Source organism: Pseudomonas sp. MF08831 (assembly GCF_059862645.1).
Genome location: NZ_JCBCUX010000004.1, coordinates 337,204 through 447,227, shown reverse-complemented (window position 1 = coordinate 447,227; position 110,024 = coordinate 337,204). Strand labels below are relative to the sequence as shown.

At 61.2% G+C, this 110,024-nt stretch carries 111 protein-coding genes, 2 tRNA genes and 2 pseudogenes (2 of these 115 only partly in view); 60 read left to right on the top strand and 55 right to left on the bottom strand.

Going from position 1 to position 110,024, the window contains the following annotated elements; genetic code table 11:
- The 9 genes from AC19YS_RS11180 to pcaC form a co-directional block, all read left to right on the top strand.
- On the top strand, positions 1-490 hold the 3' portion of the coding sequence (locus tag AC19YS_RS11180) for a CoA transferase subunit A (protein WP_500601714.1). The gene continues 368 nt to the left of window position 1, outside the view; only the last 490 of its 858 coding nucleotides appear in the window; its start codon lies off the left edge, out of view; its stop codon occupies positions 488-490.
- Positions 487-1,269, top strand: coding sequence for a CoA-transferase subunit beta (locus AC19YS_RS11175; RefSeq protein WP_177410079.1), 783 nt, complete (start codon positions 487-489; stop codon positions 1,267-1,269). Before AC19YS_RS11180 ends, AC19YS_RS11175 begins: the two co-directional genes overlap by 4 nt.
- A complete protein-coding gene (pcaF, locus tag AC19YS_RS11170) occupies positions 1,266-2,468 on the top strand; it encodes a 3-oxoadipyl-CoA thiolase (RefSeq protein ID WP_262209292.1) in 1,203 nt (400 codons plus the stop codon). Before AC19YS_RS11175 ends, pcaF begins: the two co-directional genes overlap by 4 nt.
- A 17-nt stretch (positions 2,469-2,485) precedes the next feature.
- Positions 2,486-3,190, top strand: coding sequence for a protocatechuate 3,4-dioxygenase subunit beta (gene pcaH, locus AC19YS_RS11165; protein ID WP_119738850.1), 705 nt, complete (start codon positions 2,486-2,488; stop codon positions 3,188-3,190).
- A gap of 1 nt (position 3,191) precedes the next feature.
- On the top strand, positions 3,192-3,758 hold the full coding sequence (pcaG, locus tag AC19YS_RS11160; RefSeq protein ID WP_124416647.1) for a protocatechuate 3,4-dioxygenase subunit alpha: 567 nt from the start codon (positions 3,192-3,194) through the stop codon (positions 3,756-3,758).
- Positions 3,759-3,944: 186 nt separating this feature from the next.
- Positions 3,945-5,240, top strand: coding sequence for an MFS family transporter (locus AC19YS_RS11155; protein ID WP_119738854.1), 1,296 nt, complete (start codon positions 3,945-3,947; stop codon positions 5,238-5,240).
- A gap of 9 nt (positions 5,241-5,249) precedes the next feature.
- Positions 5,250-6,614, top strand: coding sequence for a 3-carboxy-cis,cis-muconate cycloisomerase (locus tag AC19YS_RS11150; protein WP_200623575.1), 1,365 nt, complete (start codon positions 5,250-5,252; stop codon positions 6,612-6,614).
- Between the two features lie 10 nt (positions 6,615-6,624).
- Positions 6,625-7,416, top strand: a complete 792-nt coding sequence (pcaD, locus tag AC19YS_RS11145; protein ID WP_500601712.1) for a 3-oxoadipate enol-lactonase — start codon at positions 6,625-6,627, stop codon at positions 7,414-7,416.
- Positions 7,417-7,486: 70 nt separating this feature from the next.
- Positions 7,487-7,882 carry a 4-carboxymuconolactone decarboxylase gene (gene pcaC / locus AC19YS_RS11140; RefSeq protein WP_106577081.1) on the top strand — a complete coding sequence of 132 codons (396 nt, stop codon included), beginning with the start codon at positions 7,487-7,489 and terminating at the stop codon, positions 7,880-7,882.
- Between the two features lie 114 nt (positions 7,883-7,996).
- On the opposite strand, the gene AC19YS_RS11135 is transcribed toward pcaC, so the two are convergent.
- The 7 genes from AC19YS_RS11135 to AC19YS_RS11105 form a co-directional block, all read right to left on the bottom strand.
- Positions 7,997-8,881 carry a polysaccharide deacetylase family protein gene (locus AC19YS_RS11135; protein ID WP_106577080.1) on the bottom strand — a complete coding sequence of 295 codons (885 nt, stop codon included), beginning with the start codon at positions 8,879-8,881 and terminating at the stop codon, positions 7,997-7,999.
- 312 nt (positions 8,882-9,193) lie between these two features.
- Complete coding sequence (locus tag AC19YS_RS11130; protein WP_179606741.1) at positions 9,194-10,444, bottom strand: OprD family porin; 1,251 nt, start codon at positions 10,442-10,444, stop codon at positions 9,194-9,196.
- Positions 10,445-10,596: 152 nt separating this feature from the next.
- Positions 10,597-12,216, bottom strand: coding sequence for a J domain-containing protein (locus AC19YS_RS11125; protein ID WP_500601709.1), 1,620 nt, complete (start codon positions 12,214-12,216; stop codon positions 10,597-10,599).
- Between the two features lie 11 nt (positions 12,217-12,227).
- Positions 12,228-13,925 carry a molecular chaperone HscC gene (locus AC19YS_RS11120; RefSeq protein WP_124416654.1) on the bottom strand — a complete coding sequence of 566 codons (1,698 nt, stop codon included), beginning with the start codon at positions 13,923-13,925 and terminating at the stop codon, positions 12,228-12,230.
- 546 nt (positions 13,926-14,471) lie between these two features.
- A complete protein-coding gene (gene adeC / locus AC19YS_RS11115; protein ID WP_119738870.1) occupies positions 14,472-15,929 on the bottom strand; it encodes an AdeC/AdeK/OprM family multidrug efflux complex outer membrane factor in 1,458 nt (485 codons plus the stop codon).
- Positions 15,926-19,090 carry an efflux RND transporter permease subunit gene (locus tag AC19YS_RS11110; RefSeq protein WP_119738872.1) on the bottom strand — a complete coding sequence of 1,055 codons (3,165 nt, stop codon included), beginning with the start codon at positions 19,088-19,090 and terminating at the stop codon, positions 15,926-15,928. Before AC19YS_RS11110 ends, adeC begins: the two co-directional genes overlap by 4 nt.
- A gap of 3 nt (positions 19,091-19,093) precedes the next feature.
- Positions 19,094-20,242, bottom strand: coding sequence for an efflux RND transporter periplasmic adaptor subunit (locus AC19YS_RS11105; protein ID WP_119738874.1), 1,149 nt, complete (start codon positions 20,240-20,242; stop codon positions 19,094-19,096).
- A gap of 286 nt (positions 20,243-20,528) precedes the next feature.
- On the opposite strand from AC19YS_RS11105, the gene AC19YS_RS11100 reads away from it, so the two are divergent.
- Positions 20,529-21,161 (top strand): TetR family transcriptional regulator, encoded by a 633-nt coding sequence (locus AC19YS_RS11100; RefSeq protein WP_106577073.1) that lies wholly within the window; start codon positions 20,529-20,531, stop codon positions 21,159-21,161.
- A 372-nt stretch (positions 21,162-21,533) separates the two neighbouring features.
- On the opposite strand, the gene AC19YS_RS11095 is transcribed toward AC19YS_RS11100, so the two are convergent.
- From AC19YS_RS11095 to AC19YS_RS11085, 3 genes are read right to left on the bottom strand one after another with little or no spacing between them, the layout of a single operon-like run.
- A complete protein-coding gene (locus AC19YS_RS11095; protein WP_106577072.1) occupies positions 21,534-22,589 on the bottom strand; it encodes an alkene reductase in 1,056 nt (351 codons plus the stop codon).
- 31 nt (positions 22,590-22,620) lie between these two features.
- The gene (locus tag AC19YS_RS11090) at positions 22,621-23,787 is read right to left on the bottom strand and encodes an MFS transporter (RefSeq protein ID WP_106577071.1); all 1,167 of its coding nucleotides are present in this window, start codon (positions 23,785-23,787) and stop codon (positions 22,621-22,623) included.
- A 13-nt stretch (positions 23,788-23,800) separates the two neighbouring features.
- Positions 23,801-24,118, bottom strand: a complete 318-nt coding sequence (locus AC19YS_RS11085; protein ID WP_106577070.1) for an ArsR/SmtB family transcription factor — start codon at positions 24,116-24,118, stop codon at positions 23,801-23,803.
- 154 nt (positions 24,119-24,272) lie between these two features.
- On the opposite strand from AC19YS_RS11085, the gene AC19YS_RS11080 reads away from it, so the two are divergent.
- Positions 24,273-24,857: an acyl carrier protein phosphodiesterase gene (locus AC19YS_RS11080; protein ID WP_500601705.1), complete on the top strand. Its 585-nt coding sequence runs from the start codon at positions 24,273-24,275 to the stop codon at positions 24,855-24,857.
- Positions 24,858-24,973: 116 nt separating this feature from the next.
- Here AC19YS_RS11080 and AC19YS_RS11075 read toward each other — a convergent pair whose 3' ends face one another.
- Both AC19YS_RS11075 and olsB read right to left on the bottom strand, forming a co-directional pair.
- A complete protein-coding gene (locus AC19YS_RS11075) occupies positions 24,974-25,765 on the bottom strand; it encodes a lysophospholipid acyltransferase family protein (protein WP_200623577.1) in 792 nt (263 codons plus the stop codon).
- The gene (gene olsB / locus AC19YS_RS11070; RefSeq protein ID WP_119738887.1) at positions 25,765-26,520 is read right to left on the bottom strand and encodes an L-ornithine N(alpha)-acyltransferase; all 756 of its coding nucleotides are present in this window, start codon (positions 26,518-26,520) and stop codon (positions 25,765-25,767) included. Before olsB ends, AC19YS_RS11075 begins: the two co-directional genes overlap by 1 nt.
- A gap of 185 nt (positions 26,521-26,705) precedes the next feature.
- Here olsB and AC19YS_RS11065 point away from each other — a divergent pair, with 185 nt between their 5' ends.
- The 4 genes from AC19YS_RS11065 (at position 26,706) to AC19YS_RS11050 (ending at position 30,027) form a co-directional block, all read left to right on the top strand.
- Complete coding sequence (locus AC19YS_RS11065; protein WP_500601703.1) at positions 26,706-27,788, top strand: serine hydrolase domain-containing protein; 1,083 nt, start codon at positions 26,706-26,708, stop codon at positions 27,786-27,788.
- Positions 27,785-28,099, top strand: a complete 315-nt coding sequence (locus tag AC19YS_RS11060; RefSeq protein ID WP_500601701.1) for an amidase — start codon at positions 27,785-27,787, stop codon at positions 28,097-28,099. Before AC19YS_RS11065 ends, AC19YS_RS11060 begins: the two co-directional genes overlap by 4 nt.
- A gap of 187 nt (positions 28,100-28,286) precedes the next feature.
- Positions 28,287-28,868 (top strand): YceI family protein, encoded by a 582-nt coding sequence (locus tag AC19YS_RS11055; RefSeq protein ID WP_119738894.1) that lies wholly within the window; start codon positions 28,287-28,289, stop codon positions 28,866-28,868.
- Between the two features lies 1 nt (position 28,869).
- Positions 28,870-30,027 carry a phospholipase D-like domain-containing protein gene (locus AC19YS_RS11050; protein ID WP_500601699.1) on the top strand — a complete coding sequence of 386 codons (1,158 nt, stop codon included), beginning with the start codon at positions 28,870-28,872 and terminating at the stop codon, positions 30,025-30,027.
- Positions 30,028-30,047: 20 nt separating this feature from the next.
- On the opposite strand, the gene AC19YS_RS11045 is transcribed toward AC19YS_RS11050, so the two are convergent.
- Positions 30,048-33,089 carry a S8 family serine peptidase gene (locus AC19YS_RS11045; RefSeq protein ID WP_500601698.1) on the bottom strand — a complete coding sequence of 1,014 codons (3,042 nt, stop codon included), beginning with the start codon at positions 33,087-33,089 and terminating at the stop codon, positions 30,048-30,050.
- Between the two features lie 163 nt (positions 33,090-33,252).
- Positions 33,253-35,544: a beta-glucosidase BglX gene (gene bglX / locus AC19YS_RS11040; protein ID WP_106577061.1), complete on the bottom strand. Its 2,292-nt coding sequence runs from the start codon at positions 35,542-35,544 to the stop codon at positions 33,253-33,255.
- 243 nt (positions 35,545-35,787) lie between these two features.
- On the opposite strand from bglX, the gene AC19YS_RS11035 reads away from it, so the two are divergent.
- The 4 genes from AC19YS_RS11035 (at position 35,788) to AC19YS_RS11020 (ending at position 39,234) form a co-directional block, all read left to right on the top strand.
- On the top strand, positions 35,788-36,399 hold the full coding sequence (locus AC19YS_RS11035) for a LemA family protein (protein ID WP_106577060.1): 612 nt from the start codon (positions 35,788-35,790) through the stop codon (positions 36,397-36,399).
- A gap of 18 nt (positions 36,400-36,417) precedes the next feature.
- Positions 36,418-37,146, top strand: a complete 729-nt coding sequence (locus AC19YS_RS11030) for a TPM domain-containing protein (RefSeq protein WP_500601695.1) — start codon at positions 36,418-36,420, stop codon at positions 37,144-37,146.
- A gap of 31 nt (positions 37,147-37,177) precedes the next feature.
- Complete coding sequence (locus AC19YS_RS11025) at positions 37,178-37,795, top strand: TPM domain-containing protein (protein ID WP_106577058.1); 618 nt, start codon at positions 37,178-37,180, stop codon at positions 37,793-37,795.
- 221 nt (positions 37,796-38,016) lie between these two features.
- Positions 38,017-39,234 (top strand): class I SAM-dependent methyltransferase, encoded by a 1,218-nt coding sequence (locus AC19YS_RS11020; RefSeq protein WP_500601693.1) that lies wholly within the window; start codon positions 38,017-38,019, stop codon positions 39,232-39,234.
- Between the two features lie 131 nt (positions 39,235-39,365).
- Here AC19YS_RS11020 and AC19YS_RS11015 read toward each other — a convergent pair whose 3' ends face one another.
- The 5 genes from AC19YS_RS11015 to AC19YS_RS10995 form a co-directional block, all read right to left on the bottom strand.
- Positions 39,366-40,265, bottom strand: coding sequence for a DMT family transporter (locus AC19YS_RS11015; RefSeq protein ID WP_500601692.1), 900 nt, complete (start codon positions 40,263-40,265; stop codon positions 39,366-39,368).
- Positions 40,266-40,539: 274 nt separating this feature from the next.
- Positions 40,540-43,098, bottom strand: coding sequence for a TonB-dependent receptor (locus AC19YS_RS11010; protein ID WP_200623584.1), 2,559 nt, complete (start codon positions 43,096-43,098; stop codon positions 40,540-40,542).
- Between the two features lie 128 nt (positions 43,099-43,226).
- Complete coding sequence (locus AC19YS_RS11005) at positions 43,227-44,195, bottom strand: FecR family protein (protein WP_214246626.1); 969 nt, start codon at positions 44,193-44,195, stop codon at positions 43,227-43,229.
- On the bottom strand, positions 44,192-44,731 hold the full coding sequence (locus AC19YS_RS11000) for an RNA polymerase sigma factor (RefSeq protein ID WP_106577053.1): 540 nt from the start codon (positions 44,729-44,731) through the stop codon (positions 44,192-44,194). The genes AC19YS_RS11005 and AC19YS_RS11000 overlap by 4 nt, the downstream gene beginning before the upstream one ends.
- 110 nt (positions 44,732-44,841) lie before the next feature.
- Positions 44,842-45,858: a DUF4917 family protein gene (locus AC19YS_RS10995; protein WP_500601690.1), complete on the bottom strand. Its 1,017-nt coding sequence runs from the start codon at positions 45,856-45,858 to the stop codon at positions 44,842-44,844.
- A 123-nt stretch (positions 45,859-45,981) separates the two neighbouring features.
- Between AC19YS_RS10995 and yiaY the strand changes: the two genes are divergently transcribed.
- The 6 genes from yiaY to AC19YS_RS10965 all read left to right on the top strand — a co-directional run bounded on the left by yiaY (position 45,982) and on the right by AC19YS_RS10965 (position 52,547).
- Positions 45,982-47,130: an L-threonine dehydrogenase gene (gene yiaY, locus AC19YS_RS10990; RefSeq protein WP_106577051.1), complete on the top strand. Its 1,149-nt coding sequence runs from the start codon at positions 45,982-45,984 to the stop codon at positions 47,128-47,130.
- A gap of 92 nt (positions 47,131-47,222) precedes the next feature.
- Complete coding sequence (locus tag AC19YS_RS10985; protein WP_200623588.1) at positions 47,223-47,897, top strand: NAD(P)H-binding protein; 675 nt, start codon at positions 47,223-47,225, stop codon at positions 47,895-47,897.
- The gene (locus AC19YS_RS10980) at positions 47,897-48,808 is read left to right on the top strand and encodes a LysR family transcriptional regulator (protein ID WP_119738910.1); all 912 of its coding nucleotides are present in this window, start codon (positions 47,897-47,899) and stop codon (positions 48,806-48,808) included. Before AC19YS_RS10985 ends, AC19YS_RS10980 begins: the two co-directional genes overlap by 1 nt.
- A gap of 216 nt (positions 48,809-49,024) precedes the next feature.
- Positions 49,025-50,218 (top strand): CaiB/BaiF CoA transferase family protein, encoded by a 1,194-nt coding sequence (locus AC19YS_RS10975; RefSeq protein WP_106577048.1) that lies wholly within the window; start codon positions 49,025-49,027, stop codon positions 50,216-50,218.
- Positions 50,215-51,156: a hydroxymethylglutaryl-CoA lyase gene (locus tag AC19YS_RS10970; protein WP_200623589.1), complete on the top strand. Its 942-nt coding sequence runs from the start codon at positions 50,215-50,217 to the stop codon at positions 51,154-51,156. Before AC19YS_RS10975 ends, AC19YS_RS10970 begins: the two co-directional genes overlap by 4 nt.
- Before the next feature lie 59 nt (positions 51,157-51,215).
- Complete coding sequence (locus AC19YS_RS10965; protein ID WP_500601689.1) at positions 51,216-52,547, top strand: MFS transporter; 1,332 nt, start codon at positions 51,216-51,218, stop codon at positions 52,545-52,547.
- Here the strand turns inward: AC19YS_RS10965 and AC19YS_RS10960 are convergent, their stop codons facing one another.
- Positions 52,548-53,036 (bottom strand): DMT family transporter, encoded by a 489-nt coding sequence (locus AC19YS_RS10960; protein WP_124416669.1) that lies wholly within the window; start codon positions 53,034-53,036, stop codon positions 52,548-52,550.
- Between the two features lie 77 nt (positions 53,037-53,113).
- On the opposite strand from AC19YS_RS10960, the gene AC19YS_RS10955 reads away from it, so the two are divergent.
- From AC19YS_RS10955 to AC19YS_RS10940, 4 genes are all read left to right on the top strand, one after another.
- Positions 53,114-54,019 (top strand): LysR family transcriptional regulator, encoded by a 906-nt coding sequence (locus AC19YS_RS10955; protein ID WP_434223058.1) that lies wholly within the window; start codon positions 53,114-53,116, stop codon positions 54,017-54,019.
- A gap of 27 nt (positions 54,020-54,046) precedes the next feature.
- Complete coding sequence (gene fos / locus AC19YS_RS10950) at positions 54,047-54,457, top strand: fosfomycin resistance glutathione transferase (RefSeq protein WP_500601688.1); 411 nt, start codon at positions 54,047-54,049, stop codon at positions 54,455-54,457.
- Positions 54,458-54,511: 54 nt separating this feature from the next.
- Positions 54,512-55,153 carry a LysE family translocator gene (locus AC19YS_RS10945; protein WP_106577042.1) on the top strand — a complete coding sequence of 214 codons (642 nt, stop codon included), beginning with the start codon at positions 54,512-54,514 and terminating at the stop codon, positions 55,151-55,153.
- Positions 55,154-55,272: 119 nt separating this feature from the next.
- Positions 55,273-55,800 carry a DUF4142 domain-containing protein gene (locus AC19YS_RS10940; RefSeq protein ID WP_106577041.1) on the top strand — a complete coding sequence of 176 codons (528 nt, stop codon included), beginning with the start codon at positions 55,273-55,275 and terminating at the stop codon, positions 55,798-55,800.
- 56 nt (positions 55,801-55,856) lie between these two features.
- Here AC19YS_RS10940 and AC19YS_RS10935 read toward each other — a convergent pair whose 3' ends face one another.
- The 3 genes from AC19YS_RS10935 to AC19YS_RS10925 form a co-directional block, all read right to left on the bottom strand.
- Positions 55,857-56,282: a low affinity iron permease family protein gene (locus tag AC19YS_RS10935; RefSeq protein ID WP_106577040.1), complete on the bottom strand. Its 426-nt coding sequence runs from the start codon at positions 56,280-56,282 to the stop codon at positions 55,857-55,859.
- 114 nt (positions 56,283-56,396) lie between these two features.
- Positions 56,397-56,897, bottom strand: coding sequence for a methylated-DNA--[protein]-cysteine S-methyltransferase (locus tag AC19YS_RS10930; protein WP_169368454.1), 501 nt, complete (start codon positions 56,895-56,897; stop codon positions 56,397-56,399).
- 258 nt (positions 56,898-57,155) lie between these two features.
- Positions 57,156-58,049 carry a LysR family transcriptional regulator gene (locus tag AC19YS_RS10925; RefSeq protein ID WP_500601687.1) on the bottom strand — a complete coding sequence of 298 codons (894 nt, stop codon included), beginning with the start codon at positions 58,047-58,049 and terminating at the stop codon, positions 57,156-57,158.
- Between the two features lie 95 nt (positions 58,050-58,144).
- Here AC19YS_RS10925 and AC19YS_RS10920 point away from each other — a divergent pair, with 95 nt between their 5' ends.
- Together AC19YS_RS10920 and AC19YS_RS10915 are read left to right on the top strand one after the other, a co-directional pair.
- The gene (locus AC19YS_RS10920) at positions 58,145-59,308 is read left to right on the top strand and encodes an MFS transporter (protein ID WP_500601686.1); all 1,164 of its coding nucleotides are present in this window, start codon (positions 58,145-58,147) and stop codon (positions 59,306-59,308) included.
- Entirely contained in the window at positions 59,305-60,498 is a 1,194-nt protein-coding gene (locus tag AC19YS_RS10915; protein WP_500601684.1) for an MFS transporter, read from the top strand. Before AC19YS_RS10920 ends, AC19YS_RS10915 begins: the two co-directional genes overlap by 4 nt.
- A 15-nt stretch (positions 60,499-60,513) precedes the next feature.
- Here AC19YS_RS10915 and AC19YS_RS10910 read toward each other — a convergent pair whose 3' ends face one another.
- The 6 genes from AC19YS_RS10910 to AC19YS_RS10885 form a co-directional block, all read right to left on the bottom strand.
- Positions 60,514-60,819 carry a DUF6482 family protein gene (locus AC19YS_RS10910; protein ID WP_200623599.1) on the bottom strand — a complete coding sequence of 102 codons (306 nt, stop codon included), beginning with the start codon at positions 60,817-60,819 and terminating at the stop codon, positions 60,514-60,516.
- Between the two features lie 24 nt (positions 60,820-60,843).
- Positions 60,844-61,368: a DUF3833 domain-containing protein gene (locus AC19YS_RS10905; protein ID WP_500601683.1), complete on the bottom strand. Its 525-nt coding sequence runs from the start codon at positions 61,366-61,368 to the stop codon at positions 60,844-60,846.
- Between the two features lie 189 nt (positions 61,369-61,557).
- Positions 61,558-61,631, bottom strand: a tRNA-Gly gene (locus AC19YS_RS10900).
- Positions 61,632-61,825: 194 nt separating this feature from the next.
- A complete protein-coding gene (locus AC19YS_RS10895; RefSeq protein ID WP_448201719.1) occupies positions 61,826-62,710 on the bottom strand; it encodes an alpha/beta fold hydrolase in 885 nt (294 codons plus the stop codon).
- Positions 62,711-63,015: 305 nt separating this feature from the next.
- Positions 63,016-63,708 (bottom strand): 16S rRNA pseudouridine(516) synthase, encoded by a 693-nt coding sequence (locus tag AC19YS_RS10890; RefSeq protein WP_106577032.1) that lies wholly within the window; start codon positions 63,706-63,708, stop codon positions 63,016-63,018.
- A complete protein-coding gene (locus AC19YS_RS10885) occupies positions 63,708-63,920 on the bottom strand; it encodes a cysteine-rich CWC family protein (protein ID WP_119738934.1) in 213 nt (70 codons plus the stop codon). The genes AC19YS_RS10890 and AC19YS_RS10885 overlap by 1 nt, the downstream gene beginning before the upstream one ends.
- A 343-nt stretch (positions 63,921-64,263) precedes the next feature.
- Here AC19YS_RS10885 and AC19YS_RS10880 point away from each other — a divergent pair, with 343 nt between their 5' ends.
- Together AC19YS_RS10880 and AC19YS_RS10875 are read left to right on the top strand one after the other, a co-directional pair.
- On the top strand, positions 64,264-64,599 hold the full coding sequence (locus AC19YS_RS10880; RefSeq protein WP_169368459.1) for a hypothetical protein: 336 nt from the start codon (positions 64,264-64,266) through the stop codon (positions 64,597-64,599).
- Positions 64,600-64,760: 161 nt separating this feature from the next.
- Complete coding sequence (locus AC19YS_RS10875) at positions 64,761-65,189, top strand: DUF3757 domain-containing protein (protein WP_119740768.1); 429 nt, start codon at positions 64,761-64,763, stop codon at positions 65,187-65,189.
- A gap of 7 nt (positions 65,190-65,196) precedes the next feature.
- Here AC19YS_RS10875 and dspII read toward each other — a convergent pair whose 3' ends face one another.
- Complete coding sequence (gene dspII, locus AC19YS_RS10870; protein ID WP_500601682.1) at positions 65,197-66,309, bottom strand: enoyl-CoA hydratase/isomerase DspII; 1,113 nt, start codon at positions 66,307-66,309, stop codon at positions 65,197-65,199.
- Between the two features lie 136 nt (positions 66,310-66,445).
- Here dspII and ung point away from each other — a divergent pair, with 136 nt between their 5' ends.
- On the top strand, positions 66,446-67,138 hold the full coding sequence (gene ung / locus AC19YS_RS10865) for a uracil-DNA glycosylase (RefSeq protein ID WP_106577028.1): 693 nt from the start codon (positions 66,446-66,448) through the stop codon (positions 67,136-67,138).
- A gap of 126 nt (positions 67,139-67,264) precedes the next feature.
- On the opposite strand, the gene AC19YS_RS10860 is transcribed toward ung, so the two are convergent.
- The 5 genes from AC19YS_RS10860 to AC19YS_RS10840 are packed head-to-tail and all read right to left on the bottom strand — an operon-like array spanning position 67,265 to position 72,639.
- Entirely contained in the window at positions 67,265-68,302 is a 1,038-nt protein-coding gene (locus tag AC19YS_RS10860) for an AbrB family transcriptional regulator (protein ID WP_119738941.1), read from the bottom strand.
- Positions 68,295-69,809 (bottom strand): tripartite tricarboxylate transporter permease, encoded by a 1,515-nt coding sequence (locus AC19YS_RS10855; protein WP_106577026.1) that lies wholly within the window; start codon positions 69,807-69,809, stop codon positions 68,295-68,297. Before AC19YS_RS10855 ends, AC19YS_RS10860 begins: the two co-directional genes overlap by 8 nt.
- A 1-nt stretch (position 69,810) precedes the next feature.
- A complete protein-coding gene (locus tag AC19YS_RS10850; protein ID WP_106577025.1) occupies positions 69,811-70,269 on the bottom strand; it encodes a tripartite tricarboxylate transporter TctB family protein in 459 nt (152 codons plus the stop codon).
- 60 nt (positions 70,270-70,329) lie between these two features.
- Positions 70,330-71,313: a Bug family tripartite tricarboxylate transporter substrate binding protein gene (locus AC19YS_RS10845; RefSeq protein WP_500601681.1), complete on the bottom strand. Its 984-nt coding sequence runs from the start codon at positions 71,311-71,313 to the stop codon at positions 70,330-70,332.
- A 33-nt stretch (positions 71,314-71,346) separates the two neighbouring features.
- Positions 71,347-72,639, bottom strand: coding sequence for an OprD family porin (locus AC19YS_RS10840; RefSeq protein WP_124416678.1), 1,293 nt, complete (start codon positions 72,637-72,639; stop codon positions 71,347-71,349).
- Between the two features lie 235 nt (positions 72,640-72,874).
- Between AC19YS_RS10840 and AC19YS_RS10835 the strand changes: the two genes are divergently transcribed.
- Positions 72,875-73,546, top strand: a complete 672-nt coding sequence (locus AC19YS_RS10835) for a response regulator (RefSeq protein ID WP_083359659.1) — start codon at positions 72,875-72,877, stop codon at positions 73,544-73,546.
- A complete protein-coding gene (locus AC19YS_RS10830; RefSeq protein ID WP_106577022.1) occupies positions 73,539-74,924 on the top strand; it encodes a sensor histidine kinase in 1,386 nt (461 codons plus the stop codon). Before AC19YS_RS10835 ends, AC19YS_RS10830 begins: the two co-directional genes overlap by 8 nt.
- Here the strand turns inward: AC19YS_RS10830 and AC19YS_RS10825 are convergent, their stop codons facing one another.
- Both AC19YS_RS10825 and ygfZ read right to left on the bottom strand, forming a co-directional pair.
- Complete coding sequence (locus AC19YS_RS10825; protein ID WP_500601679.1) at positions 74,925-75,746, bottom strand: HDOD domain-containing protein; 822 nt, start codon at positions 75,744-75,746, stop codon at positions 74,925-74,927. It lies immediately after the preceding gene.
- A 37-nt stretch (positions 75,747-75,783) separates the two neighbouring features.
- On the bottom strand, positions 75,784-76,725 hold the full coding sequence (gene ygfZ / locus AC19YS_RS10820) for a CAF17-like 4Fe-4S cluster assembly/insertion protein YgfZ (RefSeq protein ID WP_500601677.1): 942 nt from the start codon (positions 76,723-76,725) through the stop codon (positions 75,784-75,786).
- A gap of 140 nt (positions 76,726-76,865) precedes the next feature.
- Between ygfZ and AC19YS_RS10815 the strand changes: the two genes are divergently transcribed.
- Entirely contained in the window at positions 76,866-77,120 is a 255-nt protein-coding gene (locus AC19YS_RS10815; protein ID WP_014717362.1) for an FAD assembly factor SdhE, read from the top strand.
- Entirely contained in the window at positions 77,104-77,550 is a 447-nt protein-coding gene (locus AC19YS_RS10810) for a protein YgfX (protein WP_119738952.1), read from the top strand. Before AC19YS_RS10815 ends, AC19YS_RS10810 begins: the two co-directional genes overlap by 17 nt.
- Here AC19YS_RS10810 and nadB read toward each other — a convergent pair.
- On the bottom strand, positions 77,519-79,135 hold the full coding sequence (gene nadB, locus AC19YS_RS10805; protein WP_500601675.1) for an L-aspartate oxidase: 1,617 nt from the start codon (positions 79,133-79,135) through the stop codon (positions 77,519-77,521). The genes AC19YS_RS10810 and nadB overlap by 32 nt on opposite strands.
- Positions 79,136-79,598: 463 nt before the next feature.
- Here nadB and rpoE point away from each other — a divergent pair, with 463 nt between their 5' ends.
- The 4 genes from rpoE to AC19YS_RS10785 all read left to right on the top strand — a co-directional run bounded on the left by rpoE (position 79,599) and on the right by AC19YS_RS10785 (position 83,453).
- Complete coding sequence (gene rpoE, locus AC19YS_RS10800) at positions 79,599-80,180, top strand: RNA polymerase sigma factor RpoE/AlgU (protein WP_003172477.1); 582 nt, start codon at positions 79,599-79,601, stop codon at positions 80,178-80,180.
- A 32-nt stretch (positions 80,181-80,212) separates the two neighbouring features.
- Positions 80,213-80,800, top strand: a complete 588-nt coding sequence (locus tag AC19YS_RS10795) for a sigma-E factor negative regulatory protein (protein ID WP_003172479.1) — start codon at positions 80,213-80,215, stop codon at positions 80,798-80,800.
- Between the two features lie 16 nt (positions 80,801-80,816).
- On the top strand, positions 80,817-81,779 hold the full coding sequence (locus AC19YS_RS10790; RefSeq protein WP_200623302.1) for a MucB/RseB C-terminal domain-containing protein: 963 nt from the start codon (positions 80,817-80,819) through the stop codon (positions 81,777-81,779).
- Between the two features lie 234 nt (positions 81,780-82,013).
- Positions 82,014-83,453: a DegQ family serine endoprotease gene (locus tag AC19YS_RS10785; RefSeq protein WP_200623292.1), complete on the top strand. Its 1,440-nt coding sequence runs from the start codon at positions 82,014-82,016 to the stop codon at positions 83,451-83,453.
- A 55-nt stretch (positions 83,454-83,508) separates the two neighbouring features.
- On the opposite strand, the gene AC19YS_RS10780 is transcribed toward AC19YS_RS10785, so the two are convergent.
- Positions 83,509-84,942 carry a M48 family metalloprotease gene (locus AC19YS_RS10780; protein ID WP_200623290.1) on the bottom strand — a complete coding sequence of 478 codons (1,434 nt, stop codon included), beginning with the start codon at positions 84,940-84,942 and terminating at the stop codon, positions 83,509-83,511.
- A gap of 95 nt (positions 84,943-85,037) precedes the next feature.
- Between AC19YS_RS10780 and AC19YS_RS10775 the strand changes: the two genes are divergently transcribed.
- Both AC19YS_RS10775 and AC19YS_RS10770 read left to right on the top strand, forming a co-directional pair.
- On the top strand, positions 85,038-85,277 hold the full coding sequence (locus AC19YS_RS10775) for a sulfurtransferase TusA family protein (RefSeq protein ID WP_200623288.1): 240 nt from the start codon (positions 85,038-85,040) through the stop codon (positions 85,275-85,277).
- 31 nt (positions 85,278-85,308) lie between these two features.
- Positions 85,309-86,379 (top strand): AI-2E family transporter, encoded by a 1,071-nt coding sequence (locus AC19YS_RS10770; protein ID WP_119738961.1) that lies wholly within the window; start codon positions 85,309-85,311, stop codon positions 86,377-86,379.
- A 37-nt stretch (positions 86,380-86,416) separates the two neighbouring features.
- Here the strand turns inward: AC19YS_RS10770 and AC19YS_RS10765 are convergent, their stop codons facing one another.
- Together AC19YS_RS10765 and AC19YS_RS10760 are read right to left on the bottom strand one after the other, a co-directional pair.
- Positions 86,417-86,890 (bottom strand): peroxiredoxin, encoded by a 474-nt coding sequence (locus tag AC19YS_RS10765; RefSeq protein ID WP_145162901.1) that lies wholly within the window; start codon positions 86,888-86,890, stop codon positions 86,417-86,419.
- Positions 86,891-86,904: 14 nt separating this feature from the next.
- Positions 86,905-87,465 carry a glycine cleavage system transcriptional repressor gene (locus AC19YS_RS10760; protein WP_003172487.1) on the bottom strand — a complete coding sequence of 187 codons (561 nt, stop codon included), beginning with the start codon at positions 87,463-87,465 and terminating at the stop codon, positions 86,905-86,907.
- A 273-nt stretch (positions 87,466-87,738) separates the two neighbouring features.
- On the opposite strand from AC19YS_RS10760, the gene dapA reads away from it, so the two are divergent.
- The 8 genes from dapA to AC19YS_RS10720 all read left to right on the top strand — a co-directional run bounded on the left by dapA (position 87,739) and on the right by AC19YS_RS10720 (position 93,547).
- Positions 87,739-88,617, top strand: coding sequence for a 4-hydroxy-tetrahydrodipicolinate synthase (gene dapA, locus AC19YS_RS10755; protein WP_106577012.1), 879 nt, complete (start codon positions 87,739-87,741; stop codon positions 88,615-88,617).
- Between the two features lie 17 nt (positions 88,618-88,634).
- Positions 88,635-89,750: an NlpB/DapX family lipoprotein gene (gene bamC, locus AC19YS_RS10750; RefSeq protein ID WP_106577011.1), complete on the top strand. Its 1,116-nt coding sequence runs from the start codon at positions 88,635-88,637 to the stop codon at positions 89,748-89,750.
- A gap of 4 nt (positions 89,751-89,754) precedes the next feature.
- Entirely contained in the window at positions 89,755-90,513 is a 759-nt protein-coding gene (locus tag AC19YS_RS10745; RefSeq protein WP_500601672.1) for an MBL fold metallo-hydrolase, read from the top strand.
- Positions 90,514-90,540: 27 nt separating this feature from the next.
- Complete coding sequence (gene purC, locus AC19YS_RS10740) at positions 90,541-91,254, top strand: phosphoribosylaminoimidazolesuccinocarboxamide synthase (RefSeq protein WP_016971341.1); 714 nt, start codon at positions 90,541-90,543, stop codon at positions 91,252-91,254.
- Positions 91,255-91,337: 83 nt separating this feature from the next.
- A tRNA-Ser gene (locus AC19YS_RS10735) sits at positions 91,338-91,427 on the top strand.
- Positions 91,428-92,016: 589 nt separating this feature from the next.
- Positions 92,017-92,502 carry an Hcp family type VI secretion system effector gene (locus AC19YS_RS10730; protein ID WP_500601671.1) on the top strand — a complete coding sequence of 162 codons (486 nt, stop codon included), beginning with the start codon at positions 92,017-92,019 and terminating at the stop codon, positions 92,500-92,502.
- A gap of 98 nt (positions 92,503-92,600) precedes the next feature.
- On the top strand, positions 92,601-93,224 hold the full coding sequence (locus AC19YS_RS10725) for a DUF4225 domain-containing protein (RefSeq protein WP_500601670.1): 624 nt from the start codon (positions 92,601-92,603) through the stop codon (positions 93,222-93,224).
- Complete coding sequence (locus AC19YS_RS10720) at positions 93,221-93,547, top strand: hypothetical protein (protein WP_500601669.1); 327 nt, start codon at positions 93,221-93,223, stop codon at positions 93,545-93,547. The genes AC19YS_RS10725 and AC19YS_RS10720 overlap by 4 nt, the downstream gene beginning before the upstream one ends.
- A 106-nt stretch (positions 93,548-93,653) precedes the next feature.
- Here AC19YS_RS10720 and AC19YS_RS10715 read toward each other — a convergent pair whose 3' ends face one another.
- Positions 93,654-94,880, bottom strand: a complete 1,227-nt coding sequence (locus AC19YS_RS10715) for an MFS transporter (RefSeq protein WP_500601668.1) — start codon at positions 94,878-94,880, stop codon at positions 93,654-93,656.
- Positions 94,881-95,154: 274 nt separating this feature from the next.
- Here AC19YS_RS10715 and AC19YS_RS10710 point away from each other — a divergent pair, with 274 nt between their 5' ends.
- On the top strand, positions 95,155-95,409 hold the full coding sequence (locus tag AC19YS_RS10710; RefSeq protein ID WP_179606794.1) for a hypothetical protein: 255 nt from the start codon (positions 95,155-95,157) through the stop codon (positions 95,407-95,409).
- A gap of 93 nt (positions 95,410-95,502) precedes the next feature.
- Here AC19YS_RS10710 and AC19YS_RS10705 read toward each other — a convergent pair.
- Positions 95,503-95,697 (bottom strand): annotated as a pseudogene (locus AC19YS_RS10705) (methyl-accepting chemotaxis protein); the annotation flags it as partial.
- Between the two features lie 23 nt (positions 95,698-95,720).
- Between AC19YS_RS10705 and AC19YS_RS10700 the strand changes: the two are divergent.
- The 3 genes and pseudogenes from AC19YS_RS10700 to AC19YS_RS10690 form a co-directional block, all read left to right on the top strand.
- Positions 95,721-96,575, top strand: a pseudogene (locus tag AC19YS_RS10700) (hydantoinase/carbamoylase family amidase); the annotation flags it as partial.
- Between the two features lie 66 nt (positions 96,576-96,641).
- Complete coding sequence (locus AC19YS_RS10695; RefSeq protein WP_500601667.1) at positions 96,642-97,664, top strand: histone deacetylase family protein; 1,023 nt, start codon at positions 96,642-96,644, stop codon at positions 97,662-97,664.
- A 74-nt stretch (positions 97,665-97,738) separates the two neighbouring features.
- On the top strand, positions 97,739-97,870 hold the full coding sequence (locus AC19YS_RS10690) for a hypothetical protein (protein WP_256586935.1): 132 nt from the start codon (positions 97,739-97,741) through the stop codon (positions 97,868-97,870).
- Between the two features lie 28 nt (positions 97,871-97,898).
- On the opposite strand, the gene AC19YS_RS10685 is transcribed toward AC19YS_RS10690, so the two are convergent.
- The 8 genes from AC19YS_RS10685 to AC19YS_RS10650 form a co-directional block, all read right to left on the bottom strand.
- The gene (locus AC19YS_RS10685; protein ID WP_214246559.1) at positions 97,899-98,792 is read right to left on the bottom strand and encodes an SMP-30/gluconolactonase/LRE family protein; all 894 of its coding nucleotides are present in this window, start codon (positions 98,790-98,792) and stop codon (positions 97,899-97,901) included.
- Between the two features lie 98 nt (positions 98,793-98,890).
- Positions 98,891-100,825, bottom strand: a complete 1,935-nt coding sequence (locus AC19YS_RS10680; RefSeq protein WP_500601665.1) for a response regulator — start codon at positions 100,823-100,825, stop codon at positions 98,891-98,893.
- Positions 100,815-101,678, bottom strand: a complete 864-nt coding sequence (locus AC19YS_RS10675) for a sensor histidine kinase (RefSeq protein ID WP_500601663.1) — start codon at positions 101,676-101,678, stop codon at positions 100,815-100,817. Before AC19YS_RS10675 ends, AC19YS_RS10680 begins: the two co-directional genes overlap by 11 nt.
- Entirely contained in the window at positions 101,671-102,678 is a 1,008-nt protein-coding gene (locus tag AC19YS_RS10670; RefSeq protein WP_500601662.1) for an ATP-binding protein, read from the bottom strand. The genes AC19YS_RS10675 and AC19YS_RS10670 overlap by 8 nt, the downstream gene beginning before the upstream one ends.
- Positions 102,669-103,073, bottom strand: coding sequence for an ATP-binding protein (locus AC19YS_RS10665; RefSeq protein ID WP_106576991.1), 405 nt, complete (start codon positions 103,071-103,073; stop codon positions 102,669-102,671). Before AC19YS_RS10665 ends, AC19YS_RS10670 begins: the two co-directional genes overlap by 10 nt.
- The gene (locus tag AC19YS_RS10660) at positions 103,070-103,432 is read right to left on the bottom strand and encodes an STAS domain-containing protein (RefSeq protein WP_200623269.1); all 363 of its coding nucleotides are present in this window, start codon (positions 103,430-103,432) and stop codon (positions 103,070-103,072) included. The genes AC19YS_RS10665 and AC19YS_RS10660 overlap by 4 nt, the downstream gene beginning before the upstream one ends.
- Positions 103,433-103,434: 2 nt before the next feature.
- Entirely contained in the window at positions 103,435-104,286 is an 852-nt protein-coding gene (locus tag AC19YS_RS10655; RefSeq protein WP_500601661.1) for an STAS domain-containing protein, read from the bottom strand.
- Between the two features lie 86 nt (positions 104,287-104,372).
- A complete protein-coding gene (locus tag AC19YS_RS10650) occupies positions 104,373-104,588 on the bottom strand; it encodes a hypothetical protein (RefSeq protein WP_500601660.1) in 216 nt (71 codons plus the stop codon).
- A gap of 102 nt (positions 104,589-104,690) precedes the next feature.
- Here AC19YS_RS10650 and AC19YS_RS10645 point away from each other — a divergent pair, with 102 nt between their 5' ends.
- Positions 104,691-105,593, top strand: coding sequence for a LysR family transcriptional regulator (locus tag AC19YS_RS10645; RefSeq protein ID WP_106577295.1), 903 nt, complete (start codon positions 104,691-104,693; stop codon positions 105,591-105,593).
- On the opposite strand, the gene AC19YS_RS10640 is transcribed toward AC19YS_RS10645, so the two are convergent.
- Positions 105,585-106,343 carry a substrate-binding domain-containing protein gene (locus AC19YS_RS10640; protein ID WP_119740778.1) on the bottom strand — a complete coding sequence of 253 codons (759 nt, stop codon included), beginning with the start codon at positions 106,341-106,343 and terminating at the stop codon, positions 105,585-105,587. The genes AC19YS_RS10645 and AC19YS_RS10640 overlap by 9 nt on opposite strands.
- Positions 106,343-107,647: an MFS transporter gene (locus tag AC19YS_RS10635; RefSeq protein ID WP_106576988.1), complete on the bottom strand. Its 1,305-nt coding sequence runs from the start codon at positions 107,645-107,647 to the stop codon at positions 106,343-106,345. Before AC19YS_RS10635 ends, AC19YS_RS10640 begins: the two co-directional genes overlap by 1 nt.
- Positions 107,648-107,845: 198 nt before the next feature.
- Between AC19YS_RS10635 and AC19YS_RS10630 the strand changes: the two genes are divergently transcribed.
- The gene (locus AC19YS_RS10630; RefSeq protein WP_164487912.1) at positions 107,846-107,992 is read left to right on the top strand and encodes a hypothetical protein; all 147 of its coding nucleotides are present in this window, start codon (positions 107,846-107,848) and stop codon (positions 107,990-107,992) included.
- Positions 107,993-108,117: 125 nt separating this feature from the next.
- Here AC19YS_RS10630 and AC19YS_RS10625 read toward each other — a convergent pair whose 3' ends face one another.
- Together AC19YS_RS10625 and AC19YS_RS10620 are read right to left on the bottom strand one after the other, a co-directional pair.
- The gene (locus tag AC19YS_RS10625; protein WP_106576986.1) at positions 108,118-108,510 is read right to left on the bottom strand and encodes a VOC family protein; all 393 of its coding nucleotides are present in this window, start codon (positions 108,508-108,510) and stop codon (positions 108,118-108,120) included.
- Between the two features lie 42 nt (positions 108,511-108,552).
- Positions 108,553-108,732: a hypothetical protein gene (locus AC19YS_RS10620; protein WP_106576985.1), complete on the bottom strand. Its 180-nt coding sequence runs from the start codon at positions 108,730-108,732 to the stop codon at positions 108,553-108,555.
- Between the two features lie 129 nt (positions 108,733-108,861).
- On the opposite strand from AC19YS_RS10620, the gene AC19YS_RS10615 reads away from it, so the two are divergent.
- Together AC19YS_RS10615 and AC19YS_RS10610 are read left to right on the top strand one after the other, a co-directional pair.
- On the top strand, positions 108,862-109,797 hold the full coding sequence (locus tag AC19YS_RS10615) for a LysR substrate-binding domain-containing protein (RefSeq protein WP_106576984.1): 936 nt from the start codon (positions 108,862-108,864) through the stop codon (positions 109,795-109,797).
- Between the two features lie 26 nt (positions 109,798-109,823).
- A protein-coding gene (locus AC19YS_RS10610; RefSeq protein ID WP_119739116.1) for a low temperature requirement protein A crosses the window boundary here: on the top strand, positions 109,824-110,024 show its start. It continues 987 nt past the right edge of the window; only the first 201 of its 1,188 coding nucleotides appear in the window; it begins with the start codon at positions 109,824-109,826; the stop codon falls past the right edge of the window.

Genomic DNA, 110,024 nt, shown 5'->3' with positions numbered 1-110,024 from the left:
GCGCGCCTACGCCGGTTCTGACTTGCCCAAGGTCAATCCGCTGATCAAAACCGTGACCTGCCCGTTCACCGGCGAAGTGCTGGCGGCGGTGCCGTCGGTTCGCCCGGACGTCACCGTGATCCATGCACAGAAGGCTGACCGCAAGGGCAACGTGTTGCTCTGGGGCATTCTCGGTGTGCAGAAAGAAGCGGCCCTGGCGGCCAAGCGCTGCATCGTCACCGTCGAAGAGATCGTTGACGACCTGAATGCGCCGATGAACAGCTGCGTGCTGCCGACCTGGGCGTTGACGGCGGTGTGTCATGTACCCGGTGGCGCGCATCCGTCCTACGCCCACGGCTACAACGAGCGTGATAACCGCTTCTATCAGGCGTGGGACCCGGTCGCTCGTGATCGTGGGACCTTTACCGCCTGGATCGACGAATACATCCACGGCACTGCCGACTTCCGTGAATTCCAGGCCAAGCTGGCCACCGCGCAGGAGGCCAAGTGATGGCTTACTCCACCAATGAAATGATGACCGTCGCCGCCGCGCGTCGCCTCAAGAACGGCTCGGTGTGCTTCGTCGGCATCGGCTTGCCTTCCAAGGCCGCCAACCTGGCGCGCCTGACCTCATCGCCCGACGTGGTGTTGATCTACGAATCGGGCCCGATTGGCGCCAAGCCCAGCGTCTTGCCGCTGTCCATCGGCGACGGCGAACTGGCAGAAACCGCTGACACCGTGGTGCCGACCGGCGAGATTTTCCGCTACTGGCTGCAAGGCGGGCGCATCGACGTCGGTTTTCTTGGCGCGGCCCAGGTCGACCGATTCGGCAATATCAACACCACCGTGGTCGGCGACTACCACCAGCCCAAAGTGCGCCTGCCGGGTGCCGGTGGCGCGCCGGAGATTGCCGGCTCGGCCAAGAGCGTGCTGATCATCCTCAAGCAGTCGGCGCGTTCGTTTGTCGACAAGCTGGACTTCATCACCTCCGTCGGCCATGGCGAAGGCGGCGACTCACGCAAGCGCCTGGGTCTGCCAGGCGCCGGCCCTGTAGGGATTATTACCGACCTGTGCATCATGGAGCCGGAAGAGGGCAGCCATGAATTTGTGGTCACCGCGCTGCACCCCGGCGTCACCCGCGAACAAGTGATCGCGGCCACCGGTTGGGCGATTCGGTTTGCCGATCAGGTGAGCACCACCGACGCACCGACGGACATCGAACTCAAGGCCCTGCGTGATCTCGAAGCCCGCACTGCCGCCGCCCATGGCCAAGCGCCAGGAGAAGCCTGATGCGTGACGTGTTTATCTGTGATGCCATTCGCACGCCCATCGGCCGCTTTGGCGGTGGTTTGTCCACGGTGCGTGCCGATGACCTGGCGGCCTTGCCGATCAAGGCCCTGATCGAGCGCAACCCCCAGGTGGAGTGGGCGGCGGTGGATGAAGTGTTCCTCGGTTGTGCCAATCAGGCCGGCGAGGACAACCGCAACGTCGCGCGCATGGCCCTGCTGTTGGCGGGCCTGCCGCAGAGCATTCCCGGCGTGACCCTCAACCGTTTGTGCGCCTCGGGCATGGACGCGATCGGCACGGCATTCCGTGCCATCGCCAGCGGCGAAATGGAGCTGGCGATTGCCGGCGGCGTTGAGTCGATGTCCCGCGCACCGTTCGTGATGGGCAAGGCTGATGCGGCGTTTTCACGCAACATGAAGCTTGAAGACACCACCATCGGCTGGCGTTTTATCAACCCATTGATGAAGGCCCAATACGGTGTGGACGCGATGCCGCAGACCGCCGATAACGTCGCCGACGACTACAACGTGTCCCGCGCCGACCAGGACGCTTTTGCCCTGCGCAGCCAGCAACGTACCGCCGCTGCGCAAGCCGCCGGGTTTTTCGCCGAAGAAATCGTGCCGGTGCGCGTCGCGCATAAAAAAGGCGAGACCGTGGTCGAGCAGGATGAGCATCCACGGGACACAACTCTGGAGGCCCTGGCCAAACTCAAGCCAGTCAATGGCCCGGACAAGACCGTCACCGCCGGCAACGCCTCGGGCGTGAATGACGGTGCGGCGGCGCTGATTCTGGCCTCGGCCGAGGCCGTGAAAAAACATGGCCTCACCGCCCGCGCCCGTGTGTTGGGCATGGCCAGTGCCGGTGTGGCACCGCGCGTGATGGGCATCGGCCCGGTGCCGGCGGTGCGCAAACTGGTGGAGCGCCTTGGTCTGGCGGTTACCGACTTTGATGTCATTGAGCTCAACGAAGCCTTCGCCAGCCAGGGCCTGGCAGTGCTGCGTGAGTTGGGCATCGCCGACGACGCCCCGCAGGTGAACCCGAACGGCGGCGCCATCGCCCTCGGCCACCCGCTGGGCATGAGCGGCGCGCGGTTGGTGTTGACGGCGTTGCACCAATTGGAAAAAACCGGCGGCCGCAAAGGCCTGGCCACTATGTGTGTGGGCGTCGGCCAAGGTTTGGCCCTGGCGATTGAACGCGTCTAATAAAAGAGGATGGCTCCATGAGTGACAAGCCCGGATACCGGCGCCCGCAAGCGGGCACTCAACCCGATTATCTGCACCCGGCCTACCAGTCGACGAACTTGCGTTCGCCGTCTCAGCCGTTGGTGTTTCTGCCGCATTCCTTGTCGGAGATCACCGGCCCGAGCATCGGCGCCGAACGCGTCAATGAGAAGGACAACGACCTGACTGCCCAGCACGAGGGCGAGCCTCAGGGCGAGCGCATCATCATTCATGGCCGCGTGCTGGATGAAAACGGCCTGCCGGTGCCGGGCATTCTGGTGGAGATCTGGCAAGCCAACGCTGCCGGTCGCTACAACCACAAGCGTGACCTGCATGACGCGCCACTGGACCCGAACTTCACCGGCACCGGCCGCACCGTCACTGACGCGCAGGGCTGGTACCAGTTCCAGACCATCAAGCCCGGCGCCTACCCGTGGGGCAACCACCACAACGCGTGGCGCCCGGCGCATATCCATTTTTCGCTGTTTGGCCCCAGCGTGCTGACGCGCTTGGTCACGCAGATGTACTTCCCCGGTGACCCGCTGCTGGAATACGACCCGATCTACAACTGCGTGCCGGACACCTCGGCCAAGCAGCGCTTGATCGCCAGCTTCGACCTGGAAAAAACCATTCCTTCCTATGCCCTCGGCTACCGCTGGGACATCGTCCTGCGCGGCCGCGACGCCACGCCGATGGAGAAATGAGATGAGCCTTTACGCGACCACGTCCCACACCGTCGGGCCGTATTACCACATTGGCCTGACCTGGCTGAACCGCGAAGACCTGACCGTGCCGGCCACCCTTGGCGAACGCGTGGCGATCAGTGGGCAAGTGGTGGACGGCAACGGTGATGTCGTCAACGACGCCATGCTTGAAGTCTGGCAGGCCAATGCTGCGGGCAAATACGATCACCCGGAAGATGAACAGGCCAAAGCCGTCGATCCCAACTTCGAAGGCTTTGGCCGAGTGCCGGTGGATGCCCAAGGGCGCTTTCGCTTTACCACGATCAAGCCGGGCAGCGTGCCGGGGCTTGCGGGTACGACCCAGGCGCCGCACCTGGTGGTGCTGGTATTTGCGCGTGGGCTGGTGAAGCACTTGCTGACACGGATTTATTTTGACGGTGAAGCGTTGAATGGCGATGACCCGTTGCTGGCGTGTGTGCCGGCTGAGCGTCGCGGCACCCTGATTGCCAAGGCGGATGCGGGCGGTGTGTATCAGTGGAATGTGATTTTGCAGGGCACAGACAAGGAAACGGTGTTCTTCGATTACTGAGGTGGCCTGAAACCTGTCGCAGGTAAGCCTGCTCCCACTTTTGAAGGTGTCCCCAATCAAAATGTGGGAGCGGGCCTGCCCGCGATGAGGCTCTTGCTGGCGACAAGTATCCAAAAGTCTGCTTGCGGAACATGGTTGTTGCAAAGTATGTCTAGGCTATAACCGTTCCCACTGAGTGAAAAAAACATGACAACAAAAACGATTCACTACACCGGAGAAGAACGCAGCAAACGGATTTTTGCAATTGTCGGGGCCTCGTCCGGCAACCTTGTCGAATGGTTCGACTTCTACGTTTATGCCTTCTGCGCCATCTATTTTGCCCCAGCATTTTTTCCGTCGGAGAGCCCCACCGTACAACTGCTCAGCACCGCCGGTGTGTTCGCTGCCGGCTTCTTGATGCGCCCTATTGGCAGCTGGGTGTTCGGCAGTCTGGCCGACAAGCACGGCCGCAAGAATTCGATGATGATCGCGGTGCTGATGATGTGCGCCGGCTCGCTGGTTATTGCGTTTTTGCCGACCTACAAAGACATCGGCATCTGGGCGCCGATCCTGTTGTTGGTGGCCCGCCTGTTTCAAGGCTTATCGGTGGGCGGCGAGTACGGCACCACCGCCACCTACATGAGTGAGGTCGCCCTCAAGGGCCAGCGCGGGTTCTTTGCCTCGTTTCAGTACGTGACCTTGATCGGCGGGCAATTGCTCGCGGTACTGGTGGTGGTGATCCTGCAGCAATTTCTCAGTGAAGACGAACTGCGCGCCTGGGGCTGGCGGATTCCGTTTGTGGTCGGTGCCGTCGCGGCGCTCATCTCTTTGCTGCTGCGCCGTACCTTGAAAGAGACCACCACCAAGGAAATGCGCGAACACAAGGACGCCGGCAGCATCACCGCGCTGCTGCGCAATCACACCGCGGCCTTTATCACGGTGCTGGGCTACACCGCCGGCGGCTCGCTGATTTTTTACACGTTCACCACGTACATGCAGAAGTACCTGGTGAACACGGCCGGGATGCATGCCAAGACCGCCAGTTACATCATGACCGGCGCGCTGTTCCTCTACATGTGCATGCAGCCGCTGTTCGGGATGCTGGCGGACAAGATCGGCCGACGCAATTCCATGCTGTGGTTCGGCGCCCTGGGCACGCTGTGCACTGTGCCGATCCTGCTGACCCTGAAAACCGTCAGCAGCCCGTTCCTGGCCTTTGTGCTGATCACCCTGGCCCTGGCGATTGTCAGCTTCTATACCTCCATCAGCGGCCTGGTCAAAGCCGAAATGTTCCCGCCCCAGGTACGTGCATTGGGCGTAGGCCTGGCGTACGCGGTGGCCAACGCGATTTTTGGCGGCTCGGCTGAAGTGGTCGCGCTGGGCCTGAAATCCATGGGCATGGAGAACGGCTTCTATTGGTACGTCACCGTGATGATGGCGATTGCTTTCCTGTTCAGCCTGCGCCTGCCCAAGCAGGCGGCGTATCTGCACCACGATCTGTAAGGAAGAGTTATGACACTGCGCACGAGCAATCAACTGTTCGACGCCTACTTCAGCGCTGACAGCATGGCCGACGTGTTCTGCGACCAGGGGCGTTTGCAGGGCATGCTGGACTTCGAAGCCGCGCTGGCGCGCGCCGAGGCCCAGGTCGGGTTGATTCCCCAGGCCGCCGTCGCGCCGATTGCCCAGGCGTGCCTGGCGTCTTTGTACGATGTGGATGCGCTCGGCGTGGCGATTGCCACGGCGGGCAATTCGGCGATTCCGTTGGTGAAAGCGCTGGGCACATTGGTCGCCAGTGAAGACGCCGGCGCCGAACGTTATGTGCATCTGGGCGCGACCAGCCAGGATGTGATGGACACCGGCCTGGTCCTGCAACTGCGGCGCGCGCTGGCGTTGATCGACACTGACCTGGCGCAATTGGGCGAGACCCTTGCCGTGCAGGCCCAGCGTTATGCGCGCGTGCCATTGGCCGGGCGCACCTGGTTGCAGCATGCGACACCGGTGACCCTGGGCATGAAAATCGCCGGTTGGCTGGGGGCGGTGACGCGCAGTCGTCAGCGTCTTGCCGAGCTCAAACCGCGCCTGCTGGTGCTGCAGTTTGGCGGCGCGTCCGGCACGCTGGCGGCGCTGGGTGAGCAGGCAATGCCGGTGGCCGAAGCCTTGGCTGCGCAGTTGCAATTGAATTTACCCGAGCAACCCTGGCACACCCACCGTGACCGGCTGGTGGAGTTCGCCAGTGTGCTTGGCCTGATCGCCGGCAGCCTGGGCAAAATGGGGCGTGATATCAGTCTGTTGATGCAGACCGAAGCGGCGGAAGTGTTCGAACCTTCGGCGCCCGGCAAAGGTGGTTCATCGACCATGCCGCACAAGCGCAACCCGGTGGGCGCCGCCGTACTCATCAGCACCGCGACCCGCGTGCCGGGCCTGGTGGCGACGATGTTGAGCGCCATGCCTCAGGAACACGAGCGCAGCCTTGGCCTGTGGCATGCCGAATGGGAAACCCTGCCGGACATTTGCCGGTTGGTGTCCGGCGCACTGAAGCAGGCGCTGCTGGTGGCCGACGGGCTGGAGGTCGACCCTGAGCGCATGGCGCGCAATCTTGAGTTGACCCAGGGCCTGGTGCTGGCCGAAGCCGTCAGCAGCGTGCTTGCCCAACGCCTGGGCCGGGAAACCGCACACCATCTGCTGGAGCAATGCTGCAAACGCGCCGTTGCCGACGGGCGCCCTCTGCGTGCAGTGCTGGCGGACGAACCGCAGGTTACCGCCGAGTTGTCAGCCGCTGAACTGGACCGCCTGCTCGACCCGGCCCACTACCTTGGCCAGGCGCACACGTGGGTCACCCGCGCGGTGACCGATCATTTTGCCTTGACCGTGTAAGGAGACCGCTGTGCCATTTGTACAACTCGCCGAGGGCGAACTGCATTACCAACTGGACGGCCCGCTCGACGCGCCGGTGCTGGTGCTGTCCAACTCCCTGGGCACCGACCTGCATATGTGGGACATCCAGATTCCGGCCTTCACCGAGCATTTTCGCGTGGTGCGTTTCGACACCCGTGGCCACGGCAAGTCCTTGGTCACCGAGGGGCCGTACAGCATTGAGCAACTGGGCCACGACGTGATCGCGCTGTTGGATGCGCTGCAGATCCAGCGTGCGCATTTTTGCGGGCTGTCCATGGGCGGCCTGATCGGTCAGTGGCTGGGCATCCACGCCGGAGACCGTTTGCAGCGGCTGGTGGTGTGTAACACCGCGGCCAAGATCGGCACGCCGGATGTGTGGAACCCACGTATCGAGATGGTTCTGCGCGATGGCCCGGCCGCCATGGTGGCGCTGCGTGACGCGTCTATCGCCCGCTGGTTCACCGCCGATTTCGCCGCCGCCAACCCGCACCAGGCCAGGCAGATTACCGACATGCTCGCTGCCACGTCGCCCGAGGGTTACGCCGCCAATTGCGCCGCCGTGCGCGATGCGGATTTTCGCGAACAGTTGGCATCGATCAAAGTGCCGACCCTGGTGATTGCCGGGACCGAGGATGCGGTGACACCGCCGGCCGGTGGCCACTTTATCCAGCACCACGTGAAGGGCGCCGAGTACGCCGAGTTCTATGCGGCCCACCTGTCCAACGTCCAGGCCGGGGCTGATTTCAGTCAACGGGTGCTGACGTTCTTGCTGGCTGAATAAACCGGGTGACGAGCGCTTGCCGCCGCCACCGGTGATCGAGCCGAGATCCAATTGAACCAGGAGCTTTTTTGTGGACGAGAAACACCGTTACGCCGACGGCCTGCAGGTGCGCCGCGAAGTGTTGGGCGACGCACATGTCGACCGCAGCCTGAATGCCCTGACCGAATTCAACAGCGAGTTCCAGGAAATGATCACCCGCCACGCCTGGGGTGATATCTGGACCCGCCCCGGCCTGCCGCGGCACACCCGCAGCCTGATCACCATCGCCATGCTGATCGGCATGAACCGCAGTGAAGAATTGAAACTGCACCTGCGCGCCGCTGCCAGCAACGGCGTGACCCGCGCCGAGATCAAGGAAGTGCTGATGCAGAGCGCGATCTATTGTGGGATTCCGGCGGCGAATGCGACCTTCCATCTCGCCGAGTCGGTATGGGATGAACTCGGCGTGGAATCGCGCCAGGATTGATTTAAAACACGGTCAAAAAGGTGGGAGCGGGCTTGCTCGCGAATGCGCTGGATCAGTTAAAGATAAATTGACTGACCCACCGCATTCGCGAGCAAGCCCGCTCCCACATTGGTTTCAGTGGGAATCCGCATCCCATATCCAGTTCCACACTCCCGGCAGGTGCACCCCTTCATTCACATCCTTGACCGTGCGTGCCAGTGCCGCGCGTTCCAGCGTGGCGCGGTCGGTGTAGAACGGCTCGGCCGCAGTCTTCATGCCGTTGATCCGAGCGCTGTCCATCAGGATCTGCAAGTACTCCTGCAGGTGCCGCGCGGTGTAGCGGTTGATGTCATGGAAGGTCACGACCACCGGTATCACGCCGTCCACTGTCGGTAACTCGCCCAGCGCGATTCGCTCGCGCACCACCGACAGCTGCCGATACAAATTCGCTCGGCGCCGTGGGCTGCCGTTGAAGCCCCAGATCTTGCCGTCATTGGCACTCAGGTCTGTCAGCAATACGTGCATGCCGTGGCGCTGGTAGGCGGCGAAGGTGCGCTTGTCGTAGTTCCAGAAGGGCGGACGTACCAGCGCGGGTGAGGCGCCGGTGATGGCGGCGATATCGGCCGCGCCCTGGCTGAGGGTGCTTTCAAGCTCGGCGTCGCTCAACCAGCGGTGGTTGGTGTGAAACCCGGTGGCGGTGTGGAAGGCCAGCACGTGGCCCGCCGCGTATTCACGCACCATGGTCTTGCGGCCTCGCGGGCTGCCGCCTGAGCGAGAGGCTTCGGTCTGCAGGAAGAACACCGCCTTGATGCCCGGCAATACCGGGTTATTCGCCAGGTCAGCCACCACAGAGCGGCTGGGGTTGTTGTAGCCCGAGGCGCTGGGGCCGTCATCAAAGGTCAACAGGAAACGGATCGGCGCCTGGGCTTGCAGGCGCTGCTCGGTCTGCGGCGTCAGCGCGATAGGCGCGCCGATGCAGCCGCTGAGCAGAATCGACAGAATGACAATCAGGTATTTCATGGCGGCCTGGGTTCAGAGCTGGTCATCCGTGTCGTTGAGTCCCTGTGCCGGGTGATGGGCGCGTGCACGATACAGCATGAGCGCGGCTGCCAGCAGCGGTAAATCGTGCCGCTTGTCTTGAAGGGGCGGGCTGTCTTCACGCGTAAGGGGTTCGGGTCTTCGCCGCCATTGCCGCGCCCGCGTGAGTTGCGCAGGCGCCGGTGGCCGTCAGTCGAGGCAGTGGCGGTGAACGTTCCCGCTCCCATTGAGGCAACTTGCTGAAAAGCAGCCGCGATCAATCAAGTCGCGGCTGCCATTCGCCCTGACAGACGCTTACAGCAGGCTGATCGGGTAACTGACGATCAAGCGGTTCTCGTCGAACTCATTGTTGCTGTAGTCGCGGCGCATGCTGGAGTTGCGCCAACGTACGTTCAAATCCTTGAGGGCGCCGCTTTGCACGGTGTAGCCCAGTTCGCTCTCGCGGCCCCACTCCTTGCCGTCGGTGATGGCGCCTGTGTGCACGTTGCTGCCGCTGATATAGCGATTCATCAGGGTCAGGCCCGGCAGGCCGAGGACGACAAAGTTGAAATCGTGGCGCACCTGCCAGGACTTTTCCTGGGCGTTGTCGTAGCTGGCGTTATAGCTGTCGTTGGCCAGGGTGCCGCCGCTGGTACCGTTGACGCGCATCCACGCGCTGTTGCCGGTGAGTTTTTGCAGGCCGACGTAGAAGGTGTTGCCGCCGTAACGCGCGGAAAACAGGCCGGACCAGGTCTTGTTGTCCAGGTCACCCGCGCGGGCGCTGCCGTCATCCTTGCCGTAGAAGAACCCGAGGTTGGCCCCCAGGGTCCAGTCACCCACGGGCTGGCTGTGGATCAGGTTGACGTACTGCTGGCGGTAGATGTCCTTGAGCTGGGCATTCCACACACCGATCTGGGTGCGTTTGTCGTTGAACGCATATTCGCCGCCCTGGAAGTTGAAGCGGTCGGAGGTGAAGGCGGTTTTACCGAACATCGACATGTCCGTCATGCTGCTGTCATCGCGTGGGCTGTTGGCGCGGAACTGACCGCCGTAAAGCGTAAGGCCGTCGATTTCCCTGGAGGTGATCTGCCCGCCGCGCAGGGTTTGCGGCAGTGAACGGCCATCGTCGGAGCGCAGGATCGGCAGCACCGGCATCCACTCGCCGACCTTCAATTCGGTCTTGGAAAGCCGCGCTTTGAACGCCACTCCCAGGCGCCCGAAGTTATCGGCCGGGCGGCCGTCGTGGTCCAGCGGCAACAGCTGGGTGCCACCGGTGCCGCGCCCGCCATCGAGCTTTTGTGAGTACAGGCCCAGCACATCCACGCCGAAACCCAACGTGCCCTGGGTGAAGCCGGAGCGGGCGTCGAGAATGAAACTTTGCGTCCATTCCTGCGCGCCGCCCTGGGCTTTGGTTGGGTTGGTGTAATTGCGGTTGAAGAAGAAATTGCGCAGGTTGAGGTTGGCGCTGGCGTCTTCGAGAAAGCCGTGTTCTTCAGCGACGACGGGGAGGGCAAGACTGGCGACAGCGGTCGCCAGCCACAGCTGGCGCGGGTGCAAAGTGCTCATGGTGTTGGACCTGTTGTTATTGGGGTTATGCAGGTGCCGGCCATGTTGCTTGGCGGTGTGGGCGCGATGAAAGTGGGGCAGGGCGGGTTGTGGGCGATGATCGAACGCAAGTTGACGGGCATCCCTGCATGGGCTGCCCGCCCTTGTGACGGTTACAGTCGAGATTCAACCAGGCGGGTCAATGGGAAGGCTGGCAGGTATAGCTGGCACGCGAGCGTCAGTACCACCATGACCACCAGGAACACCAGTTGCCAGGGGCTCCAGTAACTCCAATGCAAGCCGCTGATCCACGGCCATTTGGCATTGAAGGATTCGTCGACCGAGCCCATGCGCCGGTGGCTGAACAAGTGGATCAGGACCATGCCCAGGTACGTCACTATGCCCATCAGCCCGAGCAAAAAGCCGAACATCAACAGCATCCCCACTTGCGGAATACCGTGGCGCAGTACCAACCAGTATTGGCGGGGGTTGAAGCGTTGGGGCAACAGCCTCTCGCTCAGCCATAAGTCGGCAACGAGCAAACGCGAGGTGATGGCGGCCCAGCCCTGAGTGAGGCGCATGGCGACGACGGTCGGCAGGAAGGTCATCAACATGAACATGAAGAGTTCGAGCGGCACCGGCCCTTTTTTCAGGTGAATGGAGGCCACGCACGTAGCAATGGCCAGCCCGCCCCACACTCTGCCCCAGGTTTGTTCGGAGACCGGGCGCGGCAAAAATTTTCGCCAAAAAAATACATCGGGTTGCGGCAGGCGTTCCAGTAACGACGGGTAGCGCCAGGCAAACTTTTGCGACAGTTGCTGGCACGCGTTCCACTGGTCATCCCCAAACTGGGACATCAAACGGTGCTGTTCGGCGGTCGGCATCCGCGTCAGCAGCACGCGTGCGGGCAAGGTGTCGGGTGCGTTGCGCGGGCCGTTTTGGGCTTTTTCCAGCAGGGTGTCGTAGAAACTCTCCTGCTCGCAGCGTTCAACCAGGCCCCGCCACATCCACTCGGGCTCGGGGTGCATGCCTTTCTGGTCATCCCAGCCAAAGACCTGGCAGACGCGCTCAAACAACGGCACGCTCCACGTGGTGTCGTGGAGCAGTTGCAGGACGATGCGCTGCCATTGTTGTTGCAGGTCGAACACGCGCAGCCAGGGTTGCTGGTTGTAGGTTTTGAGCTGGTTGATGAACTCGCGCTCGGCCTTTTGCTCCAGCTGTTCCTGCAGCGCCTGGCGATAAGCCTGCAGCAGTTCGCCGCTTAGCGCCTCATGTTGCCAGGGGCTCATCGCCACACGCTGCCAGGGCGTCAGCCATTCCAAGTGCTGCACCGCCCAGGCGGCAATTGCCGCACGCTCGCCGGGGGCATCGAAACACTGGCGTAGCAGAGCTGCCTGGAAGGCATCGGCGCAGAGTTGATGCTGTGCCTGTTCCCAGCGCTCATCGAGGGTGTGAGCGCCCAGCCCGTTGATCAGCGCTTGCGCGCGCGTCTGCTCGGGCGGCAGGTCGAAGAGGGCAGGGCTGACAGGGCGAGTATCGTCAAACTCCGCGTATTCATGCGGGTTGCCGTCGGCCAGTTCGGCCACGGGCGCGTCGATGACTTCGACCTCTTCGTCCTCTTGCTCGGCCCGCCAGCGCGCGATATGCAGCGCTTGTTCATAGGCTTCGCGCAGGCGCTGGAAACCCTCGGCGTCATCGTCCGGGCGGCAGCTTTTGAGCAGCCGCGCGTAAGTGCGCTTGATGGTGCGCTCGTCGGCGTCGTCCGCCAGTTGCAACACTGCCCAACAGTCCATGTCGTTCTCCCTCAGCGCCAGAACCCGTTGTCGAGTTGCTCTAGTTGACGGGTGAGTTCGCTGCGGGCCTCACGGATGCGGCGTTCGTCCTGGGTGTCGAGCACTTGCTGGAACTGCGCGGCCCAGTGCCCGAGCTGCTCGCGCAACTCGCCGAGGTTTTCCTGGTAGAGCCGTTCGAGGCGGGCGGTCAGCACGGTGTTGACCTGCTGGTCGCGCGGGTGAATCTTCAACAGCGCCAGGGCTTGCAGACGTTGCTGGATCTCCTGCGGGCTGAGCACGCCGGGGTTGTTCTCGATCACCAGTGAGTGCTGCTCGCCGGTCAGCGGGATGTTCACCTGGGCTTCGAGCAAGCCGTTGTTGTCGTAGGTGAAGCGCACGTCCAGCGAGACCTCGCCGGCCTTGCGCTTGGGCACGGGAATTTCCAGCTGGCCCAGTTCGATGTTGTCTTTCACCAGACGGCTTTCGCCCTGGTAGATTTTCAACAGCACGCGGCTCTGGTCGTCGTGGAGGGTGACCACACTCTTGACCCGGCTGACCGGCACGCTGCTGTTGCGCTCGATCAGCGGCAGGTAATGCCCGCTTTCGATATGGCCGCCATATTGGTTCGAGGTTTCGATGCCCAGGGTGTAGGGGCAGACGTCGGTCAGCACGATCTCTTCCAGCGCTGCCGAACGGGCCTTGAGCGCTGCCTGAATCGCCGCGCCGTGAGCGACCACCTGGTCCGGATCGAGGCTGATGGACGGGAAGCGTCCGAACAAGCCGGCGGCCAGTTTGCGCACCAGCGGCATGCGCGTGGTGCCGCCGACCAGCAGGATTTCATCCAGATCGCCGACCCGAATCCGTGCGTCACGCAGGGCGCGCTCAATCGGCGCTCGCAGGCGTTCCAGCAAGGGCGTGTAGAGCTTGGCGAGTTCAGCCTGGGTGATGGTTGTGACCCATTGCTGGCCGTCAACGCGCAGGGCGAACTCGGCGCTGTCGTCCTGGCCCAAGGCTTTGCGCACGCGCTCGGCTTCGCGGCGCAGGGCTTGCAGCACGGTGCTGGTGGGCGGGAAGCCCTGGGCGTTGCGCTGGCTGTCGACAAAGTGTTCGAGCAATAAGGTGTCGAAATCTTCGCCGCCCAGGAAGTTGTCGCCGGCGCTGGCGCGCACTTCCATCACGCCGTCGAACAGCTCGATGATCGACACGTCGAAGGTGCCGCCGCCGAGGTCGAACACCAGGAACGAGGTTTCCTTGTCACGCTGGTGCAGGCCGTAAGCCAGGGCAGCGGCGGTGGGTTCGTTGATGAGTTTTTCAACGTTGAGCCCGGCCAGTTCACCGGCGATGCGCGTGGCCTTGCGCTGGCCGTCGCTGAAGTAGGCGGGCACGCTGATCACGGCTTCAGTGACGCTTTGGCCGTAGGTGCGCTCGATGTCTTCTTTCAGGCTTTTGAGCACCAGCGCCGAGAGTTCTTCGGGGCGGAACGAGCGGTCGCCCAGGCGCACTTCGGTGGCACTGCCCATGTAGCGCTTGAACAGCGAGGTGGTCAGGTGCGGGTGGGTGTGCAGGCGTTCCTTGGCGGCTTGGCCCACCAGGATACGGCCTTGGTCATCCAGGCCGACCACACTCGGGGTCAGCAACTGGCCAAGGGCATTGGGCACCATTTCGGCAGCGTCACCGCGCCAGACAGCGGCCAGGCTGTTGGTTGTGCCCAGGTCGATTCCTACGATCATTACGACAAGCTCCCTTTGTGGTCTGTAAGAATCTGTAACCAATTTTACCCTGAAAGGTTCCGCAGAAAGCAAGGTGCGAGACTTGATACGGGTCGCCGTGTGGGGTCGGGAATGCGCGGGGCCTGCCAGATCAAAATAAAAAGCACAGTACAGTGGGCTTGAGTTGGCAGAGGTAAAAGCACAGCAAAAACAAAGCAGTAGAGGACCTCCTGAGGTGATGAGGTCCAAATGTGGGAGCGGGCTTGCTCGCGAATGCGGTGTGTCAGTCAGCTCATTTTTAACTGACCCACCGCCTTCGCGAGCAAGCCCGCTCCCACAATTTAACCGAGTTCAGCTCCCCCTTTAGGTCGACTGGCACACCGCTTCTGTTTTGCTTTTCTGTGGGAGCTGGCTTGCCTGCGATAGCGGCGGGTCAGTCAGTACAGGTGTGGCTGACACACCGCTATCGCAGGCAAGCCAGCTCCCACCTTTGATTCACGGTGCTTAATGAAGCGGCAAAAAAAACCGCTTCCGGTAAGGGAAGCGGTTTTATTTACAGCAGCACGATCAGAACAACTTCAGTGCCGGTGCTTCTTCTTTCACAGGCTCGTTCTTCGCGGTCTGCTCGTTCCAGCCACCACCGAGGGCTTTGTACAGGTTGACCTCGCTGTTGAGCTGCGCCAGACGGTCGGTGATCAGCGATTGCTGGGCACTGAACAGTTGGCGCTGGGCGTCGAGGAACGTCAGGTTGCTGTCGACACCAATGCGGTAGCGACGCTCGGCCAGGCGGTAGTAATCCTGGTTGGCCGCGACGAAGCCACGCTGGGCGTCCAGTTGCTGCTTGTAAGTCGCGCGCGCGGCGAGGCCGTCGGAGACTTCCTGGAAGCCAGTCTGGATGGCCTTCTCGTAGTTGGCCACGTTGATCTCTTTCTGGATCTTCGAGTAGTCCAGGCTTGCGCGCAGGCTACCGGCGTTGAAGATCGGGATGTTGATCTGCGGCGCAAACGACCAGGTGCCCGAACCGCCTTTGAACAGGCCGCCCAAAGTTGGGCTGGCAGTACCGGCACTGGCGGTGAGGCTGATGCTCGGGAAGAACGCTGCACGCGCCGCGCCGATGTTGGCGTTGGCGGCCTTGAGGTTGTACTCGGCCTGCACAATGTCGGGACGACGTTGCAGCAGGTCCGATGGCAACCCGGCTGGCACTTCGCTGAGCAGGTCATCCGACAGCGGCTTGCTGGCGATATTGGCCGGCAAACCGGTGCCAAGCAGCAGGGTCAGGCTGTTTTCGTCCTGGGCCACCTGGCGTGTATAGCGCGCCAGTTGCACCCGCGCGTTTTCCACCGAGGTGCGCGCCTGGCTGAGGTCGAGGGCCGAGGCCACGCCGACTTCGTTGCTGCGCGAGGTCAGCTTGTAGCTCTGCTCGAAGGCACCGAGGGTGTCCTGGGTCAGCTTGAGCAGTTCCTTGTCGGCCTGCCAGGTCAGGTAGGCGTTGGCCACACTGGCCACCAGGCTGATCTGGGTGCTGCGCCGCGCTTCTTCAGTGGCGAAGTACTTTTGCAGTGCTTCTTCGCTGAGGCTGCGCACGCGGCCGAACAGGTCCAGCTCATACGAGCTGATGCCGAGGCCGGCCGAGTACTGGCTGGTGATGCCCGCTTCGCCGGTCTGCGACAACTTGGCCGGGGTGCGTGTGCGGCTGCCGCTGCCAGTGGCCGAGATGGCCGGGAACAGGTCGGCGCGCTGGATCTGGTACTGCGCCGCATAGGCATCGATGTTCAGGGCCGCGACACGCAGGTCACGGTTGTTGACCAGCGCGGTCTGGATCAGTTGCTGCAGGGCCGGGTCATGGAAAAACTGCTTCCAGCCCTGCTCGGCAGCGGCCTGGCCCGGCGCCTGGGCCGACGAATACGCCGGCCCCTGCGGGTACTGCGCTGCGACCGGCGCTTCAGGGCGCTGGTAGTCAGGTATCAGCGAGCAGCCACTGAGCACGAATGCCGTGACGGCTAGGGAAAGTAGCGACTTGCTCATTGGCCAGCCTCTTTAGGAGTTTCAGTAGTGTCCGTCTTTTTGTTGCGCTCGCCAGCAGACGACACGGTTGCAAAGAACAGTGGCACCCAGAAGATCGCCAGGACGGTGGCGGTGATCATACCGCCAATTACGCCGGTACCGATCGCGTGCTGGCTGCCTGAGCCTGCGCCCGAGGAGATGGCCAGCGGCAATACGCCGAGCATGAACGCCATGGACGTCATGATGATCGGACGCAGACGCATACGAGAGGCTTCGATGGCCGACTCGACAATACCTTTGCCCTGCTCGTGAAGCTCTTTGGCGAATTCCACGATCAGGATGGCGTTTTTCGCTGCCAGACCCACCGTCACCAGCAAGCCCACCTGGAAGAACACGTCGTTGGACAGGCCGCGCAGACTGGTGGCGATCAATGCACCGATCACACCCAGTGGCACCACCAGGATCACCGCGATTGGAATCGACCAGCTTTCGTACAGCGCTGCCAGACAGAGGAACACCACCAGCAGCGACAGGGCGTACAGCGCAGGTGCCTGGGAGCCGGACAGACGTTCTTCATACGACAGGCCGGTCCACGAGTAACCGATACCGGACGGCAGATCCTTGGCGATGCGCTCGACTTCCGCCATCGCGTCACCGGTACTGTAGCCAGGCGCTGGAGTCCCGAGGATTTCCATTGCCGCTACACCGTTGTAGCGCGAGAGCTTCGGCGAACCGTAGATCCACTTGCCCGACGAGATGGCCGACAGTGGCACCATCTTCCCGGAGGTGCTGCGCACGTACCACTTATCCAGGTCTTCCGGAGACATGCGGCTGGCCGCGTCACCCTGCACATACACCTTCTTCACACGACCACGGTCGATGAAGTCGTTGATGTAGCTACCCCCCAGGGCAATGGCCAGGGTCTGCTGGATGTCCGACAGGCTGATGCCTTGGGCGCTGGCTTTTTCGTCGTCGACCGACAGCTCGTATTGCGGCTCGTCGTTCACGCCGTTGGGGCGCACGCCCGCCAGGATCTTGCTTTGTGCCGCCGCACCCAGGAACTGGTTGCGCGCATCCATCAGCTTCTGGTGGCCAACGCCGCCCTGGTCTTGCAGGAACACGTCGAAACCGGTGGCGTTACCCAGCTCCAGTACAGACGGTGGAACGACGGCATACACCATGGCGTCCTTGAACGTCTGCGAGAAGTAGCCTTGGGCGCGCTTGGCAATCTCGAACACCGAGGTGGATGAGTCACGCTCGTCCCACGACTTGAGCATGACGAACGCCAGGCCAGAGCTCTGGCCACGACCGGCAAAGTTGAAGCCGTTCACGGTGAACACCGATTGAACGCCTTTGCCTTCGCCTGGCTCGCCTTCCTTGTTGTTGAGCAAGTAGGCGCGCATATCGTCGATGACTTTTTGCGTGCGTTCGGCCGAAGAGCCAACCGGCGTCTGCACCTGGGCAAAGATCACACCCTGGTCTTCGTCGGGCAGGAACGCGCTTGGAATGCGGGTGAACATCCAGATCATGCCGGCCAGGATCAGCGCATACACCAGGAATGCCGGGAGCTTGTGCTTGATCATGTTGCCCACGCCGCGCTCGTAGCTCAGTACGCCACGGTCGAAGGTGCGGTTGAACCAGCCGAAGAAACCACGCTTGGGTTGGCCGTGCTTTTCCGGATCGATCGGCTTGAGCATGGTGGCGCACAAGGCCGGGGTGAAGATCAGCGCAACCAGTACCGACAGCGCCATCGCCGAAACAATCGTGATGGAGAACTGCCGGTAGATCACACCGGTGGAGCCCCCGAAGAATGCCATTGGCAGCAGTACCGCCGACAGTACCAGCGCGATACCGACCAGGGCGCCCTGGATCTGGCCCATGGACTTGATCGTCGCCTCCTTGGGCGACAGGTGTTCCTCGGCCATTACCCGCTCGACGTTTTCCACCACAACGATGGCGTCGTCCACCAGCAAGCCGATGGCCAGGATCATGCCGAACATGGTCAGGGTATTGATGGTAAAACCGAACGCTGCGAGGATCCCGAAGGTGCCCAGCAATACCACCGGTACGGTCATGGTGGTGATGATGGTGGCGCGGAAGTTCTGCAGGAACAGGAACATCACCAGGAACACCAGCACGATCGCTTCGACCAGGGTGTGAACCACACCGGAAATCGATTCGGTCACAACCGGCGTGGTGTCATACGGCACCACCGCCTTCATGCCAGGCGGGAAGAACGGTTCCAGGGACGCAACCGTGGCACGGATCGCCTTGGCGGTGTCCAGTGCGTTGGCACCGGCGGCCAGTTTGAGCGCCATACCCGAGGCCGGCTTGCCGTTGAACTGCGCGCTGATGCTGTAGTTCTGGCCACCCAGTTCGATACGGGCAACGTCACCCAGGCGAACTTGCGAGCCGTCGGCATTGACCTTCATCAGGATCTTGCCGAACTCTTCGGCCGATTGCAGACGTGTCTTGCCGATGATGGTGGCGTTCAGCTGAGTGCCGGGCAGGGCAGGCAGGCCGCCCAATTGACCGGTGGCCACCTGGACGTTCTGCGCCTGAATGGCGTTGCTGACATCCACCGGCGTCAGCTGGTAGTTGTTCAACTTGGCCGGGTCGAGCCAGATACGCATGGCGTACTGCGAACCGAACACCTGGAAGTCACCCACACCGGCGGTACGGGAGATCGGGTCCTGGATGTTCGACACGATGTAGTTGGACAAGTCGTCCTTGGTCATGCTGCCGTCTTCCGACACCAGACCGATCACCATCAGGAAGTTCTTCACCGACTTGGTCACGCGGATACCCTGCTGCTGTACTTCTTGCGGCAGCAGTGGGGTCGCCAGGTTCAGCTTGTTCTGCACCTGAACCTGGGCGATGTCCGGGTTGGTACCCTGGTTGAACGTCGCGGTGATGGTCATGCTGCCGTCGGAGTTACTGTCCGAGGCGACATAACGCAGGTTGTCGATACCGTTGAGCTGTTGCTCGATGACCTGCACCACGGTGTCCTGCACGGTTTGTGCGGACGCGCCTGGGTAGGTCACCTGGATGTCGATGGCGGTCGGCGCAATGGCCGGGTATTGGTTGATGGGCAACTTCAGGATCGACAGTGCCCCGACCAGCATGATCACCAGGGCAATTACCCAGGCGAAAATGGGACGGTCGATAAAAAATTTCGACATGGATTACTCCCCTTTACCAGCATCGGCAGCAGGCGCTGCGGCAGTGCCGGCGGGTTTGGCGTTGTCTGCGTCCTTGACCTTGACTTCGATGCCCGGCTTGATGAATTGCAGGCCTTCGGTGATCACGCGGTCACCGGCGTCCAGGCCTTTTTCCACCAGCCAGTAGGCGCCGGCAGTACGGTTGGCGACCAGCTGACGTTGCTCGACCTTGTTGTCCTTGTTCACGATCAGCGCAGTCGGGATGCCCTTGAGGTCACGGGTCACGCCTTGCTGCGGGGCCAGAATGGCCTTGCTGTTCACACCAGCTTGCAGCTGGGCGTGGACGAACATGCCCGGCAGCAGGGTGTGATCAGGGTTCGGGAACACGGCGCGCAGGGTCACGGAACCGGTGGTCTGGTCGACCGACACTTCAGAGAATTCCAGCTTGCCGTCCTGGCCATAGGCACTGCCATCTTCCAGGGTCAGCTTGACCTTGGCGGCATTTTCGCCGGCTTTTTCCAGCTGGCCGCTTTCCAGGTCACGGCGCAGTTTCAGCATTTCAGCCGAAGACTGCGTGACGTCGACGTAGATCGGGTCCAGTTGCTGGATGACGGCCATGGCATCGGCCTGGCCATTGCTGACCAGTGCGCCTTCGGTGACCGAAGAACGGCCAATACGCCCGGAGATCGGCGCGAACACTTTGGTGTAGCGCACGTTGATCTGGGCGGTTTGAACGTTTGCTTCGGCAGTCATGCGGTTGGCGACGGCCGTGTCGTATTCCTGGCGGCTGACGGCTTGCTCATCGACCAACTGCTTGTAGCGGTCGGTGATGGACTTGGTCTGGGTCAGGCTGGCTTGTGCGCTTTTCAGGGTCGCGTCATACACCGACGGGTCGATCTGGTAGAGCTGTTGCCCTTCCTTCACGTCGGCGCCTTCCTTGAACAGGCGCTTGAGAATGATGCCGTTGACCTGAGGCCGAACTTCCGCAATGCGGAAGGCGGTGGTACGCCCCGGCAATTCGGAGGTCAGGGTAAAGGCTTGCGGTTGAATGGTGACCACGCCGACCTGAGGGGTTTGAGCGGGCGGAGCCGCTTCTTCCTTTTTACATCCGCTGAGCAGCGATGCCAGGGCGACGGCAGTGACCAGAGCGGTAACAGCTGGCTTAAGTTGCATGAAGATCCTCGGGTCAGGCGCGCAGAATGCGCACAAGAAGTGTGGAAGGGTAAAAAACAAGCTGTGAGTAGATAAGTAGCTTGCTACGCAATATACTTACGTTCATGGTTGTTTGTAAACTCTTGACAGGCTTCGCGGAATGTTGACAAAGCATGTCCAAAAGCCTCGATTTTAGTACGTTCGGCGCCCATGACGGTGTCGTCCCACAATTATTCAGATGATCGTTACCGCCTATTAAAGCTGCGTTACCGATAGTCCCAAGTGTTCTGATTGAGGTTTTACTGCCATGGTTCGTCGCACCAAAGAGGAAGCTCAGGAAACGCGCAGCCAGATTCTCGAAGCCGCTGAACAGGCCTTTTACGAGCGCGGCGTTGCGCGCACGACGCTCGCGGACATCGCGGCGCTGGCCGGTGTGACGCGCGGTGCCATCTACTGGCATTTCAGCAACAAGTCCGATTTGCTCCAGGCATTGCTGGACACGCTGCACGAACCCTTGGACGAACTGGCCCGGGCGAGTGAAAGCGAGGATGAAGTCGACCCGCTTGGCTGTATGCGCAAGCTGCTGATTCATTTGTTTCATCAGGTGGCCCTGGACCCGAAAACCCGGCGCATCAATGAGATTTTGTTTCATAAGTGCGAGTTCACCGATGAAATGTGTGACATGCGTCGCCAGCGCCAGACCCATAGCCTGGAATGCAACCTGCGTATCGGCCTGACATTGCGTAACGCGGTCCATCGCGGGCAGCTTCCGGAAAATCTCGACACCACCCGTGGTGCGGTGTGCATGCATGCCTACATCAATGGGCTGATCGGCCAATGGCTTCTGGTGCCCGACAGCTTTCAATTGCATCAAGAGGCTGAGCGCTGGGTTGATGCAGGGCTGGACATGCTGCGCCTGAGCCCCAGCCTGCGCAATTAAGACAAAATGCGTAATTGCGTCCAGTTGTGTCAACAGTAAAGACGAGAGACAGTCAATCGTCCTTGCGCCTGAAGGGTGGGGTGACTTTATATACGGGCTGGCGGCCGGTTGATAGGTAGCCGCCTAAGTATTTTGTAGCAATATTGTTGCAAGCCTGTGAAGGAATGTTTCCAAAGCTGGCGCAAATCAAGATGGTGTGGCGGCTTGTGTGGGAGCCGGGCTTGCCCGCAATGCAGACACCTCGGTCCGCCAGAGGCACCACAACGCTGCTATCGCAGGCAAGCCAGCTCCCACATTCAGATCTCTGAGTATTCCAGCGTGCAGTAAAAAGCCCCGGTTCCTGCGAACCGGGGCTTTTTGCGTTTCAGACGATCAAAGCGCCAGGGTTGGGTAGTCGATGTAGCCGACCGGGCCCTTGGCGTAGAAGGTTTCCGGGTGCGCTTCGTTCAGCGGCGCGTCGGCCTTCAGGCGGGCCGGCAGGTCCGGGTTGGCAATAAACGGTACGCCGAAGGCCACCGCGTCTGCCTTGCCCGAGGCCAGCCAGGCGTTGGCGCTGTCCTTGGTGAAGCGTTCGTTGGCAATGTACGGGCCACCGAAGGCTTTTTTCAGTTGTGGACCGAGGCTGTCGCCGGCTTCTTTTTCGCGCGAGCAGATGAACGCGATGCCACGCTTGCCCAGTTCACTGGCGACGTAGGTGAAGGTTTCGGCCAGGTTGTCGTCGCCCATGTCATGGGAGTCGGCACGCGGTGCCAGGTGCACACCCACGCGGCCGGCGCCCCAGACGTCGATGGCGGCGTCGGTCACTTCCAGCAGCAGGCGCGCACGGTTTTCCAGGGAGCCGCCGTAGTTGTCGGTGCGCTGGTTGGTGCTGCTTTGCAGGAATTGGTCGAGCAGGTAACCGTTGGCGCCGTGGATTTCCACGCCGTCAAAGCCTGCGGCCTTGGCGTTTTCGGCGCCGACGCGGTAAGCGTCGACGATATCGGCGATTTCAGCGGTTTCCAGCGCGCGTGGCGTCGGGTAGTCGGCCAGCGGACGCACCAGGCTAACGTGGCCCTTGGGCTGGATCGCGCTCGGTGCCACCGGGGTTTCGCCGTTCAGGTACGACTCGTGGGAAATGCGGCCGACGTGCCACAGTTGCAGGAAGATCTTGCCGCCCGCGCCGTGCACGGCCTTGGTCACATTGGCCCAGCCGCGTACCTGGTCGTTGGACCAGATGCCCGGGGTGTCCGGGTAGCCCACGCCCAGCGGCGTCACGGAGGTGGCTTCGCTGAGGATCAGCCCGGCAGACGCGCGTTGCACGTAGTACTCGGCCATCAGCGCGTTGGGTACGCGGCCTTCATCGGCACGGCAGCGGGTCAGCGGCGCCATGATGATGCGGTTGGACAATTGCAGGTCGCCCAGTTTGATCGGATCGAAAATAGTCGTCATGGGATAACACCCTTCTCTTTAAGTGGATTGATCAGTTGGTCGCAGGGGCCAGGTCGGCATCGCCGCTCTGACGGAAAGTAATCAGGGTCACCAGCAGGGCCAGGATCGCCAGGGCCGCAGCCGCCAACGGCACGCTGGTCAGGCCGAAACCGTGGGCAATCACACTGCCGCCGACCCAGGCGCCGAGGGCGTTGCCGATGTTGAAGGCGCCGATATTCAGGGTGGACACCAGGTTCGGTGCGGCCTTGCCGAAAGTCACCACGTTGATCTGCAGCGCCGGCACGGCGGCGAACGAGGCGGTGGCCCACAGGAACAGGGTGATCTCGGTCGGGATCACCGCGACGCTGGTCCAGGTCAGTACCGTGGACACCACCGCCATGCTGATGAACACACCGATCAAGGTGGCCGCCAGGCGTTTGTCCGCCAGCTTGCCGCCGATGATGTTGCCCACGGTGAGGCCCAGGCCGATCAGCAACAGGGTCCAGGTCACGCCTTTGGGCGACACGCCGGTGACGTCGCCCAGCAGCGGCGCGACGTAGGTGAAGAGGGTGAACATGGAGGCGGCGAACAGCGCGGTCATGGTCAGCGACAACCAGATGCCGGCACCTTTGAGGGCGGCCAGTTCGGCGCGCATGTCGAGTTTTTCTTCGTCACGCTTGGCCGGCAGAAAGCGGATCAGGCCGATCAGCGCCACAACGCCGATCACCGTCACGGCCCAAAAGGTCGAGCGCCAGCCGGCTTCCTGGCCCAGCGCGGTACCCAGCGGCACGCCGAGCACATTGGCCAGGGTCAAGCCGGTGAACATCAAGGCCACTGCCGAAGCGCGCTTGTTGGCCGGCACCAGGTTGGCGGCGACCACTGAACCGATACCAAAGAACGCACCGTGGCACAGCGCGGTGACCACACGGGCAAACATCAGCACGTTGTAGTCACTGGCCAGGGCGCAGAGCAGGTTGCCAATGATAAAGATGCCCATCAACGCGACCAGGGCAGCCTTGCGCGGCAGCTTGGCGGTGGCCAGTGCCATGAAGGGTGCGCCGATGGCCACGCCCAAGGCGTAGCCGGTGACCAGCCAGCCGGCGCCGGGAATCGACACGCCAAGGTCCGCCGCCACATCGGGCAGCAAGCCCATGATGACGAACTCGGTGGTGCCGATGGCGAAGGCGCTCAGGGCCAGTATGAGTAGCGAGAGGGGCATTTGCGTTTCCTTGTTACAGCGCCGGTGCGCTGAGTTCTGTAATAAGCGCCGTGAGAAAGGCTTGGATCACTTCCTCATTGCGTCTGAAAAAGTGCCACTGCCCGGCCTTCTGGCTGCTGATCAAACCCGCCCGTTGCAAGGTTGCCAGGTGGGCCGACACGGTCGACTGGGACAAGCCGCAGCGCTGGTCGATCTGCCCGGCGCAGATGCCGTATTCGTGGTTGTGCAATTGCTCGGGGAACTGCACTTTCGGGTCTTTCAGCCAGGTGAGGATGTCTCGTCGTACTGGGTGCGCCAGGGCTTTTATTATTTCGTCGAGGTCGATGGACATGGCAGATGCTCGTTTTCGTAAAACGTTATATCGCGATGAGGCGAACTTTAAATCGTTACATCCCGATACACCAATATGCTTTTGGTCTTAAGACCGGCTATTTCGGTATATCGGGTTATAACGATACATGGAGGGCAGTGGTAGACTGCGCGCCATGAATTATCTCGCACATCTGCACCTGGGCGGCCAACTTCCTGCGCAATTGCTGGGCAGCCTCTATGGCGACTTCGTCAAAGGCCGCCTGCAGGGCCAGTTCAGCCCGCAAATCGAGGCGGCGATCCAGTTGCATCGCTCCATCGATCGCTTCACCGACAGCCACCCCTTGGTAGGCGAGGCGTTGTCACGCTTCAGCCTGACCCGCAAGCGCTACGCCGGGATTGTCCTGGATGTGTTTTTCGATCACTGCCTGGCGCGGGACTGGGCGCTGTATGCCGACCAGCCGCTGGAGCGCTTCACGGCGCAGGTGTACCGCGTGCTGGCGGCCGAGCCGCAGTTGCCGGGACGGCTGGCGCAGATCGCACCCTATATGGCGGCGGATGATTGGTTGGGTTCGTACCGCGAGTTCGCGGTGATGGAGCAGGTGTTGCGCGGGATCTCACGGCGTTTGACCCAGCCCGAGGAATTGAGGCATGCCATGCAGGAGTTGCGGGTGTTGTATGAGCCGTTGAGTGAGGACTTTCGGGTGTTCTATCCCGAGTTGCAGGAATTTGCACGAGCCCATCTGACCACTGAGCTCTAAAACATGTGGGAGCTGGCTTGCCTGCGATAGCGGTGTGTCAGCAACAGATGCATTCATAGGTAGATCGCAATCGCAGGCAAGCCAGCTCCCACATGTTGAACTGTGTTCAGTTCATCTCAAGCTGCGAACGCCGGTCGAGCATCCACTCGCTCAGCCTCCGGCAACGGCCCAAACAACGCCTTCTGCACCGCCTGCTGCGCCTGGAATGCCAGCGCTGCGCGTTCCTGCCCAGCACACGCAATCGGCTGCAGCACATGAATCTCGACATCGCCCTGGTCGTTGGAAAACAGGCGCATCAGGTGCGAGAGTAAATCGTCGTCACCAATAAACGGTGCCAGCGGGTCCACTTGCCCATCACGCAGATAACGAATGGCCACCGGTTGCAGCGACACATCGGCTTCAATCGCACTGGCCAGCAACCGCCCGTGGAAAGTGCGCAGGCTGCGCCCGTCGGTCGTAGTGCCTTCGGGGAACATCAGCAGCGGGTGCTGTTGCGCCAGGTGACGGGTCATCTGCTTGCGGATCAATTGGCTGTCGCCCGAACCCCGGCGGATAAACAAGCTGCCGGCTTTGGCCGCCAACCAGCCAGCCACCGGCCAGGTGCGCACTTCGGCCTTGGACAAAAAGGACATCGGCGCCACAGCGCCCAGCAGTGGGATATCGGTCCAAGACACGTGATTGCTCACCCACAGCATCGGCGTTTTTGGCAACTCACCGTGCACCGTCACGCGAAAGGGCAGGGCATGGGTCAGCCGCGCCATAAAGAATCGCGACCAGCGCTGGCGGCGCACCATCGAGTTGGCCACGCCCAAACGCTCGAACACGCCAAACACGCTGGCCATGCTCAGCCCCAGTGCGACCACCAGCAGCACCCGGGCGATGCGCCCGTACACGCGCAGGCGGGCCATCACATGGCCGCCTTGAAGTGGCGAGCATAACGTGGGCACAGCTCGTCACGCTTGAGCAGGATGAACACGTCGGCCACCTGGAAATCTTCATCCCAGCACGGCTCCCCGCAGATCTTCGCACCCAGGCGCATGTAGGCCTTGAGCAGTGGCGGCATTTCGGCGATCACGTTGGACGGCAGGTCCAGTGCCGGCAGTGGCTTTTTCGGCTCGGCGCGCAGGTGTTCGTTGCACAGGTAGCGTTCGCGCAGGCGCTGCATGATCGCGTGGGCCTGGATGCCGCCGTCGTGCATCGGGATGCTCGCGCAGCCCATCAAGTAGCTGTAGCCGCCCTGGTTCAAGACTTCCGCCAACTCGCCCCACAACACGGCAATGGTGCCGCCGTTGCGGTAGGCCGGGTCGACGCAGGTGCGACCGATTTCCAGGATCGGGCCTTGCAGGTGCAGCAAGCCGTGCAGGCTGAATTCTTCTTCGCTGTAGAACCGGCCCAGGGTGCTGGCGGCCTGGTGGTCGAGCAAACGGGTGGTGGCGACCAATCGACCGCTGTTCAAATCCCGCACGCCGATGTGGCTGCAGTGAACATCATAGTCATCCATGTCCAGACCCAGTTCCGCGCCTTTCAGCTTGGCGTTGAACTCGCCGCTGAACACGTTGAACCGCAGGGCCTGGGCTTCCTGCAACGCCTTGGCGCCAATCAGGCGTTCGGCTTGCAGGCGGCGTTCATTGCCGGTGTCGCTGATGCGGGCGATCTGAGTCATGGCGAATCTCCGAGTGCCAGCCACGTTCCGGCCGGTCGACTTGTTTGTCCAAACTCAGGCTATGTAGGCTCGGTGTCAGCGCCATGAAGTTACGGTGACGCTTAGATGACAGCCGTTGATGTCGCCAATCTGTCATGCGCCTGGGCTAGGCTCGCGGGCTCGAATGCCCCCTTGAGTTCGCGTCCATGGTCCGAGGCTTGTTGTGCGTTGCCCTGCTGTTCGTCACCGTTGCCGCCCACGCCGACACCTGGCCTGACAAGGACTGGGCCCAAGGCACAGCACTCACCGGCCCCGCTGTCGATGCGCTGACTGCCTATGCGTTCCCAACCCGTGACGACGCCACCCGCCAAGGCATTCGCACCGACGCGCTGCTGGTGATCCGTGACGGCGAAATCATCTACGAACGCTACGCCGCACCCACTACCGCGAGCACGCCGCACCTGACCTGGTCGATCAGCAAAAGCCTGATGGCTACCGTGCTCGGCGTGGCCTATGGCGAAAATCGCTTCAAACTTAGCGACCCCGCCGCACGCTTCTACCCGCCGATGAAGCAGCACCCCAAGGTGACGATGGCCGACCTGCTGCACTGGGCCTCGGGCCTGGACTGGCAGGAAGATTACGAATACGCGCCGTTGAAATCCTCGGTGGTGGCGATGCTCTACACCCGTGGCCGCGCCGACATGGCCGAGTTTGCCGCCGACACCGAGGCCGCAGCGGCACCGGGTCAAGCCTTCCGCTACTCCAGCGGCGACAGCAACATCCTCTCCGCCACCCTCAAAGGCATGCTCGGCCACAAGGCCTATATGAGTTACCCGTGGGACGCGCTGTTCAAGCCGCTGGGCATTCACAACGCCACCTGGGAAACCGACGCAGACGAAACCTTCGTCGCGTCCTCTTATGCCTACCTCACCGCCCGCGACCTGGCGCGCATTGGCCTGCTGATGGCGCGCGATGGGCGCTGGGGCGCGCAGCAATTGCTGCCTGAAGAGTGGGTCGCCTTCAACCGCCAACCCTTCGACAACTACAAAGTCGGCCAGGACGAAGCCGTACCCGGCGGCCAGTGGTGGCTGAACCGCGAAGTACAAGGCGCGCCCCGCCCGTGGCCCGACGCTCCGGCCGACACCTTCGCCGCCCTCGGCCACTGGGGCCAGGCGCTGTTTGTGATGCCCGATGAACACCTGGTGATCGTGCGCTACGGCGACGACCGCGACGGCAGCTACCGCCACAACGAATTGCTCAAACGCGTGCTCGCGGCGGTGCAACCATGATTCGTCGTCACCCGTTCATCAGCCTGTTTCTACTGTTGTTGCTCGCGTTGCTGGGCTGGGTCTGGCATGAGCGCGTCAACCTGCAAGCCTTCCCCGACATCATCGCGGCGTACACCGCCAAGGAATATTGCTCGTGCCGGTATGTGGAGAACAATCCGGCCGAGTATTGCCTCGGGTATGTGAAGCAGTACGTGCCGACCAGCGCGTTCAACGACAACCCGGAGCGCAGTGAAGTGACGGCCAGTGGGTTGGGGCGCACGCATACGGCGCGCTGGATAGGTGATCGCCAAGGCTGCCGCCTGAATCCCTGACACACCCCAAATTCCCTGTGGGAGCTGGCTTGCCTGCGAAGACGGCGGCACAGGCGACAGAAATGTTGACGGACCTGTCGCTATCGCAGGCAAGCCAGCTCCCACCTTGATCGGCTTTGTCAGTTACATTGCGCCCGGCACCCGGCACAGTTAAGGTTCGTCCAGGTTTTTTGCCTCACGAGTCTTTATGTTCAACGTCAAACCCCTGGCCTTCACGCTGCTGACGGCTGCAGCTCTGCCTGCCCATGCCGACTGGTATCTGGATAACGAATCCTCACGCCTGTCGTTCGTCACCACCAAAAACACCGAAATTGCAGAAGTGCATCGCTTTCTGGTGTTGCACGGCAAGGTCGACAGCCAGGGCGCGGCCCAGTTGGAAGTGGAGGTGGAGTCGATCAATAGCGGCATCCCGCTGCGCGATGAGCGCATGCGCAATGACCTGTTCGACATCAAGACCTTCCCCGAAGCGCTGATCACTGCGCAAATCAACCTGCAACCCATCAACGATTTGGCCCCCGGCGCGCAGCTGGAATTGCGCCTGCCGTTGAGTGTGACGTTGCACGGCAAGACTCAGACCTACAGCGCCGAACTGCTGGCCACGCGCCTGGATGACCGGCGCTTTCAGGTGGTGACCCTGGAGCCGGTGGTGTTGCATGCCGAAGACTTTGACCTGGCGCCGGGCGTGGCGACCTTGCGCAAAGCGGCGGGGCTCAAGTCGATCAGTTTGTCGGTGCCGGTGGGTGCGGTACTGATTTTTACGGCGCGCTGACGTGAGCGGCGCAGTCTTCCCGTGGCGCAGCGCCAACCGTTTCGAGTTGCTGATCGACGGCCCGCGTTTCTTTCCGCAGATGCTGGCGGGCATTGCCCGCGCTGAGCGGCAAGTCGAGTTGGAGTTGTACCTGGTGGAAGCCGGCGCCTGCGCCGACGCCATGGTCCAGGCGCTGGTACTCGCCGCCGAGCGCGGCGTGCGGGTGCGCTGTTTGTTTGATGATTACGGCAGCCTGGCGTTTACCCTGAGTTTGCGTAAGCGCCTGACCGACGCGGGCGTGGAGCTGCGGTTCTACAATCGCCTGAGCTGGCGGCGCTGGATGCGCAATCTGTACCGCGACCACCGCAAGCTGTTGCTGATTGACCAGAGCATTGCCGTGGTCGGCGGCACCGGCGTGACCGATGAATTCTGGACGCCAGGGCAAGACACGGCCGAATGGCATGAAGTGATGGTGCAAATCAGCGGCCCGTTGGTGCTGGACTGGCAAGCGCTGTTCGAGCGGCAATGGCACGCCAATGCCGCTCGCCGTGAATGGAAGCCCGCTACCCATTTTGGTTTGCCGCGCCTGCCCAAGGTGCCGGCCACCGGGCCAGGCCTGGGGCGCGTCGCCTATGCCGACGCGCGTCAGCACCGCGATATCCTGCAGTCGCTGATCCGCGCCTTGAACAGTGGCCAGCAAAGAATCTGGCTGGCCACGCCGTATTTTCTGCCGACCTGGAGTGTGCGCCGTGCCTTGCGCCGCGCGGCCGGGCGTGGGGTGGATGTGCGTTTGCTGCTCACCGGCCCGCGCACCGATCACCCCTCCGTGCGCTACGCCGGGCACCGTTATTACCCGCGTTTGTTGCGCGCCGGTGTGCAGATTTTCGAATACCAGCCGTGCTTCCTGCACCTGAAAATGGTGCTGGTGGACGATTGGGTGAGCATCGGCTCGTGCAATTTCGACCACTGGAATTTGCGCTTCAACCTGGAAGCCAACCTGGAAGCGCTGGACCCGCTGTTGACGCTGGCCGTGGCTGACAGTTTCGAACGCGATTTTGCCAAGAGCCAGGCCGTGAGCCTGGAAGCATGGAAGTCGCGGCCGTTGTGGCGGCGGGTCAAGCAGCGGGTGTGGGGCTGGATTGATCGGTTGGTGGTGAATCTGTTGGATCGGCGGGGGTAGGGCGCCCCCGCCGTTGCTGACTAAAACTGCAATGTGTACTGCGCCGTAAGGCTTTGGTCGCGTGTGCGCTCACCGCGCTGTTGGCTGAAGCCGAAGTCCAAGGTGCTGTCGCGGCTCAGGCGCGCGGTGGCGCCCAGTTCCAGGCGGGTGCTGAGGCGATCCAACGGCGCGCCGCTGACGCTCATCACGCGGCCGCCGTCCCAGGCGGCCTGAGTGGTCGGTTGCAGGTCGCCGCTTGCATGGGTATAGGCCAGGCCGCCACGCAGGCTCAGCCATGACGGGCCGATCTGCGCCTTGCCCAGGTCGAGGTTGACCCGCACACCGCCGGTGGTCAGGTTGACGTTTTCCTTCGAGCGTTTGCCCTTCAGTGCGGCCATGCTGCCGCGCTCTTTGAAGCCTTCGCTGCGCTGTTGCACATTGGCCAGTTGCAGATACGGCTGCCAGTTCCAGAAGTCATGGCTGAACCTGTAGTTGGCCTCGGCAAACGTCTGCACGGTGCGGCTGGCGTATGTGGCGGTCAGGCGGTTGTCTACGCCGGGGAAGCTGACGCGGCGTTTTGTTTCGATCTCATGTTGCGCATAGGCGATGCCGCCATACACGCCGAACGCGTCCCATGTGTGGCCGGCGTGCAGGGCCAATTGGTAGGTGTCGACGCTGGCTTTGCCTCGCGAACCGGCCTTCACATCCGTGCGGCCGCTGCCGGCGACCACGCCCACGCGAGTGCCTTGCTCCAGCGTGTGATCGAACCCCAACAGCAGGCCCGTGCTGTTGTGGTGAGTGCGCGTGGTGTTGCTGTTGCCTGCGAGTTGGCCGGATTGACGCGGCAGTTGCACCCAGATGCCTTGGTTGTTGGCGTCGAGTGCGGCGTCGCGGCTGTCTTGCGCCAGGCGCTGACGGTCGAGCGCGGCCTGGCGCACGACACGGCTGTTTTCAATCAGCACCGCTTGGGTGCTGGCATGCAGTTCGCCGCTCAACTGGTCCAGGGCTGAAGGTGCTTGCTCGGGAAACAGCGCGGTCAGGCGTTGCAGCAGCGGCGAGGGTTGGGTTTCAGCATCCGCAGCATGGGCGACGGCGCGTTGGTTAGCAGTCTGCGCCGCTGACGCCAGTGACTGACCGCGGCCAAACTCCACCAGCAAGTTATTGCCTTGCTTGACCTGGGAAACGCTGAGGAAAGGTGAGAACTCGCGGCGGTCTACCGAGGTAAATTCGCCATTCAACGCACCTTGGGCTTGAAGGATGCTGTAACGCTGGCCCAGGTAATAGTGGTTGGGTTGCGCACTCAGGTACAACGAGCCGCCGTTGATGGACGCCTGCTTTTGGACCTGCAATGTGGCCGGGGCTGTCTGGCTGGTCAGCCCGGTCATCAGGGTGGAGCCGGCTGCTTGTCGGTAGTCGCCCTCGACGGCCAGTGAACCATTCAGGCGCAGCAGACCGCCTTCGAGGTTAACGTCACCTTTGAGGGTATTGGTGGCGTCCAGCTCCAGCACACCCTCTTTGAGCGTGACGCCGGCAAAGCTGTTGTTGCCGCTCAGGCGCAGCCAGCCGATGCCGGTTTTTTCCAGGTGCCCCGGGCCGCTGATGTCGTTGCGCCAGTCGTCCCAGGCGCCGCCTTGCCAGACCCTGGCGCCGCCGGCGGGGCGGTCCATGTTCACCACGGTGTCGACCCGCAGTTGGCCAGGGCCATCGATGGCTTTTTTCAGGTTCATGAGGCCCCAGCCATAGACGTCGTCTACCCCAGGCTCACCCAGGTCGGTGGCGGTGGTCAGCAACACGTCGCGGATTTGCGGGTTGTCGAGGTAGGGGAAGCGTTCCATCAGCAGGGCTAGGCCGCCGGTCACGTGCGGGGCGGCGATGGAGGTGCCGGAGGCGGTCAGGTAGTTGAACGCAGGATTGTCGCCGGTCACCTTGAAACCATCGACTTCGCCGTCGGCGTCATGGTGGTTTTCGGTGGTGATCGAACCCGACACCCAGGCTGAGGTGATATCCGTTCCGGGTGCGGCCAGGCACCAGTCTTTGCTGAAGCCGCAACGGTAGGAGCGGTCGCTCAATGTCAGGCTTTGATCGAGGTTGACCACGGTCAGCCAATAAGGCTCCAGCGCCTTGATTGCGCGGGGCAGGCTCGAATGGACGCCGGTAAACGGTGCTGTTTGGGGCGAGGCGTTGGCCGTGTCGGTATTGCCCGCTGCCCAAACCTGCAGCATGCCGTATTTGATCGCACCCTCGGCTGTGGCCTTGAGCTCTTGATATTGATTTATCTCGGCCAGGAAGGCGTCGAGTTCTGCCTCACCCGCCAGGGGCGTAGGTGTGCCCCAGCTGTGATTGACCACGCGTACCTGCTGTTCGTGCAGTTGCGCGTAGGCCCTGCTCACGGCTGCAGGCGTTACGTTGGTGACGCTGAAAGGGCTTAAACCAGGCCCGCCCAGGTAGCTGTTGCTGAATTTGCGCACGGCACTCATGTGCGCGCCGTAGGCCACACCCTGCACGCCAGAGCCATCACGGTTGGCGACTATTTTGCCGGCCACGTGCGTGCCGTGAGCGTTGTAGTGAGTGCTTACATTTTTCAGATAGTTATCAAGTTCTTCGCGGGTGATGTCGCCATTGGCAATGGCCTCCTCCAGGCCGAGCAAGGCTTCGGGAGGCAGCGAGTCGATGACATTCACCGCTGAACGTTCACCCTCGCTGAAAAAGCAGCCATCAGCCAGCACTGTCTCACTCATGCAGCCAGGGTCGGCCAGGCGCACGCCGGAATGGGGCTTGCCGGCAAATTCAGGGTGGCGCACATCGGTTCCAGAATCGTAAACCCCCACCCGCACCCCTGTGCCGCTCAACCCCCTGGCGTAGGCGTGGTCGGCACCGATTGCACCCAGCCCCCAGTCTTTGTTGAACTCTTGACTGTGCCAACTGGCTGCATCGTGCAACCGGCCTTGTTCGATGTAGCTGGCTGCGTGGGCCGCCAGGCTCGACAGGCATCCGAGCACACAGAGGGCGATCGCCGCTGGCTTGAATGATGATTGAGCGGGCGCCTGCGTTGCGGGTGCTCGAACGTTTTTCGGGGGCGACATGGTCCACACACCTGCACAGTTATTTCGGGTCAATAGCGTGCGTGAGTAGGCCGGGCGCCTGATGTAGGACTTGGCTTGAAGCGGGGAGGGAACGCTGACTTTTTACTGACTGAGACGGGGAAGGGCGCAAGCCCCCTCTCCAACGAAGAGGGGGCTGCAGGTATTACAGCAATTCGAACGTCTGCTGCTGCACATCCTGGGAATCCAGCCCGATCTGCACATTGAACTGGCCCGGTTCCGCGGCGAACTTGAGCTGGGTGTTGTAGAACTTCAAGTCTTCTTCGGTGATGGTGAAGTGCAGCGTGCGCTCTTCACCGGCCTTGAGCATGACCTTCTGGAAGTTCTTCAGCTCTTTCACCGGGCGGATCATCGAGCCGGCCACGTCCTGGATATACAGCTGCACCACGGTTTCGCCGTCGACCTTGCCGGTGTTTTTCAGCGTGACGCTGGCGTCGAGCTTGCCGGTCTTGTTCAGCGTCGTGGACGACAGCGCCATGTCGGACAGGCTGAACGTGGTGTAGCTCAGGCCATAGCCAAACGGGAACAGCGGCCCGGTGACGTCATCGAAGTATTGCGAGGTGTAGTTGCCCGGCTTGCCCGGCGTGAAGGGCCGGCCAATGCTCAGGTGGTTGTAGTAGGTCGGAATCTGCCCCACCGAACGTGGGAAGGTGATCGGCAGCTTGCCCGACGGGTTGTAGTCACCGAACAGCACGTCGGCAATCGCGTTGCCGCCTTCGGTGCCGGCGAACCAGGTTTCGAGGATCGCGTCGGCTTGTTGGTTCTCGTCAAGAATCGACAGTGGGCGGCCGTTCATCAGCACCAGCACCAACGGTTTGCCCGTGGCTTTGAGGGCCTTGATCAAGTCGCGCTGGCTTTGCGGAATGTTCAAATCGGTGCGGCTCGAGGACTCGTGGGACATGCCACGCGACTCGCCTACGGCCGCGACCACCACGTCAGCATCCTTCGCCGCTTTCACCGCTTCGTCGATCAGTACTTGGGCTGGGCGGGTGTCATCCACCACTTCCGGCGCATCGAAGTTGAGGAAGTTGAGGTAGTCGACCACGGCCTTGTCGTTGGTGATGTTGGCGCCACGCGCGTAGATCACTTTGCCTTTTTCGCCGATCACGGCATTGATGCCGTCGAGCAGGGTTACCGATTGTTCAGGCTTACCGGCGGCAGCCCAGCTGCCCATCATGTCGATAGGGGCCTTGGCCAGCGGGCCGACCAGCGCGATGGTCGCGGACTTTTTCAGCGGCAGGGTGTCGTTCTGGTTTTTCAGCAGCACCAGGCTGCGGCGCGCGATATCACGGGCGTCGGCGCGGTGCAGGCGGCTCTCGGCATAGGTGTCGGCCGGGTCATCCTCGGCCTTGCCGATGCGCAGGTACGGGTCGTTGAACAGGCCCATGTCGTACTTGGCACCGAGCACTTCGCGCACGGCGTTGTCGATGTCGCTCTGTTCGATTTCGCCGGACTTGAGCAACCCCGGCAGTTCCTTGCCATACAGCGAGTCGTTCATGCTCATGTCGATGCCGGCCTTGATCGCCAGCTTGGCGGCTTCACGCCCGTCCTTGGCCACGCCGTGCTTGATCAGCTCGAAGATCGCGCCGTGGTCACTGACGGCCAGGCCTTTGAAGCCCCAGTCCTTGCGCAGCAAGTCGTTCATCAGCCAGGTGTTGGCGGTGGCGGGCACGCCGTTGATCGAGTTCAACGCCACCATCACGCTGCCGGAACCGGCCTTGATTGCCGCGTGGTACGGCGGCAGGTAGTCCTGGTACATCTTGACCGGGCTCATGTCGACCACGTTGTAGTCGCGACCGCCTTCTACCGCGCCATACAGGGCGAAGTGCTTGACGCTGGCCATGATGCTGTCGGCATTGGCGGGGCTGGCGCCCTGGAAGGCCTTGACCATGACCTCGGCAATGCGCGAGACCAGGTAGGTGTCTTCGCCGAAGCCTTCGGATGTACGGCCCCAGCGTGGGTCGCGGGAGATGTCGACCATCGGCGCAAAGGTGATGTCGAGGCTGTCGGCAGCGGCTTCCTGGGCGGCGATGCGCCCGGAGCGGCCGATGGCGTCCATGTCCCAGCTGGAGGCCAGGGCCAAACTGATCGGGAAGATTGTGCGGTGGCCGTGGATCACGTCATAGGCGAAGAACATCGGGATCTTCAACCGGCTGCGCATGGCCGCGTCCTGCATCGGACGGTTTTCCGGGCGGGTGATCGAGTTGAAGGTGCCGCCGATACGGCCGGCGGCGATTTCCTTGCGGATCAGCTCGCGGGGCATTTCGGGGCCGATGCTGATCAGGCGCAATTGGCCGATCTTTTCATCCAGGGTCATCTGCTTGAGCAGGTCGCTGACAAAGGCGTCCTTGTCTTTAAGCGCAGCAGGCTTTGTTTCTGCCCAGACGGGGTGAGTGGCCAGAGTGGCAACAAGGCCTAGCAAACACAGCTTCTTCATGAATATCCTTTTTCGGCTACTGCACAGCGAAAATGCGCCGCTCTGCCAAAATGTGGGGAACATATGTTGTTGTTCGAGTGTTATTGCAGTAAATGCACGACACTTGTGAACTCTTATTCGCGCTGGGCATCTTTTTAGCTGATTGGCTCAATGCAATCCAGTGGTGGCGGCGGATTATGCCCCAAGCGCGTGGTTTAAAGGGTTAGTCGTCAACTTCCATCAAGTTTGAGCAGGAGAAACACCATGCAAGCAGCACAAGGTTACCGCTGGGGCTTGAAAGCCGCCGCTTTGCTATTGATCAGCACAGTGCTGAGCGGTTGCGGCATCAACACCATTCCGACCCTGGATGAACAGGCCAAGGCGGCCTGGGGCCAGGTGCAGAACCAGTACCAGCGCCGCGCCGACCTGATCCCCAACCTGGTGGAAGTGGTCAAGGGTTACGCAGCGCATGAGCAAGATACCCTCACCGCCGTGATCGAAGCGCGGGCCAAGGCCACCTCGATTCAGGTGGATGCCAGCACCCTCGACAATCCGGAAAAACTCAAGCAGTTCCAGCAAGCCCAGGATGGTTTGAGCGGCGCCCTCAGCCGTTTGATGGTGGTGTCCGAGCGCTACCCGGACCTCAAAGCCAACCAGAACTTCCTGGCCCTGCAATCGCAACTTGAAGGCACAGAAAACCGCATTGCCGTGGCTCGCCGTGACTTTATCCAGGCCGTGCAGGCTTACAACACCGAAATCCGTACCTTCCCTGGCCGCCTGTGGCACAGCGTGATGTACAGCGACTTGCCGATCCGCGCCACGTTTGAAGCCACCAGCGCCGATGCCGATAAAGCGCCACAAGTGAAGTTCAAATAAGGCTTCTCTGAGGTGTCGATGCGTTTATTACGGATAGGCTTGGCGCTGTGGTTGCTGGCCTGCGTGGGTGCCGCCCAGGCGGCATTGACGTTCCCGGCCTTGACCGGACGGGTGGTGGACAGCGCCCAGATGATCGACCCGGCAACCCGCGCGCAGATCACCCAGCAGTTGCAGGCGCTGGAGCAAACCTCGGGCGACCAGATCGTGGTGGTCACCGTGCCCGACCTGCAAGGCGTGCCCATTGAAGACTACGGTTACCAATTGGGTCGCGAGTGGGGCATCGGGCAGAAGGGCAAGGACAACGGCGCGCTGTTGATCGTCGCCCGTGATGAGCACAAGTTGCGCATCGAAGTCGGCTATGGCCTCGAAGGTGTGCTGACCGATGCGCAGTCGTGGGTGATCATCAACCAGGTGATCGCGCCCAAGTTCAAGGCGGGCAATTACAGCCAGGGCATCAGCGACGGTGTGGCGGCGATGGTGCAAGTGGTGGGTGGCGAGCCGCTGGCCGTGCCGGCGCATGTGGCCGATGCGAATTTCGCCAAGAACAACCCGGGGTTTTCCATCGGCTTGTTTATCTTGCTGATTGGCGTGCTGTGGTTGTGCAATCGCCTGGGCCTGCCGGTTGGCGCTATTCTGCTGGCGATTCTCAGCAGCAGCGGGCGCGGCGGCGGTGGCGGGGGCGGCGGTGGTGGCTTCAGAGGCGGCGGCGGTGGTTTTGGCGGTGGCGGGGCCTCGGGTGGCTGGTAATGACGATAACTAGAAAGGGGCATCTACAACCATGGCACTACTGAGTGAACACGAGCAACGCCAGGTCGCTGAGGCGATCGCTCGGGTCGAAAAAACCACCGATGCCGAACTGGTCACCGTGCTGGCGGCGCGTGCCGATGATTACGCTTATATCCCGTTGCTCTGGGCCAGTCTGATCGCCTTGGTGGTCCCCGGCGTGGTGCATTACTTGTCGGGCTACCTGACCATGTACACCTTGCTGCTGGCACAGTGGGCAACGTTTATCGTGTTGTGCCTGGTGTTTCGCCTGCCGAAAGTCACCACGCGTCTGATCCCGCGCTCGGTACGGCATTGGCGCGCGTCCAACCTGGCGCGCCGCCAGTTCCTGGAGCAGAACCTGCACCACACGCTGGGCGGCACAGGTGTGCTGATTTTTGTCAGCGAGGCGGAGCGCTATGTGGAAATCCTGGTGGACGAGGGCATTTCCAAGCGCCTGGATGACGGCAGTTGGGACACCATCGTCAAGGCGTTCACCCAGCAGGTGAAGCAGGGGCAGACGTTGGCCGGGTTTATCGCGTGCATTGAGGCCTGCGGTGAGTTGCTCAAGGTGCATGTGCCGGTGACGCAAACCCGTAATGAACTGCCCAACAGGTTGGTCGTACTCGAATAACCCAAACACCACTGAACCAAAATGTGGGAGGGGGCTTGCCCCCCGATGGCCGTGTGTCAAGCAACTCATTTGGAGCTGATACACCGCCATCGGGGCAAGCTCCCTCCCACCTTTGGATCTGTGCAGGCTGGACGAATCGACCGTTGATCAAATAAGCCCGTGCCCTAAACCTTCATCTCCCCTAAAATGCCCGGCATTCCCAGCCCGAGGCGTTTTTGTTCATGTCCGTCACCGCTCAACCTGCCCGCCCTGCGCCGGATCATCACGCCCAGTTCATCGAGCTGCTGAGCGCAAGCCTGGCGCAGAACGCGTTTATCAAGCTGGTGCTGGCCAAGTACGTGGGTGAGGAAGCCCAATTGCAACGGCTGATCATCAAGCCGGTAGAGGTCAAGGAGCAGGCCTGCCTGTCCTTCGTCTACCGCTACAAGACCCGCGATATCACCAAGAACTTGCCGCTGGCCGAGGGCGTGGTAGCGATTGCTGCGCTGCTGCCCACCTCGTTCAAGAATGCGCATTTGCTGTCGCTGACCGACGAAGTCCAGCTGGAATACAGCAAGAAGAACAAAAGCTCGCTGTTCAAAAGCAAGCCCCAGCAACTGCGTGAGGCGCCGTCCGCTGAGCACAACCGCGAGAAAAATCGCTTCCTTGACCTGAGCCGGCCATTCCTCGCCGACCTGGGCGTGACCGACGCCAAGCAGGCGCTGATCCCGTCGATGTCGCGCAAGTGGAAGCAGATCAACAAGTTCATCGAAGTGTTCAGCCATGCGCTGACCTCGTCGCCGCTGAAACTGGATCAGCCGGTGCGCGTCGCCGATTTCGGTTCGGGCAAGGGTTACCTGACCTTCGCCATCCACGATTACCTGCGCAACACCCTCAAGGCCGAGGGCGAAGTGACTGGCGTGGAACTGCGCGAAGACATGGTGACGTTGTGCAACAGCGCGGCCGCACGCCTGGAACACCCTGGGCTGGTGTTCAAGTGCGGTGACGTACGCAGCGTGGCGCCCAGTGACCTGGACGTAATGATTGCGCTGCATGCCTGTGACATTGCCACCGATTACGCGATCCACACCGGTATCCGTTCGGGCGCGTCGATCATCATGTGCTCGCCGTGCTGCCACAAACAGATTCGCTTGCAGATCCAGAGCCCGGTGCTGCTCAAGCCGATGCTGCAATACGGCCTGCACCTGGGCCAACAGGCGGAAATGGTCACCGACAGCCTGCGTGCGCTGTACCTCGAGGCCTGTGGGTATGAGACCAAGGTGTTCGAGTTCATCTCGTTGGAACACACCAACAAGAACAAGATGATCCTGGCGATCAAGCGCAGCGAGCCGGTGGACAACGCGCAGTTGCTGGAGAAAATCCAGGCGCTGAAGGCGTTCTACCAGATCAGCGAGCACTGCCTGGAAACCCTGCTGCGCGCGGATGGCTTCTTGAACTGAACACAGACGCTGTGGGAGCCGGGCTTGTGTGGGAGCTGGCTTGCCTGCGATGCAGGCGACTCGGTCTTTCAGCTGAACCTTGGTGATGCTATCGCGGGCAAGCCCGGCGCCCACACACGTGTGCTTTCACATTAGATAGCGTTCGGCTTGGGGGCAGGCGCGGGCTGCACCGCGGTCTTGCGCCCCAGCATCACTGTCACGATCACCCCACAGGCAAACAGCCAGGTGATCGGCTCGATATGCTCACCAAAAAACAACGCCGAAAACGCGATGGTGAAGAAGATCTGCAGCAACTGGATCTGGCTGACCCGCGCGATGCCGCCCATGGCCAACCCGGCGTACCAAGCGAAGAACCCCAGGAACTGCGAGAACAGCGACACGTAACCAAACGCCCACCAGGCACGCGTCGAAATTGCCCCTTGATGCTGCGCCGCCATGTACCACACAGGGCCGATCAACACCGGCGTCGACAGCACCAGCGCCCAGCAGATCACCTGCCAGCCACCCATTTCCTTGGCCAGGCGGCCACCTTCGGCATACCCCAGGCCGCCCACGGCAATCGCGCCGAGCATCAGCAAATCGCCTGCCTGGACACTGCCGGCACCGGTGATCAGCGCGTAACTCAACACCAATGCACTGCCCAGCGCCGCACAGGCCCAGAAGGCTTTTGACGGCCGCTCGTGGGAGAGCCACGCCGCATACAGCGCCACGCACAGCGGCTGCAGGCCGTTGACCAGTGCGCCATGGGAGGCTGGCAAGGTTTGCATGGCCCAGGCCGACAGCACCGGAAAACCGAGGATCACGCCGGCTATCACCAGGCACAGCCCGCGCACCTGGCGCCAGGTGGGCCAGCGCTCGCGGCGCCACAGCAACAGCGCCGCCGCCGGAACTGCCGCGAACAAGGCACGGCCCAGGCCGTTGAGCAACGGATGGATCTCCTGCACGACGATGCGGGTGAACGGCAAGGTGAGGCTGAAGATGATGACGCCCAGCAGGCCGAGGGCCATGCCGGTGTTTTCGCGCGAGCTCATGAGGGCGACCCGAATCTAGAGGGCTTCAAGGGAAGCCCATCTAGCCACAACCCTCGCCGATTGCTGGCCTACAGCTGGGTGCGGATTTATCCGTACAGTTTCAATCGCTCGGGTTGGCAGTGCCGCCGCCTTCGCCGCCTCGCCAGGGCTCGACGGCTCCCACAGAAGATCGCGAGCAAATGGAGATCCATGTGGGAGCTGTCGAGCTTTAGCGAGGCGGCGAAGGGAGCGCCTCGGTCGTGCAGACAAACCCACACACCCGCAGCACCTCACCTTAGAAGAACCGCGTAATGCTGATCTTCGCATCGCGACCTTTGGTGTAGGCACGGTCGCCGCTCAGGGCCGGGCGGAAGTTGTTGTTGAGCAAGTTGTCCACGGTGAAATTCACCTCGGTGCCTTTCAGGTAAGCCTGTTGCGGTTTCCATTTGGCGAACAGACCCTGGGTGTTGTAGGCCTTGTTACCGTACTGGTCGTAGAACAGGTCGCCCACGCTGCTGCCCGGTCCGCCGGAATATGTATCGCTGGGCAAGCGGTCGGTGGCGCCGATGAACTGGCCTATCCAGCCTACCTGGGCATCCCAGGCCGGAATGTTGGTGCCCAGCACCAGCACCCATTTGGTCGGTGGAATGTCACGTGCCGCCACATCCGGCCCCCACGGGTTGGTGTAGGCGCCTTCGTGTTCACCTTTGGCGTAGGCGAACGACACCGAGCCGAACAGGTAGGTGGAGTTATAGAACGATTCGAGTTCAAAGCCCTTGATGGTCAGGCCGCCGATGTTGCGGTAATTGGACATCGCCCCAGGCGGGCAGGCGCTGGAAATCGTGCCACCGTTGACGGCCTGGTTCTGGCAGCCGACGCCGGTGGCCTTGAAGATTTCGTCTTCGACTTTGTTGTGGAACAACGTGGTGCGCACTTGCAGGTTGTCGTCATGGGCAATCAGGTTATCGAAGCTGACGACGCTGCCCACGGTGATCGACGTGATGCGCTCCGGGTCGAGGTCGACGCTGGTGGCGGTGCGGCTGCCCAGGCCTTGCACTTCATACTGCTCGTCGATGACCGGCGCGCGCCAGGTTTTGCTCCAGTTGGCGAACAGCCCCAGGTTCGGCGTGACGTTCCAGAACAACGCCAGGCGTGGCGACCAGCCGGTGTAGGTGCGGTCACTGTAGTCGTGGCCGAACGACGGGTCCGGGTTGTTGTAGTACGGCGCATCGTTGCCTTCGCCGCGGTTGCGCACGTGGTCGTAGCGCAGGGACGGGGTGATGGTCACGTCGCCCACGGTCACTGCATCCTGGACAAAGAAGCTGTGGGTATCGACCTTGCCGTGGGGCATGAAACCCGGCTGGAAATGCCCGTAGTTGTAGCGCGCCGTGTTGTAGGCAGTGCCCGGCATCCACATCTCGGTTTCGCGGATGTGCTTGCGGATCTGGCCACCCACCGTGACGGCATGCTGCAAGGGCCCGGTGTCAAACAGACTGACGTTGCGGATGTCGAGGTTTTTGTCGGTGTAGGACGTGTCCATCTTGCGCCCGCCGGTGGCCAGCTGGAAAAACGCCGTGGCGTCGCGCTCGTCGGTCTGGTCGGTGTTGGACTGGGAATATTTGACGCTCAGGTCCACCAGCGGGTTGTCCACGGGCTGGTATTCGTACTTGCCCGACCAGGTGGTGTCGACGGTGTCACGTTGGGCTAAAAAACGCTTCAACGCCCCTTCATAGCCGTAGCGATCGATGTTGGCCTGGGTCGGCGGCGTCGGGTAGCTGGCAGCAGAAAACGGTGTCCAGCGATTGCTGTGGGAACGCGAGTAGGAGAGGCCGACGCTGTGCTCTTCGGTCAAGTGGGCGTTGACCTTGAACAACTTACCGTCCACATCCTGGGCGCTGTTGGGCAGGCGCTGCGGGTTTACCGGGTATTGGTTGTTGTCGTTGGGCAACTTGGCGGCCACTTTCATGTCGCCGCCGTCGCGCTGGGTCAGGTAGGCCAGCGCGTCGAAACGGCCGTCGTCGGTGCGGCCATACACGGCACCGCTGTAAACCTGTTCGTGGTCGTTGCTGGAGTAGCCGTACTTGAGCATCGCGCCGCTGTTGCGACCGTCCTGGAGCAGGTCCGGGGCATCTTTGGTGGTCATGTTGACCGTGCCGCCGAAACCGCCGTTGCCGGTGAACGGTGAGTTGGGGCCTTTTTCCACCTCGATGCTTTTGATCAGCTCGGGCTCGATAAACACCGTGCCTTGCTGGTAGCGCTCAAAGCCGCTTTTGGTGGCGCCATCGACGGTCATCGGCACATCTTCGGCATCGCCGAAACCACGAATGTTGATGGTCTGGCCACCGGGTTTGAGCGAACCGCCCTGGCTCACGCCGGGCAAGGTCTGCAACAGGCTGGGAATGTTATTGGACTGGTAGCGGTCGATGTCGGCCTGGCTGAGGGTGGAACGGTTGACAGTGCTTGAGTCGACTTCGTTACCGGTGCCGATCACGCTGAGGGCGTCCAGCTGGATAGCGCTGCTGTGGGTGGTCTTGCCCTCGTCGGGGCGCACCACGTAGGTGGTGCCGACCTTGATCAGGGTGAACTCGCCGTTTTTGAGCAGGCTGCGAATCGCCACTTCGGGGGTGAAGTCGCCATTGAGCGCGGGCGCCTGCACGTTCTTGAGCAGTGTTTCATCGAACAGCAGCTGGATTTTCGCCTGCTGCGCCACTTGGCTCAGGGACGTGGCCAGCGACTGGGCGGGCAGTTGCAGCTTGAAGGACTCGGCCTGGGCATTGAGGCTGAACGCCAGGCAGGTGGCAATCAGCGTCGGTCGAAGAAACAGGTGCGAAGCGTGGCAAGGCGCGCGAAACATGAAATCCCCCGGGGTGGCTAAATAGCCAAAAAGGTGTGCGTATCAAACACAGTCGGGAGGAAGACGGGGCAGGCCAAAAAAACCACACATGCGAATGCAAAATATTCTCAAGTGTGGCGGTGCCGGTCTTACTTGATGGGTTCGATTCTCACCACACCATCGGCCGAGGCCACGGTTTTCACCGGCAGCAGGGCAGGCAGTGCGTTGAGCAGGGCGTCCGGGTCATTCACATCCAGATTGCCCGAGACTTTCAGTTGCGCCACTGATTTGCTGACCTGCAAGGGTGCCTGCGGCCGATAGAGGCTCAGCTCGTCGATCAGGCTGGCCAGGTCGCGGTTGCGAAACGACAGGTGCCCGCTGCGCCAGTCCGCCACTTCTTCAGCGTTCAGGGTTTGTTGTTGCACTGTGCCCTTGGCGTAACTGTAGATGGCGCGTTGTTGAGCGCCGAGCACGCTCACCGGGCTTTTGCGGTCGGGCTCGAACGCCACCTGGCCATGGGCGACGCTCACCACCAGCTGCTGCTGGCTGCGCCGCACATCAAAACCGGTGCCAACTACCCGTACATTCGCCTCGCCGGCTTGCACGTACAGCGGCCGTTCCTTGTCGGCGGCGACTTCGATGTAGAGCTGGCCCTTGTCCAGGTGAAGGATGCGTTGGTGGGCGCTGAAATCCACGCGCAGGCGTGTGTTGGCATTCACGTAGAGGGTGCTGCCATCGGGCAGGTTCAGGGTGCGCATGCCTTTGGCATGAGCGGCAACCTGGCTGTGATAAAGCTCGCGCGGTGCACCGATAGGTGTGGCCAGCACGGCGCACACCAGCGCGGCCGCCGCCGCCAGGGCAGGGCGCCAGGCCGACGGCTTGCGCTTGGGCAGCGGCACCGGTTTGTTCAATTGCTGCAACTGGGCGAGGTCGGCCCACAGTTGTTCGAACTCGGCATAGGCACGCGCATGGGCGGGTTCGGCCTGCCAGGCCGCAAAGGCCCTGCGGTCGGCGCGGCCCATGTCACTGCGGTTGCGGGCAAACCAGCTGGCGGCTTGGGCATCGATGGAGTCGCTCGCTTCGATGTCCAGCGCGTCAAGGTCGCTCAGGCGGTTCATTCTGGCTGCTCCGTGCCGGGTTCGTGTTGAAGGCGTCGCTTGCAATGCAGCAGGGCCAAGGCGATGTGCTTTTCCACCATGCTGGTCGAAATGCCCATGCGCTCGGCGATCTGCGCCTGGCTCAGGCCTTCGAAGCGGTGCAGCATAAGGGCTTCTCGCCTGCGGGGCGAGAGCTCGGCGAGGACTTCTTTCAACTGTTCCAGGCGTTGCAAGCGTTGCGCGGCGGCCATGGGGTCGTTTTGCTCATCGGTGACCGGCTCGGCGTCCCTTGCGGCCGGGTCTGAGTGGACGGTCTGCCGTACCTTCTGTTTACGCCAGTGATCGCGCAGCAGATTGCGCGCCATCTGGAACAGAAACGCCCGTGGCTGCTCGACCTTGGCGCGGTCGCGGTAGTCCAGCCATTGGGTGAAGACATCCTGGGTCATGTCCGCCGCGTCGCTGGCGTTGTCCGTGCGTTTGCGCAGGAAATACAGAATGTCTGCATAAAACCCGCGAAAGGCATCGGCCGACAACGGGTCGGGCTTGGGACGAGACATGGATATCCTTCTTGACGAAGCACGACGTAGAAAAGTCGCGAATGATATCGAGAACTATTGTCATTTGTCTCTAGGTAACCGATGCACTCAGTCAAAATGCGGGCGGGGGATCAGCGCTCGACCGGCACTGACAATGCCGAATTACCCAGCGGATGCGTGCGCGCCGCAAAAAACTTCAACTCCACTCCGCTGCCCTCAAACAGCTCCGAATACCGGCGCTTCTGCTGGCGGATAAACCCGTCGCTGCGCCCCGACACCGAAATCGCCAGGGTCGTGATCCTCGCCTGGCAAAGCGCGTCCACCAGGTGCTTATCCTGCGGCCCCAGGTCGTGGCCGAAAATGCACAGCGCGCCCGTATGGGTCAGCAACTGCTCATAACAGAACGACAAGTAGTCCGAACTGCGGATGGTCTTGAGCTTCTCTTCCACCTTGCCTTCGCTGACAAGCAGCGGCACGTCGTCCAGGGTCTTGATCGTGTTGTTGATCGCAAAACTGCTGAGCAACGTGCTGTCGGTGGACGGCAATTTGCGCGCCGTACCATCGAGGTTGCGCACCAGGTGCAGGCCGCCGTGCAGGTACAGAATGCGCGTGGCATCGGTGCGGGTGTTGCGCAGGTCGAAGCTTGAGTCGGCGCTGCGAAACAGGTCATCGATGCCTGGCGTGTGCAGGATCGCCCAGTAGTTGAGCAGGTCGTAGTTGGTGGTGAAGACGGTGGCGTAGTTGGCCAGTTCCGCGTTGATCGTCGCCAGCGTGGACGGCTGCACCAGGCGCCACGGAATGTGCACGGCGTGGATGGTATTGATCAGCGCTTCCTTGATCGCGTAGTAGCGATTACGCGGCGCCGCCGAGCTGACCGCCAGCGCCTTGTTGACCCGGCTGGTGGTTTTCAGTGCGCCCAGCGCTTGCTCGAAGCTGCGGGTTTGCAGGGCGTCGAACACACTCAGCTCGGATTGGCTGAGGGGTTTTTCTTCGACGGTGCGGGCGTTTTCAAACAGCGAGTCGTAGGCAAAGTCTTCCCAAATCACGCGGCTCGCGCCGTTGCCGATCAGAATCCCACTGAAGTCGACAGCGCTGCGCAGCGCGCTCCAGTCTTCAAGGTGGGCGTCAATATCCTGGAAATCCTTCATTGCGGCGGGTCTACTCGAAATCGGCTGGGTGGTGACTTTATCACGAGCCGGCGTTGATCCTGATCAAGATGCCACGGCCCACTCAGGTTGATCCTGTAGGCATAACGCCTCTGAGGATTCGCCATGAGCAGCACCTTCTTCATTCCCGCCGTCAACATCATGGGCACCGACTGCCTCGACGAAGCCATGACTGCCATCCGCAATTACGGCTTTCGCAAAGCGCTGATCGTCACCGACGCGGGCCTGGCCAAAGCGGGCGTGGCCAGCATGATCGCCGAGAAGCTGGCGATGCAGGACATCGACTCGGTGATCTACGACGGCGCCAAGCCCAACCCGAATGTGGAAAACGTCGAGAAAGGCCTGGCGCTGTTGCAGCACAGCCACTGCGATTTTGTGGTGTCCCTGGGCGGCGGTTCGCCCCATGACTGCGCCAAGGGCATTGCCTTGTGCGCCACCAATGGCGGGCATATCGGCGACTACGAAGGCGTCGATCAATCCAGCAAGCCGCAACTGCCGCTGGTGGCCATCAACACCACCGCCGGTACTGCCAGTGAGATGACGCGTTTTTGCATCATCACCGACGAAACCCGCCACGTGAAAATGGCCATCGTCGACCGCAACGTGACGCCGCTGCTGTCGGTCAACGACCCGACGCTGATGGTCGGCATGCCCAAGGGCCTGACCGCCGCCACCGGCATGGACGCGTTGACCCACGCCATCGAGGCCTACGTGTCGACCGCCGCCACACCGATCACCGACGCCTGCGCGATCAAGGCAATCGAGCTGATCAGCGCCAACCTGCGCCTGGCGGTACGCGACGGCAGCGACAAGGTCGCGCGGGAAAACATGGCTTACGCGCAATTCCTAGCCGGGATGGCGTTCAACAATGCGTCCCTGGGGTTTGTGCACGCCATGGCCCATCAACTTGGCGGCCTTTACGACCTGCCCCATGGCGTGTGCAACGCGGTGTTGCTGCCCCATGTGCAAAGCTTCAACGCCAGCGTCTGCGCCAAGCGTTTGAGCGACGTGGCGCGCGCCCTGGGCGCCGACATCAAGGGGATCACGCCGGAAGAAGGCGCCCAGGCCGCGATCGCTGCCATCCGTGCGTTGGCCCAGGAGGTTGAGATCCCGGCCGGCTTGCGCGAGCTGGGGGCCAAGCTGCAAGACATTCCGCTGCTGGCCACCAATGCGTTGAAGGACGCCTGTGGGCTGACCAACCCGCGGCGCGCCGATCAGCGCCAGATCGAGGAGATTTTCCGCAGCGCGTTCTAAAGAGGGCGGTCGCACGCGGCAAGCGATAAGCTACAGGCTCAACTGCATTCAACTTGAGCACGAAGCTTGCGGCTTGCCGCTGAGGTCCCCCCATGAGAGTTCTGTTATTCGGCGCCACCGGCATGGTCGGCCAAGGCGTGCTGCGCGAGTGCCTGCTGGCCGCAGATGTGCAGGAAATCGTCGCCGTTGGCCGCACGCCCTTGACCCAGGAACATGGCAAGCTGCATCAGGTGCTGCACAGCGACATGCTGGATTTCCAGCCGCTGGAAAACTTGCTGCAGGGCTTTGATGCGTGTTTCTTCTGCCTCGGCGTTTCGTCGGCGGGCATGAATGAAACCAAGTACACCCACCTCACCTATGACCTGACGTTGGTCGCCGCCAGTACCCTGGCGCGGCTCAATCCGCAGATGACCTTTATCTACGTGTCCGGTGCCGGCACCGACAGCTCCGAAACGGGCAAGTCGATGTGGGCGCGGGTCAAGGGCAAGACCGAAAACGCCTTGCTGCGCTTGCCGTTCAAGGCGGTGTACCTGTTTCGGCCGGGGGTGATCCAGCCGCTGCATGGCGTGCGTTCGAAAACGCCGTTGTACCAATCCTTTTATTCCGTGCTCGGGCCGCTGCTCACGTTTGTGCGCCGGGTCAAGCCCGCCTGGGTAGTGAGCACCGAGACCGTCGGCCAGGCCATGTTGGCGGCCGTGCGCCATGGCGCGCCGCACGCGGTGGTGGAGCAGGGCGAGATCAATCGCCTGGCTGCCGAGCGTCACTGATGTTGCACAAGAGCCTGGTGCGTCGCCTGGATCTGATCACCTTGCAGCTGTTCGTTGCGGTGTTTGAAGAGGGCACATTGACTCGCGCGGCGGCCCGTGAAGCCATAGCGGTATCGGCCGCGAGCAAGCGGCTGATGGAGCTGGAACAGGTGCTGGGCGTCAGCCTGTTTGTGCGCCGGGCCAAGGGCATGGACCTGACGGCGGCGGGCGAAACCCTGTTGCACCATGCGCGGCAGATGCTGTTCAACGTCGAAAAAATGGGCCTGGAACTGGGCGAGCACAGCCATGGCGTGCGCGGTTATGTGCGCATGCTGGCCAATCTGTCGGCGATCATTCAGTTTCTTCCGGAAGACTTGCGGGACTTTTCTGCGCTGCACCCCGAGGTGAAAACCGACCTGGAAGAACGCCCCAGCAATGGCGTGGTACAGGGCGTGCTGGACGGCGTGGCCGACCTTGGGATCTGTTCCAGTGACACTGACACCAAAGGCCTGCCCAGCGTGACCTACCGCCACGACAAACTGGTGGTGCTGATGCCGGCGGCGCATCCGTTGGCTGCACGCGAGACCCTGGCGTTCGCCGAAACACTCGACAGTGATTACGTTGGCCTGCATGCCGCCAGCTCCATCAATATGCGCACCCACGCGGCCGCGCGCGAGGCCGGCAAGATGCTGCGCCTGCGCATCCACGTGCCAGGGTTTGATGCGATGTGCCGGATGGTTCAGGCGAACATGGGCATCGGTATCCTGCCGCAAAAAGCTTACGAGCTGTTCGGCCGCGCGTTGGGATTGCACGCCGTGCCGCTCACGGATGCCTGGTCGGATCGCAGCTTAATTGTGGTGATACGTGATCAAGCACAGCTGTCGCCGGTGAGCCGGTTATTGTTTGACTATCTGCGCACGTCGCTGAAGTAAACCAGCGCCGTGGGCCTCATCGCGGGCAAGCCCGGCTCCCACATGGAAACCCGCTCATCTGTGGGCGCCGGGCTTGCCGCGATAGCGATCTGAATGGCGCCGACAGGGCGTAACCGTTCGCCATCCACGAACGCTGCTTGCCAACTGACGGTTGGATTTCTCCTACGGCTGTCCTCTAGCCTTGGCCACACATTCCAAGAATAAGAGGCACACCCCATGACGGCTCCATTGAGCGGTATCAAGGTGATTGAGATCGGCACCCTGATTGCCGCGCCGTTCGCCGCCCGGCTGATGGCCGAGTTTGGCGCCGAGGTGATCAAGATCGAAGCCCTGGGCCAGGGCGATCCGCTTCGTAAATGGCGAAAGCTGCACGAAGGCACTTCGCTGTGGTGGTACCTGCAATCGCGCAACAAGAAGTCCCTGGCGTTGGACCTCAAGTCAGCGGAAGGCTTGGGTTTGATCAAGCAATTGCTCGGCGACGCCGACGTGCTGATCGAAAACCTGCGCCCCGGCGGCCTGGAAAAACTCGGCCTGGGCTGGGACGTGTTGCACGCCCTCAACCCCAAGCTGACCCTGGTGCGCATCTCCGGCTACGGCCAGACCGGCCCGTATCGCGACCGTCCAGGCTTCGGTGCCATCGGCGAGGCCATGGGCGGCATTCGCTACACCACCGGCAACCCGGATTCGCCACCGGCGCGGGTGGGCGTGAGCCTGGGCGATTCCCTTGCGTCATTGCACGGCGTGATCGGCGCGCTGATGTCGCTGCTGCGGGTCAAGACCGGCCAGGGCGACGGGCAGATTGTCGATGTGTCGCTGGCCGAAAGCGTGTTCAACCTGATGGAAAGTCTGGTGCCTGAATACGACATGCTCGGCCACGTGCGTGAGCGCAGCGGTGGCGCCTTGCCCGGCATCGCGCCGTCCAATACCTACCTGACCGCCGACGGTGCCTATGTGGTGATCGCCGGTAACAGTGACCCGATCTACAAGCGTTTGATGACCACCATCGGCCGGGCCGACCTGGCCGACGCGCCGGAGTTTGCCCACAACGATGGCCGCGCGGCGAAAAGTGGTTTGCTGGATGCGGCGATCACGCACTGGACCAGCAGCCTGCCCATCGACCAAGTGCTTGCTGCCCTGGAAACCGCCGAAGTGCCGGCCGGGCGCATCTACTCGGTGGCTGATATCGTCAGCGACCCGCATTACCAGGCGCGCGACATGCTGCTCAATGCCGAACTGCCTGGCGGCGTGTCGGTGAAAATGCCCGGCATCGTGCCCAAGCTGTCCGAAACCCCCGGCGCGGTGAACTGGCAAGGCCCGAGCCTGGGCCAGCACACCGACGACATCCTCGGCAGCCTCGGCCTGACCGATACCGATATCCAACGCCTGAAAACCTCGGGAGTGGTGCAATGATCACCGATTATTCTGACCCGCTGATCGTGCAGGAAGTGTCCCCGCGCGATGGCCTGCAAATCGAACCGACCTGGGTTGAAACCGCCGACAAGATCGCGTTGATCAACCAGCTGTCGCTGGCCGGGTTTTCGCGAATCGAGGCTGGTTCATTCGTCTCGCCCAAGGCCATTCCGGCATTGCGCGATGGCGAGCAAGTGTTCCAGGGCATCGTGCGCAAACCCGGTGTGATCTATGTGGCGCTGATCCCTAACCTCAAGGGTGCCCAGCGCGCCATCGAGTCCCGCGCCGATGAGTTGAACCTGGTGATGTCCGCCAGCCAGACCCACAACCTGGCGAATATGCGCATGCATTGCGAGGCCTCGTTGGCGGCTTTTAAAGACATCGTCAGCTTTGCCGCCGACTACCCGGTGCGCCTCAACGGCAGCATCGCCACCACCTTCGGCTGCCCGTTCGAAGGCAAGGTGGATGAAGACCGCGTGCTGCATATCGTCGATGCCTATCGCGAGTTGGGCATCCAGGGCATCACCCTGGCCGACACCACCGGCATGGCCAATCCGCGCCAAGTTGCGCGCCTGGTCAAACGTGTATTGCAGTATGTGCCAGCCAGCGATCTGACCCTGCATTTTCACAACACCCGCGGCCTGGGCTTGTGCAATGTGCTGGCGGCTTACGAGGCCGGCGCGCGCCGATTTGATGCGGCCTTGGGCGGCCTTGGCGGCTGCCCGTTCGCGCCGGGGGCGTCGGGCAATATCTGCACCGAAGACCTGGTCAACCTGTGCGACGAGGTCGGGATTCACACCGGTATCGACCTGCCGCACCTGTTGCACATGTCCCGCCAACTGCCGGCGCTGCTTGGCCATGAGCTGCCCGGCCAGGTCGCCAAGGCCGGGCGCAATGGCGACCTGCATCCGCCACCCGATTACATCGCCACCCTGTAACACCGCACCAGACAACAAAAACAATCGGGCGCCGTTGAGCTGCCCGCTGGAGAGAAAGCATGAGCACTAATACGTTAGAGGCCGGCGCGCGCCCGGCCGCTGAGATCGATGCCGAAAAAGCCCTGGTCAGCAAGGTCGCCTGGCGCGTGATGCCGCTGATCATGGTGTGCTACCTGTTCGCGTTTTTTGACCGCATCAACATCAGCTTCGCCAAGTTCCAACTGCAAACCGACCTGAGCCTGAGCGACACCGCTTACGGCCTCGGCGCCGGGCTGTTTGTGGTCGGCTATGTGATTTTCGAAGTGCCGAGCAACATGATGCTGTACAAGGTCGGCGCACGGCGCTGGATCGCGCGGATCATGATGTCCTGGGGCCTGGCCACGGCGGCCATGGTGTTTGTCACCGCCGAATGGCAGTTCTACGGCCTGCGTTTCATCATTGGCGCCATGGAAGCTGGCTTCGCACCGGGCGTGCTGTATTACCTGACGTTGTGGTTTCCACAGCACTTTCGTGGACGCATCACCTCGCTGCTGTTTCTGGCTTCGGCCTTCGCGGGCTTGGTTGGCGCGCCGTTCTCCGGCCTGGTGTTGGAGCATCTCGACGGCGTGCTGCAACTGCGCGGCTGGCACTGGTTGTTTCTGCTTGGCGGCTTGCCCTGCATCGGCCTGGGCTTCCTGGTGCTGACGCTGCTCAAAGACCGTATCGAAGACGCGCAGTGGCTGACGCCAGCGGAAAAGGCCTTGCTGTCCAGCCGAATTGCCAAGCATGAGCCCAACACCCACGGTGGTTCATTGCTGTCGGCGATCCGCATTCCAGGCTTTTTGATGCTCGGTTTTATCTACTTCCTGATCCAGGTCGCGTCCTACGGGCTCAACTTCTGGGCGCCACAATTGATCCGCAGCGCCGGCACCCAGAGCCCGGTGATGATCGGCCTGCTCACCGCGATTCCCTATGTGTGCGGCGCGATCAGCATGGTGGTGATCGGGCGGCTGTCGGACGCCACCGGCGAGCGGCGCAAGTTTGTCGGCGGCCTGGTGGTGTTGGGGGCGATTGGCTTTTTCAGCGCCGGGATTTTTGCCGACCACACCACGTTCCTGATCATCGCCCTGGGCATGCTGGGGGCGGGCATCATCGCCTCGATCCCGACCTTCTGGACCTTGCCGCCCAAACTGCTGGCCGGCGCGGGAGCCGGTGCGGCTGGCGGCATCGCGGTGATCAACACCCTCGGTCAGTTCGGCGGCATTGTCAGCCCGGTGATGGTGGGGCGGATCAAGGACCTCACCGGCAGCACCACCCCGGCGCTGTATGTGATTGGCGTGTGCGCCCTGCTGGCCGCGGCTTTGTTGCTGTGGGGCTTGCCACACAAGCTGCGCACGCTCGACAAGGCCTGATCAGCCTGTCGCTGCCAATGCTCGGGCAGGCGTGCTGCTGAACTGAATCAACACCACGCCGCCAATCAACAACAGCGCCCCCAGCACACGGGGCGTTGTCAGTTGGCGCTCCACCAGGCCGAACAGCCCGAAGTGATCGAGCACCAGTGAGGCGAGAATCTGTCCGGCCATGGCCAAGGCAATGAACCCCGACGCGCCGAGCTTGGGCAACAGCATCAGCGCCAGGGAAATAAAGCACACGCCAAATGCACCCCCGGCCCACATCCACACCGGCGCTTTAGTGATAAAGGCCAGGCTCGGCAGGGGTAGACGCAGCGCCAGAATGACCGGCAGCAGCACGATAATACTCACCAACAATGACGCCAGCGTGGCCCACAACGGGTGACCGAGCCCGCGCCCGAGGTTGGCGTTGATTGCGCTTTGAAACGGCACCACCGCCCCGGCGATCACCGCCAGCGCCAGCAAACCCAGCCAATGCAACGTCGTCATTTCGAATCTCCCAGAGGTTTTGCTGGACTCTAGGCTATTCGTCGCGCAAATTTAAATTCCAAATTCTTATGCTGGGCATGCAGCCGATGAATGATCTGCGTCGCGTCGACCTCAACCTGCTGGTGATCCTGGAGGCCTTGCTCAGTGAGCAACACGTCACCCGCGCCGCCGAGCGTTTGCACCTGAGCCAGCCGGCAGTCAGCCACGCTCTGGCGCGTTTACGGGATCTGCTGGGTGATCCCTTGCTGGTGCGCCAGGGCGGAACATTGGTGCCGACCGCGCGAGCCCTGGAGTTGGCGACACCTTTGGCTGAAGCCCTGGCCCAGGTGCAAGCACTGCTGGCACCGAACCGGTTTGACCCGGCGTCGGCCAAGCGCAGGTTTCGCCTGGCGATGTCGGACTACAGCGCGGCGATTTTCCTGCCGGAGCTGGTCCGCGTTCTGCGCCGTGAAGCCCCTGGCATCGACCTGCAAATCGTCCAGGCCAGCCGTGAAGGCATGGTAGACGCCGTGCTCAACGGCGACATCGACCTGGCCGCCGGGGTATTCCCCGATATGCCCGCCGAACTGCGCACCACGCCTTTGTTTGAGGAGCATTACACCTGCCTGGTCGACCGCAACAGCCTGCCGCCCAGTGGCGTGCTTGACCTGCCCACCTATTTGTCGCGCCCGCACGTGCTGTTGGAAATGCGCGGCAGCGGAACCCCGGAAATCGAGCGGGCGTTAACGGCGATTCGTGAACGGCGCCATGTAGCAATCAGCCTGCCGCATTGGGGCGTGGCGCCGCAGCTGATTCAGGGCACCGACCTGATTCTGACGGTGTCATCCAGGGGCTTGCTCAACATCGATCAACAGCATCTGCTGGCCGTGCCGCCACCGTTTCATATTCCCTCGTTCGCCGTCGAACTGGCGTGGCATGCACGGCGGGGCGGCGATTCGGGGTTGCAGTGGCTGATTGGGCAGGTGCAAGGTGTGTTGTCCTAAGGCTATCGATCACAGGAATAAACACTCATGCTCTCAGGCTTCAACCACCTGACCCTTGCCGTTACCGACTTGAACCGCAGCGTCAGCTTCTACCATGAGCTGCTGCAGCTTAAGCTCGACGCCACCTGGGACCAGGGCGCCTACCTCTCATTGCCCGGTTTGTGGCTGTGCCTGTCGCTCGATCCTTCGCGTTCAACCACACCTGCGGTGGATTACACCCATTACGCGTTCACTGCCGCCGCCGATGAGGTCGCCGCGCTGGTGGCGCGCTTGCGAGACGCCAAGGTGCATGAGTGGCGCGACAACCGCAGCGAAGGGGCCTCGTTCTACTTTCTCGACCCGGATGGGCACAAGCTCGAGGCGCATGTCGGCGACCTGGCTTCGCGCCTTCAGGCCTGCCGCGCCAAGCCTTATGCAGGCATGCAGTTTTACCCGTAGCGCCAGAACGTGCAGAATCGCTGCACCTTTCAATCGCCTGTCAGAGTCGCGTCCATGACCCCCTCCTTGCTGCTCGCCGTTCTTGCTTCGGGTTTTATCTATGGGATTACGCCTGGGCCGGGCGTCCTGGCGGTATTTGGGATCGGCGCGTCTCGTGGCCGTCGCGCCGGGGCGGGTTTTCTGTGCGGGCACTTGCTGGGTGATGTGGTGTGGTGCAGTACGGCGCTGGTCGCCATTGTGGGCGCGCGGGAAGTGGGCAGCAGCGCCTTTGATGTGCTGGGCGTGCTCAGCGGTGTGTACTTGTTCTGGCTTGGCTGGCGGGCGATTCGCACCCAGCGCCGCAGCAGCGATGCGCCTCAGGGCGCGGCGCGCCATCCGTTCTGGCACGGCATCCTGTTCGGCTTGACCAACCCCAAGGCCTACCCGGTGGCGGTTGCAACCTTTACCGCGCTGCTGTCCAGCCGTGCCGAGTTGCTGACATGGGCAATGCTGCCGTCGTTGATCTTGTTGAGTTTCATCGGCGGCCTGCTGGCTTACGCGATTCTGATCGGCGTGGTGGGCGCCCAGCGTGTGCGCACGGTGTACCAGCGGCATGAAATCCTCATCACCCGCCTGTGCGGCGTGATGTTTATCGGCTTCGCCATTAACGCCCTGGCGCACGCGTTGCCGGGCCTGTTCGGCAGCAAACCGGCTTGAGGCGACGACGACCGTTCGTCGCACTGGCGAGTTTTTTCTAAACCTTTGCCGCCCTGAAAATTCGAATTCAGGGCGGGGCGTATTTCCCCGCACCTATTTTTGCCCTGGAGGAACCCATCATGAGCCGCATGGCTATCCGGTTACGCACCGCCAGTTTCGCGATGCTGCTGGGCCTCGGCGCCAGCAATGCTTTCGCCCAGTCGCCTGCTGAATTTATCGAGCAGGCTTCGGCCAAAGGGATGGCCGATATCGAAACCAGTCGCATGGCCCACGCCAGGACGTCGTCCCAGGAAATCAAGGACTACACCATCGAGGTCATCAACGAACGCACCCTGGCCAACCAGCATTTGGCGGCCATCGCCAAGAAGCTCGACTTGCCCGTGGCCCCGCGCGAGAAGATCGTCGACAAGGCCGAAACCCTGATGCCTGAACTCAAGGACGGCGACTCCTTTGACGCGGCCTACACCGCGCAGCAGGTCAAGGAAAACGAAGACGCCATCGCCCTGTTCAAGAAAGAAGGCGCGGCGTCGGATGTGCCAGAGATAAAAGCACTGGTGGACGAGACGCTGCCCAAGCTTGAAGAGCGTCTGCAAAAAGCCCGTGCCCTGGCCTCGACTTACGGTAAAGGTCATCAAGGCGACGGTTGATTGCCTCACCTGAAAGTGAGAAACGGCGGTTGGATGATTTCCAACCGCCGTTTTTTTTAGGCTTGATTCAGATCGGTTTTGTTGGGGTGCGCATCGTCGACCCTTTCACCACAACTGGTGCTCAAGCTGACCGTGCCGGTGTCGCCGATGCTGCGGTATTGCTTGCGCAGTTGTTCCAGTTCTTTGCGGTCCAGGCCATCCAGGCTCAACACGGCGTTCTGGGCATCCTTGGAGACGCGCAGCAGTTCGTCGATCTTGATATGCAGGATGTCGTTGTCGCGGTTTTGTGTGTTCTGGATCAGGAAGACCATCAGGAAGGTGATGATGGTGGTCGAGGTGTTGATGATCAACTGCCAGGTGTCGTTGTAGTGGAAATAGGGTCCGCTCAGGCTCCACAGGAATATCAACGCGACGGCCGCATAGAACGTCCGGGCGCTGCCTGCCCAGCGGGACAAGGATTGAGAGACTGCGGAGAATTTCATGACCGTTTTTCCTTAATGGGTGGGTGATGAAATTATGGACCGCAGCGGTTCTTTGAAATTTCTTTTTACAAAAGCGTCGGTGAGCAAAGTTGTACGTTTTTGTCGCGGTTCGCCTCAGAAGCCCAGTTCTGCCTGGCCTGCACCCTCCAGCGCGAGCAAATAGTGTTTGGCGCCAAGCCCTCCGGCGAACCCGGTCAGCCCACCCGAGGCGCCTATGACCCGATGGCAGGGCGCAACGATCGAGATGGGGTTACGCCCGTTGGCGGCACCCACCGCGCGCACGGCCTTGGGGTTGCCAATTTGCTCGGCGATCTGGCTGTAGCTGCGGGTTTCGCCGAACGGGATGGTCAGCAGCGCCCGCCAGACCTGTTGTTGAAAAGGCGTGCCGTTGAAGTCCAGTTCCAGCTCGAACTGGCTGCGTGCGCCGGCGAAATACTCGCGTAGCTGGCGCGCGGTTTCCAACAGCACCGGGCTGTCGTTGGCCTCGCGCAACTCGCCCAGCCGTACGCGGTTGGCGCGTTCCTGTTCCCACAGGATCGCGGTGAGCTTGCCGTCGCGGGCCACCAGGGTGAGCTGGCCGACGGGGGAGGGCATGAGCGTGTATTCGTACGGCATGAGCGGGCTCCTCGAAGGACGGGTGTTAAAAGCCAGGACGCTACTGTAATGCCATCTGCCTGTCAGGAAACCGCGTTTCTTGCGATCAAATTCCTCAAGGGGCTCGCCGTTCCAGTAGCGCCCGTCGGGGCAATGGAAATACCCGTTACCGAGAGACAAACCTGCCGGCTCACGACGGCTGATGAGCGGGTTTCGGTCGGTGTTGAATGAGCGCCCTGGTGGGGTGTTGGAAAGAGGTTTGCGGTTTTGTCCAAGGCATTACCGGCTGTGTAACACCTGCGCAAGGATGGCGAGGAATGCATCAGCCAATACATTTTTCCTTTGCGCGGGCGTCAACACCAACAATTGCGCGCACGCATCCGCCTCCACCAGCGGCCGATACGTCACACCCTTGTTCATCAGGCTTTGGGTACAGGCGGGTACCAACGCCACGCCTTGTGCGGCGGCCACCAAGGCAATGATCGAGGTGATCTGCCGCCCGGTTGGCCCCGCGCGCAAAGGCTGGGCGTGGCGGCGGTAAAGGTGCTCGATGGATTGGTTCAGACCCGACCCGTAGTCGGCCGGGAACAGAATCAGCGGATACGCACTGAGTTGCGTCAAGCTGACCTGCGCCAGCTTGGCCAGCGGACTGTCGCTGGACACCGCGGCCACCAGCCGCTCTTCGCCCAACGACAACGCGTGAACGTCTGCTGTGTGCGGCAAAAGCCGACTCAATCCGATATCCAGCCGGCCGTCAGCCACCTGCGCGCCGAGGCTGCCAGAGGCGCACTCCACCAAGGTGAACTGCACATCGGGCAAGCGCTGGGCGAAGGCCTGGATCGCTTGGCTGAACAGGTCCGACAAAGCGATCGAGCTGACATACCCGAGTGCCAATTGGCCTGCGGTGCCCGCTGCCAGTTTGCCGGCGATGACCTGTGCCAATTCAACCTGCTCCAACACGCCACGCGCGTAGGGCAAGAACGAACGCCCCTGGGCGGTGAGAGACACCGTGCGGCTGGTGCGATCAAACAGCTTGAACCCCAGCTCTGTCTCCAGCGCTGAAATCTGCCGAGTCAGCGGCGGCTGGGCCAGGTGCAGGCGCAGTGCCGCGCGGCCGAAGTGCAATTCTTCGGCGACCGTCAGAAAGTAACGCAGCTTGCGTAGGTCGAGCATCCTGATCCTTGGGTATTGATCGGTTCGAAATCGGTATTGGTTTAAAACCCGACGGCCATTCTATAAAGGCGTTACAAAATAAAACGAGAGGTTTCATGAAACCGCGCCTGCATTGTGCCCGTCTAGCCCTGTTCCTGTGTGGCTGCGCTGCGTTTCTCAACCTTTACGCCACCCAAAGCATCCTCGCGACCTTTGCCACGCAGTTTCATATCAGCGCCAAGGAAGCGGGCTGGAGCATCACGGTCACCACCCTGGCGGTGGCAATCACCGCGCCTTTTGTCAGCCGGCTGACCGGGCGCTTCGAACAGCGCACGGTCATCGCCGTGGCCGCGCTGCTGCTGGCCGCCCCTGCGCTGATGACCGCCTACGCCGGCAGTTTTGCCGAAGTGCTGGTGTGGCGGTTTGTGCAGGGTATGGTGATCCCGGTGGTGTTTGCCACCAGCGTGGCTTACATCGGCGACCGTTGGCGTGGCGCGACGGTGACCGAGGTCACCAGCCTGTACGTGGCGGGCACGGTTCTGGGCGGGTTCGCCGGGCGTTTCGTCACCGGTGTGATGACGCAATACGTCGGCTGGCGCGAAGCGTTCGAACTGCTGGCGGTGTTGAGCTTGATGGTCGGCGGGTTTATTCAGTTCCTGTTGCCCGCCAATCGGCAGCGCGGCGAACGGCCTGGAACGGTTGCTTCAGGTGTTTTTAGCCGACCTTTGCTGGCGGCGTACGGCGTAGGTTTTTGCGTGTTGTTCTCCCAGGTTGCGGCATTTACTTACGCAGGTTTGCACCTTGGCCTGCCACCGTTCAACTTGGGGCCTGCGGCGCTGGGCACGCTTTACATGGTGTTTCTGCTGGCGTTGATCGTGATTCCCATCGCCGGGCGCCTCAGCAAAGCCAGGCCTCACGCCGAACTGCTGGCGGTCGCCGCCGCGCTCGGTGTCGGTGGTTCGGCGCTGACCCTGGCGCCGTCGCTGTGGTGCATTGTGGTGGGTCTGGCGCTCAGTTCCACCGGCGTGTTCCTGGCCCAGGCCGCCGCCAATGCGTTCATCAGTGCCACCGCCGGTGAGAGCAAGTCTGGCGCCGTGGGGGTTTACCTGACGTGCTATTACCTGGGCGGCAGTTGCGGTGCCATCGTCCCGGCATTGATCTGGGAGCGCTGGGGCTGGGCCGGCTGTGTGGCGCTGATTATCGGTTTTCAACTGCTGACGCTGCTGATCGCCCTGACGGGCTGGAAGCCACTCAAACCTGAGCGGGTGCCGACACCATGAATGACACTGTTGCCGTGCCTGTTCGCGAAACCTCCAGCCGGCGCCGCGCGCTGATCGCCGGTTGCAGCGCTCACGCCGTACACGATGGCCTCACGGACGTTATCTACGTGTTGCTGCCGATCTGGCAGGCGCAGTTCGCCTTGTCCTACGCCCAGATCGGCCTGTTGCGTGGCGCCTATTCCGGAATGATGGCCGTGTTCCAACTGATGGCCAGCCGCGCCGCCCGACGCTGGGGCCGTTTACCGTTGCTGGTAGGTGGCACTGCGCTTGCGGGTGTCGCTTACCTAGTGGTGGGGCAAGCCACCGGGCTGAGCCTGTTGCTGTTGGCGTTGCTGCTGGGCGGTTTGGGGGCCAGCACCCAACACCCATTGGCCTCCTCGATGATCACCGACGCTTATGAGGACGGTGGTGGCGTCAAGCAGGCGCTGTCCCAGTACAACTTCAGCGGCGATATCGGCAAAACCCTGATTCCTGGGGTGGTGGGCCTGCTGCTGACCGTCGTCAGCTGGCGCGCCAGCGCCACACTGCTGGGGCTGCTCGGTCTGGCGGCAGCGGGGATGCTCTGGTGGCTGGTGCCGGCTGAAGTTCGCGAGTCCGGTGCGATAAAAAAAGCCCGGCCACCGAGTGGCACGGGCTCGGTGGCAGGCCTGCGTGCGCTGATCCTCACCGGTACGCTCGACAGCGCCGTGCGCATGGGCTTTCTCACGTTCCTGCCGTTTCTGCTGCAAGCCAAAGGCGCAGGCACGGCGGGCATTGGGCTGGCGCTGACGATGCTGTTCATTGGCGGTGCGTTTGGCAAATTGCTTTGCGGCTACCTGGGGGCTCGCATTGGCATGATGAAAACCGTCTGGTTGACCGAAACCAGCACCGCGCTGTTGATCGTCACGGCCGTGTACCTGCCGCTGAGTGGCTTGATGGTGATGTTGCCGCTGCTGGGTTTGGCGCTGAATGGCACGTCTTCTGTGCTCTACGGCGCCGTCCCGGACCTGGCGAGCGCAGGCAGGCGCGAACAGGCTTTTGCGGTGTTCTACACCGGCACCATTGGCGGCGGAGCGCTGGCGCCGGTGGTGCTCGGCGGGGTCGGCGATGCGCTCGGTGTGCCGGTGGCGGTGATGGTACTGGCGGGGATTTTGCTGTTGACCTTGCCGTTGGCGTGGGTGGTACAGCGAGGAATGCGCGATGAGGTTTAACCGCACATTCCCTGGTTAAAGGGGCGAGGCCAGCGTAAACGGTATGCGCAATGCGCCGATCGGCCCTTCGCGCACACCGCACATTTCATCGTGCACGCTGTGCTGCACCAGCACACACGGGAACGGCGGAACCCGCTGCAACAGGTCGCGCAAGTGCGTGGTCGAGCCGATGCGCATGGGCTTGGCGTCATCGTCCACCAGCGTCATTTCGACATGATCCAACCTGACCCGCGCGATGTAGAAGCCACCCTCCAGCGACAGCAGCTCCAACTCCCGTATCTCGCCTTTCTCGGCCAATTCAGTGAGCATTTTCAGGTTCATGGTTCACCCTCACGGTGGGTTGTTTCATTGGCGACGAAAGAGCAGTGTGACCTGGCCCCATTCGACGCCGAACTTGGTCATGCTGGAGCGGTTGATCAGCGTGTCCTCGTCCATCAAGTACATCCAGTCATCAAAACTCACCTCGTGGACCGAACCGTCCACCGGCAGGTTGAGTCGGTAGCGCCAACGCAGTGCATTGCCCGCAACTTCGCCGATCGCTTCGCCGACCACGTCACCCGCCCGACCGCGCCAGCGTCCCGGACCATCCGGGGTCAGTGTCCAGACGCGCTGCTGACGCGTGCCATCGCTGTACAGAAAGCGCTCGTCGAGAATCAGGGCGTTGCCCTCGCGGCGGCTGGCGATATTGACCTCAAAGCGCTTGGCCACTTCGCCCGAACGCTTCTGGAAAATCCCCCAGGCCTTGACGGGCTTGCTGAAGAAACGCTCCAGGTCCAATTGCGGTTTCTGATCGGCGTAGTGGGCGACCTCGACGTTGCCGCAACTGCTCAAAATCAACGCCAGCAACAATGAAATCAGTAGACGTGTCATTGCCGGGCTCCGGGATCACGCGCGGCGAAGCGCCAACGCTTGGTATTTATACTTGTACAAAAATATTGATTTGTACAGGTTTGCGCGCGGCAAGTGACGAATGTACAAATTGCGCCCATAAAAAAACCGGTCACAGGGACCGGTTTTTTTGGCATCTGCGTCGTAACCGACGTAGGCGCGAAATGTGAGTGGAGCGGGTAGAGGGAATCGAACCCTCGTCGGAAGCTTGGGAAGCTACTGTTCTACCATTAAACTATACCCGCTCAGAGCGGCTGACTTTGTACCAGATGTTCATCGGGATTTGAAGTTTTTCTTCGAAAAATGTGTGGGTTGCGTCGCTCAAGCTCAGTTGGAAGCTGGCTTGCCTGCGATACATCGCCTGTGTGACTGACACACAGGTACCTGCATCGCGGGCAAGCCCGGCTCCCGCGCAAGCGGGCGTTTCAGTTCTGTCATTTCAAATCGCAAAGGCATGCTGCGTCTGGCCCTGGTGGTAGCGCAAGCGACTGACCTGTCGCTGCGGTTTCAAAAAGCCCACCACCGCGTCTCGGCTGTCCCGACACGCCGCTTTGTGCTCCATATCCAGAAAATGCCCGGTCGCCTGAATAGTGCTGAAGCTGCTCTTGGCCACATGCTGGCCAAACAGCTTGGCGTCTTCGGCACTGGTGTACTCGTCCCATTCGCCATTCAAAAACAGCACTGGGATGTCGATTTGCCGCGCTGCCTTGAGGTAGCACAGGCGGTCGCTGTTGAGCACGTGGCTGATGTGAAAGTGCATCTGCCCGTATTCGTGCTCGGCCAGGCTGCTGACGTGCTTGTAGTTGAAGCGCTTGAACAGCGACGGCAGGTGTTTGCCGATAGTGTTGTTGACCAGGTGGCCGACGCGGTCGCGGTCAAGGTTGCCGAGGTAGTCCACACCGCGTTCAAGGTAATCGCGCATCGGTGCATTGATCACCGGGGAAAACGAACTGATCACGGCCTTTTCCACGCGGCGCGGGCGTGCAGCGAGGGCGACCAGGGTGGCAGCGCCGCCCCAGGAAAATGACAGCACGTGCTCGGCGGCGAAGTGGTCGATGAGTTCCAGCAGAATCTGGCCTTCGACTTCTTTCGTCAGCATCTGCTCATGGCGGTTGTGGATTTTTGAGCGGCCAGCGTAGGGCTGGTCGTACAAAACCACGTTGAACTGCGGGTACAGGCTTTTCACGGTTTGGGCGAAGGACGCCGTGGTGGCCATCGAGCCGTTGACCAGGATGATGGTCTTTTCAGCAGCATCCGCGCGATAGAACTCCGTGTAAACCCGATACTGACCCTGTATATCCAACACAGCGATTTCTGGCCTCATGTCGTAATACTCCTGGCAAGCGGGTAGGGCGCGCAGATCACTCTGCACGAGCTTTATGACAGGTAGGCATACGCCTGGAAGAGGAGCGCCCATGTCGGTCCGATGACGGCTGGCCGACGGCTGTTGTCAGGGCGGGCTGTTTGCCTGAGAGGCCCGTAGATCACGCGCGGGCGGGGCAAGGTGTTTCTTGGAGGTTATAAGGCGACTCGCCAGTCATGATTTGGCTGACGGTTTGATTCAAGCAGCACAGACGCCAGGTCGCAAGGCGACCAGCTGGTTTATTGCCAGCACCGGCCGAACGGTCATCAGACCGCGAGGATTTCGTTTTCAGTCAGTGCCCGATATTCGCCCGGCGCCAGCGAGTCATCCAGCGCCAATGGCCCCATCCGCTCACGGTGCAGGCCGATGACCTTGTTATCAAAGTGCCCGAACATGCGCTTGACCTGGTGATAGCGGCCTTCAATGATGCTCAGCCGCGCAGTCGTCGGCCCCAGCAGGGCCAGCTCGGCGGGCTGCGTGGTGAGGTCTTCAAACGCGAAATACACACCGGCTGCGAAGGTGATCGCGTACGCCGGCGTGATGGCCTGTTCGGTTTCCACGCGATAAACCTTGGGCAGCTTGGTCTGCGGTTGCGTCAGGCGCCGTGACCATTGGCCGTCGTTGGTGATCAGCATCAGCCCGGTGGTATTGAAATCCAGACGACCGGCGATATGCAGCTCGCCTTTGTCCGGTTCATTGAGCAAGTCGAGGACCGTCCTGTGCTGCGGGTCTGAGGTAGCGCTCACACAGCCTTGAGGTTTGTGCAGCATGAAGTAGCGCGCCGGTTTGCCGGCTTGCAGCACGTCATTGTCGACACACACGCGGCTGAACTCACGCACCTCATGGTGCGGATCGCTGACCGCCACGCCATCGACGGTCACCCGTCGCTCTACCAGCAGCACGCGCACTTGCTGACGATTGAAACGCGGCAGGTTGCTGAGGAAACGATCAACGCGCATTACTCAATCGCCGCCTCACGCAATTGCGCATCCACTTGGGCACAGCGCGGGCACAGGCAGGCGGTGTTGCGCAGTTCATCGGGCAAGGCTTGAAGCACCGCCGGATCGAGGGTGACGCTGTAGCACCAGCAGGCCTGGTCGGCGGTGCGCGGGTCAGCCAGCGCGCAGTCGTTACGGGCACCACAGGCGGGGCAGAGGGTTGGCGTGGTCATGTGGGTTCGTGCTGTATCGCGCAGTTTTCAGCACGATACAGCGCCGTCCCGCTATTGCAAGCTGCGCAGGTTACCGCGCCAGCCGCTGAAGTAGCTGATGTTGACGGTATCGGCAAGGCCTTCAGGCTCACCGATGAGGCGGGTTTTCCACTGGCCGTCAGCGAGTTGCACCTTTCTACGCACGGGTGATGAGGTGCTCAGCTCGTCCGAAACAGGTGTTACAACCTGTGTCTGAAACGCACCAGATTCGGATTTCGATGTCAGATATTTCGTCATTCAATGAAAGACGAATGCCGCTCTCCAGCGTCGCTGGAGGTGCTCTCAAGCGGTCCAGGAGGCCGCCATGTATCGACGACTGCTGCTCACTGCGTTACTCGGGTTGACCCTTTCTGCGTGTGTGCCCTATTACGATGGAGGTGCTACTTACTATCGCTCCGAGGTCTACACCGCGCCGGCACCGGCCTATTACTACGGCGGCCCCGCTTACTATCAATATGGGCGCAGCTACTATGCGCCGCCGCCACGTTACTATTCGGCGCCGCGCTACTACCAACCGGCCCCGCGTTATTACCCACGGCCCGCTTACCGGCCTTATCCAGGCCAGGGCTGGAACAATCGTTGGGGCAATGGCGGGTCGGGCCATGGCGGTGGACGCGGCGGCGGTGGCGGCCATCGTTGACAGGTCATGACCTCAAGCGGCGCCCCAGGCGCCGCTTTTTTATGCAGACCGTTCGTCGGCACTGTCATTTCTAACAGCTACCGCAAGCGTTTGATCTGCATTCCACTGCTGGGGACGCCGTTGTGCGTCTCTGAGGAGGCAGTGGGTCTATGGAATGCTCTTTGATCAAACGTGTGTGCTTGTTCTTATTGTGGGTGGGTGGCGTCGCGCAAGCGAATGCGGAACAGGGCTGTCCCTACCCGTCATCGGTCAAGTACGTGAGCGGCTATTTTCAAGCGTCGGATAAACAGTCTCATTGGCGAAGCCCGAAGGTCGACGCCCATGACTTCGCGGATCGGTTTATCGGTGCGCTCTTCACCCCCGGCAAGGGCCAGGATCGCGAGAACGGCTACCTGGACCGCTGCGTTTATCTGATGGGCAGCGGGCGAAGCCTGGCGTTGCGGTATGACATGCCAGGGGCCCTCAGCACGATGTCGCTGACCAAGTCCCTGCACTGGGAACTCGCCACCGATCCACTCAAGCAAGACGTCTACATTTGCCAGGACAGCCAGCCGGACAATTGTGCATTTACGGTCGGGCGCCTGAATTGATTGCCTGTCAGTAGTCGGACAAGTCTGCCAGAGGGTGCCTGCCTTCCCACACCTTGGTGAAGTGCGCCTGCACCACAGCCTCCGGCACCGTGTCGATATCGGGCCAATGCCAGTGGGGTTGCTGGTCCTTGTCGATCAAGCGTGCGCGTACGCCTTCGGCAAATTCCGGGTGACGGCAGCAATTGAGGCTCATGGTGTATTCCATCTGGAAGACCTCAGCCAATGACAAGTGCCGGGCGCGCTCGACCTGTTCCCACACCAGATGCGCCGTCAGCGGGCAACCTTCGGCCAGCGTCTTGCCGGCACGGCTGAACAGTGGGTCGGCGTGGTCGCGCAACAGGTTCAAGGCGCGCCAGGCACAGCGCACATCGCCCACATCCAACCATTCATCAATCTGTGCGCGACGGGGCAGCCATTGCGCTTCCGGTTGCTGGCTGACGGCTTCCTGGGCCAGTGCCTTGAGCAGGCTGTTGAGCTGCATTGCGGTCTGTTCCTGCCAGTTCAGTTGCAGCAGGCCTTCGATCAGTTCGTCTTGCTGGTCATCGCGCAGGAAACGGTCGGCCAGGCCCAGGTCCACTGCGTCGCGGCCGTTCATATGCGCGCCGGTGAGGCCCAGGAATAATCCCCGCTTGCCGGGCAAGCGTGACAGGAACCAGCTTGCGCCCACATCCGGGTACAGGCCGATGCTGATTTCGGGCATCGCCAAACGGCTGCTGGGGGTGACGATGCGTATTGCTGCGCTCTGCAGCAGGCCCATGCCTCCGCCCAGCACATAGCCGTGGCCCCAGCAGATCAGCGGTTTCGGGTAGGTGTGCAGGCGATAGTCGAGGCGGTATTCGGCCGCAAAAAAATCGGCGGCCAGTGCTGGCACAACGCCGGGCCGTTCACGGCAGGCCTGGGCCAGGCTGCGCACTTCACCGCCCGCGCAAAAGGCCTTTGGCCCGTTGCCGCGCAGCAGTACGCAGACAATATTCGGGTCTTTGGCCCACGCATCCAGACGTTCGGTCAGGGCCAGGATCATCGGCAAGGAAAGCGCGTTGAGCGATTTTTCAGCGTCCAGGCTGGCGATGCCAAGGCGGGCACCGTCGCTGCCGGTCAGCTCTTCGAAGTGCAGGTTCATCGTGACCTCAATCGAGAAAGTGAAGGATCAGTATGATCGGTTCAACGGAAAGTGCCGGTGGTGTGTCAGATCAATTGACAAGCGGGGCCTGCTTTCCTAGGGTTCGCCCATTCTTTTTCTACGCGACGAACACACCATGACCGAAGGCGACCGTATCAAACTCGAACCCAGCTGGAAACACGCCCTGCGGGATGAGTTCGAGCAGCCCTACATGGCCCAACTGCGCGAGTTCCTGCGCCAGGAACACGCCGCTGGCAAAGAGATTTACCCGCCAGGCCCGCTGATTTTCAATGCGCTCAACTCAACGCCTTTGGACAAGGTCAAAGTGGTGATTCTGGGCCAGGACCCGTACCACGGGCCCGGTCAGGCCCACGGGTTGTGCTTCTCGGTGCAGCCGGGCGTGCCGACGCCGCCCTCGCTGGTCAATATTTACAAAGAACTCAAGCGCGACTTGAACATCGATATTCCCAACCACGGCTGCCTGCAAAGCTGGGCGGATCAGGGCGTGCTGATGCTCAACACCACCATGACCGTTGAGCGCGCCAATGCCAACGCCCATGCGGGCAAGGGCTGGCAGTTCTTCACGGATCGGATTATCGAGGTGGTCAGTGAGCATCAGCCGCACCTGGTGTTCCTGCTGTGGGGCGCCCATGCGCAAAGCAAGCAGAAGCTGGTGGACGCGACCAAGCACCTGGTACTGACGTCGGTGCACCCGTCACCGTTGTCGGCGTATCGCGGGTTCCTGGGCTGCGGGCATTTCAGCCGTACCAATAAATTTCTTGAGCAGAATGGCGAGACGCCGATTGAGTGGCGGTTGCCGCCACTCTAAAGGTTAACCGCAACCCAATGTGGGAGCTGGCTTGCCTGCGATGACGACCTGTCAGCCGATATATTTATTGACTGAACCACCGCTACCGCAGGCAAGCCAGCTCCCACATTGGAATTTTGTGAAGGCTTAGATTTTTTCCGGCTGACGGTTCCAGTGCCGGAACAACGGCTCCGCCAGAAACAGCACAAACAACAAGCGCATCACCTGCATCGCCGTGACCAACGGCACCGACAGTTGCAGGGTTTCGGCCGTCAGGCTCATTTCAGCAATACCGCCCGGCATCATGCCCAGCGTGAGTGAGCGTAAGTCCAGATGTGTCAATGCACTCAAGCCCACCGCCGCCAACGTCGCCAGCGCCATGGTCAACGCCGTGCCTAGCAGCGTACGCGCCATGAACGACGGTGCACGGCGAAAGAACTGACGGTTGAAGTGGCAGCCCAAACCGCTGCCGATCAGCCATTGGCCGATCTGGCTGCCGCCATCGGGCAGGCCGATGTGCAAATCCCACACAACACTGGCGGTCGCACTGACCAACAGCGGGCCGAACAGCCACGGGTTGGGCTGACGCAAACGCTGCCAGCCCCAGGCCACCAGCGCCCCAAGCGGAAACAGCAGCGCCAGCCACGCCCAGTTCACCGGCGCCGGATGAAACTGCGGCGCGCCGCCTTCCAGCACGTACTTGAAGATCGCCGGCACACACAACACCACCACCAGCACACGCAGACTTTGGCCCGCCGCGACGCGGCTGAGCACCGCGCCATTGCGTGCGCCGAGGTTGACCATCTCTCCGGAACCGCCCGGCATGCTGGAGAAGAACGCGGTGGCGCGGTCTTCACCGCTACGGCGCATCAACCACACGCCGACAATGCTCGACAGGCTGGTGATCAGCGCGCCGAAGAAGATCAGGCCGAAGTGGCTCATGACTTGCTCGATCACCACCGGGGTGAAGTGCAGCCCGATGCCGATGCCCACCACCCATTGGCCGCATTTGCGCCCGCCGGGAATCTCCGCCAGTTGCCATGGCGTGAGGCAGCGCACCAGGATAATGGCCAGCAACGAGCCGACCATATAAGGCAAAGGCCAGCCGACGAGGCTGGCCAGGTAACCGCCGGCCAGGCCGACCAGCGGTGTTGCCCACCATTGCTTAAAGGTGACCTCAGACATCGGCCAGGGCACGACGCTGCAGGGCACGTTTGCGATAGATGCGCACCAGCGGGAAAGCCAGCATCAGCGCGGTCAGCACCCAAACCCCGAAGGTGATCGGGCTGGACCAGAGGATGTCCAGCGCGCCGTTGGAAATCGACAGCGCGCGGCGCAGGTTCTGCTCCATCAGGCCGCCGAGGATGAAGCCCAGCAGCACGGGCGACAGCGGGAAGTCCAGCTTGCGCAGGATGTAGCCGAAGATGCCGATGCCGACCATCAGGAACAGGTCGAAGGTGGTGGCGTGAACCGCGTACACACCGATAGCGGTGATGATGGCGATCACCGGCACCAGCGCCCAATTCGGCACGGCGAGGATGCGCGTGAAGATGCGGATCATCGGGATGTTGAGGATCACCAGCATGATGTTGGCGATAAACAGCGACGCGATCAGGCCCCAGACGATGTCCGGTTGCTGTTGGAACAGCAGCGGGCCAGGGGTGATGTTGTACAGCGACAATGCGCCAATCATCACAGCGGTGGTGCCTGAACCGGGTACGCCGAGGGTCAGCATCGGCACCAGCGCGCCGCAGGCGGAGGCGCCGATTGCGGTTTCCGGAGCGGCGAGGCCGCGCATGTCGCCCTGGCCGAATTTACCGCTGGCGCCGGCCAAGCGTTTTTCGGTCATGTAGGCAACGGCCGAGGCGAGCGTCGCGCCGGCACCCGGCAAGACGCCCATGATGAAACCCAGCAGGCCACAACGGATGTTAACCACGAAGACTGCAGACGCTTCCTTCAGGTTGAACATCATTCGCCCGGTGGCTTTTACCGCTTCCTGGCCGCGGTGGGTTTTTTCCAGCAGCAACAGGATCTCGCTGATGGAGAACAAACCCAGGACCAATACGACAAACTGGATGCCGTCGGTGAGGTGGATGTTGTCGCCGGTAAACCGGTACACGCCGCTGTTGGCGTCGATGCCGACGGCTGAAAGGAACAGGCCGATCAGCGCCGCCACAAAGGTCTTCAGCGGTTTGTCTCCGGCCATGCCGCCGAGGCAGACAATCGCGAACACCATCAGTACGAAATATTCCGCCGGGCCGAAGGCAATCGCCCATTTGGCCAGCAGCGGCGCAAACAGCACCATGCCGCAGGTGGCAATGAACGCGCCGATGAACGAACTCCATGCCGACAACGACAGTGCCACACCGGCCAGGCCTTTGCGGGCCATCGGGTAACCGTCGAGGGTGGTCATTACGGTGGACGCTTCGCCGGGAATGTTCAGCAGGATCGAGCTGATGCGGCCGCCGTATTCGCAGCCCAGGTAGACGGCAGCGAGCAGGATCAAGGCTGATTCCGGCGGCAGACCCAGGGCGAACGCGATGGGGATCAGCAGGGCCACGCCGTTGATCGGGCCCAGGCCCGGCAGCAGGCCGACCACGGTGCCGATCAAGGTGCCGCACAGGGCGGTCACCAGGTTGTAAGGGGTCAGTGCAACGCCGAAGCCCTGGCCCAAATAGCTGAACGTATCCATATCAGTTCTCCAGAACTTCAAGCAGGCCGAGGGGCAGCGGTACATCCATGGCTTTGTCGAACAGCAGGTAAAGACCAATGGCCATCAGCGTGACGATTACCACGCTCGGCACCCAGCGGCCGCCATACAGGCGCGCCATCGGAATGCCGATCAGCATGCTGCTGAGGATGAAGCCCAGAGTCTCGAACGTGCCGGCGAACACGATCAGCAGCGCCACGCAGATGCCGATCTTGATCAGCGTGTCGCGGTCCAGGGCCGGTTCTTCTTCGGTGTGCTTGGTGGGCTGTGGGCGAAATAGCATGTAGATCAGGCCCAGGCTCATCAGCCCGAGCATCAGCAGCGGGTAGGCGCGAGGCCCGACCGGCTCGTAGGAAAACGCCGCCTGATACGGCCACGCCATCAGCGCGAGGCCGGCGCAGACCAGCAGCATCACTGAGGCGAAAATGCGTTGTAAGAGCATGTGAAACTCCTGGGCCGCGCCGCCCGTCGAGGAGGGCGCGGCCGTGCGAAAGCGAGGCGATTACTGGATCAGGCCGAACTCTTTGGCCAGCACTTTGTAGTCAGCCACCTGTTTCTTCACGTAGGTGTCCAGCTCCGGGCCGGTCATGGCGAACGGGAACAGCTCGCGCTGGTCACGCAGCTTGGCGAACTCTTCGGAGGCCAGCAGTTTGTCGAACGCTTCTTTCCACCACGCGTAATCGGCATCGCTGACTTTTGGCCCGAGGTAGAACCCGCGTACCACCGGCCAGACGATGTCGTAGCCTTGCTCTTTGGCGGTCGGAATGTTCTTCATTTCCGGCTCGTCCAGGCGCTTTTCGGCAAACACGGCGAGCAGGCGCATGTCGCCGCTGAGGATGTGTGGCATGGAGTCGGAGATGTCGGTGCTGCCCACCTGGATATGACCGCCGAGCAGTGCGATGGCGATTTCACCGCCGCCTTCGAGTGCCACATAACGCAGGTCGCGCGGGTTTATCCCGGCAGCCTTGGCGATCAGTGCGGTTTGCATCCAGTCCTGGCTGCCGACGGTGCCGCCAGAACCGATGACGACGCTGCCCGGATCTTTCTTCAGGGCTTTGACCAAATCGTCGAGCGTCTTGTAGGGCGAATCTGCTTTCACCGCGATGGCCCCGTAGCTGGTGCCGACGGCCGCCAACCAACGCACGGCGCTTTCATCAAAGCGGCCGAACTTGCCCTGGGCCAGGTTCAGCAGCGAACCGCTGGACCACGCTACCAGCGTGCCAGCGTCCGCCGGGCGTTGGGCGACCACCGCGTTATAGGCCACCGCGCCCACGCCGCCTGGCATGTAGGTGACGCGCATCGGCTTGCTCAGCAACTTTTCGTTGACCAGCGCGCTTTGCGCCAGTTTGCAGGTCAGGTCAAAGCCACCGCCGGGCGAGGCCGGGGCGATGCACTCTGGGCGCTTGGGTTCGTCGGCGGCCAGCAGTTGGCCGGCGAACAGCATGCAGCCGGCGGCGAGGGCCAATTTACGCAGTGAATAGGTCATGGTTATCTCCGTCTTTGTTGTTATGAGTTGCGACTACCAAAGCGCAATGCTGTAGCTCACCAGCACACGCACTTCGTCGGCATCACGTGCCGAATAGTTGGAGCGGTAGGTGGCGTTACGCAGGCGCAGGGCGACATCCTTGAGCGTGCCGCTTTGCACCACGTAGCGGATCTCGCTGTTGCGCTCCCACTCCTTGCCGGTCTCACCGTTGCGAAGCCTGATGTTGTCACCCGACAAATAACGGCTCATGAAACTCAGGCCGGGAATGCCCAACTTGGCGAAGTCATAGTCGTAGCGCGCCTGCCAGGAGCGCTCCTGTGCGCCGGCAAAGTCGTTGATCTGCACGAAGTTGACCAGGTACGGATCGCTGCCATCCACGTAGGGAAAGGCGCTGTCGCCGGACATGTGCTGGTAGCCGGCGCTGAGCTTATGGCCATTGAGGGCATAGCTGAACAGGCCGTTGAGGGATTTGTTGTCGATGTTGCCGCCACGGGCGCTGCCGGTGTCATCGCTGATGGCCAGGCGCAGGTCGGCGCCGAAAGTGCCGGGGCCTACTGGGCGTGAGGCCACCAGGCCAAGGAAGTGCTGGCGGTAGACGTCGTCGAGCTGGGCGAAGTGGTAGCTGCCGGTGATCTTGTCGGCGAACTTGTAGTCCGCACCGCCGAAATTGAAGTGCTTGCCGGTGGCGCCGCTGACGAAGCGGCTGTTTTTGTTGTTGAGGGCGATGTCTTCGTAGTGGGTGTCGTCGCGGTCTTTGGCTTTGTCGAGGCGGCCGCCGGTGAACACCAGGTTTTTGAATTCTTTGGAGGTCAGCAGGCCGCCGTTGAAAGTCTGCGGCAGGATGCGCCCGTCGTTGGGTTTGAGGATCGGCAGTTCGGGGATCAGCGCGCCGATTTTCAGTTCGGTGGCGGAGATCTTCACTTTGCCGGTCAGGCCCAGCTTGGAGTATTCGTTGGCGGCGCGGCCATCGTCGTGAGTTGGCAACAGGCCGGTGCCGGTGCGGTCGGGGCTGGAGTCGAGCTTGACCCCAAGCATGCCCAACGCATCCACGCCGAACCCGACGGTGCCATCGGTGTAGCCCGATTGCAGGTTGAGCATGAACCCCTGGGCCCATTCGTCACGCTTGGATTGCTGGGCACTGGTACCGTCGCGAAAGTCGCGGTTGAAGTACATATTGCGGGTTTCGAGGGTGGCGCTGCTGTCTTCAAAGAAGGCGGCCTGGCTCAGTGGCGAAAAGCCGGCAAGGGCGGCGGCACTGGCAAGGGCGGTCTGGGCAAGGCGAGAAAAACGAACAGGCGGGCAAGCCTGTGGCTGTGTCGACAGCATCGTTGTGTACTCCGTTATTGTTCTTATTTTGGCGAAAACGCTTCGAGGCGTTTTTCTGGCACTACGGATCAGGTAGCTCGGCGGGCATAACCCACCGTGGCTGGATGCTAAAGGGCGAAGCTTTCACTAACCTTTCAGTTGCCTTTCAATGTTTTCGGGCTTCACAGGGCAGGCGGCGCCTGTAAACTGCCCCGCAAAGCGTGGCGTCGACCATGCCCGAATGAGGTGAAAATCCATGCGTGTCCTCCTGGTTGAAGACCATTTGCAACTCGCTGAAAGTGTCGCCCAGGCGCTCAAGAGCACGGGTTTGACTGTCGACGTGTTGCACGATGGCGTGGCCGCTGACCTGGCTTTGAACAGTGAGGAATATGCGGTGGTGATCCTCGACGTGGGGCTGCCGCGCATGGACGGTTTTGAAGTGTTGGCGCGCCTGCGCGCGCGTGGGAAAAATCTGCCTGTATTGATGCTCACGGCGCGCAGTGATGTGAAAGACCGCGTGCATGGCCTGAACCTGGGCGCCGATGACTACCTTGCCAAGCCGTTTGAATTGACCGAGCTGGAAGCGCGGGTCAAAGCGCTGTTGCGCCGCAGCGTCTTGGGGGGCGAGCGTCAGCAGGCGTGCGGCGTGCTGGTCTATGACCTGGATACCCGGCGTTTCACCGTGGGTGGCGAGCTGCTGACGTTGACTTCCCGCGAGCAGGCGGTGCTTGAAGCGCTGATTGCACGCCCTGGTCGCGTGATGAGCAAGGAGCAATTGGCGTCGCAGGTGTTCGGCCTGGATGAAGAGGCCAGCCCCGACGCCATCGAAATCTACGTGCACCGCCTGCGCAAGAAGCTCGACGGCCAGCCTATTGCCATCGTGACTTTCCGCGGCCTTGGCTACCTGCTGGAAGCCCGCGATGCATAAGCCCAGCAGCCTGCGCTGGCGCCTGCTGTGGAACCTGGCGCTGTTGCTGGTGGTGTTGATGCTCGCCAGCGGCATGAGCGCCTACTGGAATGGGCGCGAAGCCGCCGACACCGCTTATGACCGCACCTTGCTGGCGTCAGCGCGCACCATCGCCGCCGGATTGACCCAGGTGGATGGCACCCTGAGCGCGAACGTGCCGTATGTGGCGCTGGACACCTTTGCCTACGACAGTGCCGGGCGTATTTACTATCAGGTCAATGACATTGATCGCAAGCTGATCTCCGGTTACGAAAACCTCCCCGGCCCGCCGCCGGGCACGCCGCGCACGGACGACTACCCAGCGCTGGCGCGGTTTTACAACGCCACCTACCAGGGCCAGCATGTACGCGTGGTGAGTTTGCTCAAGGCTGTCTCCGAACCGAACATGAATGGCATGGCCGAAATACGCGTTGCAGAAACCGATGAAGCGCGCGAAAGCATGGCCCGTAGCCTGCTGGCCGACACCTTGCTGCGCCTTGGGATGTTGGCCGTTGGCGCATTGCTGCTGGTGTGGTTTGCCGTCAGCGCGGCGCTGCGTCCGCTGGAGCGCTTGCGCACTGCCGTGGAGGAGCGTCAACCCGACGACTTGCGGCCATTGCCGTTGGTGGAAGTGCAGCATGAGTTCGGTCCCCTGGTGCGCTCCCTCAACCACTTTACCGAGCGCCTGCGCGGCCAGTTCGAGCGCCAGGCGCAGTTTATCGCCGACGCCGCCCATGAATTGCGCACCCCGCTGGCGGCACTGAAGGCGCGTTTGGAACTCGGCCTGCGCAGCGACGCCCCGGCGACGTGGCACAGCACCCTGGAAACCGCTGCCCAAGGCACCGACCGTCTCACCCATTTGGCCAACCAACTGCTGTCGCTGGCACGCATTGAAAACGGCGCGCGGGCGATTGCCGAAGGCGGGGCGCAATTGCTCGACCTCAGCCAGCTGGCGCGGGAATTGGGCATGGCCATGGCGCCGCTGGCGCATGCGCGCGGCGTTGCGCTGGCGTTGGAGGCGGATGAGCCGGTGTGGCTAAGGGGTGAGCCGACCTTGTTGAACGAGTTGCTGAGCAATCTGGTCGATAACGCCCTGGCCCACACACCGCCTGGAGGCAATGTGATTTTGCGGGTCACGGCGCCCGCGATCCTGGAGGTGGAGGATGATGGCCCGGGTATCCCGCTGGATGAGCGGGACCGGGTATTCGAGCGTTTCTACCGCCGCAGTCAACAGGGCATGGGCTCAGGTTTGGGGCTGGCGATTGTTGGTGAGATCTGCCGCGCACACTTGGCGCAGATCAGCCTGCATGACGGCGAGTTGGCGGGGTTGAAGGTGCGCGTGAGCTTTATCGCGGGCTGATCAGTAAAACATCGAGCGCGCTTCATCCAGTTCGGCACGCAGGGCATTGCTGTACGGGTCGACCCGTAACTTCTGGATCGCCGGCAGGCTGGCAACCGATACATTCGCCAGCGGATGATCAGTGCCCCGGTGGCAATACAGCACGGCGACTTGCACCAGGTCGATGTAGTCCAGGCTCGCGGAGTCGCGTTCCAGGTCCAGGTATTGCCCTGGCAGCTTCGCGAGCATCTCCGAGAAATCCCAGCCGCCCAGCAGTTTGTCCCCCAGCAGCGGGTGAATGCTCTCTATCACATGGTTGAGGCTGACGGGGTCGGAGAGCAGTTCGTAATGGTCTTCGGCATAGGTGAGGATCGGCAGCACGCCAATCTGATGCACCAGACCGCCGAGCGCTGCCTGGTCAGGTTTCAGCTGGCTGTGGCTGCGGCACAAGGCGTAGCTCACGCCCGCCACTTCCAGGCTGCGGCGCCACACTTCGCGCATTTTCAATTCGACGACTTCGGAGCGGGCGTGGAAAATTTGTTCCATCACCAGGCCGATGGCCAGGTTGCTGCTGTAGTTGGTGCCCAGCCGGGTGATTGCGGTATGCAGGTCGGTGACTTCCTGGGTCGCGCGCAGCAGCGGGCTGTTGACCACTTTGATCAGGCGTGCCGACAGGGCGGTGTCGCGACCGATCACTTTGCTCAAGTGGCTGATGCTGATTTCCGGGTCTTCGGCGGCCTGTCGTATGTTCAGGGCCACTTCCGGTAATGTCGGCAGAACCAGGTCATCGTTGTCGATGGCCGTCACTAAAGCCTGTTGGACTTTTTCCGCCAGCTTGTTCATTCATGCTCTCTAGGGTGTTGCAAAAAAAGTACGGCGATTAACGCTGGATCTCTCGATCGCGATCCAGTGAGTACGGCAGGTCAAGCAGGTGTAAGCCGGGGCCTTCCAGAGCGCCCAAGTGCACATCGCCACTGTCGGCAGCTTCGGCTTGCAGCACGGCCAGAAGTTCAACGCATTGGTCAGCTTTTGCTGCAATCACCACCTCACCGATAGCACTGTTGTGGCTGGGCGCGAACAGCGGGGTGCCCGGCTCGGGCAATTCGGTTGCATCCAGGCTCAGGCGATACAGGCGACGCTTGAGTTTGCCCAGGTATTGCATGCGCGCGACGATTTCCTGGCCGGTGTAGCAGCCTTTCTTGAAGCTGACGCCGCCGACGGCCTGCAGGTTAAGCATCTGCGGGATAAACAGTTCGCGGGTCTGGGGCATGACTTGGCCGATGCCAGCGCGGATCTGGCCCAGCAGCCATTGATTCAAGTCAGCAGGTTGCAGCTGTGTGGCCAGCTGAGCGCGTACAGCTTCGGCGTGTTCGACGTGCACCCAGAGTTCGCTGCGGCCAGGGGAGACGCGAATGGCGATCAATGTGTCGCTGCGCGCGACGCTGTCGGTTTCGGCAGGCAGCTCAAGGCCAAGGGAGGCGAGGGCCTGATCCGCATTCGACAGGCCGAAACGCACCCAGGCGGCGCTTTCGTCGGTGAGTTTGGATTTGGAGAACACCGCGTATTTTTTCAAATCTGCCAGTTGCGGTTCGAGCAGTTCGCTGGCCATGGCCAAGAGCACGCCGTCGCCCTGCAGCAGGATGCGAAAGCTCGACTGCATGCGGCCTTTTTGCGTGCAGCGAGCGCCGAGGCTCGCCTGGGTGTCACTCAGGTAATTGAGGTTGCAGGTCAGTTGCCCTTGCAGGAACTTGGCAGCGTCGGCGCCGCGGACGGCGAGAACGCCTTCGTGTGACAAGGGGCAGAAAAAAGCAGAGTCAGCCATGGGTCATCGCAGGTCAAAAAGTCATGGGTGCATCATAGAGGGGCGCCCGGCAAATGGATAGTTTCCGTATGGTGCGACCAAAGCCGACTGGTCCGGTGCCGTCGGGCCTGTATACTTGCGCTCTATTTGAGGAGCGCTCCATGGTCGAAGATGTAGAAATCAATCGCCTCTACTGGCACAGCCGTCGCGGCATGCTGGAGTTGGATGTGTTGCTGGTGCCTTTCACCAAAGAGGTATACGCGACGCTCAATCAGGTGGACCGCGACCTCTACGTCAGGCTGCTGACTTGCGAAGATCAGGACATGTTCGGCTGGTTCATGGAGCGCGCCGAATCTGAAGATCCGGAGCTGCAGCGCATGGTTCGGATGATTCTGGATCGTGTCCAGCCCAAGTAATCGCTTCGAATGCCGCTGGCAGGCCTCACGGCTATTGCTGGCGGCCTACTTGCTTGCCCAACTGTTCGCGTTGGGCGCCTTGCTGCTTGGGGATCTACCGTTCTACGGCCTCGGCATTCTGTTGTGTCTGGCTCACGCCGTGTGGGTTTTACCGCGTCATATCCTGTTAAACCACCGTTCGTCGATTCGTGGCCTGCGCCGCGATGAAGACGGCTGGCAATTATTGTGTGACGAGCGCGGTTGGCACCCTGTGCAACTGCGTCCCGACAGCCTGGCATTACCGCTGATCGTGGTGCTGCGCTACCGGGTGCAGGGGGAATGGCGGGTGCGTTCGATCTGTGTGCCGAGGGACGCGCAGGCTGCCGATGTGCATCGGCGCCTGCGGGTTCGCTTGAAGTTCAGCCGCCGTAGGTGGCTGGCACCAGAATAGTGTCACGGGCCTCGGGCAGCATCTGCGGGTAGTCGAGGGTGTAGTGCAGGCCGCGACTTTCCTTGCGCTCCATGGCAGAGCGAATCATCAATTCCGCCACTTGGGCCAAGTTGCGCAATTCGATCAGGTCCCGGCTGACTTTATAGTTGCTGTAGAACTCGTCAATTTCGTCCAGCAGCAACCGCACGCGGTGTTGAGCGCGTTGCAGGCGCTTGTTGGTGCGCACGATCCCCACGTAGTCCCACATGAAGCGGCGCAGCTCGTCCCAGTTGTGGGCGATGATGACGTCTTCGTCCGAATCGGTGACCTGGCTGGCGTCCCAGCGGGGCAGGGCGGCGGGCACCGGGATGCGGGGCAGTTGTTCGAGGATGTCGGCGGCGGCGGAACGGGCATAGACGAAGCATTCGAGCAGCGAATTGCTGGCCATGCGGTTGGCGCCGTGCAGGCCGGTGAAGCTGGTTTCGCCGATCGCATACAGGCCAGGCACGTCGGTGCGACCGTGTTGGTCGACCATGACCCCGCCGCAGGTGTAGTGCGCGGCCGGCACTACCGGGATCGGGCCTTTGGTGATGTCGATGTTGAACGCCAGGCAGCGCTCGTAGACGGTGGGGAAATGGTTCTTGATGAAGGCTTCGGGCTTGTGGCTGATGTCCAGATAGACGCAGTCGATGCCCAGGCGCTTCATTTCGTGGTCGATGGCGCGCGCGACGATATCCCGTGGCGCGAGCTCAGCGCGAGGGTCGAAGCGTTGCATGAAGCGCTCGCCATTTGGCAGTTTCAGGTGCGCGCCTTCACCGCGCAGGGCTTCGGTGATCAGGAAACTCTTGGCCTGCGGGTGATACAGGCAGGTGGGGTGGAACTGGTTGAATTCCAGATTCGCGACGCGGCAGCCCGAACGCCACGCCATGGCAATGCCATCGCCGCAGGCACCGTCGGGGTTGCTGGTGTAGAGATAAACCTTGGCCGCGCCGCCCGAGGCGAGAATGGTGAAGCGCGCGCCGTAGGTGTCGACTTCGCCGCTGGCGCGGTTGAGCACGTAGGCGCCGAGGCAGCGTTCGCCTGCCAGGCCCAGGCGTTTTTCGGTGATCAGGTCGACGGCTACCCGTTGTTCCAACAGCTCGATATTGGGGCGTTGGCGGGCCTGGTCGAGGAGGGTTTTGAAAATGGCGGCGCCGGTGGCGTCGGCCGCATGGATGATGCGGCGATGGCTGTGACCGCCTTCACGGGTTAGGTGGAATTCAAATCCGCCGTCGTCGCTGCCGGCATGCTCGTCGCGGGTGAACGGCACACCCTGGTCGATCAGCCATTGGATAGCTTCGCGGCTGTGCTCGACGGTGAAGCGTACGGCGTCTTCGTTGCACAGGCCGCCGCCGGCGTTAAGGGTGTCTTCGACATGGGATTGCACGGTGTCAGTGTCGTCCAGCACTGCCGCGACGCCGCCCTGGGCCCAGAATGTCGAGCCGTTGGCCAGATCGCCTTTGCTCAGGACCGCAATGCGCAAGTGGCTGGGGAGCGTCAGCGCCAGGCTCAAGCCGGCCGCGCCACTACCGATCACCAGGACATCGTGTTGAAACTGTTGGCTCATTAGCAGGATTCCGCAAAAAGCGATCCAAAGGGGCGGCGCGAACAGGACGCCTGGATCGGCGAATCAAAGGGTCACACGGGCCACTAGTATATAGAGGGGGGGAGCGGCACAATAGCCGGGCATTTGTGGCAATGTGAGATTACGGTGCGCAGCTTGGGCAAGATCGGCTGGTTATTGAGGCGGGAACTTTTTGCATAAGCCCTGACTCAATAGCAGGTTGCCCGAAAGCTGGGAAAACGTTGAGTTTATTGGCCCGTCGGGAGCATTGGACGCGTCAGAAAACCGGCGACAAGATTATTCGCGCAGCCGGCAATGCCCGTGCTGCGTTTTTCGTGTGTGCCAAATCAGTGCGCGCCGGAAACTTGCTTGGAGGGGGAGAACTTTTGCGAAAAGTCCGAGTCTATGTTTGCAAGCCTGATCGTTTAGTTATGCAAGCCTCCTCCAAGTACAACGAGGAGTGTTCATGCTAACCCAGGAAGAGGATCAGCAGCTGGTCGAGCGCGTTCAACGCGGCGACAAGCGAGCATTTGATCTGCTAGTGCTGAAATACCAGCACAAAATTCTCGGGTTGATCGTGCGTTTTGTGCACGACACCCATGAAGCGCAGGACGTTGCACAGGAAGCCTTTATCAAGGCGTACCGTGCACTTGGAAACTTCCGCGGTGATAGTGCGTTTTATACGTGGCTATACCGCATCGCCATTAACACGGCGAAGAACTATCTGGTGTCTCGCGGCCGCCGCCCACCGGACAGTGATGTAAGTTCAGAAGATGCAGAATTTTATGATGGTGATCACGGCCTCAAAGATCTCGAGTCGCCGGAGCGTGCATTGCTGCGCGACGAGATCGAAGGCACCGTTCATCGCACAATTCAGCAACTTCCAGAAGATTTGCGTACGGCGTTAACTTTACGTGAATTCGATGGTCTGAGTTACGAAGACATTGCGAGCGTCATGCAGTGTCCGGTGGGGACTGTAAGGTCACGGATTTTCCGGGCCCGGGAAGCCATCGATAAAGCCTTGCAACCGTTGTTGCAGGAAAACTAAAGACAGCGGCGACAGCCAAGAGAGGAACCGCCATGAGTCGTGATGCCCTGCAGGAATCGCTGTCCGCAGTGATGGATAACGAAGCGGATGAACTGGAACTTCGTCGAGTGCTTAATGCATTTGATGATGCCGAAACCCGTGATACCTGGTCTCGTTACCAAGTCGCTCGGGCGGTGATGCACAAGGATCTTCTAATCCCTCGTCTGGATATTGCTGCGGCCGTTTCTGCTGCGCTGGCTGATGAAGCCGTTCCGGCAAAAGCTGCTCGTGGTCCATGGCGTAGCCTGGGTCGTTTGGCAGTCGCTGCTTCGGTAACTGTTGCCGTATTGGCCGGTGTTCGCCTGTACAACCAGGACGAAATAGCCGGTGCCGAACTGGCCCAACAGACTCAGCAGCCGGTCATGGCCGGTCCGCAAGTCAAAGGTCCAGCAGTGCTGGCCGGCTATAAGGAAAGCTCCGATACCACCGGCCCTATGGCTAACGGTGTACTTCAAGGGCAATCCGGCTGGCAGGATCAGCGTCTTCCAGGCTACCTGCGTCAACACGCACAGGAATCGGCTTTGAAAGGCACTGAAAGCGCTCTGCCGTACGCCCGTGCAGCAAGTCTGGAAAACCGCTAAACCGTTAAGGAGCCCTATGCGCGCCATACCGCTCCTTACGCTTTTGCTCAGTGGTTGTTTTGCACTATCCGCCCATGCCGACGAAGCCCAAGACTGGCTGACTCGACTTGGGCGTGCAGAACAGCAGCAAAGCTTTGAAGGTACGTTCGTCTACGAGCGTAACGGCAGTTTCTCTACCCATGATATCTGGCACCGTATTCAAGACGGGCACGTCCGTGAGCGGCTCTTGCAGCTCGACGGATCAGCTCAGGAATTGGTTCGGGTAGACGGTCGAACCCAATGCGTCAGTGGCGCTCTGGTTGCTGGCCTGGGTAATTCGCCCGAAGCGCCATCGCGCGCTCTTGATCCGCAAAAACTCACTCAACTCTACGAATTGGCCGTCATCGGCAAATCTCGCGTGGCCGGTCGAAATGCGGTGATTGTCTCGATCACGCCGCGCGATCAGTATCGGTATGGGTTCGAATTGCACCTTGATCGTCAAACGGCGTTGCCGCTCAAATCCTTGTTACTTAATGAACAGGGACAATTGTTGGAGCGTTTCCAGTTCACTCGACTGAACACGTCGGTCGCGCTCTCTGATCGAGACTTGCAGCCCAGCGGTGATTGCGCACCTATCGCACTTGCCAATAGCAAAGCGCCTGAAATCCCCGTTACCCATGCGTGGCATTTGGATTGGCTGCCTCCGGGTTTTCAGCTCACCAGCAGTACTGCACGCAAAGATACCCAGACCAAGTCCACCGTCGATAGCTTGATGTACGACGATGGGCTGGCGCGTTTTTCAGTGTTTCTTGAGTCGACCGATGGCGCCAGTGTGAGCGAAACCCGCACCCAGCTGGGCCCGACCGTTGCCGTATCGCGCCGCTTGAACACGGTAGATGGTGAAGTGATGGTGACCGTCGTGGGCGAAATTCCCATCGGCACTGCCGAGCGCATTGCGCTGTCGGTGCGCGGTGAAAAAACCGCCACCGCCAAGCCGTGAGTCGTTAATCCTATGTTCATCCTGACCTTTCAATGTGAGCCTATGCTTGGTTGGAGGCTGGAAGCATGAAACTTCAGGATCAGTATTTTCACTTGCAAAAAATCCCCATGTTTTTTATAGGTCAGGGCTTGTCGGCCCTGGCCTTGTTTTGTTCGCGGAACAAAGATGTCGGTCGCACTTTTCGGCGTTTCTTGAACCCTGTCGCTCAACCCTGCTCGTCGTAACGGGAGCTGTATGTCGATACCACGTTTGAAGTCTTACCTATCCATAGTCGCCACGGTGCTGGTGCTGGGTCAGGCCGTGTCCGCGCAAGCGGCCGAACTGCCTGACTTCACCCAACTGGTGGAGCAGGCCTCGCCTGCCGTGGTGAACATCAGTACCACGCAAAAACTGCCGGATCGTAAAGTCTCGAACCAGCAGATGCCCGACCTGGAAGGCCTGCCGCCAATGCTGCGCGAGTTCTTCGAGCGCGGCATGCCGCAACAGCGTTCCCCGCGTGGCGGCGGCAGTGGCCAGCGTGAGGCGCAGTCCCTGGGCTCGGGCTTCATCATCTCGCCTGACGGCTACATCCTCACCAACAACCACGTGATTGCCGACGCCGACGAGATTCTTGTGCGCCTGGCTGATCGCAGTGAATTGAAGGCCAAGCTGATCGGCACCGACCCGCGTTCCGACGTGGCCTTGCTGAAAATCGACGGCAAAGATTTGCCGGTACTGAAACTGGGTAAATCCCAGGACCTGAAAGCCGGTCAGTGGGTAGTAGCGATCGGTTCACCGTTCGGCTTTGACCATACCGTCACCCAAGGCATTGTCAGTGCCATTGGCCGCAGCCTGCCAAATGAAAACTACGTGCCATTCATCCAGACCGACGTGCCGATCAACCCGGGTAACTCCGGCGGTCCGCTGTTCAACCTGGCGGGCGAAGTGGTCGGGATCAACTCGCAGATTTATACCCGCTCCGGTGGCTTCATGGGGGTGTCCTTCGCCATTCCGATTGACGTGGCCATGGACGTTTCCAACCAGCTCAAAAGCGGTGGCAAGGTCAGCCGTGGCTGGTTGGGCGTAGTGATCCAGGAAGTGAACAAAGACCTGGCCGAGTCTTTCGGTCTCGATAAGCCGGCCGGTGCCCTGGTCGCCCAGATCCAGGACGACGGCCCGGCGGCCAAAGGTGGCCTGCAAGTCGGTGACGTGATTCTGAGCATGAATGGCCAACCAATCATCATGTCGGCCGACCTCCCACACCTGGTCGGTGCACTCAAGGCCGGCAGCAAAGCCAAGCTGGAAGTGATTCGTGACGGCAAACGCCAGAACGTTGAGCTGACCGTTGGTGCTATCCCGGAAGAGGGCGCCACCCTTGACGCTCTGGGCAACGCCAAACCGGGTGCCGAGCGCAGCAGCAATCGCCTGGGCATTGCCGTGGCTGAGCTGACTGATGAGCAGAAGAAAAGCTTCGACCTTAAAAGCGGCGTAGTGATCAAAGAAGTGCAGGACGGCCCTGCCTCTTTGATTGGCCTGCAACCAGGTGACGTGATCACTCACCTGAACAATCAGGCCATCGACTCCACCAAGCAGTTCACCGACATCGCCAAGGCGCTGCCGAAGAACCGTTCGGTGTCGATGCGTGTCTTGCGTCAAGGGCGTGCGAGTTTCATTACCTTCAAACTGGCCGAGTAACTTCCAGGCCAATAAAAAGCCCCGCGAAAGCGGGGCTTTTTTGTGGGCGACGTATTTAGCTCATCATCCCTTTTACCAAGCGTTCCTGCTCGATCAGCTCACGCTGGCGCGCGTCGATACGAGACGACAGCGGGAAGTTGTTGCCAGCCCGGCGTTTGGCAAAATCCAGTTGCTGAATGGCCTGCTGGAAGTCGCCCACCAATGCAAAGTACTCGGCGCGGGCTTGATGCAAGCCAATGATGTTGCCGGACAGTCCGCGTGTCTCGGCGACCTGGTACCAGACGTCGGGGTCGTCGGGACGAGATTTGAGCAGCGCATCCAACGCTTTCTCCGCATCGGCGGTCCGGTTCTGCTTAAGCAGCAAGTCCACGCGCACCTGGTTGAGTGGGTAGTTGCCGGGGTATTGGGTCAGCATCCGATCAGTGCGTTGCTGAGCATCCGGCAAGCGGTTGTTGGTGATGTCCAGCTCGATTTGCGCCAGGTTGTACGTGATGTCGTTGGGCGCCTTGGCCAGCAGCGGTGCCAGGGTTTCGCGCGCTTCCTTGAGTTGAGTGCCCTTGATCTGGGCGATGGCCAGGCCATAGCGCGCCACATCGTTCTTCGGGTTCTCGTCCAACTGCGCCTGGAAGCGTTTGGCCGCAAGACCGGGCGTGTCCTCGTATTGCAACTGCACGCGCGCGCGAATCAGTTGATAGCGCAGACTGTCTTCCTTGCCGCCGGGTTTGGCTTGCTCGGCGCGGTTACGAGTGTCGGCGATCCGTGATTCGGTAACCGGGTGAGTCAGCAGGAACTCCGGTGGCTTGGCGTCGAAGCGATATTGACGCATCAGCCGTTCGAACATGGTCGGCATGGAGCGTGGGTCGTAACCGGCTTTTTCCAGGTTAAGAATGCCGATACGGTCGGCCTCCTGTTCGTTCTGACGGGAGAACCGGCGTTGCTCCTGGATGGCTGCCGCCTGGCTGCCGGCAATCGCGGCAATACCGGCATCACCCGCACCCGCTGCCGCAGCGATGATGCCGCCGAGCAAAGCGGCCATCATCGGGATCTGCATGCGTGACTGCGCTTCCACGCCGCGGGCAAAGTGGCGCTGGGACAAGTGAGCCAATTCGTGGGCGAGTACCGAAGCATATTCGCCTTCGGTTTGCGCGTTGAGGAACAAACCGCCGTTGACCCCGACGATCCCGCCGGGGGCGGCGAAGGCGTTTAGCTGTGGGCTGTTGATCAGGATGAACTCCAGGCGCCGGTCATTGACCTGGCTGGTCTCCACCAGCTTGTACACGCTGGTTTCGACGTAATCCTTGAGTTGTGGGTCATTGAGTTGCGAGACCTGGCCGCGCAGGTAAGCAAGCCAAGCGCGGCCCAGCTGGTATTCCTGTTGTGGCGAGACAATGGCAGAACTGGCGTCGCCAAGTGACGGCAGGTCGTCAGCGAAGCCCGGAGAGGCCAGCAGGCAGGCCAGCGTCAGCAGGGTAGGGCGCAAAAAAGTCATGCACAGAGCCTTTCGACAAAGAGCTTACTGTAGCCGGACACTGAGCTTCGGACCAGATATTCTAAGCACCCCAAACGCGTGCCCGGAGTAAAACCATGACCGACGCTGTAGCCTTTGATGCCGAACTCGATGCCAGCGGCCTCAATTGCCCGTTGCCGTTGCTTAAGGCCAAGCTGGAACTCAATCGATTGGCCAGCGGTGCGGTGCTCAAGGTGATCGCCACGGACGCAGGCTCCCAGCGTGATTTCCGCACGTTTGCCAAGTTGGCTGGCCACACCCTGTTGCATGAAGAAGACGCCGGCGGTGTATACCGCTATTGGTTGCGCAAGGCCTGAACCGTTCGCCCCTACCGCCCGAGGTTGATTGATGTTCAAAGTGTTACGAGACTGGATTCAGCGCTACTTCTCCGATGAGGAAGCCGTGGTGCTGGCGGTCCTGCTGTTCCTGGCTTTTACCGCCGTACTCACCTTGGGCGGCATGTTGGCACCGGTGCTGGCGGGGATGGTGTTGGCGTACCTGATGCAAGGCCTGGTCACCACGCTGGAGCGTATGCGTTTGCCGGGCGGGGTCGCGGTAGGGTTGGTGTTTGCGTTGTTCATGGGGTTGTTGGTGGTGTTCATCGTGGTGGTGCTGCCGTTACTGTGGCATCAGCTGATTACGTTATTCAACGAGTTGCCGGGCATGCTCGCCAAGTGGCAATCGCTGTTGCTGCTGTTGCCTGAACGCTATCCGCACCTGGTGTCTGACGAGCAGGTGCTGCAGGCCATCGAAGTGGCGCGCGGCGAGATCGGAAAGTTCGGGCAATGGGCGCTGACCTTTTCCCTGTCCAGTCTGCCGTTGCTGGTCAACATCATGATCTACCTGGTGTTGGTGCCGATTCTGGTGTTCTTCTTTCTCAAGGACCGCGCGATGATTGGCCGCTGGGTAAGCGGTTACTTGCCGCGTGAGCGAGCGCTGATTACCCGAGTGGCGGAGGAAATGAACCGGCAGATTGCCAACTACATCCGCGGCAAGGTCATTGAGATCGTCATCTGCGGGGGCGTCACCTACATCGCTTTCGTCGCGCTCGGCCTGAACTACGCGGCATTGCTGGCGTTGCTGGTGGGGGTGTCGGTGGTGGTGCCCTACGTCGGCGCGGTGGTGGTAACGGTGCCGGTGATGTTGATCGCGCTGTTCCAGTGGGGCTGGAGTGATCAGTTCATCTACCTGATGGCGGTGTACGGCATTATCCAGACCCTGGACGGAAACGTATTAGTGCCGCTGTTGTTCTCGGAGGCCGTCAACCTGCACCCGGTGGCGATCATCTGTGCGGTGTTGTTGTTTGGCGGGCTATGGGGGTTTTGGGGCGTGTTCTTTGCGATTCCCCTGGCGACACTGTTCAAGGCCGTACTGGATGCGTGGCCGCGACAAGAGCCGGTGGTGGCGCCTTTGTTGTAACGATGGGGGCGAACACCCGGTGTTCGCCCCCAACCATTCAAGCCTTGCTCAGCGCCTGCGCCGCCGCCAAGACAGCGTCCACATGCCCTGGCACTTTCACGCCACGCCATTCCTGACGCAGCACGCCGTCCTTGTCGATCAAGAAGGTGCTGCGATCAACGCCCAGGTATTCCTTACCGTAAAGCTTCTTCAGTTTGATCACATCAAACAGCTGGCAAACCGCTTCGTCCTTATCGCTGATCAGCTCGAAGGGAAATTCCTGCTTGGCCTTGAAGTTTTCGTGGGACTTCACGCTATCGCGCGACACGCCAAACACCTCGGTGTTGGCGGCCTTGAACGCTGCGTACTGGTCCCGAAAGCCCTGGCCTTCGGTGGTGCAGCCCGGCGTGCTGTCTTTCGGATAGAAGTAGATCACCACTTGCTTGCCCTTGAGGGCTGCGAGGCTGAAGGTCTGGCCGCTGGTGGCCTGGGCTTCGAAATCGGCCACGGGTTTATCGATGACTACCGGCATGGATAGAGACTTCCTTACATTGGGTTCTGTGGGCGCCATGGCTCGATCAAGGCGTCGAGGTTCAGGGCATCGGCGAAATCCAGGAACTGGTCACGCAACCAACTGATCTGCACACCCGCCGGCAAGGTCACGGTAAACGTGGCGTTGAGCATGGTGCCGCCGGTCTGTGGCGCTTGGTAGGTGTCGCAGGTCAGGTTCTCGAGTTCGACGTTGTGGTCGATGAAGAACTGGCACAGCTCATTGACGATGTCCGAACGGTAAGCCGAGCTGACGTATGCCACGTAAGGCAGGGCCTGCGGGCGGTTTTCCAGTGCAGCGCTGCGCACTACGTTGACGGTGAAGTCATGCTTCTTGGCCAGGCCCGGCAGGCCGGTTTCCAGGCGGGCCAAGGCGTCCCAGGTGCCGGAAATCTGCAGCACCAGCGCGCTGCACTCGCCATGGCGCGTGAGGCGAGAGGTTACGACGGCGCAGCGGTTTTCATGGCTGGCGCGGCACAGGACGTTGGTCAGCTCCATGGGGTTGGCGCCGAGGGCACTGATAACAAGGAATTGTTCGCGAACTGTGGGGGTGGACATGCAGCCTTCCTAAAACGATGAGCGGTCGATACGGTCAGGGCTGTATCGATCAAAGGATGAAGGGTAGCGAAAACCGCCGCCAAGGGATAGGAGGTGGCGTTTTCATTGCGTGATCGGTCTGATTTCAGCGTGCTTCAAGGCACGCTTTGACCCAATGATGGCATTGCCCACCGTTTAGTTGCCCCAGAACGCATCCTCAGGCGGTACTTCGCTTGTACAAGCATCTTGGCGCCAGTACCATTACGGCTCTCTTTTTCCGGCAGGAGCGGTTGCATGATTGCGGGCAGTATGGTGGCACTGGTCACACCCATGGATGCACAAGGTCATCTCGACTGGGATAGCCTGGGCAAACTGGTGGACTTCCACCTGCAAGAGGGCACCAACGCCATTGTGGCGGTCGGCACCACAGGTGAGTCGGCCACACTGGATGTGGAAGAACACATCCAGGTGATCGAATTCGTGGTCAAGCGCGTTGCGGGCCGTATCGCCGTGATCGCCGGCACGGGCGCCAACTCGACGCGTGAAGCGATCGAGCTGACCAAAAATGCCAAGAAAGCCGGCGCCGATGCCTGCCTGCTGGTGACCCCGTACTACAACAAGCCGACCCAGGAAGGCCTGTACCAGCACTTTCGCACCATTGCCGAAGCCGTTGATATCCCGCAGATCCTCTACAACGTACCCGGCCGCACTGCCTGCGACATGAAGGCCGAGACCGTGATTCGCCTGTCCACCGTGCCGAACATCATTGGTATCAAAGAAGCCACCGGTGATCTGCAGCGCGCTAAGGACATTCTGGCCGGCGTGAGCAGCGACTTCCTGGTGTATTCCGGTGACGACGCCACGGCTGTCGAGCTGATCCTGCTGGGTGGCAAGGGCAACATCTCGGTGACCGCCAATGTCGCCCCGCGCGCCATGAGCGAACTGTGCGCCGCCGCCATCGCCGGTGACGCCGTGACCGCCCGCGCGATCCACGAGAAGCTGATGCCGCTCAACAAAACACTGTTTATTGAATCCAACCCTATTCCCGTGAAATGGGCGCTGTTTGAGATGGGCTTGATGCCGGACGGTATCCGTCTGCCGCTCACCCGGCTCAGCGAAGCCTGTCACGAACCGCTGCGACAGGCCCTGCGCCAGTCCGGCGTCCTGGTTTAATTGAGGAAGCACTACGCATGAAGCGATTGGCCGGACTTTCCGCACTTGCCTTGATTATCTCCAGCACCAGTGGCTGCGGTTGGATTTGGGGCCCGGATGGTTACTTCCGTGACCGCGGCAGCGATTACCTGGAAGCACAAGCAACCAAACCGATGCAACTGCCGCCGGACGTCAATGTCGCCAAGCGCCTTGACCCGTTGCTGCCTATTCCGCGCAACGTCGCCGACGACACCACCAAGGGTGAATACGTGGTGCCACGTCCACAGCCGATCTCGGCCGTGGCTGATGCCAGCGACTACAGCCTGCAGAAGAGCGGCGACAACCGCTGGATTATCGCCCAGCGCCCGCCTGCCGAAGTCTGGCCAGTGGCGGTGCAGTTTTTCCAGGACAACGGTTTTCGCATTGACCAGCAACGCCCGCAGACCGGTGAATTCACCACTGCCTGGCAGCGCAGCAGCGAACTGTCCGCCAACATGGCCCAGCGCCTGCAGGCCGGCGGTGTAGCCGCTGACAGCGAAGCCCGTGTGCGTGTGCGCATCGAGCCGGGCGTGCAGCGCAATACCAGTGAAGTCTACGTGGTCAGCGCCGAGCGTCCCGCCGGCAGCACCGCCGCTGTCGATTTCACCCCGCGTTCGGTCAACATGGGCGTGGACGCCGCGCTGGTCGACGAGATGCTGGCCAGCATGAGCCGTATCTCCGAGAAGGGCGGTTCGGTGTCGCTTCTCGCTGCGCGTGATTACGACACGCCGAACCGCGTCAGCCTCACCGAGGACGGCAGCGGTAACGTGGTACTGAACCTGGGTGAAGACCTCGACCGTGCCTGGGCCAGTGTTGGCCGCGCGTTGGAGAAAGGCCCATGGCGCGTTGAAGACATCAACCGCAGCCTGGGTCTGTACTACATCAACGTGGCTGAAAAAGCCGAGAAGAAAGACGACGAGCCAGGTTTCTTCGGCAAACTGTTCGGCAGCAAGCCGACCAAGGAAGAGGTCGAAACCCGCGCCGAGCGCTACCAGATTCGTTTGAGCAAAGTGGGCGAAAGCGTGCAAGTCACCGTCGAGAAAAACATCAACACCGTTGCGCCGGCTGAAACAGCGCGCAAAGTGTTGGGCGTGATTCAGGACAACCTGGGCTGATCCAATGCGTTTTGCCGTTCTCGGCAGCGGTAGCCAAGGGAACGGCACGCTGGTCGCCCACGACGACACGTACGTGCTGGTGGATTGTGGTTTCTCGTTAAAAGAAACCGAGCGGCGCCTGCTGCGCCTGGGGGTTCACCCCGCACAGCTGAGCGCGATTCTAGTGACCCACGAACATGCCGACCACGTGCATGGCGTGGGTTTGCTGTCTCGGCGCTACAATCTTCCGGTGCACCTGAGTCGCGGCACACAGCGCGGGATGCGCAAACCCATAGAACCTGCAGGTTTCCTGGCTGGCGGCGAGCAGCTGCAGATTGGTGCGTTGAGCATCGATGTGATTGCCGTTGCGCATGATGCCCAGGAGCCCACGCAGTATGTATTCAGCGACGGAGAGCGACGTTTTGGCGTGCTCACCGACCTGGGTTCCTACTGTTCCAAGGTGCTGGACGGATACCGCAACCTCGATGCATTGATGATCGAGTCCAACCACTGTCGAGACTTGCTGGCGCGCGGTCATTATCCGTACTTCCTCAAGCAACGGGTGGGCGGCGAGCTGGGACATTTGAATAACCACCAGGCGGCGTACCTGGTGTATGAGTTGGGCTGGCAAGACCTGCAGCACTTGGTCCTGGCCCACCTGAGCAGCAAGAACAACCTGCCGCAGCTGGCCCGGCAATGTTTTGTCGACACCCTCGGGTGCGACCCGGACTGGCTGCAACTGGCCGATCAAGATTCAGGGCTCGACTGGCGACACATCGCCTAGCCCACCATTTAGCAAGCGGAGCCCATCATGGAAAAACGTGAAGAACTCTACCGCGGCAAAGCCAAGTCGGTGTACAAGACCGACGACGCCAACCGCCTGATCCTGCTGTTTCGCAACGACACCTCGGCGTTCGACGGCAAGCGCATCGAACAGCTCGACCGCAAAGGCATGGTGAACAACAAGTTCAACGCCTTCATCATGCAGAAACTCGAAGCGGCGGGCATCCCGACCCAATTCGACAAACTGCTGGGCGACAACGAGTGCCTGGTCAAGAAGCTCGACATGATCCCGGTTGAATGCGTTGTGCGTAACTACGCCGCCGGCAGCCTGGTCAAGCGTCTGGGCGTGGAAGAGGGCCTTAAGCTCAACCCTTACACGTTTGAGCTGTTCCTGAAGGACGACGCCAAGGGCGACCCGTTCATCAACGAATCCCACGTCGTGGCATTCGGTTGGGGCACCGCTGAGCAACTGGCACGCATGAAGGAGTTGTCCCTCAAGGTCAACGAGGTGCTGAGCAAGCTGTTCGACGACGCTGGCCTGCTGCTGGTCGACTTCAAGCTGGAATTCGGCGTATTCCACGACGGCTCCATCGTCCTGGGCGATGAATTCAGCCCGGACGGCTGTCGCCTGTGGGACAAAGACACCAAGAAGAAGATGGACAAAGACCGCTTCCGCCAGGGCCTCGGTGACGTTATCGAAGCCTACGAAGAAGTCGCCAATCGTCTCGGCGTACCGCTTTAATCGACGCAAGCATCTGATAGCACGGAAAAAAATCGCATTTGGGGTTTGCTTCCGCGAAACACACTGTTATGATGCGCGCCGTTGGAGAGATGCCAGAGTGGCCGAATGGGACGGATTCGAAATCCGTTGTACCTTCACCGGTACCTAGGGTTCGAATCCCTATCTCTCCGCCATTACATAGAAAAAGCCCCGTAGCTGAATAAGCTACGGGGCTTTTTTGCGTTGGCTTATAAATCGGCGGCAGGCTCAATCGCTCAGTTGCTTTCCGATAAACCTGATCACGATCTGGTATATCAAAGGTCGCCCCAGCGACGGTGTTTCTACTCAGTCACCTGAAAAATTAGCCTGGCTGCTACGTCGCTTGGGCTGTAGCCATCAGGCATTCCATGCAGTCGGTTAGCGTCAATCCGGAGATCTTCAGTACTTATACCCATTCCTCCGTGAGCGACTGACGAACGGTATCGCCAAGTTTTTGCCATTCCTTCAATGGCTTGATCTTCCTCGGTCATCAGAACACCCGAGGACAACTGCCACCCAGTCCTGTTTGAAAGCAGAGATTAGTAAGTTCTTCATAACGTGTTGTTACATCGTGAAAAGGCTTACTCCCGACCTACCGATGCGCTCAACGCCATTTATGACGACGACAGTGCGCTGAAATCAGAAGTCTCAGATTTTCCTGAGAACCGGACGCGTCCTACACGTGCATCCTTGATCGCTGTAATAGTCTACTCAGCCGATTGATTGAGTACGAGAAGGTTACCCATGGCGAACACTGGTTATATGTCGATCACCGGTAAGGTTCAAGGATTGATTTCAGCGGGTTGTTCAAGTCAGGAATCGATAGGTAATAAGTGTCAGCCGGGCCATTTAGATGAAATCATGGCGCTCTCATACAGCCATAACATGGCGAATATTGGCAACGTGAACAAGCCGACGCATCGCCCAATTGTGCTCACAAAAAATGTTGATAAATCGTCACCCTTACTCGCTCAAGCGCTTTCAAGTAGAGAGGAAATTGAATGTACGATTAACTTTTATCGAATATCTTCCTTTGGACAGCAGCAAAAGTTTTACTCAATCTCCATTGAAGGCGGTGTTATCACAGACCTGACGCTGGATATGCCGCATGTCATTTTACAAAACGATGCCGAACCACAGGAACATCTAGCGATTCGTTATCGGAGCATCACGTGGGCTCACCACCTTGCTGGCACAACAGGCTATAGCGCTTGGGGAGGCGATGAGTGAAACCCTTGACGGACAGAGTGGATGGCGACAGGTTCGATAGCTGCGATTTTTGGCAGGTCAGTCGTGCTGGGAGCATTCTGGCTAACCAGGCGTGTACCGTGAGCGCACGACATATCAAAGATGGAGTTCTGCGACTGCAGTTCAACCGTGAGGTAGCGTTTTTCGCGAGAAGTATTGTCCACGATGTGGAGCAGGGTAAAAAGTCCCCAGAGCAGGGTCTTAGGGACTTGGAGAACGAGCAAAAAAGCCTGCTTGACCAGTCAATGGAAATTTCTCGACAGGGTATTGGGATGATTGCAGGTGCACTGCAATTCGCGGCCGGAGCAGGGATTTGTTACGGGTCTATCGGTGCGCTATGTGTGGTCCCTGGAGTGCCGTTGATGGCGCACGGAGCCAATAATGTCTATGAGGGCGGACGCAATTTGTGGGAGCGCCGCTCGGACACTCAAGGGCCGGTGCGCAAGGTTTACCACCAAGTTGCTAAAGCAATGGGCGGTGGTGAGTTTGAAGGAAATATGGCGTATGGAGGCGGCGATTTATTGATGTCAGTGTATGGTGCGACCAGGTTGGTTTTAAAGCCTGATTCTTGGCGTCTGTTTCGTTATGTTCGTAGTGACTATCAACGTGGATATGTCGAGGCTAGCAAATTTACCTTAGTTTTTGACGCGTTTGCTGACGGAGTGACGATGGATAATTTGACTAGAGATATAAAGAATAAATGAGCAGTGATAATATTTTTTTAACTTTATTTTATTTTATAGTTTCTGTTTTGGTTTTCTTGTGTAGTTATTCAATTAGCAGGCGTCTTTCTGGTGAAGGCTTTAAAGAGAAATGGTTTTGGCTGTGCCTTGCTGGCGTTCTACTTTGGGGGACGGTGCAATATAACGTAGCTCGTCACGGATCTATTTTATTTTTTTCGTCTCCTCTGGAGTTTCTTGTGAGTAATTATTGGATTCGATGGATTGCATTCATCAGTGCTGTCCTTCAAGCGATATGTATTCCTAGCAAAACAATGCACAAGCCAAACGCTGGTGGATCTATTTGAGCATGATTTCCCGGCGGATAAACACGGAAGATCCTGTCTAACATCTAAAACTAAAAAAGCCTGCTGAGCTCAACGCCCAGCAGGCCTTTCAGTCATTCCTCCCTGGTCAGCCGGGCTGCGCCACCAAGCTGTTGCTCACATTGCGCCCCAGCACCAAGACCGTCACAAACCCACAGCCGACCAACGCCGTCGCCAAACTCAACAATATCGCGCTGCCCATCTGATCGACGATCCGTCCGCCAAAGAACGAACCCAAGGCAATGATCACTTGGAACAAGGCAACAAACAGTGGCATGCCGCGTTCGACATCCTTGGGCGCCACTACAAACATCCAGATACTGGCGCAGGCCGGGAAGGCGCCGAAGGCGAAGCCCCACAGCCCGATCAACATCGCGGCGCCGGTCATGCCGGTGGCGAAGTAGGGGAACAGCGCGGTGCTGGTGCCGATCATCAGCGCGACCAGCAGCAAGGTGTAACGGACGCTGCGGTTGGCGGCGAAACCGGCAAAGACATTGCCCATCACGCCGGCCACACCGTAAAGCAGCAGCAGTGAGCCAATCGTTGGGCCGTCGAAGCCGGAGCTGTTTTTGAAGAAGGGCGCGACATAGGTGTAGGCCGCAAAGTGCGCCAGCCCGATCAGCAAGACGGCGATCAACCCGACCCGTGCTTGTGGGTTGATGAACAAGGCCGGCAGGTCGCGGACCTGAATGGCTTTTTCCGGGGTAAGGCGTGGCAGCAGGAGGACTTGCGCCAGCAGCACCGGCACGCCCACCAGCGCGGTCACCAGAAAGGTCATGCGCCAGCCCATCAGGCCACTGAGCCAGGTGCCAACAGGCACGCCAAGCACGGTGGCCAGCGTCACTCCCATCATGATGATCGACGTGGCCTTCGCTACGCCCACACCCTTGGGTGCCAAGCGCCCGCTGAGGGCGATCGCTGTCGCCCAGAAGCCGCCGATGCTGATGCCCAGCAGTACGCGGCCGAACAACAGCACGCTGAAATCGCTGGCGTAGGCCACCACCGAGTTGGCGATGATCATGATCAGCGTCAGGCCGATCAGCAGGTAACGACGGTCCATGGCGCCAATGCTGACAGACAGCAACGGCGCGGCCAGGGCGGCCATGATGCCGGGCAGGGTCACCATCAGGCCGGCGTGGCCGGCGCTGATGCCGAGGTCGCTGGCAACGTCGTTGAGTACGCCCACCGGCAGAAACTCACTGGTCACCAAGGCGAAGGCGCCCACGGCGACCGAGAGAATCGCCAGCCACTGCTGTTTGACGCTCTGTTGATTATGTTCGGGAAGGCCGCTGGGAGCCGGGCTGGCGCTTGGCATGGTATTGGGTTCCATAGGGACATGTCGCCTGAAGCAGGCGAGGGGAAGGGAGAGTGGGGGCGATTATAGGAAGCGGGTTGGGCAATCACACAGGCGAGCGTTTCGATAATAACCATCAGTGCAATCGATTAGACGCCTTACATCACGCTTGCGCCTTTCGTACCGGTTTCCCAAACGTTGCCTACAGGCAGCGCGTTGCGACCTGTTCTGCAACTCACTATCGTGGTCCAGCGATTTTCAGGTAGGAAATCCCACACAGCAAAGGAGTTGCATCATGAGCAAAAACACCAAGAAAACCTCCGGCAAGATGGCCACTTTGGCGGCGGAAACCCTCAATAATCCAAACGCTTCGGCCCTTGCCAAAAGCCTTGCCGCTTCGGCGTTGGCCCAGAGCGGTACAGACAAGCAGACGAGCGCCGGGATGGAGGAGAAAGCAGCGAAGGCGCTTCAGAGCGATAAATACAGCGACCAGACCAAATCCCTCGCTGCCTCGGTCCTCTCCCAGGCCAATAGAGAACGCGGACGCTGAGTTAACAACGCCGCCAAGGCACAAGCCCTGTAGCTGAACACGCTACGGGGCTTTTTCGTTTCCGATGTTTTGTTCCAGCAGCTTGCGGCGGGCTTAAACCACGAACTTCGCAATCATTGTGTTCAGGTCAACCGCCAGGCGCGAAAGCTCCTGACTGGCGGCGGTGGTCTGATTGGCCCCGGCGGCCGTCTGGGCCGACAGATCACGGATATTCGTCAGGTTGCGATCCACCTCCCGGGCCACTTGCGCCTGCTCTTCGGAAGCGCTGGCGATGATCAGGTTGCCTTCGGTGATGCGGGTGATTGCATGGCCCGGCCATGCTTGGCTCGGCCGTGTTCACCGGCAGCCTGGCACTCGACCAGGCGCTGGCCACCACCGATGCCGCCGGCATCAGCGTGGCCGAGGCTTTGCGCAGCACCGGCTACAACGGCGAGCGACCCCTGGGTGGCGCGGTGGACGCGTATTTTGAAGCCCATATCGAGCAGGGCCCGATCCTGGAGGACAACGCCAAGAGCATTGGCGTGGTGACCGGTGGCCAGGCGATCCGCTGGCTCGACGTGCGGGTCCAAGGCGTGGCCGCGCATGCCGGCACCACGCCGATGCCCCTGCGCAAGGACGCGCTGTATGGCGCGGCAAAAATGATCCAGGCGCTGGAAAACCTCGCCGCCGATTTCGCCTCCGAAGGCCTGACCACGGTCGGCGAGTTAAGCATCAGCAAGTCGTCGCGCAACACCATTCCCGGCTTGTTGACCTTCACTGTCGACCTGCGTCATCACCGCGACGCCGACATTGAAGCCATGGAGCAACAGGTGCGCGCGCGCCTGCACGCCATCGCCGAGAAGCGCGGCCTGACGGTCAGCATCAGTGCGCACTGGATCAGCCCGGCAACGCCGTTCGATGCCGATTGTGTGGCGTGCGTGCAGTCGTCGGTGGATGCCTTGGGCTACAGCCAGCAACGCATCGTCAGCGGCGCCGGCCACGATGCCATTCACCTGGCACGGTACTGCCCGACGGCGATGATTTTTATCCCGTGTGTCGGTGGACTCAGCCATAACGAAGCTGAAGACGTGCTGCCCGAGGATGTGCGCCAAGGCACCGATGTGCTGCTTAACGCCGTGTTGCAGCGCGCAGGCCAAGCTGATCAACGACTCAACGCTAACGTCTGACCAGATTCGACTGCAGGCGCCGGCACGCCAGCGCCTGCAGGTTGGGCGTTTATACAGGAGCATCTCATGCGTACATTTTTCCACCCCGAACAACTGTTGCACCATCCGCGCAGCTACTACTCCCGCGGTCAGATGCGCACGCCCCAGGAGGTCCCCGAGCGCGCGCGCAACTTGCTGTTGGCCGCACAGACCTTGGGCTTCGATATCCAGCCGCCTGCTGACTACGGCCTTGAACCATTGCTGGGCGTGCACGGCGCGCTTTACCTGACGTTTTTGCAGGAAGCGCATTCGCGCTGGAAGGAGATCCCCGAGGACTGGGGCGACGAAGTCATGTCGAATATCTTCGTGCGCGAACCCAACGCCCTGCGCGGCATCCTCGCTCAGGCTGCGCGTTACCTGGCGGATGGCAGTTGCCCGGTCGGCGAGTTGACGTGGCGTTCGGCGTACTGGTCGGCGCAAAGTGCCGTCGCCGCTGCCAAGCATATCCTTGACGGCGCGCCGGCGGCCTATGCGCTGTGTCGCCCGCCGGGCCACCATGCTCGTTACGATGCGGCGGGTGGTTTCTGCTACATCAACAATGCGGCGGTGGCCGCTCAGGTTCTGCGCGAAGGCTTTGCGCGCGTGGCCGTGCTGGACACCGACATGCACCACGGCCAAGGCATCCAGGAGATTTTCTACGACCGTGACGACGTGCTGTATGTGTCGATCCACGGCGACCCGACCAACTTCTACCCGGGCGTCGCAGGCTTTGCCGACGAGCGCGGCGTGGCTGGCGGTGCAGGCTTTAACCTCAACCTGCCCATGGCCCATGGCGCCAGCGAAGCGGTGTTCTTCGAAAAGCTGGCGCTGGCCTTGGCGGCGGTCAAGGCGTTCTCGGCGGATGTGCTGGTGTTGTCCTTGGGGTTCGACATCTATGAACTCGACCCACAAAGCAAAGTGGCGGTGACGCGTGAAGGGTTTGCGCGCTTGGGCGAATGCGTCCGGCAGTTGGGCTTACCCTGCGTGATTGTGCAGGAGGGTGGCTATCACCTGGAAACACTGGACAGCAATGCGCAGGCGTTTTTCAGCGGCGCCAAGGCGTGGGTGTAATGCGCAGGCGATAACTTCCGTAGATGCGTGATATCTTTGTGCCATCACGCGTCGTGATCGTCACGGAGGGTCGTATGAAAAAGCTTTCGTTGGTTGGGTTACTGGTGGTCTTGATGGTTACCCCGATGTTCGCGGCGGCGTGCCCCAAGGGCACGCATCCGGTGGGCGGCACAGGCTCGCACCACAAAGGCGGCACTTGCCAGTAGCCGCTGTTCGGTCTGTCTCGGGGCGGCGTCAGGGCTTGTGGCCGTCGCCGGCCGCCGCCAGCGCGTTGTTCACCAGTTTGAGTACCCGATTGCGTCCACCTTCGGCCACCAGGTAAGTGCCGTCTGCGGTTCGCACAATCGATTGCGGCGCCTTCAAAAACGACAGAATCGTCTGCTGGCGCCCCTGTTTGTCGATCAGCAACAAGCGTGCGCGGTGGGTGGAATCTTCATTGACCCACAGGCCCCGCTCATCGCACATCAAAAAGGTCGGTTGGTTAAGTTTGGCCAGTACCACCGGGTCACTGCCGTCGGCGGTCAGTTCGCGCACCATGCCTTCTTTCTTTTTGGTGTAGAGCATGCGGCCATCCGTGCAGCGGATAATCGACTCCGCCTGGTCCAGGCCCTCGCGTATTACGCTTATGCTCTGGTCGCTCCAGCGATAGCGCAGCAGGCGCCCTGCATGGCTGCGGTCTTCGATGGCATAGAGGTAGTCGCCGTCATCCCACAAGCCTTGCACGTTTTCGCCTTTGAACAATTCGGTGACCGCGCCGTCCTTGAGAAAGCTGACGGGGGCGTTGCCGGTTTCCTGGCTGAACACCCAGCCGCCTCGCGTGGCCAACATTCCGTCGGGTTTGGACAGGTTGCCCAGCACGACGTCGCGCGTTCCATCCAGCCGGATGTGCACGATACTGCCCAGCCCGTCCTTGAGTTCCTGGGTGACCATCAACGAGCCGTCAGCCATGGGCATCAACGACGCGGCCTTGGCCACATCGGTGTGCAAAACCTGGTAACTCCACGAATCGGCGGCGCGCACCGGGTAAAAACTTTGCCAGGCAAAAAAGCCCAGGGTGGCGGTGCACAGCAGGCCGAGCGCCCACGATGCGAGGCGCAGGGGCCGATAGTTCTTGTTGGATTGAGTCATTGTTCGGTGCCGGTAGCCGCTTGCAAGGCCGGTCACCGTACCAAGCCTGCCACCGCACGGCATCCTGCAATTTAGCCGGGGCGGCCTGCGTGTCCCCCTTACTCGGTGCCTGGCAGGCCATCCAACCCGCGTCGGATCTTCTCCAGCAACTCGTCGATATGGAACGGTTTGGAGATCAGGTCCATGCCTTCCCCCAGGAAGCTTTGGCGATTCGCTGCGTTTTCCGCATAACCGGTCATGAACAGAATCGGCAACGTAGGACGCAGGCCACGGGCGACATCGGCCAATTCCCGCCCGGTCATGTAAGGCAGGCCGACATCGGTAAGCAACAGGTCGATGCTGGTGTCCTGGTTCAGGGTGGCGATCGCTTCATCACCGTCGGCCGCCAGGCTGCAGCGGTAACCGGCGTCGACCAGCACCTCGGCGACGAAGCTGCGCACCGAGGGCATGTCTTCGACGATCAGCACGTGTTCGCCGCTGCTGAGCCCGGGCGCCGCAACGGGCTTGGTGGTTGCGCTCGCCGGGCCCGAGGCAGCGGGCAGCATGATGGTGACCTCGGTGCCCTGGCGGGTGACGCTGCGGATCTGTGCGTCGCCGCCGGACTGGCGTGCAAAGCCGTAGATGGTCGACAGCCCCAGCCCGGTGCCCTGGCCCAGCGGTTTGGTGGTGAAGAAAGGGTCGAACACTTTGTCGATCACACTGTGTTCGATGCCCACGCCGTTATCGCGCACGGAGAGCGCGATGTAGGCGCCGTTTTCCAGTTTCAGGTTGCCGTTGGAGTAAGCAGGGTAGGTGGTCACCCAGATATTGCCGCCCTTGGGCAGCGCATCGCGGGCATTGATGACCAGGTTCAGCACTGCGCTTTCCAGTTGGATCGGATCGACCAGCGCCACGGCCGGGTGGGTCGTCAGCTCGAGTTTGAGCGCGATGTGTTCACCGATCGTGCGCACCAGCAGCTCTTCCAGTGAGCGGATGTGCGCGTTGATATCCACCGGGCGCGTGTCCAGAGGCTGCTGGCGGGCAAACGCGAGCAGGCGGTTGGTCAGGCCGGCGGCGCTCAGGGCCGAGCTCAATGCGGCGTCGGCATAAGCCTTGACCTTCTCGGTATGCTGAGTGTCGAGGCGTTTTTTGATCAGCTCAAGGCTGGTGATGATCCCGGTCAGCAGGTTGTTGAAGTCGTGGGCGATGCCGCCGGTGAGTTTGCCCAGCGCGTCCATCTTCTGTGCCTGCAGCAACTGCGCCTCGGTGCGCGCCAACTGCGTGGTGGCGTTGGTCAGCTCGGCCAGCTGATGGCGCTCGCGATGGCGATGCTCGGTGACGTCTTCGACAAACACCAGGCTCAGTTCGGCCCGGCGATAGGGCGAGATTTGCCACTCGGTTTCGCGCACTTGGCCATCGACTTGCATTTGCAAGGTGCCTTTCCAGCGCTCGCCCGCGGCGAGACGCAGGCACAGCTCCTGAATGACGGCCTGCTGATCGCTGGCGAAGCATTCGAGCAAGGCGTCAGGGTTCAGGTTGTCCTGGATCAGTTGGGCGAACGCGTGGTTGCATTCATGCACCTTCAACTGCGGGTCCATGACGGCGATCGGCGCGCTGATGTTGAAGAATATTTCGCGAAAGCGCGCCTCGTTCTCGCGCAAGGCGTATTCGGTATCACGCACGCGCAGCAACGTGCGCAGGGTTGCCAGCAGCACGTCCGGGTCCACCGGGTGGATCAGGTAGGCATCGGCGCCGGCGTCCAGGCCGGTGATGATGTCGCCCGTCTCGATGGACGCAGCCGAGACGTGCACCACCGGTAGCAGAGCGGTCGCCGGGTCGGCGCGCAGCGCGCGCACGATGTCGAAGCCACTCATGTCCGGCAGATTGACGTCGAGGATGAGCCCGTCGATCTGTTTGCTCGCGATCAGGTCCAGGCCCTCTTGGCCGGTGCCGGCTTCGAGCACGTGGTAGTGATGGCTTTCCAGGCGTCGGCGCAGGGCATAGCGGGTGGCGGCGTTGTCGTCGACGATCAGCAGTTGGATGTCACGATTCATCAACAGGCCCGCCCGCAATAGACAGAGGAATGATCACAAAGAACATCGACCCGACGCCTGGGGCGCTTTGCACCCCGACACTGCCACCGAGCAACTCGGCAAAGCGCTTGCACAGCGAGAGCCCCAGGCCGGTGCCGCGCAGGCGTTTTTGCAGCGGTGAGTCGATCTGGGAAAAGTCTTCGAACAGGTTGTTGTGCAGCTCGGCAGGAATGCCCAGGCCAGTGTCCTGTACCGCAAAGCGGATCTCGTGCGCACTTTCCATGCGGGCCGACACGCGCACCTCACCTTGCAAGGTGAACTTCAGGGCATTGGAGATAAAGTTGCGCAGGATCTGCGCCAGCTTCTTGTCATCGGTGTAGAGCTTGGGCAAGCCTGCGGGCTCTTCAAAGATGAGGTCCACCGACGAGGCGTCGACAATCGGGCGGAACATCCCGCGCAATGCCGAGAACAGGTCGAACATGTCAAACCAGGCAGGCGAGATGGTGATGCGCCCGGCCTCGATCTTGGCCAGGTCCAGCAGGTCGTCAACCATCTCGCGCAGCTCGCGCGCCGAGCTGCGGATGAAGCCTACCTGGGTCTGCTGCTCGGAGCTCAAGGGGCCGTCGAGTTCATCGGCAAGCAAGCTGGTGATGCTCAGGATCGAGCCCAGGGGCGTGCGGAATTCATGACTCATGTACGACAGGAAGCGGCTTTTCAGGTCTGATGCCTGACGCAACTGATCGGCCTGCATATCCAGTTCGGCATACAGTGCCAGCACGCCCTGGTTGGTCTCATCCAACTCGGCACGCAAGGCGTCGGCTTCCTGGTGCAGGCGCTGCACTTGCTCAGTGAGCGAAGCAATGGTGTCAGCCATCAATGGCCTCCAGGGCAATCACGAAGACGGTAACGTCATCCCGGCCGCGACAGAAGTCACGGTGAAGGATGGCGGCGATCAGGGCGGGGTGGCGGTGGCAAAGCCCGGGATAGTCCGCAAGGTTCCAGCGTGACTGCAGCCCGTCGCTGTAAAGGATCAGCAGTTGGCCGCTGACCTGAGCGTAGTCGAAGGGTTGCGCCTTGCGAAACTGCACGCCGACGATGCCCGGGTGGGACGCCAGCCCGCGCGACTTGCCGAAGGCAATCAGGCTGGCGCCGATGTTGCCCACGCCGGTGAAACGCAGCCGGTCAGCCACGGCGTCGTATTGCGCCACGGCCACTGCGCCGCCCCGGGTGCCGTTCATGCCGATATGCATGTCGTTGAGCAACGTGGCCGAGTCCTGGAAGGGGTCTTGGGCAAACACCTCTTCGCCCGCGCGCGCTGCCCGTTCCGCTTCGCTGCCATGGCCCAGGCCGTCGGCAACCATCACGCTGAACCGGCCCGCTTCGATTGCCAGGTGCCAGGCGTCGCCACAGGCCGGATCGTCGTGCAACGAATGCTGGCTGACGCCATAGCGGATATCCCGCGTGTTCGACGTGCGTGGGTAGAGCCGCGCCAACATCGCCGTGCCCCGATGATCGGCATACACATCAAAGACCTGGGCCACACGCGATATGGCGCCCATGCCGATGCCTTGCGTGCCGCCCGTGGAGAACCCATCCACCAGGCAGCTTTCCAGGTCGAAGCCCTGACCACGGTCGACGGCAATCATTTCTACGCCCTGATTGCCCGTAGCGCGCAGGTGCAGCTCGCCATGGGCGGCATGCTTGAGGATGTTGCTGGCAAGTTCGGTCGCCACCAGGGCCACGCGCCCGGCGTCGGTTTCATCAAGACCCAGCAGCTCGGCAAGCTGCTGGGCGCTGCGCCGGGCATAGCCGATTTGGCTGACATCTTCGATCAAAAGCACTTGGGTCAAGGCGCTGGGAATATTCAGGTCCATCGGGTGATCGTCACGCGTGTGCCCTCGCCGGGTGCGGTTTCCAGTTCAAACTCGTCCACCAGGCGCCTGGCGCCGGTCAGGCCCAGGCCCAGGCCGCTGCCGGAGGTCCAGCCGTCGGTCAGGGCCAGCTTGAGGTCGGGAATGCCGGGGCCTTCATCGCGAAAGGTCAGGCGCAGGCCGGGGCGATGGTCTCTTTCGACGACGCTCCAATCCATGTACCCGCCGCCGCCGTAGACCACGGTGTTGCGTGCCAGCTCACTGACGGCCGTGACCAGCTTGGTCAGGTCGATCAGGCGCATGCCGCAGTCCTGTGCCAGCCTGCGTACTAATTGTCTGGCCAGCACAACGTCCTGTTCGATCAGCACGGGATGCGTGCCGCTGCTGGCTTGGCTCATAAATGTTCTACCCGGTCACGCAGCAGTTTCATGCCGCGCTCGACGTTCAGTGCGGTCGCCACGCCGGGCAGGGTCATGCCCAGTTCCACCAGGGTAATGGCCACCGCCGGTTGCATGCCCACCAGCACGGTCTGCGCGTCCATGATGCGCGACAGGCCGGAAATGGTGCCGATCATGCGCCCGATGAACGAGTCGACCATGTCCAGCGCCGAAATGTCGATCAGCACGCCGCGCGCCGACGTGCGGCTGATGCGCTCGGACAGGTCGTCCTGCAGCGTCATGGCCAACTGGTCGTGCATGTCGACCTGAATGGTCACGAGCAAAAAATCGCCCATCTGCAAAATAGGGATGCGTTCCATGCTTAGACAGCCTTGCTGATGGTGACGCCCAGGCGTTTGAGGGCCAGCGCCAGGGCATCCGCCAAGTTGGCTTTGGTCACCACGCCTTGCAGGTCAAGGCCCAGGTGCACGATGGTCTGGGCAATTTGTGGGCGTACGCCGCTGATGATGCAATCGGCACCCATCAGGCGGATGGCGGTGACGGTTTTCAGCAAGTGCTGGGCCACCAGGGTGTCGACGGTCGGCACGCCGGTGATGTCGATAATGGCGATTTCCGAGCCGGTGTCGACGATGCGTTGCAGCAGGGACTCCATGACCACCTGGGTGCGTTGCGAGTCCAGGGTGCCAATCATCGGCAGGGCCAGCACGCCGTCCCACAGCTTCACTACGGGGGTGGACAACTCCAGCAATTCTTCCTGCTGGCGTTTGATGACCGACTCACGGGACTTCTGGAAGGTGCGGATGGTGTGCATGCCCAGCGAATCGAGCAGCTCGGACACTTCCCACAGTTGCTCGGCCAGTTGCGCCGGTTGTTCGGCGTACTCACGTTGCAGCAGGCTGAACACTGGGCCTTTAAGGGCGAAAATGAAGCTGGCAGTCTGCTGCGAATCTTGGCCGATCAAGGCACGGCTGTGCGACAGCTTTTCCAGGAAGACCCGGGTTTCGGCCCAGTTTTCATGGCTTACCTGCTGTGAGCCGCCCTGCAGAAGCGCGTCGATCAGCAAATTAAGGAAGTCGCCCGCTTGCTGTTTGACGTCATCACCCTTGACGTTTCGTGTGGCTCCCGAAGCCTCGAGGCTCGTAATCCACTCGGTCAGCAGGGCAGGGCGTTGGGTTTGCAGCGCCTGGATTGTATGAGCGTGAAGAGTTGCCACGAGAGTCTCCTTGAACGGCTTTAGTTGTTGCGGTGCAATTTATACTAAGTTGGGTTTTTTTGAATTGTTTCGTGGATTTTTCGTGTTCAAATCCGGCCGTATTGCTCATTTTCGTCTCTGCTACTCAAGCCGATCAGCGGCGTCAACGCTGCCCTCGCTTGAAGACTGCCTGTATCGACACCCGCTTCACTGGATTTATCCACCGTAAATGCGATGAAGCGCGAAGATGGCAGGGTACGCAGCGAAGGTAGCAGGTCATCGCGGTGCGGGCGCACCTGACGCGCTGATAGCGCCGGTTTCATCGTTGTCGCCGGGTTATCAATCCAAACCCGTGCAGGCACACATGGCGCGCCACCACTGCCCATACGATAATGCCCCCCAAATCGACCACCCTGGCCCATCCCGTGATCATCAACTTCGACCTCAACGACCTCCAGGCTTTTCGCGCCGTGGTAGACAAGGGCAGTTTTCGCGGCGCCGCCGAAGCCATCCGCATCTCGCAGCCGGCGCTGAGCCGGCGCATCGAAAAGCTCGAGTCCGCCCTCGAGGTGAAGTTGTTCGAACGCACCACGCGGCGGGTCAGCCTGACCATGGTCGGTCGGGCATTCTTGCCGCAAGTGGAGCGCATGCTCGACGACCTCGATGTCGCCTTGATGGGCATCAGTAACGTGGCGTCCACGCGCATGGGCAACGTGACCATTGCCTGCGTGCCGTCCACCGCTTACTACTTCATGCCCCACGTGATCTCCGAATTCCACAAGCTGTACCCCAAGATTCGCCTGCGCGTACTGGACGCCAGCGCCGGCGAGGTGTGCAACGCGGTAGAAAGTGGCGAGGCGGATTTTGGCGTGAGTTTCAGTGGCAGCCTGGCCGACGAAGTGGAATTTGAACTGTTATTGCAGGAGCGCTACGTCCTGGCCTGTCGGCGTGATCATCCGTTGGCCGAGCGCGAGAGCGTGACCTGGGCCGAGGCCTACGAGCACGATTACATCACCGTGGACAAAACCTCGGGCAACCGCTTCCTGCTGGACCAGGCGCTGCGTGGGGTGCGGGTGAAAAAACCGAGTATTTGCGAGACCCACCACGTGACCACGATGATCGGGTTGGTGGAGGCAGGGCTGGGCGTGGCGATGGTGCCGTCGATTGCGATGCCGGCGGGCACGCACCCGATTCTGGTAAGCGTGCCGCTGGTAGAGCCGCAGGTGATGCGCAATGTGGGCTTGATCAAGCGCCGCGGGCGGACGTTGCCGCCGGCGGCGCTGGAATTGGAACGGTTGGTGCGGGAGATGCCGTTTCGGTCAGTGTGATACCGAGTCCAACCCGGTGGATTGCACCAGCGGTTGCGCCTCGGGCGAGGCCAGGTACTGCAACAGTGCCTTGGCCTGCGCCGGATGTTGGGCGTTGACCGGAATGCCCGCCGCAAAGCGCGTCACCGATTGCACGTCTTCCGGGATCTTGCCGACGTAAGTCACGCCCGGCACCGGCAACAATTCCGCCACCTGCTGCAGGCCCACCTCGTATTCACCCTTGGCGACCACCGAAGCCACCGGGATGCGCTCGATCATCTTGCCCTTGGCGGGCATGCCGAGCTTTTTGAACAGCTCCTTCTCGACATACACACCGCTGGCGCTGTCCGAATACGCCACGGACTTGGCCTGGCTCAGCACCGCTTTCAACTCGGCATCGGTGCCAATCGCCGGCTTCGCGGCGCCTTGCCTGACCACCAGGCCGATGCGCGAATCGGCCAGTTCCACCCGCGACGCCTTGTCGACCTTGCCCTGCTTGATCAAGTCATCCAGGGCATAGCCCACCATAATCACCACGTCGGCGTGCTCGCCACGGGCCAGGCGGTTGGGAATCGCTTCCGGCGCCTTGCCCATGGACGGGCCGAGAATGGTGTCGAGGGTGTCGCCGCTTTGCTGGGCGTACTGCGGGCCCAGCAGTTTATAGGCGGCGGTGAAGCCACCGGAGGTCATCACCTTGAGTTCTTCGGCCTGGGCCGTCAGCGCCAAAGCGCCGAGGGCCAGGGCGGTCAGGGTTTTGCACAGCGGCTTGATCATGCGGCCCCCTGCATCACCTGCCCGCGGGTATTGGCGCGGCGGTACAACGCGAGGGTCGAGCACAGCGCGCACAACGCGGCAAACATCATCCAGTACGCCGGCGAGGCCTTGTCTTCGGTGATGTGAATGAACCAGGTGGAGATCGCCGGCGTGAAACCGCCAAAGATCGCTGTCGCCAGGCTATAGGCCAGCGAGAAGCCCGCCACGCGCACTTCCACCGGCATGATTTCGGTCAGCGCCGGGATCATCGCGCCGTTGTACATGCCGTACAGGAACGAGAACCACAGCAGGGTTTCCAGCATATGGCCAAAACTTGGCGCGTTGACCACAAACGACAGTGCCGGGTAGGCGGTGATCACGGTCAGTACGGTCATCGCCACCAGCACCGGCTTGCGGCCGAAACGGTCACTCAGGGTGCCGCCGATCGGCAGCCAGACAAAGTTCGACACGGCCACCAGCAAGGTCACCAGCAGGGCGTCGGAGGTGCTCAGTTGCAGCACGGTCTTGCCGAAGGTCGGGGCGTACACGGTAATCAGGTAGAACGCGGTGGTGGTCATGGCCACCATCAGCATGCCGCCGATCACCACGGTCCAGTTCTTCACCAGGGTCGCCAGGACTTCGCGCATGGTCGGGCGATGCTTGCGGTTGGCGAACTCTTCGGTTTCCTGCAGGTTACGACGCAGCAAGAAGATGAACGGGATAATCACGCAGCCGATGGCAAACGGAATACGCCAGCCCCAATCGGCAACCACGGCCGGTTGCATCCACACGTTTAGGCCGTAACCCAATGCGGCGGCAACCACGATGGAGATCTGTTGGCTGCCCGACTGCCAGCTGGTGTAGAAACCCTTGCGGCCCGGGGTGGCCATTTCGGAAAGGTAAACCGACACGCCGCCCAGCTCCGCACCGGCAGAGAAGCCTTGCAGCAAGCGACCCAACAGCACCAGCAACGGCGCCCACAGGCCGATGGTTTGGTAACCCGGCACCAACACGATCAACAGCGTACCGCTGGCCATGATCGACAGGGTCACGATCAACCCTTTGCGGCGACCGACGTCATCGATATAGGCGCCCAGAATGATCGCGCCCAACGGTCGCATCAGGAAGCCCGCGCCGAACACGGCGAAGGTCATCATTAATGACGCAAACTCATTAGCGGCGGGGAAGAACGCGGCGGCGATGTAGGTGGCGTAGAAGCCGAACAGAAAGAAGTCGAACTGTTCGAGGAAGTTGCCCGAAGTAACGCGGAATACCGCACCAACTTTCGAGCGAGCAGAGTCGGGCCGGGAAGGGCTAGTCATGGTTTTGTGTCTCCAGCGTTCTTTTTAAAGTGCTTGTTTCGCTTAAGACCGCGGATAGTGGCTGACACATTTAGAAATGATAAGTGAGTAATTTGGATGCATTGATGCGTCATGGCTATCAATCGCTGCTGGCGTCCAAAATCTCGCCACTGTTCTATGCTTGAAGCTGTGACCAATTCTTACGGATGGGAGGTGGCAATGGCTGACAAACACGAGCACCGGGATGAGCACGCGCATGAGCAACCTCGGCGGCAGCCTGAAGAGGAAAAGCCGCAGACCTGGAAGCATCCGGACGATGGTACGGAGCTTTCCGAGCGAGATCAGGAGCGGCCGCTCAAGCCCTGATTGAATGAGCGAACGCAGTCTAAAAGTGGGAGCAGGCTTGCTCGCGAAGGCAATGCGTCAGTAACCAGCAGGCTCACTGATTCACCGCCTTCGCGAGCAAGCCCGCTCCTACATCGGCGCCACGTTCAGCCTACGATTGGCGTGCACAATTCCACCAGCGTGCCATCCGGGCAGCGCACATACGACACCACCTGGCCCCAAGGCTTGGTGGCGGGTGGCGCCAGCTCCGTCGCGCCGTGGGCCAGCGCTTTGGCGTGGGCGACGAACACGTCTTCGGTCATGAACCCGACCTCCATCCCTAGCGGCCTTTTAGAGGCATGCGCCTGGACATGGCCACCGTCGAAATTCAATTCGCCCAACTCATGCGCCGCAAACGAAAGCGTGGTGTCGCCGGTTTCAAGCTCGCCGTAGGTGCCGGATTCATGCAGGAAACGGCGACTGAAACCGAAGGCCTTCTCGAAAAACATCAGAGAGGCGGCAACGTCGGGTACATAGATGATGGTGTAGGCAAATTTCACGATCAGGCGGTCCTTGCTGAAAGAGTGGATGAATGAAATGCCTCATGACAGCAGCACGGAGACGGGAACCCCCCACGCCAACACCACAAACGCGATCACGGTTGCCAGGCACAGACCGACAAACACCCGCGTCAGCGTTCTCACCGTGGGGTTGGCGATCCCCTTGACTACCCAGAGACAGAACCCGGCCACCACAATGGCCAAGGCAATAATGAACAGCACGATGGTGTTCCTGTGGCCTTCAAGCGCTGATTTATAATCCCAAAGCCGTCCGATGAACAGTGTTCACATAGACGCAGCCCCGCGGGCTTTCTAAACTGCGGCTTGTCTTGGGGAAAGGGGCAGGTGCCGATGAATCGCAATGAATTACGCAAGGCCGACATCAACCTGATGGTGGTCTTCGAAGCACTGATGCTCGAGCGCAATGTCACGCGGGTGGCGGAGAAGCTGTTTCTCGGTCAACCGACCATCAGTTCGGCCCTCAACCGTTTGCGCACGTTGTTCAATGACCCGCTGTTTATTCGCGTCGGCCACCGTATGGAACCCACCGCGCGCGCCGAGGAGATCATTCAGCACCTGTCGCCGGCCCTGGATTCACTGTCGTCGGCCCTGAGCCTGACCCACGATTTCGATCCCACCCAGAGCACCATGACCTTTCGCATCGGTTTGTCCGATGACGTCGAGTTCGGCCTGCTGCCGCCCTTGCTGCGGGCGTTGCGCCAGGAAGCGCCGTTGGTGGTGTTTGTGGTGCAGCATGTGGATTACTGGCGCATCCCTGACCTGCTGGCGTCCGGCGATATCACCGTCGGCATCACCCAGACCCGCGGCCTGCCGGCGAATGCCAAACGTAAACTGCTGCGGCATATCCGCCCCTGCCTGCTGCGCGCCGACGCCTCGGATAAACCGCTGACCCTCGACGAATATTGCGCACGCCCTCATGTGCTGGTGTCCCACACCGCCAACGTGTCCGGGTTTGCCGATGAATGGCTGGCCGAAATTGGCCGCAAGCGCCATGTGGTGCTGTCGGTGCCGCAATACAGTGCGCTGCCGGCACTGCTCGCCGGCACTGACATGATCGCCAGCTTGCCGGACTACACCGCCCAGGCCATGGCCGCTGGCGGCAACCTGTTCTGCGAACCGTTTCCGTTCGAAACCCCGACCCTGGACTTGTCCATGGTCTGGCTCAGCCACGTCGACACCGACCCGGCGGAACGCTGGATGCGCTCGCGGCTGGAAGCGTTCATGAGCGAGCGCGACATGCTGCCGGTGCTGGCGACAAAATCTTGAGATAGCCCCTTCAGGGAGTGCCACCGATGATTCCATCCCGTTCCTTGCTGCGTGGGCGCGGCAGTCATGACAGTGGCAAAGTCGGCATGGTCGAGCTGTTTTTCGACTTGGTGTTCGTGTTCGCCGTGACCCAATTGTCCCATTCGCTGTTGGCGCATCTGACCCTGGACGGGGCGGTGCAGGTGGCGCTGATGATGGTTGCGGTGTGGTGGGTGTGGATCTTCACG

What these genes read in the sequence shown, in the direction of transcription:
- AC19YS_RS10910 (WP_200623599.1), bottom strand. Translation starts at nt 60,819, where the DNA reads ATGAACCTGAAAATGCTCACTGAATTGGCCGAGAAAGGCGAGATACGG.
- AC19YS_RS11110 (WP_119738872.1), bottom strand. Translation starts at nt 19,090, where the DNA reads ATGTCGAAATTTTTTATCGACCGTCCCATTTTCGCCTGGGTAATTGCC.
- AC19YS_RS10830 (WP_106577022.1), top strand. Translation starts at nt 73,539, where the DNA reads ATGCATAAGCCCAGCAGCCTGCGCTGGCGCCTGCTGTGGAACCTGGCG.
- AC19YS_RS10925 (WP_500601687.1), bottom strand. Translation starts at nt 58,049, where the DNA reads ATGCTCGACCTACGCAAGCTGCGTTACTTTCTGACGGTCGCCGAAGAA.
- AC19YS_RS11100 (WP_106577073.1), top strand. Translation starts at nt 20,529, where the DNA reads ATGGTTCGTCGCACCAAAGAGGAAGCTCAGGAAACGCGCAGCCAGATT.
- ygfZ (WP_500601677.1), bottom strand. Translation starts at nt 76,725, where the DNA reads ATGGCTGACTCTGCTTTTTTCTGCCCCTTGTCACACGAAGGCGTTCTC.
- AC19YS_RS10855 (WP_106577026.1), bottom strand. Translation starts at nt 69,809, where the DNA reads ATGGATACGTTCAGCTATTTGGGCCAGGGCTTCGGCGTTGCACTGACC.
- AC19YS_RS10815 (WP_014717362.1), top strand. Translation starts at nt 76,866, where the DNA reads ATGGTCGAAGATGTAGAAATCAATCGCCTCTACTGGCACAGCCGTCGC.
- AC19YS_RS11125 (WP_500601709.1), bottom strand. Translation starts at nt 12,216, where the DNA reads ATGGACTGTTGGGCAGTGTTGCAACTGGCGGACGACGCCGACGAGCGC.
- AC19YS_RS10780 (WP_200623290.1), bottom strand. Translation starts at nt 84,942, where the DNA reads ATGACTTTTTTGCGCCCTACCCTGCTGACGCTGGCCTGCCTGCTGGCC.
- AC19YS_RS10685 (WP_214246559.1), bottom strand. Translation starts at nt 98,792, where the DNA reads ATGACTCAATCCAACAAGAACTATCGGCCCCTGCGCCTCGCATCGTGG.
- AC19YS_RS10885 (WP_119738934.1), bottom strand. Translation starts at nt 63,920, where the DNA reads ATGACCACGCCAACCCTCTGCCCCGCCTGTGGTGCCCGTAACGACTGC.
- AC19YS_RS11025 (WP_106577058.1), top strand. Translation starts at nt 37,178, where the DNA reads ATGGCACTACTGAGTGAACACGAGCAACGCCAGGTCGCTGAGGCGATC.
- yiaY (WP_106577051.1), top strand. Translation starts at nt 45,982, where the DNA reads ATGAGCAGCACCTTCTTCATTCCCGCCGTCAACATCATGGGCACCGAC.
- AC19YS_RS10995 (WP_500601690.1), bottom strand. Translation starts at nt 45,858, where the DNA reads ATGAAGGATTTCCAGGATATTGACGCCCACCTTGAAGACTGGAGCGCG.
- AC19YS_RS10915 (WP_500601684.1), top strand. Translation starts at nt 59,305, where the DNA reads ATGAATGACACTGTTGCCGTGCCTGTTCGCGAAACCTCCAGCCGGCGC.
- AC19YS_RS10790 (WP_200623302.1), top strand. Translation starts at nt 80,817, where the DNA reads ATGCGCGCCATACCGCTCCTTACGCTTTTGCTCAGTGGTTGTTTTGCA.
- AC19YS_RS10975 (WP_106577048.1), top strand. Translation starts at nt 49,025, where the DNA reads ATGACGGCTCCATTGAGCGGTATCAAGGTGATTGAGATCGGCACCCTG.
- AC19YS_RS11005 (WP_214246626.1), bottom strand. Translation starts at nt 44,195, where the DNA reads ATGAACCGCCTGAGCGACCTTGACGCGCTGGACATCGAAGCGAGCGAC.
- bamC (WP_106577011.1), top strand. Translation starts at nt 88,635, where the DNA reads ATGAAGCGATTGGCCGGACTTTCCGCACTTGCCTTGATTATCTCCAGC.
- AC19YS_RS11135 (WP_106577080.1), bottom strand. Translation starts at nt 8,881, where the DNA reads ATGAAATACCTGATTGTCATTCTGTCGATTCTGCTCAGCGGCTGCATC.
- AC19YS_RS10635 (WP_106576988.1), bottom strand. Translation starts at nt 107,647, where the DNA reads ATGACTAGCCCTTCCCGGCCCGACTCTGCTCGCTCGAAAGTTGGTGCG.
- olsB (WP_119738887.1), bottom strand. Translation starts at nt 26,520, where the DNA reads ATGACTCAGATCGCCCGCATCAGCGACACCGGCAATGAACGCCGCCTG.
- AC19YS_RS10730 (WP_500601671.1), top strand. Translation starts at nt 92,017, where the DNA reads ATGGCGAACACTGGTTATATGTCGATCACCGGTAAGGTTCAAGGATTG.
- AC19YS_RS10695 (WP_500601667.1), top strand. Translation starts at nt 96,642, where the DNA reads ATGCGTACATTTTTCCACCCCGAACAACTGTTGCACCATCCGCGCAGC.
- purC (WP_016971341.1), top strand. Translation starts at nt 90,541, where the DNA reads ATGGAAAAACGTGAAGAACTCTACCGCGGCAAAGCCAAGTCGGTGTAC.
- AC19YS_RS10945 (WP_106577042.1), top strand. Translation starts at nt 54,512, where the DNA reads ATGACCCCCTCCTTGCTGCTCGCCGTTCTTGCTTCGGGTTTTATCTAT.
- AC19YS_RS11120 (WP_124416654.1), bottom strand. Translation starts at nt 13,925, where the DNA reads ATGATCGTAGGAATCGACCTGGGCACAACCAACAGCCTGGCCGCTGTC.
- ung (WP_106577028.1), top strand. Translation starts at nt 66,446, where the DNA reads ATGACCGAAGGCGACCGTATCAAACTCGAACCCAGCTGGAAACACGCC.
- AC19YS_RS10770 (WP_119738961.1), top strand. Translation starts at nt 85,309, where the DNA reads ATGTTCAAAGTGTTACGAGACTGGATTCAGCGCTACTTCTCCGATGAG.
- AC19YS_RS11130 (WP_179606741.1), bottom strand. Translation starts at nt 10,444, where the DNA reads ATGAGCACTTTGCACCCGCGCCAGCTGTGGCTGGCGACCGCTGTCGCC.
- AC19YS_RS10715 (WP_500601668.1), bottom strand. Translation starts at nt 94,880, where the DNA reads ATGCCAAGCGCCAGCCCGGCTCCCAGCGGCCTTCCCGAACATAATCAA.
- AC19YS_RS11015 (WP_500601692.1), bottom strand. Translation starts at nt 40,265, where the DNA reads ATGAGCTCGCGCGAAAACACCGGCATGGCCCTCGGCCTGCTGGGCGTC.
- fos (WP_500601688.1), top strand. Translation starts at nt 54,047, where the DNA reads ATGCTCTCAGGCTTCAACCACCTGACCCTTGCCGTTACCGACTTGAAC.
- AC19YS_RS10775 (WP_200623288.1), top strand. Translation starts at nt 85,038, where the DNA reads ATGACCGACGCTGTAGCCTTTGATGCCGAACTCGATGCCAGCGGCCTC.
- AC19YS_RS10985 (WP_200623588.1), top strand. Translation starts at nt 47,223, where the DNA reads ATGAGAGTTCTGTTATTCGGCGCCACCGGCATGGTCGGCCAAGGCGTG.
- AC19YS_RS10905 (WP_500601683.1), bottom strand. Translation starts at nt 61,368, where the DNA reads ATGACACGTCTACTGATTTCATTGTTGCTGGCGTTGATTTTGAGCAGT.
- AC19YS_RS10660 (WP_200623269.1), bottom strand. Translation starts at nt 103,432, where the DNA reads ATGGAACGCATCCCTATTTTGCAGATGGGCGATTTTTTGCTCGTGACC.
- AC19YS_RS10850 (WP_106577025.1), bottom strand. Translation starts at nt 70,269, where the DNA reads ATGCTCTTACAACGCATTTTCGCCTCAGTGATGCTGCTGGTCTGCGCC.
- bglX (WP_106577061.1), bottom strand. Translation starts at nt 35,544, where the DNA reads ATGAAGAAGCTGTGTTTGCTAGGCCTTGTTGCCACTCTGGCCACTCAC.
- AC19YS_RS11055 (WP_119738894.1), top strand. Translation starts at nt 28,287, where the DNA reads ATGTTCAACGTCAAACCCCTGGCCTTCACGCTGCTGACGGCTGCAGCT.
- pcaG (WP_124416647.1), top strand. Translation starts at nt 3,192, where the DNA reads ATGAGCCTTTACGCGACCACGTCCCACACCGTCGGGCCGTATTACCAC.
- adeC (WP_119738870.1), bottom strand. Translation starts at nt 15,929, where the DNA reads ATGAGCAAGTCGCTACTTTCCCTAGCCGTCACGGCATTCGTGCTCAGT.
- AC19YS_RS10970 (WP_200623589.1), top strand. Translation starts at nt 50,215, where the DNA reads ATGATCACCGATTATTCTGACCCGCTGATCGTGCAGGAAGTGTCCCCG.
- AC19YS_RS10935 (WP_106577040.1), bottom strand. Translation starts at nt 56,282, where the DNA reads ATGAAATTCTCCGCAGTCTCTCAATCCTTGTCCCGCTGGGCAGGCAGC.
- AC19YS_RS10955 (WP_434223058.1), top strand. Translation starts at nt 53,114, where the DNA reads ATGCAGCCGATGAATGATCTGCGTCGCGTCGACCTCAACCTGCTGGTG.
- AC19YS_RS11045 (WP_500601698.1), bottom strand. Translation starts at nt 33,089, where the DNA reads ATGTCGCCCCCGAAAAACGTTCGAGCACCCGCAACGCAGGCGCCCGCT.
- AC19YS_RS10845 (WP_500601681.1), bottom strand. Translation starts at nt 71,313, where the DNA reads ATGACCTATTCACTGCGTAAATTGGCCCTCGCCGCCGGCTGCATGCTG.
- AC19YS_RS11075 (WP_200623577.1), bottom strand. Translation starts at nt 25,765, where the DNA reads ATGGCCCGCCTGCGCGTGTACGGGCGCATCGCCCGGGTGCTGCTGGTG.
- AC19YS_RS10795 (WP_003172479.1), top strand. Translation starts at nt 80,213, where the DNA reads ATGAGTCGTGATGCCCTGCAGGAATCGCTGTCCGCAGTGATGGATAAC.
- dspII (WP_500601682.1), bottom strand. Translation starts at nt 66,309, where the DNA reads ATGAACCTGCACTTCGAAGAGCTGACCGGCAGCGACGGTGCCCGCCTT.
- AC19YS_RS11035 (WP_106577060.1), top strand. Translation starts at nt 35,788, where the DNA reads ATGCAAGCAGCACAAGGTTACCGCTGGGGCTTGAAAGCCGCCGCTTTG.
- AC19YS_RS10760 (WP_003172487.1), bottom strand. Translation starts at nt 87,465, where the DNA reads ATGTCCACCCCCACAGTTCGCGAACAATTCCTTGTTATCAGTGCCCTC.
- AC19YS_RS10680 (WP_500601665.1), bottom strand. Translation starts at nt 100,825, where the DNA reads ATGAATCGTGACATCCAACTGCTGATCGTCGACGACAACGCCGCCACC.
- AC19YS_RS10650 (WP_500601660.1), bottom strand. Translation starts at nt 104,588, where the DNA reads ATGAAACCGGCGCTATCAGCGCGTCAGGTGCGCCCGCACCGCGATGAC.
- AC19YS_RS10930 (WP_169368454.1), bottom strand. Translation starts at nt 56,897, where the DNA reads ATGCCGTACGAATACACGCTCATGCCCTCCCCCGTCGGCCAGCTCACC.
- AC19YS_RS11010 (WP_200623584.1), bottom strand. Translation starts at nt 43,098, where the DNA reads ATGTTTCGCGCGCCTTGCCACGCTTCGCACCTGTTTCTTCGACCGACG.
- AC19YS_RS11080 (WP_500601705.1), top strand. Translation starts at nt 24,273, where the DNA reads ATGAATTATCTCGCACATCTGCACCTGGGCGGCCAACTTCCTGCGCAA.
- AC19YS_RS11095 (WP_106577072.1), bottom strand. Translation starts at nt 22,589, where the DNA reads ATGACGACTATTTTCGATCCGATCAAACTGGGCGACCTGCAATTGTCC.
- AC19YS_RS11155 (WP_119738854.1), top strand. Translation starts at nt 3,945, where the DNA reads ATGACAACAAAAACGATTCACTACACCGGAGAAGAACGCAGCAAACGG.
- AC19YS_RS10835 (WP_083359659.1), top strand. Translation starts at nt 72,875, where the DNA reads ATGCGTGTCCTCCTGGTTGAAGACCATTTGCAACTCGCTGAAAGTGTC.
- AC19YS_RS10710 (WP_179606794.1), top strand. Translation starts at nt 95,155, where the DNA reads ATGAGCAAAAACACCAAGAAAACCTCCGGCAAGATGGCCACTTTGGCG.
- AC19YS_RS10720 (WP_500601669.1), top strand. Translation starts at nt 93,221, where the DNA reads ATGAGCAGTGATAATATTTTTTTAACTTTATTTTATTTTATAGTTTCT.
- AC19YS_RS11000 (WP_106577053.1), bottom strand. Translation starts at nt 44,731, where the DNA reads ATGTCTCGTCCCAAGCCCGACCCGTTGTCGGCCGATGCCTTTCGCGGG.
- nadB (WP_500601675.1), bottom strand. Translation starts at nt 79,135, where the DNA reads ATGAGCCAACAGTTTCAACACGATGTCCTGGTGATCGGTAGTGGCGCG.
- AC19YS_RS10670 (WP_500601662.1), bottom strand. Translation starts at nt 102,678, where the DNA reads ATGGACCTGAATATTCCCAGCGCCTTGACCCAAGTGCTTTTGATCGAA.
- dapA (WP_106577012.1), top strand. Translation starts at nt 87,739, where the DNA reads ATGATTGCGGGCAGTATGGTGGCACTGGTCACACCCATGGATGCACAA.
- AC19YS_RS10895 (WP_448201719.1), bottom strand. Translation starts at nt 62,710, where the DNA reads ATGAGGCCAGAAATCGCTGTGTTGGATATACAGGGTCAGTATCGGGTT.
- AC19YS_RS11060 (WP_500601701.1), top strand. Translation starts at nt 27,785, where the DNA reads ATGATTCGTCGTCACCCGTTCATCAGCCTGTTTCTACTGTTGTTGCTC.
- rpoE (WP_003172477.1), top strand. Translation starts at nt 79,599, where the DNA reads ATGCTAACCCAGGAAGAGGATCAGCAGCTGGTCGAGCGCGTTCAACGC.
- AC19YS_RS10665 (WP_106576991.1), bottom strand. Translation starts at nt 103,073, where the DNA reads ATGAGCCAAGCCAGCAGCGGCACGCATCCCGTGCTGATCGAACAGGAC.
- AC19YS_RS10630 (WP_164487912.1), top strand. Translation starts at nt 107,846, where the DNA reads ATGGCTGACAAACACGAGCACCGGGATGAGCACGCGCATGAGCAACCT.
- AC19YS_RS10825 (WP_500601679.1), bottom strand. Translation starts at nt 75,746, where the DNA reads ATGAACAAGCTGGCGGAAAAAGTCCAACAGGCTTTAGTGACGGCCATC.
- AC19YS_RS10940 (WP_106577041.1), top strand. Translation starts at nt 55,273, where the DNA reads ATGAGCCGCATGGCTATCCGGTTACGCACCGCCAGTTTCGCGATGCTG.
- AC19YS_RS10675 (WP_500601663.1), bottom strand. Translation starts at nt 101,678, where the DNA reads ATGGCTGACACCATTGCTTCGCTCACTGAGCAAGTGCAGCGCCTGCAC.
- AC19YS_RS10745 (WP_500601672.1), top strand. Translation starts at nt 89,755, where the DNA reads ATGCGTTTTGCCGTTCTCGGCAGCGGTAGCCAAGGGAACGGCACGCTG.
- AC19YS_RS10960 (WP_124416669.1), bottom strand. Translation starts at nt 53,036, where the DNA reads ATGACGACGTTGCATTGGCTGGGTTTGCTGGCGCTGGCGGTGATCGCC.
- AC19YS_RS11105 (WP_119738874.1), bottom strand. Translation starts at nt 20,242, where the DNA reads ATGCAACTTAAGCCAGCTGTTACCGCTCTGGTCACTGCCGTCGCCCTG.
- AC19YS_RS10980 (WP_119738910.1), top strand. Translation starts at nt 47,897, where the DNA reads ATGTTGCACAAGAGCCTGGTGCGTCGCCTGGATCTGATCACCTTGCAG.
- AC19YS_RS11150 (WP_200623575.1), top strand. Translation starts at nt 5,250, where the DNA reads ATGACACTGCGCACGAGCAATCAACTGTTCGACGCCTACTTCAGCGCT.
- AC19YS_RS10840 (WP_124416678.1), bottom strand. Translation starts at nt 72,639, where the DNA reads ATGCTGTCGACACAGCCACAGGCTTGCCCGCCTGTTCGTTTTTCTCGC.
- AC19YS_RS10890 (WP_106577032.1), bottom strand. Translation starts at nt 63,708, where the DNA reads ATGCGCGTTGATCGTTTCCTCAGCAACCTGCCGCGTTTCAATCGTCAG.
- AC19YS_RS11020 (WP_500601693.1), top strand. Translation starts at nt 38,017, where the DNA reads ATGTCCGTCACCGCTCAACCTGCCCGCCCTGCGCCGGATCATCACGCC.
- AC19YS_RS10690 (WP_256586935.1), top strand. Translation starts at nt 97,739, where the DNA reads ATGAAAAAGCTTTCGTTGGTTGGGTTACTGGTGGTCTTGATGGTTACC.
- AC19YS_RS10880 (WP_169368459.1), top strand. Translation starts at nt 64,264, where the DNA reads ATGTATCGACGACTGCTGCTCACTGCGTTACTCGGGTTGACCCTTTCT.
- AC19YS_RS10785 (WP_200623292.1), top strand. Translation starts at nt 82,014, where the DNA reads ATGTCGATACCACGTTTGAAGTCTTACCTATCCATAGTCGCCACGGTG.
- AC19YS_RS10860 (WP_119738941.1), bottom strand. Translation starts at nt 68,302, where the DNA reads ATGTCTGAGGTCACCTTTAAGCAATGGTGGGCAACACCGCTGGTCGGC.
- pcaH (WP_119738850.1), top strand. Translation starts at nt 2,486, where the DNA reads ATGAGTGACAAGCCCGGATACCGGCGCCCGCAAGCGGGCACTCAACCC.
- AC19YS_RS11090 (WP_106577071.1), bottom strand. Translation starts at nt 23,787, where the DNA reads ATGCCCCTCTCGCTACTCATACTGGCCCTGAGCGCCTTCGCCATCGGC.
- AC19YS_RS10965 (WP_500601689.1), top strand. Translation starts at nt 51,216, where the DNA reads ATGAGCACTAATACGTTAGAGGCCGGCGCGCGCCCGGCCGCTGAGATC.
- AC19YS_RS11065 (WP_500601703.1), top strand. Translation starts at nt 26,706, where the DNA reads ATGGTCCGAGGCTTGTTGTGCGTTGCCCTGCTGTTCGTCACCGTTGCC.
- AC19YS_RS10615 (WP_106576984.1), top strand. Translation starts at nt 108,862, where the DNA reads ATGAATCGCAATGAATTACGCAAGGCCGACATCAACCTGATGGTGGTC.
- AC19YS_RS11030 (WP_500601695.1), top strand. Translation starts at nt 36,418, where the DNA reads ATGCGTTTATTACGGATAGGCTTGGCGCTGTGGTTGCTGGCCTGCGTG.
- AC19YS_RS11085 (WP_106577070.1), bottom strand. Translation starts at nt 24,118, where the DNA reads ATGTCCATCGACCTCGACGAAATAATAAAAGCCCTGGCGCACCCAGTA.
- AC19YS_RS10765 (WP_145162901.1), bottom strand. Translation starts at nt 86,890, where the DNA reads ATGCCGGTAGTCATCGATAAACCCGTGGCCGATTTCGAAGCCCAGGCC.
- AC19YS_RS10920 (WP_500601686.1), top strand. Translation starts at nt 58,145, where the DNA reads ATGAAACCGCGCCTGCATTGTGCCCGTCTAGCCCTGTTCCTGTGTGGC.